Annotated in this window: 122 protein-coding genes (2 of these 122 cut by a window edge); 29 read left to right on the top strand and 93 right to left on the bottom strand. The window is 65.8% G+C overall.

Features of this window, described 5'->3' with window-relative positions:
• From C4B30_RS08835 to gloB, 8 genes are all read right to left on the bottom strand, one after another.
• On the bottom strand, positions 1 to 22 hold the 5' end (the start) of the coding sequence (locus C4B30_RS08835; protein ID WP_027784080.1) for a DUF4149 domain-containing protein. 437 nt of this gene lie to the left of the window's left edge; only the first 22 of its 459 coding nucleotides appear in the window; the start codon lies at positions 20 to 22; its stop codon lies beyond the left edge, outside the window.
• A gap of 14 nt (positions 23 to 36) precedes the next feature.
• The gene (gene greA, locus C4B30_RS08830; protein WP_027784079.1) at positions 37 to 513 is read right to left on the bottom strand and encodes a transcription elongation factor GreA; all 477 of its coding nucleotides are present in this window, start codon (positions 511 to 513) and stop codon (positions 37 to 39) included.
• Between the two features lie 118 nt (positions 514 to 631).
• Positions 632 to 3,886 carry a carbamoyl-phosphate synthase large subunit gene (gene carB, locus C4B30_RS08825; protein ID WP_027784078.1) on the bottom strand — a complete coding sequence of 1,085 codons (3,255 nt, stop codon included), beginning with the start codon at positions 3,884 to 3,886 and terminating at the stop codon, positions 632 to 634.
• Positions 3,887 to 3,935: 49 nt separating this feature from the next.
• Positions 3,936 to 4,607, bottom strand: coding sequence for a leucine efflux protein LeuE (leuE, locus tag C4B30_RS08820; RefSeq protein WP_027784077.1), 672 nt, complete (start codon positions 4,605 to 4,607; stop codon positions 3,936 to 3,938).
• Between the two features lie 37 nt (positions 4,608 to 4,644).
• Entirely contained in the window at positions 4,645 to 5,790 is a 1,146-nt protein-coding gene (carA, locus tag C4B30_RS08815) for a glutamine-hydrolyzing carbamoyl-phosphate synthase small subunit (RefSeq protein ID WP_105132378.1), read from the bottom strand.
• 365 nt (positions 5,791 to 6,155) lie between these two features.
• Positions 6,156 to 7,373: an MFS transporter gene (locus C4B30_RS08805; RefSeq protein WP_080681326.1), complete on the bottom strand. Its 1,218-nt coding sequence runs from the start codon at positions 7,371 to 7,373 to the stop codon at positions 6,156 to 6,158.
• Positions 7,374 to 7,528: 155 nt separating this feature from the next.
• Complete coding sequence (locus tag C4B30_RS08800; protein ID WP_027784075.1) at positions 7,529 to 9,103, bottom strand: transglycosylase SLT domain-containing protein; 1,575 nt, start codon at positions 9,101 to 9,103, stop codon at positions 7,529 to 7,531.
• 152 nt (positions 9,104 to 9,255) lie between these two features.
• Entirely contained in the window at positions 9,256 to 10,062 is an 807-nt protein-coding gene (gloB, locus tag C4B30_RS08790) for a hydroxyacylglutathione hydrolase (RefSeq protein WP_027784074.1), read from the bottom strand.
• Positions 10,063 to 10,080: 18 nt separating this feature from the next.
• On the opposite strand from gloB, the gene C4B30_RS08785 reads away from it, so the two are divergent.
• From C4B30_RS08785 to dnaQ, 3 genes are read left to right on the top strand one after another with little or no spacing between them, the layout of a single operon-like run.
• Positions 10,081 to 10,893 carry a class I SAM-dependent methyltransferase gene (locus C4B30_RS08785; protein ID WP_027784073.1) on the top strand — a complete coding sequence of 271 codons (813 nt, stop codon included), beginning with the start codon at positions 10,081 to 10,083 and terminating at the stop codon, positions 10,891 to 10,893.
• A complete protein-coding gene (gene rnhA, locus C4B30_RS08780; protein WP_027784072.1) occupies positions 10,890 to 11,333 on the top strand; it encodes a ribonuclease HI in 444 nt (147 codons plus the stop codon). The genes C4B30_RS08785 and rnhA overlap by 4 nt, the downstream gene beginning before the upstream one ends.
• 40 nt (positions 11,334 to 11,373) lie before the next feature.
• A complete protein-coding gene (gene dnaQ / locus C4B30_RS08775; RefSeq protein WP_027784071.1) occupies positions 11,374 to 12,108 on the top strand; it encodes a DNA polymerase III subunit epsilon in 735 nt (244 codons plus the stop codon).
• Positions 12,109 to 12,142: 34 nt separating this feature from the next.
• Here dnaQ and C4B30_RS08770 read toward each other — a convergent pair whose 3' ends face one another.
• On the bottom strand, positions 12,143 to 12,475 hold the full coding sequence (locus tag C4B30_RS08770) for a YnfA family protein (RefSeq protein ID WP_027784070.1): 333 nt from the start codon (positions 12,473 to 12,475) through the stop codon (positions 12,143 to 12,145).
• Positions 12,476 to 13,011: 536 nt separating this feature from the next.
• Here C4B30_RS08770 and proP point away from each other — a divergent pair.
• Positions 13,012 to 14,502: a glycine betaine/L-proline transporter ProP gene (gene proP, locus C4B30_RS08760; protein ID WP_027784069.1), complete on the top strand. Its 1,491-nt coding sequence runs from the start codon at positions 13,012 to 13,014 to the stop codon at positions 14,500 to 14,502.
• Between the two features lie 110 nt (positions 14,503 to 14,612).
• Here proP and C4B30_RS08755 read toward each other — a convergent pair whose 3' ends face one another.
• Positions 14,613 to 14,810, bottom strand: coding sequence for a hypothetical protein (locus C4B30_RS08755; RefSeq protein WP_034185467.1), 198 nt, complete (start codon positions 14,808 to 14,810; stop codon positions 14,613 to 14,615).
• Between the two features lie 220 nt (positions 14,811 to 15,030).
• The gene (locus tag C4B30_RS08750) at positions 15,031 to 15,660 is read right to left on the bottom strand and encodes a glutathione S-transferase family protein (RefSeq protein WP_027784067.1); all 630 of its coding nucleotides are present in this window, start codon (positions 15,658 to 15,660) and stop codon (positions 15,031 to 15,033) included.
• A gap of 172 nt (positions 15,661 to 15,832) precedes the next feature.
• On the opposite strand from C4B30_RS08750, the gene C4B30_RS08745 reads away from it, so the two are divergent.
• Complete coding sequence (locus C4B30_RS08745) at positions 15,833 to 17,050, top strand: polyhydroxyalkanoate depolymerase (RefSeq protein ID WP_027784066.1); 1,218 nt, start codon at positions 15,833 to 15,835, stop codon at positions 17,048 to 17,050.
• A gap of 7 nt (positions 17,051 to 17,057) precedes the next feature.
• Here C4B30_RS08745 and C4B30_RS08740 read toward each other — a convergent pair whose 3' ends face one another.
• From C4B30_RS08740 to madL, 11 genes are all read right to left on the bottom strand, one after another.
• Positions 17,058 to 17,705 carry a phosphoribosyltransferase gene (locus C4B30_RS08740; RefSeq protein ID WP_027784065.1) on the bottom strand — a complete coding sequence of 216 codons (648 nt, stop codon included), beginning with the start codon at positions 17,703 to 17,705 and terminating at the stop codon, positions 17,058 to 17,060.
• A gap of 122 nt (positions 17,706 to 17,827) precedes the next feature.
• Positions 17,828 to 18,349 (bottom strand): phospholipase D-like domain-containing protein, encoded by a 522-nt coding sequence (locus C4B30_RS08735; protein ID WP_027784064.1) that lies wholly within the window; start codon positions 18,347 to 18,349, stop codon positions 17,828 to 17,830.
• Between the two features lie 118 nt (positions 18,350 to 18,467).
• Entirely contained in the window at positions 18,468 to 19,400 is a 933-nt protein-coding gene (locus C4B30_RS08730; RefSeq protein WP_027784063.1) for an acyltransferase domain-containing protein, read from the bottom strand.
• Complete coding sequence (gene mdcB / locus C4B30_RS08725) at positions 19,397 to 20,263, bottom strand: triphosphoribosyl-dephospho-CoA synthase MdcB (protein WP_027784062.1); 867 nt, start codon at positions 20,261 to 20,263, stop codon at positions 19,397 to 19,399. The genes C4B30_RS08730 and mdcB overlap by 4 nt, the downstream gene beginning before the upstream one ends.
• Positions 20,260 to 20,928: a malonate decarboxylase holo-[acyl-carrier-protein] synthase gene (gene mdcG, locus C4B30_RS08720; protein ID WP_027784061.1), complete on the bottom strand. Its 669-nt coding sequence runs from the start codon at positions 20,926 to 20,928 to the stop codon at positions 20,260 to 20,262. The genes mdcB and mdcG overlap by 4 nt, the downstream gene beginning before the upstream one ends.
• Positions 20,915 to 21,622 carry a biotin-independent malonate decarboxylase subunit gamma gene (gene mdcE, locus C4B30_RS08715; RefSeq protein WP_027784060.1) on the bottom strand — a complete coding sequence of 236 codons (708 nt, stop codon included), beginning with the start codon at positions 21,620 to 21,622 and terminating at the stop codon, positions 20,915 to 20,917. The genes mdcG and mdcE overlap by 14 nt, the downstream gene beginning before the upstream one ends.
• Entirely contained in the window at positions 21,609 to 22,544 is a 936-nt protein-coding gene (locus C4B30_RS08710; RefSeq protein ID WP_027784059.1) for a biotin-independent malonate decarboxylase subunit beta, read from the bottom strand. The genes mdcE and C4B30_RS08710 overlap by 14 nt, the downstream gene beginning before the upstream one ends.
• A complete protein-coding gene (mdcC, locus tag C4B30_RS08705) occupies positions 22,541 to 22,855 on the bottom strand; it encodes a malonate decarboxylase acyl carrier protein (RefSeq protein WP_027784058.1) in 315 nt (104 codons plus the stop codon). Before mdcC ends, C4B30_RS08710 begins: the two co-directional genes overlap by 4 nt.
• 10 nt (positions 22,856 to 22,865) lie before the next feature.
• Positions 22,866 to 24,512 carry a malonate decarboxylase subunit alpha gene (gene mdcA / locus C4B30_RS08700; protein ID WP_027784057.1) on the bottom strand — a complete coding sequence of 549 codons (1,647 nt, stop codon included), beginning with the start codon at positions 24,510 to 24,512 and terminating at the stop codon, positions 22,866 to 22,868.
• Between the two features lie 420 nt (positions 24,513 to 24,932).
• Entirely contained in the window at positions 24,933 to 25,700 is a 768-nt protein-coding gene (madM, locus tag C4B30_RS08690) for a malonate transporter subunit MadM (RefSeq protein WP_105132376.1), read from the bottom strand.
• A gap of 11 nt (positions 25,701 to 25,711) precedes the next feature.
• Positions 25,712 to 26,107, bottom strand: coding sequence for a malonate transporter subunit MadL (gene madL, locus C4B30_RS08685; RefSeq protein WP_006485307.1), 396 nt, complete (start codon positions 26,105 to 26,107; stop codon positions 25,712 to 25,714).
• A 329-nt stretch (positions 26,108 to 26,436) separates the two neighbouring features.
• On the opposite strand from madL, the gene C4B30_RS08680 reads away from it, so the two are divergent.
• Both C4B30_RS08680 and C4B30_RS08675 read left to right on the top strand, forming a co-directional pair.
• Entirely contained in the window at positions 26,437 to 27,285 is an 849-nt protein-coding gene (locus tag C4B30_RS08680; protein ID WP_027784055.1) for a LysR substrate-binding domain-containing protein, read from the top strand.
• A gap of 161 nt (positions 27,286 to 27,446) precedes the next feature.
• Entirely contained in the window at positions 27,447 to 27,728 is a 282-nt protein-coding gene (locus C4B30_RS08675) for a DUF4148 domain-containing protein (RefSeq protein ID WP_027784054.1), read from the top strand.
• A gap of 33 nt (positions 27,729 to 27,761) precedes the next feature.
• On the opposite strand, the gene C4B30_RS08670 is transcribed toward C4B30_RS08675, so the two are convergent.
• Positions 27,762 to 28,679: a 3-hydroxyacyl-CoA dehydrogenase NAD-binding domain-containing protein gene (locus C4B30_RS08670; protein ID WP_027784053.1), complete on the bottom strand. Its 918-nt coding sequence runs from the start codon at positions 28,677 to 28,679 to the stop codon at positions 27,762 to 27,764.
• 246 nt (positions 28,680 to 28,925) lie between these two features.
• Here C4B30_RS08670 and C4B30_RS08665 point away from each other — a divergent pair, with 246 nt between their 5' ends.
• Both C4B30_RS08665 and C4B30_RS08660 read left to right on the top strand, forming a co-directional pair.
• Positions 28,926 to 29,363 (top strand): Hsp20/alpha crystallin family protein, encoded by a 438-nt coding sequence (locus C4B30_RS08665; RefSeq protein ID WP_027784052.1) that lies wholly within the window; start codon positions 28,926 to 28,928, stop codon positions 29,361 to 29,363.
• A 16-nt stretch (positions 29,364 to 29,379) separates the two neighbouring features.
• Positions 29,380 to 29,790 (top strand): Hsp20/alpha crystallin family protein, encoded by a 411-nt coding sequence (locus C4B30_RS08660; RefSeq protein WP_027784051.1) that lies wholly within the window; start codon positions 29,380 to 29,382, stop codon positions 29,788 to 29,790.
• Positions 29,791 to 29,902: 112 nt separating this feature from the next.
• Here the strand turns inward: C4B30_RS08660 and C4B30_RS08655 are convergent, their stop codons facing one another.
• Together C4B30_RS08655 and C4B30_RS08650 are read right to left on the bottom strand one after the other, a co-directional pair.
• A complete protein-coding gene (locus C4B30_RS08655) occupies positions 29,903 to 30,205 on the bottom strand; it encodes a TFIIB-type zinc ribbon-containing protein (RefSeq protein WP_027784050.1) in 303 nt (100 codons plus the stop codon).
• A gap of 90 nt (positions 30,206 to 30,295) precedes the next feature.
• The gene (locus C4B30_RS08650; RefSeq protein ID WP_027784049.1) at positions 30,296 to 31,051 is read right to left on the bottom strand and encodes a TerC family protein; all 756 of its coding nucleotides are present in this window, start codon (positions 31,049 to 31,051) and stop codon (positions 30,296 to 30,298) included.
• Between the two features lie 110 nt (positions 31,052 to 31,161).
• Between C4B30_RS08650 and C4B30_RS08645 the strand changes: the two genes are divergently transcribed.
• Both C4B30_RS08645 and C4B30_RS08640 read left to right on the top strand, forming a co-directional pair.
• Positions 31,162 to 32,055 (top strand): LysR family transcriptional regulator, encoded by an 894-nt coding sequence (locus C4B30_RS08645; RefSeq protein ID WP_027784048.1) that lies wholly within the window; start codon positions 31,162 to 31,164, stop codon positions 32,053 to 32,055.
• A 114-nt stretch (positions 32,056 to 32,169) separates the two neighbouring features.
• A complete protein-coding gene (locus tag C4B30_RS08640; RefSeq protein WP_105132375.1) occupies positions 32,170 to 33,333 on the top strand; it encodes a DUF2242 domain-containing protein in 1,164 nt (387 codons plus the stop codon).
• A 265-nt stretch (positions 33,334 to 33,598) separates the two neighbouring features.
• Here the strand turns inward: C4B30_RS08640 and C4B30_RS08635 are convergent, their stop codons facing one another.
• Positions 33,599 to 34,519, bottom strand: coding sequence for a pyridoxal-phosphate dependent enzyme (locus tag C4B30_RS08635; RefSeq protein WP_027784046.1), 921 nt, complete (start codon positions 34,517 to 34,519; stop codon positions 33,599 to 33,601).
• A 161-nt stretch (positions 34,520 to 34,680) separates the two neighbouring features.
• On the opposite strand from C4B30_RS08635, the gene C4B30_RS08630 reads away from it, so the two are divergent.
• The 6 genes from C4B30_RS08630 to C4B30_RS08605 all read left to right on the top strand — a co-directional run bounded on the left by C4B30_RS08630 (position 34,681) and on the right by C4B30_RS08605 (position 42,674).
• Positions 34,681 to 35,592, top strand: coding sequence for a LysR family transcriptional regulator (locus tag C4B30_RS08630; RefSeq protein ID WP_105132374.1), 912 nt, complete (start codon positions 34,681 to 34,683; stop codon positions 35,590 to 35,592).
• A gap of 747 nt (positions 35,593 to 36,339) precedes the next feature.
• Entirely contained in the window at positions 36,340 to 37,539 is a 1,200-nt protein-coding gene (locus C4B30_RS08625) for an MFS transporter (protein WP_105132373.1), read from the top strand.
• Between the two features lie 533 nt (positions 37,540 to 38,072).
• Complete coding sequence (locus tag C4B30_RS08620) at positions 38,073 to 38,585, top strand: Csu type fimbrial protein (protein ID WP_234015421.1); 513 nt, start codon at positions 38,073 to 38,075, stop codon at positions 38,583 to 38,585.
• A gap of 15 nt (positions 38,586 to 38,600) precedes the next feature.
• Positions 38,601 to 39,320 (top strand): fimbrial biogenesis chaperone, encoded by a 720-nt coding sequence (locus C4B30_RS08615; RefSeq protein WP_027784043.1) that lies wholly within the window; start codon positions 38,601 to 38,603, stop codon positions 39,318 to 39,320.
• A 97-nt stretch (positions 39,321 to 39,417) separates the two neighbouring features.
• Positions 39,418 to 41,715: a fimbria/pilus outer membrane usher protein gene (locus C4B30_RS08610; protein WP_234015420.1), complete on the top strand. Its 2,298-nt coding sequence runs from the start codon at positions 39,418 to 39,420 to the stop codon at positions 41,713 to 41,715.
• Positions 41,712 to 42,674, top strand: coding sequence for a Csu type fimbrial protein (locus C4B30_RS08605; RefSeq protein WP_105132370.1), 963 nt, complete (start codon positions 41,712 to 41,714; stop codon positions 42,672 to 42,674). The genes C4B30_RS08610 and C4B30_RS08605 overlap by 4 nt, the downstream gene beginning before the upstream one ends.
• A 32-nt stretch (positions 42,675 to 42,706) precedes the next feature.
• Here the strand turns inward: C4B30_RS08605 and C4B30_RS08600 are convergent, their stop codons facing one another.
• From C4B30_RS08600 to C4B30_RS08585, 4 genes are all read right to left on the bottom strand, one after another.
• The gene (locus C4B30_RS08600; RefSeq protein WP_155257346.1) at positions 42,707 to 42,994 is read right to left on the bottom strand and encodes a hypothetical protein; all 288 of its coding nucleotides are present in this window, start codon (positions 42,992 to 42,994) and stop codon (positions 42,707 to 42,709) included.
• Positions 42,995 to 43,098: 104 nt separating this feature from the next.
• Complete coding sequence (locus tag C4B30_RS08595; protein WP_027784039.1) at positions 43,099 to 44,121, bottom strand: histone deacetylase family protein; 1,023 nt, start codon at positions 44,119 to 44,121, stop codon at positions 43,099 to 43,101.
• A 24-nt stretch (positions 44,122 to 44,145) separates the two neighbouring features.
• Entirely contained in the window at positions 44,146 to 45,417 is a 1,272-nt protein-coding gene (locus tag C4B30_RS08590) for a Zn-dependent hydrolase (protein ID WP_027784038.1), read from the bottom strand.
• Positions 45,418 to 45,448: 31 nt separating this feature from the next.
• Entirely contained in the window at positions 45,449 to 46,759 is a 1,311-nt protein-coding gene (locus C4B30_RS08585; RefSeq protein WP_027784037.1) for an MFS transporter, read from the bottom strand.
• A 189-nt stretch (positions 46,760 to 46,948) separates the two neighbouring features.
• Between C4B30_RS08585 and C4B30_RS08575 the strand changes: the two genes are divergently transcribed.
• The gene (locus C4B30_RS08575) at positions 46,949 to 47,905 is read left to right on the top strand and encodes a LysR family transcriptional regulator (RefSeq protein WP_006481805.1); all 957 of its coding nucleotides are present in this window, start codon (positions 46,949 to 46,951) and stop codon (positions 47,903 to 47,905) included.
• Between the two features lie 58 nt (positions 47,906 to 47,963).
• Here the strand turns inward: C4B30_RS08575 and C4B30_RS08570 are convergent, their stop codons facing one another.
• The 9 genes from C4B30_RS08570 to C4B30_RS08525 all read right to left on the bottom strand — a co-directional run bounded on the left by C4B30_RS08570 (position 47,964) and on the right by C4B30_RS08525 (position 58,554).
• Positions 47,964 to 49,022 carry a porin gene (locus C4B30_RS08570; RefSeq protein ID WP_230469126.1) on the bottom strand — a complete coding sequence of 353 codons (1,059 nt, stop codon included), beginning with the start codon at positions 49,020 to 49,022 and terminating at the stop codon, positions 47,964 to 47,966.
• A 172-nt stretch (positions 49,023 to 49,194) separates the two neighbouring features.
• Complete coding sequence (locus C4B30_RS08565; RefSeq protein ID WP_027784035.1) at positions 49,195 to 50,625, bottom strand: purine-cytosine permease family protein; 1,431 nt, start codon at positions 50,623 to 50,625, stop codon at positions 49,195 to 49,197.
• A gap of 303 nt (positions 50,626 to 50,928) precedes the next feature.
• Entirely contained in the window at positions 50,929 to 51,330 is a 402-nt protein-coding gene (locus C4B30_RS35615; RefSeq protein WP_199779065.1) for a hypothetical protein, read from the bottom strand.
• Between the two features lie 23 nt (positions 51,331 to 51,353).
• On the bottom strand, positions 51,354 to 51,983 hold the full coding sequence (locus tag C4B30_RS08550) for an NAD(P)H-binding protein (protein WP_105132369.1): 630 nt from the start codon (positions 51,981 to 51,983) through the stop codon (positions 51,354 to 51,356).
• A gap of 547 nt (positions 51,984 to 52,530) precedes the next feature.
• The gene (gene lpdA / locus C4B30_RS08545; RefSeq protein WP_027784033.1) at positions 52,531 to 53,922 is read right to left on the bottom strand and encodes a dihydrolipoyl dehydrogenase; all 1,392 of its coding nucleotides are present in this window, start codon (positions 53,920 to 53,922) and stop codon (positions 52,531 to 52,533) included.
• Positions 53,923 to 53,926: 4 nt separating this feature from the next.
• Positions 53,927 to 55,246, bottom strand: coding sequence for a dihydrolipoamide acetyltransferase family protein (locus tag C4B30_RS08540; RefSeq protein ID WP_027784032.1), 1,320 nt, complete (start codon positions 55,244 to 55,246; stop codon positions 53,927 to 53,929).
• A 1-nt stretch (position 55,247) separates the two neighbouring features.
• The gene (locus C4B30_RS08535; RefSeq protein ID WP_027784031.1) at positions 55,248 to 56,288 is read right to left on the bottom strand and encodes an alpha-ketoacid dehydrogenase subunit beta; all 1,041 of its coding nucleotides are present in this window, start codon (positions 56,286 to 56,288) and stop codon (positions 55,248 to 55,250) included.
• Between the two features lie 2 nt (positions 56,289 to 56,290).
• Entirely contained in the window at positions 56,291 to 57,523 is a 1,233-nt protein-coding gene (locus C4B30_RS08530; RefSeq protein WP_027784030.1) for a 3-methyl-2-oxobutanoate dehydrogenase (2-methylpropanoyl-transferring) subunit alpha, read from the bottom strand.
• Between the two features lie 404 nt (positions 57,524 to 57,927).
• Positions 57,928 to 58,554 carry a flavin reductase family protein gene (locus C4B30_RS08525; RefSeq protein WP_027784029.1) on the bottom strand — a complete coding sequence of 209 codons (627 nt, stop codon included), beginning with the start codon at positions 58,552 to 58,554 and terminating at the stop codon, positions 57,928 to 57,930.
• Between the two features lie 595 nt (positions 58,555 to 59,149).
• On the opposite strand from C4B30_RS08525, the gene C4B30_RS08520 reads away from it, so the two are divergent.
• Positions 59,150 to 59,962 (top strand): hypothetical protein, encoded by an 813-nt coding sequence (locus C4B30_RS08520; protein ID WP_105132368.1) that lies wholly within the window; start codon positions 59,150 to 59,152, stop codon positions 59,960 to 59,962.
• Here C4B30_RS08520 and C4B30_RS08515 read toward each other — a convergent pair.
• The 28 genes from C4B30_RS08515 to C4B30_RS08385 are packed head-to-tail and all read right to left on the bottom strand — an operon-like array spanning position 59,898 to position 81,847.
• Entirely contained in the window at positions 59,898 to 60,419 is a 522-nt protein-coding gene (locus C4B30_RS08515; RefSeq protein ID WP_105132367.1) for a hypothetical protein, read from the bottom strand. The genes C4B30_RS08520 and C4B30_RS08515 overlap by 65 nt on opposite strands.
• Before the next feature lie 13 nt (positions 60,420 to 60,432).
• Positions 60,433 to 61,776 (bottom strand): phosphoribosylglycinamide synthetase C domain-containing protein, encoded by a 1,344-nt coding sequence (locus tag C4B30_RS08510; protein WP_105132366.1) that lies wholly within the window; start codon positions 61,774 to 61,776, stop codon positions 60,433 to 60,435.
• Entirely contained in the window at positions 61,773 to 63,356 is a 1,584-nt protein-coding gene (locus tag C4B30_RS08505; RefSeq protein ID WP_158683440.1) for a hypothetical protein, read from the bottom strand. The genes C4B30_RS08510 and C4B30_RS08505 overlap by 4 nt, the downstream gene beginning before the upstream one ends.
• Entirely contained in the window at positions 63,341 to 64,813 is a 1,473-nt protein-coding gene (locus C4B30_RS08500; RefSeq protein ID WP_158683438.1) for a hypothetical protein, read from the bottom strand. The genes C4B30_RS08505 and C4B30_RS08500 overlap by 16 nt, the downstream gene beginning before the upstream one ends.
• A gap of 3 nt (positions 64,814 to 64,816) precedes the next feature.
• On the bottom strand, positions 64,817 to 65,818 hold the full coding sequence (locus C4B30_RS08495; protein ID WP_158683436.1) for a hypothetical protein: 1,002 nt from the start codon (positions 65,816 to 65,818) through the stop codon (positions 64,817 to 64,819).
• A 53-nt stretch (positions 65,819 to 65,871) separates the two neighbouring features.
• A complete protein-coding gene (locus C4B30_RS08490; RefSeq protein ID WP_105132362.1) occupies positions 65,872 to 66,168 on the bottom strand; it encodes a hypothetical protein in 297 nt (98 codons plus the stop codon).
• A complete protein-coding gene (locus C4B30_RS08485; RefSeq protein ID WP_105132361.1) occupies positions 66,165 to 66,731 on the bottom strand; it encodes an aspartyl/asparaginyl beta-hydroxylase domain-containing protein in 567 nt (188 codons plus the stop codon). The genes C4B30_RS08490 and C4B30_RS08485 overlap by 4 nt, the downstream gene beginning before the upstream one ends.
• Positions 66,731 to 67,312: a hypothetical protein gene (locus C4B30_RS35610; protein WP_199779064.1), complete on the bottom strand. Its 582-nt coding sequence runs from the start codon at positions 67,310 to 67,312 to the stop codon at positions 66,731 to 66,733. The genes C4B30_RS08485 and C4B30_RS35610 overlap by 1 nt, the downstream gene beginning before the upstream one ends.
• Positions 67,312 to 67,800, bottom strand: a complete 489-nt coding sequence (locus tag C4B30_RS08475) for a glycoside hydrolase family 108 protein (RefSeq protein WP_105132360.1) — start codon at positions 67,798 to 67,800, stop codon at positions 67,312 to 67,314. The genes C4B30_RS35610 and C4B30_RS08475 overlap by 1 nt, the downstream gene beginning before the upstream one ends.
• The gene (locus C4B30_RS08470) at positions 67,797 to 68,015 is read right to left on the bottom strand and encodes a hypothetical protein (protein WP_155747200.1); all 219 of its coding nucleotides are present in this window, start codon (positions 68,013 to 68,015) and stop codon (positions 67,797 to 67,799) included. Before C4B30_RS08470 ends, C4B30_RS08475 begins: the two co-directional genes overlap by 4 nt.
• A gap of 9 nt (positions 68,016 to 68,024) precedes the next feature.
• The gene (locus tag C4B30_RS08465; RefSeq protein ID WP_059549433.1) at positions 68,025 to 68,213 is read right to left on the bottom strand and encodes a hypothetical protein; all 189 of its coding nucleotides are present in this window, start codon (positions 68,211 to 68,213) and stop codon (positions 68,025 to 68,027) included.
• Between the two features lie 48 nt (positions 68,214 to 68,261).
• Complete coding sequence (locus C4B30_RS35245; RefSeq protein ID WP_158683434.1) at positions 68,262 to 68,726, bottom strand: hypothetical protein; 465 nt, start codon at positions 68,724 to 68,726, stop codon at positions 68,262 to 68,264.
• Positions 68,723 to 69,376 carry a tail fiber domain-containing protein gene (locus C4B30_RS08455; RefSeq protein WP_105132358.1) on the bottom strand — a complete coding sequence of 218 codons (654 nt, stop codon included), beginning with the start codon at positions 69,374 to 69,376 and terminating at the stop codon, positions 68,723 to 68,725. The genes C4B30_RS35245 and C4B30_RS08455 overlap by 4 nt, the downstream gene beginning before the upstream one ends.
• Before the next feature lie 3 nt (positions 69,377 to 69,379).
• The gene (locus C4B30_RS08450; protein ID WP_105132357.1) at positions 69,380 to 70,999 is read right to left on the bottom strand and encodes a hypothetical protein; all 1,620 of its coding nucleotides are present in this window, start codon (positions 70,997 to 70,999) and stop codon (positions 69,380 to 69,382) included.
• 4 nt (positions 71,000 to 71,003) lie between these two features.
• Positions 71,004 to 71,708 carry a hypothetical protein gene (locus tag C4B30_RS08445; RefSeq protein ID WP_105132356.1) on the bottom strand — a complete coding sequence of 235 codons (705 nt, stop codon included), beginning with the start codon at positions 71,706 to 71,708 and terminating at the stop codon, positions 71,004 to 71,006.
• Between the two features lies 1 nt (position 71,709).
• Positions 71,710 to 72,135 (bottom strand): hypothetical protein, encoded by a 426-nt coding sequence (locus C4B30_RS08440; RefSeq protein WP_158683432.1) that lies wholly within the window; start codon positions 72,133 to 72,135, stop codon positions 71,710 to 71,712.
• 24 nt (positions 72,136 to 72,159) lie between these two features.
• Positions 72,160 to 72,675 carry a hypothetical protein gene (locus C4B30_RS08435; RefSeq protein WP_105132354.1) on the bottom strand — a complete coding sequence of 172 codons (516 nt, stop codon included), beginning with the start codon at positions 72,673 to 72,675 and terminating at the stop codon, positions 72,160 to 72,162.
• A gap of 10 nt (positions 72,676 to 72,685) precedes the next feature.
• Complete coding sequence (locus C4B30_RS08430) at positions 72,686 to 74,101, bottom strand: N4-gp56 family major capsid protein (RefSeq protein WP_105132353.1); 1,416 nt, start codon at positions 74,099 to 74,101, stop codon at positions 72,686 to 72,688.
• A 16-nt stretch (positions 74,102 to 74,117) separates the two neighbouring features.
• Positions 74,118 to 74,879 (bottom strand): hypothetical protein, encoded by a 762-nt coding sequence (locus tag C4B30_RS35240; RefSeq protein ID WP_158683430.1) that lies wholly within the window; start codon positions 74,877 to 74,879, stop codon positions 74,118 to 74,120.
• Positions 74,880 to 74,887: 8 nt separating this feature from the next.
• Complete coding sequence (locus C4B30_RS08415) at positions 74,888 to 75,406, bottom strand: hypothetical protein (protein ID WP_158683428.1); 519 nt, start codon at positions 75,404 to 75,406, stop codon at positions 74,888 to 74,890.
• 51 nt (positions 75,407 to 75,457) lie between these two features.
• Positions 75,458 to 75,697 carry a hypothetical protein gene (locus C4B30_RS08410; protein ID WP_105132349.1) on the bottom strand — a complete coding sequence of 80 codons (240 nt, stop codon included), beginning with the start codon at positions 75,695 to 75,697 and terminating at the stop codon, positions 75,458 to 75,460.
• Positions 75,694 to 76,716 (bottom strand): hypothetical protein, encoded by a 1,023-nt coding sequence (locus tag C4B30_RS08405; protein WP_105132348.1) that lies wholly within the window; start codon positions 76,714 to 76,716, stop codon positions 75,694 to 75,696. Before C4B30_RS08405 ends, C4B30_RS08410 begins: the two co-directional genes overlap by 4 nt.
• Positions 76,713 to 76,970 (bottom strand): hypothetical protein, encoded by a 258-nt coding sequence (locus tag C4B30_RS08400; RefSeq protein ID WP_105132347.1) that lies wholly within the window; start codon positions 76,968 to 76,970, stop codon positions 76,713 to 76,715. The genes C4B30_RS08405 and C4B30_RS08400 overlap by 4 nt, the downstream gene beginning before the upstream one ends.
• Complete coding sequence (locus C4B30_RS08395) at positions 76,963 to 77,307, bottom strand: M48 family metalloprotease (RefSeq protein ID WP_105132346.1); 345 nt, start codon at positions 77,305 to 77,307, stop codon at positions 76,963 to 76,965. The genes C4B30_RS08400 and C4B30_RS08395 overlap by 8 nt, the downstream gene beginning before the upstream one ends.
• Positions 77,304 to 79,493 (bottom strand): hypothetical protein, encoded by a 2,190-nt coding sequence (locus C4B30_RS08390; protein WP_105132345.1) that lies wholly within the window; start codon positions 79,491 to 79,493, stop codon positions 77,304 to 77,306. Before C4B30_RS08390 ends, C4B30_RS08395 begins: the two co-directional genes overlap by 4 nt.
• A 7-nt stretch (positions 79,494 to 79,500) precedes the next feature.
• Positions 79,501 to 79,677: a hypothetical protein gene (locus C4B30_RS35235; RefSeq protein ID WP_158683426.1), complete on the bottom strand. Its 177-nt coding sequence runs from the start codon at positions 79,675 to 79,677 to the stop codon at positions 79,501 to 79,503.
• 2 nt (positions 79,678 to 79,679) lie between these two features.
• A complete protein-coding gene (locus tag C4B30_RS35230) occupies positions 79,680 to 79,841 on the bottom strand; it encodes a hypothetical protein (protein ID WP_158683424.1) in 162 nt (53 codons plus the stop codon).
• A 2-nt stretch (positions 79,842 to 79,843) separates the two neighbouring features.
• Entirely contained in the window at positions 79,844 to 81,847 is a 2,004-nt protein-coding gene (locus C4B30_RS08385) for a hypothetical protein (RefSeq protein WP_158683422.1), read from the bottom strand.
• Positions 81,848 to 82,564: 717 nt separating this feature from the next.
• Between C4B30_RS08385 and C4B30_RS08380 the strand changes: the two genes are divergently transcribed.
• Complete coding sequence (locus C4B30_RS08380; protein ID WP_158683420.1) at positions 82,565 to 82,966, top strand: hypothetical protein; 402 nt, start codon at positions 82,565 to 82,567, stop codon at positions 82,964 to 82,966.
• Positions 82,967 to 82,968: 2 nt separating this feature from the next.
• Here C4B30_RS08380 and C4B30_RS08375 read toward each other — a convergent pair whose 3' ends face one another.
• From C4B30_RS08375 to C4B30_RS08345, 7 genes are all read right to left on the bottom strand, one after another.
• A complete protein-coding gene (locus C4B30_RS08375; protein WP_105132342.1) occupies positions 82,969 to 83,268 on the bottom strand; it encodes a hypothetical protein in 300 nt (99 codons plus the stop codon).
• Positions 83,269 to 83,590: 322 nt separating this feature from the next.
• Positions 83,591 to 83,944 (bottom strand): hypothetical protein, encoded by a 354-nt coding sequence (locus tag C4B30_RS08370; RefSeq protein WP_105132341.1) that lies wholly within the window; start codon positions 83,942 to 83,944, stop codon positions 83,591 to 83,593.
• Positions 83,941 to 84,294: a hypothetical protein gene (locus C4B30_RS08365; protein ID WP_158683418.1), complete on the bottom strand. Its 354-nt coding sequence runs from the start codon at positions 84,292 to 84,294 to the stop codon at positions 83,941 to 83,943. Before C4B30_RS08365 ends, C4B30_RS08370 begins: the two co-directional genes overlap by 4 nt.
• 5 nt (positions 84,295 to 84,299) lie before the next feature.
• Positions 84,300 to 84,620, bottom strand: a complete 321-nt coding sequence (locus C4B30_RS08360) for a hypothetical protein (RefSeq protein WP_158683416.1) — start codon at positions 84,618 to 84,620, stop codon at positions 84,300 to 84,302.
• A gap of 27 nt (positions 84,621 to 84,647) precedes the next feature.
• Complete coding sequence (locus tag C4B30_RS08355) at positions 84,648 to 86,435, bottom strand: toprim domain-containing protein (protein WP_105132338.1); 1,788 nt, start codon at positions 86,433 to 86,435, stop codon at positions 84,648 to 84,650.
• Entirely contained in the window at positions 86,432 to 87,292 is an 861-nt protein-coding gene (locus C4B30_RS08350) for a hypothetical protein (RefSeq protein ID WP_105132337.1), read from the bottom strand. The genes C4B30_RS08355 and C4B30_RS08350 overlap by 4 nt, the downstream gene beginning before the upstream one ends.
• Before the next feature lie 577 nt (positions 87,293 to 87,869).
• Positions 87,870 to 88,064, bottom strand: coding sequence for a hypothetical protein (locus tag C4B30_RS08345; protein ID WP_105132336.1), 195 nt, complete (start codon positions 88,062 to 88,064; stop codon positions 87,870 to 87,872).
• A 92-nt stretch (positions 88,065 to 88,156) separates the two neighbouring features.
• Here C4B30_RS08345 and C4B30_RS08340 point away from each other — a divergent pair, with 92 nt between their 5' ends.
• The gene (locus tag C4B30_RS08340) at positions 88,157 to 88,693 is read left to right on the top strand and encodes a hypothetical protein (RefSeq protein WP_105132335.1); all 537 of its coding nucleotides are present in this window, start codon (positions 88,157 to 88,159) and stop codon (positions 88,691 to 88,693) included.
• Between the two features lie 2 nt (positions 88,694 to 88,695).
• Here the strand turns inward: C4B30_RS08340 and C4B30_RS35830 are convergent, their stop codons facing one another.
• From C4B30_RS35830 to C4B30_RS08310, 6 genes are all read right to left on the bottom strand, one after another.
• Positions 88,696 to 88,962 carry a helix-turn-helix transcriptional regulator gene (locus C4B30_RS35830; RefSeq protein ID WP_234015419.1) on the bottom strand — a complete coding sequence of 89 codons (267 nt, stop codon included), beginning with the start codon at positions 88,960 to 88,962 and terminating at the stop codon, positions 88,696 to 88,698.
• Positions 88,963 to 89,071: 109 nt separating this feature from the next.
• Complete coding sequence (locus C4B30_RS35225; RefSeq protein WP_158683414.1) at positions 89,072 to 90,232, bottom strand: hypothetical protein; 1,161 nt, start codon at positions 90,230 to 90,232, stop codon at positions 89,072 to 89,074.
• Positions 90,229 to 90,510: a hypothetical protein gene (locus C4B30_RS08325; RefSeq protein WP_158683412.1), complete on the bottom strand. Its 282-nt coding sequence runs from the start codon at positions 90,508 to 90,510 to the stop codon at positions 90,229 to 90,231. The genes C4B30_RS35225 and C4B30_RS08325 overlap by 4 nt, the downstream gene beginning before the upstream one ends.
• Before the next feature lie 197 nt (positions 90,511 to 90,707).
• On the bottom strand, positions 90,708 to 91,073 hold the full coding sequence (locus C4B30_RS08320; protein WP_234015418.1) for a hypothetical protein: 366 nt from the start codon (positions 91,071 to 91,073) through the stop codon (positions 90,708 to 90,710).
• Positions 91,066 to 91,353 carry a hypothetical protein gene (locus C4B30_RS08315; RefSeq protein WP_105132331.1) on the bottom strand — a complete coding sequence of 96 codons (288 nt, stop codon included), beginning with the start codon at positions 91,351 to 91,353 and terminating at the stop codon, positions 91,066 to 91,068. The genes C4B30_RS08320 and C4B30_RS08315 overlap by 8 nt, the downstream gene beginning before the upstream one ends.
• The gene (locus C4B30_RS08310) at positions 91,346 to 91,717 is read right to left on the bottom strand and encodes a hypothetical protein (RefSeq protein WP_158683410.1); all 372 of its coding nucleotides are present in this window, start codon (positions 91,715 to 91,717) and stop codon (positions 91,346 to 91,348) included. Before C4B30_RS08310 ends, C4B30_RS08315 begins: the two co-directional genes overlap by 8 nt.
• A 628-nt stretch (positions 91,718 to 92,345) precedes the next feature.
• Between C4B30_RS08310 and C4B30_RS08305 the strand changes: the two genes are divergently transcribed.
• Positions 92,346 to 92,918 (top strand): hypothetical protein, encoded by a 573-nt coding sequence (locus C4B30_RS08305; protein ID WP_105132329.1) that lies wholly within the window; start codon positions 92,346 to 92,348, stop codon positions 92,916 to 92,918.
• Positions 92,919 to 92,947: 29 nt separating this feature from the next.
• On the opposite strand, the gene C4B30_RS08300 is transcribed toward C4B30_RS08305, so the two are convergent.
• From C4B30_RS08300 to C4B30_RS08265, 9 genes are all read right to left on the bottom strand, one after another.
• Positions 92,948 to 93,184, bottom strand: a complete 237-nt coding sequence (locus C4B30_RS08300; protein ID WP_105132328.1) for an excisionase — start codon at positions 93,182 to 93,184, stop codon at positions 92,948 to 92,950.
• 22 nt (positions 93,185 to 93,206) lie between these two features.
• Complete coding sequence (locus C4B30_RS08295; RefSeq protein ID WP_105132327.1) at positions 93,207 to 93,416, bottom strand: DUF4224 domain-containing protein; 210 nt, start codon at positions 93,414 to 93,416, stop codon at positions 93,207 to 93,209.
• Positions 93,417 to 93,419: 3 nt separating this feature from the next.
• Positions 93,420 to 93,710, bottom strand: coding sequence for a hypothetical protein (locus C4B30_RS08290; RefSeq protein WP_105132326.1), 291 nt, complete (start codon positions 93,708 to 93,710; stop codon positions 93,420 to 93,422).
• Between the two features lie 21 nt (positions 93,711 to 93,731).
• Positions 93,732 to 93,989 carry a hypothetical protein gene (locus C4B30_RS08285; RefSeq protein ID WP_105132325.1) on the bottom strand — a complete coding sequence of 86 codons (258 nt, stop codon included), beginning with the start codon at positions 93,987 to 93,989 and terminating at the stop codon, positions 93,732 to 93,734.
• Between the two features lie 139 nt (positions 93,990 to 94,128).
• Entirely contained in the window at positions 94,129 to 94,770 is a 642-nt protein-coding gene (locus C4B30_RS35220) for a hypothetical protein (RefSeq protein WP_158683408.1), read from the bottom strand.
• A 151-nt stretch (positions 94,771 to 94,921) separates the two neighbouring features.
• Positions 94,922 to 95,434, bottom strand: a complete 513-nt coding sequence (locus C4B30_RS08280) for a hypothetical protein (RefSeq protein WP_105132324.1) — start codon at positions 95,432 to 95,434, stop codon at positions 94,922 to 94,924.
• A gap of 156 nt (positions 95,435 to 95,590) precedes the next feature.
• Positions 95,591 to 96,022, bottom strand: coding sequence for a helix-turn-helix domain-containing protein (locus tag C4B30_RS08275; RefSeq protein ID WP_105132323.1), 432 nt, complete (start codon positions 96,020 to 96,022; stop codon positions 95,591 to 95,593).
• On the bottom strand, positions 96,010 to 96,291 hold the full coding sequence (locus tag C4B30_RS08270; RefSeq protein WP_105132322.1) for a type II toxin-antitoxin system HigB family toxin: 282 nt from the start codon (positions 96,289 to 96,291) through the stop codon (positions 96,010 to 96,012). The genes C4B30_RS08275 and C4B30_RS08270 overlap by 13 nt, the downstream gene beginning before the upstream one ends.
• A gap of 57 nt (positions 96,292 to 96,348) precedes the next feature.
• A complete protein-coding gene (locus tag C4B30_RS08265) occupies positions 96,349 to 97,536 on the bottom strand; it encodes a tyrosine-type recombinase/integrase (protein ID WP_105132321.1) in 1,188 nt (395 codons plus the stop codon).
• An 804-nt stretch (positions 97,537 to 98,340) separates the two neighbouring features.
• On the opposite strand from C4B30_RS08265, the gene C4B30_RS08260 reads away from it, so the two are divergent.
• The 7 genes from C4B30_RS08260 to C4B30_RS08230 all read left to right on the top strand — a co-directional run bounded on the left by C4B30_RS08260 (position 98,341) and on the right by C4B30_RS08230 (position 105,555).
• On the top strand, positions 98,341 to 99,366 hold the full coding sequence (locus C4B30_RS08260) for a LacI family DNA-binding transcriptional regulator (RefSeq protein ID WP_027784028.1): 1,026 nt from the start codon (positions 98,341 to 98,343) through the stop codon (positions 99,364 to 99,366).
• 71 nt (positions 99,367 to 99,437) lie between these two features.
• Positions 99,438 to 100,466: an ABC transporter substrate-binding protein gene (locus tag C4B30_RS08255; protein WP_027784027.1), complete on the top strand. Its 1,029-nt coding sequence runs from the start codon at positions 99,438 to 99,440 to the stop codon at positions 100,464 to 100,466.
• A gap of 17 nt (positions 100,467 to 100,483) precedes the next feature.
• Complete coding sequence (locus tag C4B30_RS08250; protein WP_027784026.1) at positions 100,484 to 101,308, top strand: ABC transporter permease; 825 nt, start codon at positions 100,484 to 100,486, stop codon at positions 101,306 to 101,308.
• 10 nt (positions 101,309 to 101,318) lie between these two features.
• A complete protein-coding gene (locus C4B30_RS08245; RefSeq protein ID WP_027784025.1) occupies positions 101,319 to 102,215 on the top strand; it encodes an ABC transporter permease in 897 nt (298 codons plus the stop codon).
• 13 nt (positions 102,216 to 102,228) lie between these two features.
• Positions 102,229 to 103,260, top strand: a complete 1,032-nt coding sequence (locus C4B30_RS08240; RefSeq protein WP_027784024.1) for an ABC transporter ATP-binding protein — start codon at positions 102,229 to 102,231, stop codon at positions 103,258 to 103,260.
• 84 nt (positions 103,261 to 103,344) lie between these two features.
• Positions 103,345 to 104,169, top strand: coding sequence for a phosphodiesterase (locus C4B30_RS08235; protein ID WP_027784023.1), 825 nt, complete (start codon positions 103,345 to 103,347; stop codon positions 104,167 to 104,169).
• A 186-nt stretch (positions 104,170 to 104,355) separates the two neighbouring features.
• The gene (locus C4B30_RS08230) at positions 104,356 to 105,555 is read left to right on the top strand and encodes an MFS transporter (RefSeq protein WP_027784022.1); all 1,200 of its coding nucleotides are present in this window, start codon (positions 104,356 to 104,358) and stop codon (positions 105,553 to 105,555) included.
• Positions 105,556 to 105,576: 21 nt separating this feature from the next.
• Here C4B30_RS08230 and C4B30_RS08225 read toward each other — a convergent pair whose 3' ends face one another.
• The 4 genes from C4B30_RS08225 to C4B30_RS08210 all read right to left on the bottom strand — a co-directional run.
• Entirely contained in the window at positions 105,577 to 106,755 is a 1,179-nt protein-coding gene (locus tag C4B30_RS08225; protein WP_027784021.1) for an EamA family transporter, read from the bottom strand.
• A gap of 311 nt (positions 106,756 to 107,066) precedes the next feature.
• Entirely contained in the window at positions 107,067 to 108,890 is a 1,824-nt protein-coding gene (locus C4B30_RS08220) for an RICIN domain-containing protein (protein ID WP_234015417.1), read from the bottom strand.
• Between the two features lie 350 nt (positions 108,891 to 109,240).
• Positions 109,241 to 110,029, bottom strand: a complete 789-nt coding sequence (locus C4B30_RS08215) for a molybdopterin-dependent oxidoreductase (protein WP_027784019.1) — start codon at positions 110,027 to 110,029, stop codon at positions 109,241 to 109,243.
• Positions 110,030 to 110,058: 29 nt separating this feature from the next.
• A protein-coding gene (locus C4B30_RS08210; protein ID WP_027784018.1) for a cytochrome b/b6 domain-containing protein crosses the window boundary here: on the bottom strand, positions 110,059 to 110,594 show its 3' portion. Its footprint extends 97 nt past the window's final position; the window shows 536 of its 633 coding nt (coding positions 98-633); the start codon falls outside the window, past its right edge — the gene reads right to left on this strand; its stop codon occupies positions 110,059 to 110,061.

Raw genomic sequence — 110,594 nt, 5'->3', positions numbered from 1 at the left:
GACGGAACACGCGATGCGGCATCACGTCGCCCCGCTTCAGACGTAGCTGACCGAGATGATTTCGTACTCGCGCACGCCGCTCGGCGCCTGCACGGCCGCGACGTCGCCTTCGGACTTGCCGATCAGCGCACGCGCGATCGGCGAGCTGACCGAGATCAGGCCGTGATCGATATCGGCTTCGTCGTCGCCGACGATTTGATACTTGACGGTATCGCCCGACTCGAGATCCTCGAGTTCGACCGTCGCGGCGAACACCACGCGGCCGTCGGCGTCGAGCACCGTGGGATCGATGATTTGCGCGGCGGACAGCTTGGATTCGAGCTCCGCGATACGACCCTCGATGAAGCCCTGTTTTTCCTTTGCGGCATCGTATTCGGCGTTTTCGGACAGGTCGCCCTGTGCGCGGGCCTCCGCGATCGCGTTGATCACGGCCGGCCGCTCGACGGACTTGAGGCGCTGCAATTCATCGCGCAGTTGCTCTGCGCCACGCTTTGTCAACGGAATGGTGCTCATAAACGGCTCAATCGCTAAAAACGGCTATAAAAAAAATCACCGCGATTAAGCGCGCTTCCGATGCACTGGAAACACCGCCTAATCGCGGCACGTGTTGCTTCGACAGGTAACTGAACGCTTAGTTTAGGCGAGCGTGAAGACCTTGTAAATCATAGACTTCCAGATCCTTCAGGTAGCGCAAGCCCTCGACGGCCGCGCGCGCGCCCGACATCGTCGTGTAGTACGTGACCTTGTGCGCCTGCGCGCTCATGCGGATCGAACGCGAATCGGCGATCGCCTGGCGCGTCTCGTCGACCGTCGTGAACACGAGTGCGATCTCGCCGTTCTTGATCATGTCGACGATGTGCGGACGGCCGTCCTTCACCTTGTTCACGACCTTCACCGGCACGCCGGCCGCTTCGATCGCGGCAGCCGTGCCCTTGGTGGCGACGATCGGGTAGCCGAGGTCGTGCAGCATGCGCGCGACTTCGACGGCCTTCGGCTTATCCGCGTCCATCACGGTCAGCAGCACCGTGCCCGACTCCGGCAGGCGCGAACCGGCCGCGAGCTGCGACTTGAACAGCGCTTCGCCGAACGTCTGGCCGACGCCCATCACTTCGCCGGTCGAACGCATTTCAGGCCCGAGGACCGGATCGACGGTCGGGAACTTGACGAACGGGAACACCGCTTCCTTCACGCTGAAGTACGGCGGCTCGACTTCCTTCGTCACGCCCTGCTGCGCGAGCTTCTGGCCGACCATCGCGCGCGCCGCGATCTTCGCGAGCGGCAGGCTGGTCGCCTTCGACACGTACGGCACCGTGCGCGACGCGCGCGGGTTCACTTCCAGCACGTAGATGACGTCCTGCTTCGAACCATCCGCCTGCGGTACCTGCTGGATCGCGAACTGCACGTTCATCAGGCCGACCACGTTCAGCGCCTTCGCCATCGCGCCCGTCTGGCGCTTCAGCTCGGCCACGGTTTCCTTCGACAGCGAATACGGCGGCAGCGAGCACGCCGAGTCGCCGGAGTGAACGCCCGCCTGCTCGATGTGCTCCATCACGCCGCCGATGAACACGGCTTCGCCGTCGCAGATGCAGTCGACGTCGCACTCGATCGCGTCGTTCAGGAAGCGGTCGAGCAGCACCGGCGAATCGTTCGACACCTTCACGGCCTCGCGCATGTAGCGCTCGAGGTCGCGCGGCTCGTGGACGATTTCCATCGCGCGGCCGCCGAGCACGTACGACGGACGCACGACCAGCGGATAGCCGATTTCGTCGGCCAGCGCGAGCGCTTCGTCCTCGGCGCGGGCGGTGCGGTTCGGCGGCTGGCGCAGGCCCAGGTCCTGCAGCAGCTTCTGGAAGCGTTCGCGGTCTTCGGCCGCGTCGATCATGTCCGGCGACGTACCGACGATCGGCACGCCGTGCGCCTCGAGGTCGAGCGCGAGCTTCAGCGGCGTCTGGCCGCCGTACTGGACGATCACGCCGACCGGCTTTTCCTTGTCGACGATTTCGAGCACGTCCTCGAGCGTCAGCGGCTCGAAGTACAGGCGATCGGACGTGTCGTAGTCGGTCGACACCGTTTCCGGGTTGCAGTTGACCATGATCGTTTCATAGCCGTCCTCGCGCATCGCGAGCGCCGCGTGCACGCAGCAGTAGTCGAACTCGATACCCTGGCCGATCCGGTTCGGGCCGCCGCCCAGCACCATGATCTTCTTGTTCGTGGTCGGCTGCGCCTCGCACTCTTCCTCGTAGGTCGAGTACATGTAGGCCGTTTTCGTCGCGAACTCGGCCGCGCACGTGTCGACGCGCTTGTAGACCGGGCGCACGTTCAGTTCCACGCGGCGCTTGCGGACGTCTTCCGGCGTCGCGCCGAGCAGCTTCGCGAGGCGGCGGTCGGAGAAGCCGCTCTGCTTCAGGTAGCGCAGCTCGTCGAACGTCAGCGACGCGAGCGTGCGGCCGCCGAGCGCCTTTTCCTTCAGGATGATCTGCTCGATCTGCTCGAGGAACCACGGGTCGATCGCGGTTTCCGCGAAGATTTCCTCGGCCGTCATGCCGATACGGAACGCATCGCCGACGTACCAGATGCGGTCCGGGCCCGGCTCGTGGATCTCGATCGCGATCTCGTCGCGGTTGGTCGACTTCTCGTCGAGGCCGTCGACTCCGACTTCGAGGCCGCGCAGCGCCTTCTGGAACGATTCCTGGAACGTGCGGCCGATCGCCATCACTTCGCCGACCGACTTCATCTGCGTGGTCAGGCGCGAATCGGCCTCGCGGAACTTCTCGAACGCGAAACGCGGGATCTTCGTGACGACGTAGTCGATCGTCGGCTCGAACGACGCCGGCGTCTGGCCGCCGGTGATTTCGTTCTTCAACTCGTCGAGCGTGTAGCCGACCGCCAGCTTCGCTGCGACCTTCGCGATCGGGAAGCCGGTGGCCTTCGACGCGAGCGCCGACGAACGCGACACGCGCGGGTTCATCTCGATGACGACCATGCGGCCGTCCTTCGGGTTGATCGAGAACTGCACGTTCGAGCCGCCCGTGTCGACGCCGATCTCGCGCAGCACCGCGAGCGATGCGTTACGCAGGATCTGATACTCCTTGTCGGTGAGCGTCTGCGCGGGCGCGACCGTGATCGAGTCGCCGGTGTGCACGCCCATCGGGTCGAGGTTTTCGATCGAGCAGACGATGATGCAGTTGTCGGCGCGGTCGCGCACGACTTCCATCTCGTATTCCTTCCAGCCGAGCAGCGACTCTTCGATCAGCAGCTCGCGCGTGGGCGACAGGTCGAGACCGCGCTTGCAGATTTCCTCGAACTCTTCGCGGTTGTACGCGATGCCGCCGCCCGAGCCGCCGAGCGTGAACGACGGGCGGATCACGATCGGGTAGCCGCTGCCGCCCGTCTCCGCCATGATTTCGGCGTGCACCTTGGTCGCTTCTTCCATCGAATGCGCGATGCCCGACTTCGCGGAGCCGAGACCGATCTTGGTCATCGCTTCCTTGAACTTCTGGCGGTCTTCGGCCTTGTCGATCGCTTCCGGCGACGCGCCGATCAGCTCGACGCCGAACTTCTCGAGCACGCCGTGGTGGTGCAGGTCGAGCGCGCAGTTCAACGCGGTCTGGCCGCCCATCGTCGGCAGGATCGCGTCCGGGCGCTCCTTCTCGATGATGCGCGCGACGACTTCCCACGTGATCGGCTCGATGTAGGTCACGTCGGCCGTGTTCGGGTCGGTCATGATCGTCGCCGGGTTGCTGTTGACGAGAACGACCTTGTAGCCCTCCTCACGCAACGCCTTGCAAGCCTGCGCGCCCGAATAGTCGAACTCGCACGCCTGGCCGATGATGATCGGGCCGGCGCCGATGATGAGGATGCTCTTGATGTCTGTGCGTTTTGGCATGGCTTGTGAATTCAATAAGTAATCGTTGTCGTGGGTCGGCCGGCGGCGCTCAGCTCATGGTCGCGAGCGCAAGCTTCACCGAGAAACCGATGAACAGGCCGCCCACGCTGCTCGCCGCGCCTGCCGCGAGCTTGCGGCGGCGGCGGAAATGCTCGGCGAGCCGCGCCCCCGCGAAGATCAGCGTGCTCAGGTACAGGAAGCTCGCGCATTGCGCGATCGCCCCGAGCACGACGAACGACAGCGCGGGATGCGGGAATGCCGGGTCGACGAACTGGATGAAGAACGAGATGAAGAACAGGATCGCCTTCGGATTCAGCAGGCTCACGATCAGCGCCTTGCGGAACGGCTTGTCGAAAGACTGCTCGCCGTCGACCGTACGCGGCGCGTCGGCCGGCGCATGGGCCGGCGTGCGCAGCTTTTGCCACGCGCTGCGCAGCATGCCGGCGCCGATGTAGAGCAGATACGCGGCGCCGCCGTACTTGACGACGGAGAACAGCAGCGGATTCGCCTTCAGCAGCGACGCGACGCCCGCGGCGGACAGCACCATCAGCACGGTATCGCCGACGAACACGCCGCAGGCCGCGCGATAGCCGGCCTTCACGCCGCGCTGCGCGGCGAGCGACAGCACGTACATCGAGTTCGGCCCCGGCAGCAGGATGATGAAGATCACGCCGAACACGTAGGTCCAGATATCCGTGATGCCGAGTGCGTGGCCGAACATGATGTGAATCTCCCGTCCTTCGGTTGCGTCGATGACGTTAAGCGTTGCGCTGCTTCGCCGCGTCCATCAGCGCGGTGAAACGGTCGAACAGGTAGCCGATGTCGTGCGGGCCGGGCGACGCTTCCGGGTGGCCCTGGAAGCAGAACGCCGGCTTGTCGGTCAGCTCGAAGCCCTGCAGCGTGCCGTCGAACAGCGATACGTGCGTCACGCGCGCGTTGGCCGGCAGCGAATCGGCATCGACCGCGAAGCCGTGGTTCTGCGACGTGATCACGACTCGGCCGTCGCCGAGATCCTTCACCGGATGGTTCGCGCCGTGGTGGCCCGTTTTCATCTTGAGCGTCTTCGCGCCGACCGCGAGGCCCATGATCTGGTGGCCGAGGCAGATGCCGAAGGTCGGCACGCCGCGCTCGATGAATTCCTTCGTGGCCGCGATCGCGTAATCGCACGGCTCCGGATCGCCGGGGCCGTTCGACAGGAAGACGCCGTCCGGATTCAGCGCGAGCGCATCGGCCGCGCTGGCCTGGGCGGGCAGCACCGTCACGTGGCAGCCGCGCTGCGCGAGCATGCGCAGGATGTTGTACTTGACGCCGAAGTCGTACGCGACGACGCGATACTTCGGCGATTCCTGCATGCCGTAGCCGCCTTCGAGACGCCATTCCGTCTGCTTCCATTCGAACGGCTTCGTGGTCGACACGACCTTCGCGAGATCCATGCCGGCGAGGCCCTCGAACGAGCGCGCGAGCTCGATCGCCTTCGCTTCGTCATCGGAGTCCGTCAGGATGCAGCCGCTCTGCGCGCCCTTGTCGCGCAGGATGCGGGTCAGCTTGCGGGTGTCGATGCCGGCGATCGCGACGACGCCTTCGTCGCGCAGGTAGTCGCCGAGCGTGCGGTCCATGCGGAAGTTCGATGCGAGCGTCGGCAGATCGCGGATGATCAGGCCGGCGGCATGGACTTTCGTGGCTTCGACGTCTTCGGCATTGACGCCGACGTTGCCGATATGCGGATAGGTGAGCGTGACGATCTGGCGCGAGTAGCTCGGATCAGTCAGGATTTCCTGATAGCCGGTGATCGCGGTATTGAACACGACTTCGCCGATCGTATGGCCTTCGGCCCCGATCGAATAACCACGAAAGACCGTGCCGTCGGCGAGTGCAAGCAAGGCGGGAGAAAAAGACGGCAACACGGGAGGCTCCTTGGGGAACACCCTGCTGCCGACCTGTTTACCCTGCCGCGCGAGCGCCGCGCTGCGTGGGCGCGCGTGGTCGCTAGCTGGACGCGGCCTGCGTTGTCGAGACGCGAGCCCGGCGCGTGGCGCACGAGGCTTCGCGGCATCGCCCGGCAGGCGGCGTGCGGCGGATGAACGGGATGAATGAGGTAGGCGCTAGGGTGCGAGGTTGATCAGCACAAACTTTCAAATTATAGCCTGAAAATGGGCCTATCTTCAATTGCCATGGCCGTCCGACCGTGCGCGCGCCGCGCCCGGCAGCGTAACGCGACGTGCTGCGGCCCCGTTTTCGCGGCCGCCCTACCCGCCAGCGTACCGCCGGATCAGTGCGCTTGGCCAGTGCCGCGCGCGGGCCACGCGTACCAGACCGCGCTCGCGAGCTGCAGCGCGAGCAGCACGCCCCAGGCGGTGAAGTGCGCGGCCGCCGGATAACGGCCGTCGACCGCCGGCCAGTGCGACAGCACGGCACCGACGCCGATCTGGAACGCGAAGATCAGCAGGAAGATCACGAGCGTGAGCGTCGTGTTCGCGCGGCCGATCAGGTGAGCGGGAAAATGGCCGGCCATCACCGCGTAGGTCAGGATGCCCACGCCGCCGAACATCCCGTAGGCAGCCCACAGCACGGCGGGCGGCAACGCCACGCGCGCGACGATCGCGAGCTGCGTCGCGACGAACAGCGCCATGCCGATACCGCACGTTGCGTAGACCGACAGGCCGCGCCGCTCGAGCACGCGCGCCGCCGCGCCGAAGCCGACGCAGCCGGCCATCATCGCGAAGCCGAGCACCGACACGAGACGCGCGGCATGCGGCGCGTCGAACCCGCCGACGTCGCGCAGATACGGGCCGACCCACAGCGACTGCATCGCATAGAACACGCCCTGCGTGACGACGGAAAACGACGAGATCTTCCAGAACGCGCGGCTGCTCAGGATGTGCCATGTACCCTTGAACTGGCTGACGAGCCCGCCCTGATGGCGTGCCTGCTGCGCGTCGGGCGCTCCGAAGCCGATCGATGCCGCCACGACCACCGTCAGCGCCGCAAGGCCGACACAGATCATGCGCCAGCTCGTCCAGCCGAGCAGCCAGGTCAGCGGCGAGCCGACCATCACGCCGCCGAGGCCGCCCACGGCCATCACGAGACCGTTGACGAGCGGCAGCCGGCCGACCGGGAAATGCTGCGCGAGCGCCTTGAACGCCGCGCCGAGACACACCGATACGCCGACGCCGATCAGCAGCCGGCCGACCATCATCGTGCCGATGCCGTGCGCCGCGCCGAACACGGCCGCGCCGGCCGCCGCGAACAGCAGCATGCCGGCCGTCACGCGGCGCGGGCCGAAGTGGTCGAGCATGACGCCGGCCGGAATCTGCGCCCCCGCGAAGCCGAGGAAATAGAGGCTGGTGAGCAGGCCGAGATCGGCGGCCGACAGCCCGAGCTCGTGCGTGACGAACGGCGCGAAGCCCAGATTGACGCCGCGAAACACGTACGACACGAAATACCCGACCGAAAACAGCGCGAGCACCCTCACCTGCACCGACGACATCGCTTCCCCTTGTCATGAAGACGCGCGACGCAGCGCCGCCGCGTCGCGCACAAACGAAAACGCCGTCACCTCGGTGACGGCGTTTCGCCGAATTCGTCGGATGATAGCGCAACCGTGCGGGCCTCACCGGCCGCCACGCCGCGCGGCAGCCGCGCTTACTTCTTCTTGCCCTTGTGCGCGGCGGTCTTGGCCGGCGCGGCTTTCGCGGGCGCGGCCTTCGCCGACTTCGCCGACGATTTGGCGGCGCCGCGCTTGCCGCCGTGCGACTTGCCGCCCACCGCCAGGCTCGCGCGCTCGATGTGCGCACCGCCCGCCGACGTCGCGATCCGCTCCGGACCGGGTTCCGCCGGCACCGCACGGCCGACCGGCACGTGCAGCACGAGCGCCTGGCCCGGCATCGCGAGATCGCGGTGCGTACGGTTCCACGCCTTCAACTGGCCGACCGACACGCCGTAGCGGCCGGCGATCGCCGCCATCGACTGCTTGCGGCGCACGCGGATCAGCATCTTGCGGGTATCGGGGACGTCCGGCTCCATCGCGAGCGCGCCGTTTTCGGCGACGTCGGCGCTGATGTCCTCGTCGTCGTCATCGCCGCGCGGCACGACGATCGTCGAGCCCGGCTTCAGGCGCATGCCGGCCGGAATCTTGTTGACCGACATCAGCGTATCGGCGTCGACGCCGATCTTCTCGGCGATCGCGGCCGGGCGCGCACGCTCGCTGACCGTGTAGGTGGTCCACGACGACAACTGGCCGTTGTAGGCTTTCAGGTTCTTCTCGAACGCGGACGCGTTGTCGAACGGCAGCAGGATCTGCGGCTCGGTCGCGCCGAGAATCACCGGTTTCGAGAACGACGGGTTCAGCGAGCGGAACTCGTCGAGCGGCAGGTTCGCGAGCTTCGCGGCCACCGCCACGTCGATGTCGCGCGACGTCGTGACCGTCACGAAATACGGGTGGTTCGGGATATCGGGCAGCGACAGGCCGTACTGCTGCGGGCTCGCGATGATGTTCTTCACCGCCTGCAGCTTCGGCACGTAGTTGCGCGTCTCGTTCGGCATGCGCAGGCTCTGGTAGTCGGTCGGCAGGCCGGCCGCCTGATTGCGCGCGATCGCACGCTGCACGTTGCCTTCGCCCCAGTTGTACGCGGCCAGCGCCAGATACCAGTCGCCGAACATGTCGTGCAGGCGGGACAGGTAGTCGAGCGCGGCGCTCGTCGACGCGAGCACGTCACGGCGCTCGTCCTGCCACATGTTGCGCTTCAGGTTGTACGTGCGGCCGGTGCCGGGCATGAACTGCCACATGCCGGCCGCTTTCGCGACCGACAGCGCCTGCGGGTTGTACGCGGACTCGATGAACGGCAGCAGCGCGAGCTCGGTCGGCATGTGACGCGCCTCGAGCTCCTCGACGATGTGATACAGGTACTTCTGCGAGCGCTCGGTCATGCGCTGCACGTAATCGGGCCGCTGCGTATACCAGGTCGTCTGCATGTCGACGAGATCGCTCTGCAGGTCGGGCATCTGGAAGCCGCGACGGATGCGCGCCCAGAGATCGGAGTCCGCACTGGTCAGGTCGCCGACGGATTGCTTGTCGACGTCGACAGTTTCTTTGGCGGTGGCTGATTTACGGAGGTAGTTGGACGTCGCCTGCGAATCGGCGGCGTTGTTGGCGACAGGGGGCTGGCTCGCACAAGCGGCGAGTAGCAGCACCACCATCGCACTCAATATAAGTCGCATGAAAATCTCGGCTTCCGACGGCTGGAAATTGCAGGCGATACTACGGAAGTGCGTGCTTCACGTCAATAAAAACACCGAAAACTCAGCGAAATCCTACATTTGGAGCAATTTTTACAGACACCGCTTGAGCTTTTGGAGTCCTCCGGAAAACGTCATCGAAACCGGTTTTTCCATTCGCGCATCAGCGTGAACGCCGCCAGACGATCCGTCACCGTTTCGTGCAGCTCGGCCTCGAGCGTCGCATGGATCGCCGCGCTGTCGGCCCGCATGAACGGGTTAACGGCACGCTCGTGGGCGATCGTAGTGGGCAGCGTCGGCACGCCGCGCGCACGCAGTGCCTGCGCGTCGTCGCGCCACGCGGCGAGCGCCGCATTGCCGGGCTCGCACGCGAGCGCGAAGCGGATGTTCGACAGCGTGTATTCGTGTGCACAATGCACGCGCGTGTCGCCCGGCAGTGCCGCGAGCGCGTCGAGCGACGCGAGCATCTGCGCGGGCGTGCCTTCGAACAGGCGGCCGCAACCGCACGAGAACAGCGTGTCGCCGCAGAATACGTGCGGCACCGCATTGCCCTGCCCGGCCTGCTGAAAATATGCAATGTGGCCACGCGTATGACCCGGCACGTCGAGCACGTCGAATGCGACGGCCGGCGCGTCGAGCACCACGCGATCGCCGCCCGAAAGCGGCTGCGTGACCACGTCGATCGATTCGGCCGCGGGGCCGTAAACGGTGAGCGGAGCATCGGCCGGTTGGCTATTTCGCAGCCCCTCGACACCGCCGACGTGGTCGGCGTGGTGGTGCGTGAGTAAAATAGCGGTCAACCGCCAGCCTCGTTCGGCAAGAACCCGGCGTACGGGCGCGGCTTCACCCGGATCGACGGCGATCGCATCGCGGCCGTCCGAGACGAGCCAGATATAGTTGTCTTCGAATGCCGGAACCGGCACGTATTCCAGCTCGTTCATGGGCGCGCAATCATCGTTATGTCTGACCGTCAAATTATAGACTGGCCTGCCTGGACCGACTCGCCGCCCGGCCGCTACGTGCTGGGCTGGGAACAGGCGCAGCTCGACCGGATCGTGTCCGACGTCTTCGGCTTCCACGCGCTGCAGCTCGGCCTGCCGCAGCTCGATGCGCTGCGCGAGAACCGCATGCCGTATCGCGGCCTGGTGCTCGACCCGGCGAGCGGCGCGAGCGCGCCGTATCAGTATCCGTGGGCGCGCAAAGCGCACACGGGGGCCCACGCGCCTGCCGATCGCAGCACGACCTGGTGCGACCTGCTCGACCTGCCGTTCGAGTCGCAGAGCGTCGACCTGATCGTGATGCCGCACACGCTCGAATTCACGTCCGACCCGCACCGCCTGCTGCGCGAGGCCGAGCGCGTGCTGATGCCGGAAGGCCAGCTCGTGATCACCGGCTTCAATTCGCTCAGCCTGTGGGGCATGCGGCAGTCGTTCGGGCGCATGGCGAACCGCCCGTTCGTGCCGGCCACGCGCGACCAGATCGCGTTCATCCGGCTCAAGGACTGGATCAAGCTGCTCGGCTTCGACCTCGAACGCGGCCGCTTCGGCTGCTACCGGCCGCCGCTCGCCACCGACCAGTGGCTGGCCCGCTACGGCTTCATGGAGGCCGCCGGCGACCGCTGGTGGCCGATCTTCGGCGCCGTCTACATGGTGACGGCCGTCAAGCGCGTGCGCGGCATGCGCCTCGTCGGCCAGATCAAGATGAAGAAGCCCGTGCTCGCACCGGGCCTGACGCCGGCGGCCTCCCCGACCACCCACCAAGAACGTTCATGACAACCGACACCATCGACATCTATACCGACGGCGCCTGCAAGGGCAACCCCGGCCCCGGCGGCTGGGGCGCACTGCTGCGCTACGGCGATCAGGAAAAGGAACTGTTCGGCGGCGAGCCGAACACGACCAACAACCGCATGGAGCTGATGGGCGTGATCGCCGCGCTCGAAGCGCTCAAGCGGCCGTGCCGGGTGATCGTGCATACCGACTCGCAATACGTGCAGAAAGGCATCAGCGAGTGGATCCACGGGTGGAAGAAGAAGGGCTGGGTCACCGCGGCGAAGACGCCCGTGAAGAACGCCGACCTGTGGAAGCGGCTCGACGCGCTCGTCGTGCAGCACGAGATCGAGTGGCGTTGGGTCAAGGGCCACGCGGGCCATCCCGAGAACGAGCGGGCCGACGCGCTCGCGAACCGCGGCGTCGAATCGCTGGCCGCCTGAACGCCGGCCGCCCTCTCCCGTTTTCCTTGCTTTTCCCGACATGCGCCAGATCATTCTCGATACCGAAACCACCGGCCTGAACGCCCGCACGGGCGACCGCCTCATCGAAATCGGCTGCGTCGAGCTGCTGAACCGGCGGCTCACCGGCAATAACCTGCATTTCTACGTGAACCCCGAGCGCGACAGCGATCCGGGCGCACTGGCGGTGCACGGCCTCACGACCGAATTCCTCAGCGACAAGCCGAAATTCGCGGAAGTCGCCGATCAGATCCGCGACTTCGTGAAGGGCGCCGAGCTGATCATCCACAACGCGCCCTTCGACCTTGGCTTCCTCGACGCCGAATTCGCGCGGCTCGGCCTGCCGCCGTTCAGCGAGCATTGCGGCGGCGTGATCGACACGCTGGTGCAGGCCAAGCAGATGTTCCCCGGCAAGCGCAATTCGCTCGACGCGCTGTGCGACCGTTTCGGCATCAGCAACGCGCACCGCACGCTGCACGGCGCACTGCTCGACTCGGAGCTGCTCGCGGAGGTGTATCTCGCGATGACGCGCGGTCAGGACAGCCTCGTGATCGACATGCTCGACGACGCGGGCGCCGACGGCGGCACCGCGAACGGCAAGCGCGTGTCGCTCGCCGCGCTCGATCTGGCCGTGGTGGCCGCGAGCGACGACGAGCTTGCCGCGCACCAGGCTCAGCTCGACGAGCTCGACAAGTCGGTCAAGGGCGCCTGCGTGTGGCGCCGGTCCGCCGATACGGACACCGCCGAAGCAGCCTGACGCATGCGGCCCGCGGCCCGCGCCGCGGCCGCGCTCACGCGCGCGGCTGCAGCGCGATGACGGCCATCCCGCCGAGCGCGAGCACCGCGCCGGCCACGTCCCAGCGGGTCAGCGCGACGCCGTCGACCACCCGCAGCCAGATCAGCGCCACCGCGATGTACACGCCGCCGTACGCGGCGTAAGTGCGCCCCGCCGCGCTCGGGTGGAGCGTCAGCAGCCACGCGAACAGCGCGAGCGACACCGCGGCCGGCACCAGCAGCCAGGCCGGGCGCCCGGCCTTCAGCACGAGCCACGGCAGATAGCAGCCGACGATTTCGGCCAGCGCGGTAGCGGCGAACAGCGCCGCGATCCTCATCAATTCGGTCATCCGGTTCCTCGCGAATTCAGCCCCGTCGCGGCGGGCGGAACGGCCGCGCCGCGCGCCGCCGATCATACCCGAGCGGGCCGGGCCGGATGCCCCGCCAGACGGGCGAGTCCGGGCAATTTGCACGATCATCCGTCATCGTGCTATCATGTCGCCTGTTTCAACATTCAATCTCTGTCTTTTCGATTTTGAGGGAAGTCCGTCCGCACGATGCTGGCCGGCGCCTCGATCGAAATGCATCCACAGGAAAGCCCGCCCGACAGGCCCGCTTTTCTCGTTTCGTTGCCCCTCCGGGGCGTTGCCGGAACGCCGGACCCTCGTCCGCACCGGCATCTGCCGCCTGCATCACGCGGCCCATTCTTCATGAGCGCACTGTCGCGACGGCCCATCGGGCCCGCGTCGAAGCAGCCCCTCGGCCCTTTGCTGCCCCTTGCGCAGTAAGTGCTTGATGGTCTGCCCCGACGCGCCGCACGCGACCCCGCGCTCGCCGGCAAACCGTGTCGGACGGCCTGCCCGTTCCGGCGCTGTCAAAGGAGTGCATGACCTTGACCGCAACACACGTCAGCCCGACCGCTGTCTCTTCCTCCGCTTCGTCGTCCGCCGAAGCCCCGCTCGCCGTGGACGACATCACCGTCGTCGACCAGAGTCTGCTCAAGCGCGCCGTCAGCGCGATGGCCATCGGCAATGCGATGGAATGGTTCGACTTCGGCGTCTACAGCTATATCGCCGTCACGCTCGGCAAGGTGTTCTTCCCGTCCAGCAGCCCGTCCGCGCAGTTGCTCGCCACCTTCGGCACGTTCGCGGCCGCATTCCTCGTGCGCCCGCTCGGCGGCATGGTGTTCGGCCCGCTCGGCGATCGCATCGGCCGCCAGCGCGTGCTCGCCGCCACGATGATCATGATGGCCGCCGGCACCTTCGCGATCGGCCTGATCCCGAGCTATGCGTCGATCGGCATCATGGCGCCCGTGCTGCTGCTCGTCGCCCGCCTCGTGCAGGGCTTCTCGACCGGCGGCGAATACGGCGGCGCGGCCACCTTCATCGCCGAGTTCTCGACCGACAAGCGCCGCGGCTTCATGGGCAGCTTCCTCGAATTCGGCACGCTGATCGGCTATGTGCTGGGCGCGGGCGTCGTCGCGCTGCTCACCGCGTCGCTGTCGCAGGAAGCGCTGCTGTCGTGGGGCTGGCGCGTGCCGTTCCTGATCGCCGGCCCGCTCGGCCTGATCGGTCTCTACATCCGGATGAAGCTCGAGGAAACGCCCGCGTTCAAGCGCCAGGCCGAAGAGCGCGAAGCGCAGGACAAGGCCGTGCCGAAGGCGCGCTTCCGTGAAACGCTGTTGCGCAACTGGCGTGCGCTGCTGCTGTGCGTCGGCCTCGTGCTGATCTTCAACGTGACCGACTACATGGTGCTGTCGTACCTGCCGAGCTTCATGTCGTCGACGCTGCATTTCGACGAATCGCACAGCCTCGTGCTCGTGCTGATCGTGATGGTGCTGATGATGCCGATGACGCTGTACGCCGGCCGCCTGTCGGACAAGGTCGGCCGCAAGCCGGTGATGCTCGCCGGCTGCGTCGGCCTGCTGGTGCTGTCGGTTCCGTCGCTGATGCTGATCCATGCGGGCACCACGGCGTCGGTGTTCGGCGGCCTGCTGATCCTCGGCGTGCTGCTGTCGTGCTTCACCGGCGTGATGCCGTCGGCGCTGCCCGCGCTGTTCCCGACCGAGATCCGTTACGGCGCCCTCGCGATCGGCTTCAACGTGTCGGTGTCGCTGTTCGGCGGCACGACGCCGCTCGTCACCGCGTGGCTCGTCGAGGTCACGCACAACCTGATGATGCCGGCGTACTACATGATGGGCGCCGCGTTGATCGGCGTCGTGTCGGTCGTCGCGCTCGCCGAAACCGCGCGCCAGCCGCTGAAGGGCTCGCCGCCGGCCGTCGCGACGCGCCGCGAAGCGCACCAGCTCGTGCGCCAATTGCGCGAAGACGACGACGAGTCGGAAATCTACGGCGTCGCGACTCCCGCACGCGCGTGAGCGTCGCCCAATGAAAAAGCCCCGGCCGAAGCCGGGGCCCGATCGAATCCGATCCGCCCGACCGGCTTGCGCCGGCCGGGCTTTTTTTCATCCGCGTGCCGCGAACGTGCTCATGCGTGCGCTTCGCAGTGACGGCAGAAGATCAGTGCGCGCGACCGCGACACGGCCGCCTGCGCACCGCGCGCCGCGACGATCAGCCCGACCTGGCCGAGATTGAAATCGCGCTCGACCATCAACTGCGTCAGCGCGGCAAGCGGCAACAACACGGACGGGTGGTACAGGCTCGATTCGATCAGGGCTTTCATCATCGGCTCCATCTGGCAATGCGTGATTCGATGGAGTGGATTCTAGGGATCGGTCGCCTCCGGATAAACAGCGCGAATGCGAAGTCACTTGTCAGCCGTCGAGAACAATCGGCAGCGGCTTGCCGGACAAGGGCGAGCGGCGTCCGACATCGATGTGCGACGGCCCGGCGGGCCGCCGCGAAGCCCAGGGCCCGTTCACGCTGATAACGGACGTGCGCTGGCCCTAGCCAAGCGGCGTTTCGGCGAAGGCCGGCAGCGCTTCCGCCCGCGCGGAATGCGCGGCGAGCGCCGGATAACGGGCCGGATCGATCCGGGCGAGCGCCGGGTAATCGGCGGCCATGAACTGCGTGAAGCGCCACGCCACCGCGACCGTCACGTCGGACTGCAGCAGCCGCGCGCCGCCGAACCAGCCGTTCGCGGCCGCGACCAGCGGCTCCAGTGCGCCGTATGCGGCTTCGAGCTGGCTCAGCACGCGGTCGACCCACGGTTCGTGCTGCTTGTCCGACGGCCGCAGCGCATGCTCGTAGACGACCTGCACGGTTTTCTCGGCAGCGGCCAGCGCGAATCCGATCGGCACCAGCGCGCGCAGCCGGGCATCGACGGCGGCGGGCAACAGGCGCCGCTCCGGCGCGGCCAGGTGGTCGAGATAGTCGACGATCAGCGACGAATCGATCAGGGTCGCGCCGCCGTCGGTCACGAGTGTCGGCGCCTTGACGACCGGGTTGACCGCCCTGAACCGCTCGACCTGACGAAACACCGAGATCGACTCGTGTTCGAACGGCAGGTCGAGCAGCTTCGCCGAAATGGCGACGCGGCGCACGAACGGGGAATCCAGCATGCCGATCAGTTTCATCGCAAACGCTCCGCTTCGAGGGAATGGGACCGACGACTGTAGCAGCGTCGCGCGGCAGCGCCTAGCGTGCCCGTGCGCCTGACGCGCATCGGCCAGCCGCGCATCGGGCTCGCACTGCCCGTCCACTGTGACCATAATGCAGATTCACGCTCGTTCCGCCCCAGGGTCCGCCATGTGGTATGCCGTCGTCGAGCAGCAGCGGGAATGGATGCGCGCATGGCGCGCGGCGACGCGATACGCGTTCGATGCGTGGCCCGCGGCGTCGCTGCCGCATGCCGCATCGTCGTGCTACGACGACCTGTTCGAACCGCTGCTCGGGCCGCAGACCGCGCCGCCGGGCTTCGACCTCGCGTGGCCGGGCGTCAGCGAGCAGGTCGTCACGCACACGCCGTTTTGCGACTTGCGGCGCTTCGCGCATGCCGACGCGCGCCGCACGGTGCTGCTGTGCGCGCCGCTCGTCGGGCATGCGGCCGTGATGATGCGGGAAACCGTCGAAACGCTGCTCGCCGATGGCGACGTCTGTGTGACCGACTGGTGCAATGCGCGCGACGTGCCGCTCGCGGCCGGCCGTTTCGGGCTCGACGAATACGTCGCGATGCTCGACGGCTTCGTCGACACCCTCCAGCGCGACGATCGGCCGCTGCACGTCGTCGCCGTGTGCCAGGCCACCGTACCGGCGCTCGGCGCACTCGCGCTGCGTGCCGCGCGCGGCCTCGCGCCGCCCGCGAGTATCACGCTGATCGGCGGCCCGCTCGACGCGCGGCTGAATCCGAGCGCACTCGGCACCGCGGCAGCCGCCCATTCGCTCGACTGGTGCCGGCGCCACCTGATCGACATCGTGCCGCCCGGCTTCGCGGGGCATGGCCGCCACGTGTTCCCGACCTATCTGCAACAGGGCGAGATCGCGCTCCTGTATCCGCAGCGCTTCCTGACGCTGGTCGAAACCTATGCGCTGGCCGCATCGCGCTTCGACATGACCGGGCTCGCCGACGCCCGGCGGGCACTGCGCGAATACACGGCGCTGCTCGACATGCCGGCCGACTATTTTCTCGACACGGTCGACGTCGTGTTCCAGCGCATGCTGCTCGCGACCGGCGCGTGGCACGTGCACGGCCGGCGCGTCGAACCCGCCGCGCTGCGCGACGTCGCGCTGCTGACCGTCGAAGGCGCCCGCGACACGGTCACGGGCGCCGGGCAGACCCATGCGGCGCTCGGCCTGTGCAGCGGGCTCGCGGCCGACGAGCGCCATCGCGTCGACATCGACGATTGCGATCACTACGGGTTGTTTACGGGGCCACGCTGGCACGGCAACGTCCATCCGGCGCTGCAGCGCGTGTTCGCGCTGGCGGAAGCCCGCCGACCGCGCTCGCGCCGGATCCGTCGGACGTGACGCCGCGTCACGAGCACGCCGCATCGAGCAGCGCACGCACTTCAGCATCGCTCGTCTGCTCGAAGCGCGCGTAGAACTGGCTGATCCCGAAGAACCGGGACGGCTGCGACACCGTGACGAACGCGTCCGCCAGGCCGTCGAACGCGTGCGCGGCGCCCGCCGGCGCGACCGGCACCGCCGCGACGATGCGCGCCGGGTGGCGCTCGCGCAGCGCCTGCAGCGCGACGCGCATCGACGCGCCGGTCGCGACACCGTCGTCGACGACGATCGCGATGCGTCCGTCCACCGCGCGCGGCGGCACCGCGCCGCGGTACAGCGCTTCGCGGCGTTGCAGTTCGGCCGTCTCGCGCGCGATCACGTCGGCGAGCTGCGCATCGGATACGTCCATCGCGCGGATCACCGAACGTTGCAGATGAATCACGCCGCCCGTCGCGATCGCGCCCATCGCGAGTTCGGGGTCGAACGGCACACCGAGCTTGCGCACGACCAGCACGTCGAGCGGCGCGCGCAGCGCGCACGCGACCGGATACGCGACGGGCACGCCGCCGCGCGGCAACGCGAGCACGACTACATCGCTTCGCCCCGCGTATTCGCGCAACGCGTCGGCCAGTTGGCGGCCGGCATCGGCGCGATCGGCAAAACTGCTTTCGGTCACGATCGGCTCCCTGCCGTTGCGCCGGGTGCGCAACCCGCGCCGGCGCCTGTCAACGAGGATGGTTCATCGTTCGCGCCGATGCAAGCAGGGTCACACCGGCGCGCACCGCGCCGTAGGAAGGGTCAGAGGCCGCCGGCCTGCCGGTACAGCCGCCAGAACGACTGCGCGTAGGACTGCGCGAGTTCGGGCGCGCGCCGGAACACGTTCATCGTGTCGGCCTGCTCGGCCGCGCCGTCGGACAGGGTCGTCAACGCGACGCTGTCGTCGACGATCGCGAAGCGCGACGCGGGGCCGCCGTGCCGGGAATCGATCGCGACGTCGATCCCCGCGGATTTCAGATAGCCGGCGCCGCTGTACCTGCCCGCACGCGGCGGGCGCACCAGCACGACGCGCACTTCGATCCCGCGCGCGCGGGCCGAGCGCAGCGCGCTCGCGACAGCCGGCGGCACCTGCGTATAGCCGGCCAGCAGCACGCGGCGCTGCGCCTGTTCGATCAGATCGACGGTCGCGTCGGCCGCTGCGTTGTCATACGAAAAGTACGTGCCGACCGAGGCGGCGTCGGACGGAATCTGGCTGGCGTGGACGCTCGTCGCGCAGCAGAACGCGGCGAGCAGGAAGGCGGCTGGTCTCATGGCGGGCGCCATTGTAGCGACGCCAATTCGCGTGGCAAGGGGCGGCTGCGACGCTGCTGCGCCGGCGCAACACCCGGTGCGAAACCGGTGCCCGGCGACCGTGTTTTCAGCCGAGTTTCAGCCCCGCCGATCAGCCGGCCGCGACGCGCGCGAGCCAGCTCGTCACGCCTTCGACGGAACGGAAATCCGCAAGGCTGCGCGCCGGCAGCGCGGGATACGCGCCAGCGGCCATCTCGGCCAGCGCGCGTCCGGGGCCGAGCTCGAGAAACGCGGTTGCGCCGGCCTCCACGCACGCGGCGAGACAGGCCGCCCACTCGACCGGCTCGGCGATCTGCCGCGCGAGCTTGTCGAGGCCCGTGTCGACATCGAGCACCGACGCGCCGTCGATCCCCGAAAACAGCCGCGTGCCGGGCAACGGCCGGCGCACGGGCGTCGCGGCCAACGTCGCGCGGAACGCCGGCACGGCCGCCGCGAGCCGGCGCGTGTGCGATGCGATCCGCACGCAGACGGGCGCGACACGCAGCGCGCCGGCGCGCGTCGCCTCATCCGCCACGGCATCGACATCGGCGTGCCGCCCCGCGACCACGAACGCATCGCCGGGGTTCGCGATCGCGATGGCCGCGTCGCGACCGTCGCACAGCTGCGCGAGCTGCGGGCGCGTCAGGCCGCGCACGAACACCATCCGCTCGTCGCCGCCGCTCGCGGCGTCCATCTCGCGTGCCCGCGCGGCGGCCAGATCGAGCGCATCGTGCGGGTCGATCATCCCCGCGACGCTCCACGAGCCGACCTCGCCGACGCTGTAGCCCGCGACGCAGCGCCGGCGCGGCCACACCGCATCGAGCAGCGCCGCCGCCGCGAGCGCCTGGACCGTGCAGAGGATCTGCGCGGCACGGTTTTCCTGCAGCGCGTCGGGCCCAGCCTGCCGGACCCACGCGCGCGGATCGTCGCCGAGCAGCCGGCCCGCATGCACGAACAGTGCGTCGGCCTGCGGCGCCGCCCCGGTCAGTTCGAACATGTCGGCGCGTTGCGCGCCCTGCCCCGAGCACAGGATGGCCAGCGTCATCGCGCGTCCCCTTCGGCTTCGAGCGCATCGACGAATACGCTCATCGCGAGCAGGTCGGCCGCGCCGCCCGGGCTCAGCCGGCGCGCGACGAACGCACGATGCGCGGCCGCCGCGCGCAGCCGCCAGTCGCGCGCCCGAACGCCGCCGCGCGCGACGAACGCGCGGGCCGTCGCGCGGGCGAAATCGAGGCCGTCCTGCCCGCCCCGATGCAGCAGATTCGTGTCGTCGAGCGCGGCGATCAGCGCGAAGCACGCGGCGACCCGCGCGGCTTCCGGATCGTCCGGCCGGTCGCGGCGGGCGCGGCGCAGCGCGGGCAGCCCGACCGCGTACACGGACGGGAAGCCGTCGGCCGCCTCGCGACGCGCCCCGCCGACACCGTAGCGGCGGCTGGCGCGCTCGCCGTGGCTGTCCGGCAAACGCGGGCCGCCGAGGATCTCGACGCCCCAGCGACCGGACACGAACGCACCGAGCGTGGTCCCGTCCGGCATCGCGCCCGGCAGCGCGCGCCGCCCGGCGGCCGCGCACAGCAGCCCGAGCCCGAAGATCGCGCCGCGATGCGTATTGACGCCGCCGGTCGCGGCGAGCATCGCGTGTTCGGCACGCAGGCCGATCTTGCGCAGCACGGCCATGTCGGCGTCGCGCGCGCCCGCGTCGGCGAGTTCCGCGAAGTACGGCCGCAGCACGGCGGCGCTGCGCGCGAACGTCGCGGCGTCCATGTCCGCGTGACTGCCGGTGTCGACGTGACTGACGAGGCCCGGCTTCGGATAGGTGTCGATCTCGAGCACGAGACTGCGCTCGGCCAGCGCGGCGATGCATTCGGCATCGGACGGCGCGGCGACGCGGCAGGCAGCCCGGGCGTTCATCGCGCGCCTCCGGTGAATGCGTCGGCGCGCATCAATTCGACGGTCATCGCGGTCTTCACCGCGACGTCGGGCGAGCGCGCGTGCAGTTCGCGCCAATTGACGCCCGCGCCGTCCTCGCGCAGCAGTTCGCCGTCGATGCGCATCGGCGCGCGCGCGTCGATCGCCGCGAGACCGTCGAGCAACGGCGCGAGCGATGCGGGATCGGGCAGCGGGAATACGATGTCGAGATCGGACGATGCGCTCAGGTAAGCCTCGCCGGTCAGCGCCTGCCACGCGAGGCTGCCGAACACGCGGCCCTGCACGCCGCAACGCGCGCCGAGCGCATCGAGCTCGTGCAGCGGCGCCTGCCATGCCGCCGGTGCGGCGGCGAGCACATCGGTCAATGTCGGCAGCGGACCGACCGTCGCGAGCGCGTCGGCGGCCGCGTTCAGCGCGATGCGCCGCTTGCCCGCCGACGGCGGCAGCGGCAGGCCGAGCGGCACGCGGCCGGCATCGGCTTCATCCGGCGACGCGCGACGCACGATCAGCGGCCAGCCGCGTCCGGCCCATGCGCGTACGAGCGGGTCGGCCGCGAGCGCGGGGTCGCGGGCGAATGCCGCGCCCCACCCGGCCGCCGTCAGCGTGACGAGCGTGTGGCGGCGCAGCGGCAGCTCAGCGTGCGGCACGCGCGAGCGCCTCGACGCGACCGGCGACGTCGGTCGCGACCGGCCGGCCGCGCGCCGCGCGCCCGTCGATGCGGTCGGCCGGCTTGCCGAGCCATTCGCCGACCTGTGCGTCGAGCGCGCGGGACGGATCGAGCACGGCGTCGACGGCGCCCATCTTCACGAGGTTGTCGAGCCCCGGCGCGAACACCGGTGTCGAACGCGCCATCTCCTTCAGCACGTCGATCGGGAGCTTGGTCACCCGCGACATCGACGGCAGGTCCATCACCTCCGGCTCGGCGCCCGGCACCGCGAGCAGCGTGCGCGTCGCGAGCGCGGTCGCGATGAATGCGCCAGCAGCCGTGTGGCCGTACAGCACGCCGATCGTCCGGTGCCCGGCGAGATCCGCGTGCATCAGGCACTTCGCGAGATGCGACAGCCCTTCGTTCAGGCCGAGCAATTCGTCGCGCTTGCTCATCCGCTGGCTGTCGCTGTCGACCAGCACGAGGATCGGCGTGTCGCCGCCGCGCGCGACCGTGTCGAGCACGCGCGACGCGAGCGTCAGCGCCTCGTCGATGCCGAACGGCAAGCGATCGGCAACGCCGATCACGTCGACGCGCGCGCCGGCCAGTTCCGCGTGGCCCGTCAGCAGCCCGCCATCACGCGCAATCGAATGGCCCGCGGGAAACAGCGAGTTCAGTACTTCATCGAGCGTCATGCTGGGACTCCTGCAGTTGATCGGCGAGCGTCGCGAATGCATCGTCGGACATGCCCGGAATCGCTTCCGGCGTGTCGGCCCCGAGCGTGCGCCACATGTCGAGCGCGTCCTTGCAGGCGCCGAACCGTTCGACCCGCGCTTCGAGGCGCGCCTGTTCGGCGCGCAGCATCGCCGCATCGAATGCCGGCGCGCGGCCGATCAGCTCGAGCGCGGCCGCGCGGAACGCGTCCGGCGTATCGGCCACGTAACGATCGGCGCCGCCGATCAGGCGTCGGTGCTTGCCGCCCATCGTGCGCCAGATCAGCGCGCGATCCTTCGAGTCGAATTCCTCGACGCCGCGATTGGTCTCGATCACTTCGGGGCCCGACACGCTGATGCGCCCCTGCTCCGACACCGCGAGCGCCGAACAGCACGCGGCGAGCAGGCCGCCGCCGCCGTAGCAGCCCGCGCGCCCGCCGATCAGCCCGATCACCGGCACGCCGGCCGCACGCGCTTCGACGAGTGCACGCATGATCTCGGCGATCGCGAGCTCGCCCGCGTTCGCTTCCTGCAGCCGCACGCCGCCCGTATCGAACAGGATCAGCACCGGCTTGCCGACTTCGCGCGCGGCGCGCAGCAACCCGGTGAGCTTCGCGCCGTGCACTTCGCCGAACGCACCGCCCATGAAGCGGCCCTCCTGCGCGGCGACCAGCACCGGCCGGCCGTCGAGCCGGCCGTGGCCGACCACCATCCCGTCGTCGAACTGCCGCGGCAGATCGAACAGCGGCAGGTGCGGGCTCGTCACGCGCTCGGCCGGCCCCAGGAATTCGCTGAAACTGCCCGCGTCGAGCAGCCCGTCGATGCGCTGCCGCGCCGATGCTTCATACCAGCTCGCCGCGTTCGCGACGAACGCCGGCGCGTCGTGGATCGCGTCGCTCATCATGCGTCTCCCTCGATCGCGCGCACGGCCTGGGCGAGCCGCAGCGACACCATGTCGGGGCGCGCGCCGCCGTCGTTGATCGACAGCCTCAGGCCGCCCGGCGTGCGCCGTTCGACGAAATCCGACACGACCGCCTGCCAGACCGCGCCGAAACCGACGGCCGCGGTGCGGACGTCGATCTCGCATTCGTTGCCCGGCAGCACGCGCTCGACCAGCACCTCGAGATTGCCGGACGCGACCACGCCGACGAGTGCCGCGGCCAGCTCGCCCTTCGCGCGTTCGCGCGCGGTGAAGCGATAGTTCAACTGTTCCATGCCGTCTTCCTCACCAGTTGCGGAACCGGGCCGGCGGCGCATAGAGCCCGCCCGACCAGTGCACGAGATCCTTGATCGAACGCGCGGCGAGCCAGCGGCGGTCGGCGTCGAGCGGATCGATGCCGAGATCCTCCGGCCGGCGGATCACGCCGCGCTCGCGCAGCCGCTCGACCATCTTCCGGTCCCGGCCGCGACCGACGTCCGTATAGCCGGCGACGCCGCGGATCGCGTGCTCGCGTTCGTCCTTGTCGCGGCACATCAGCAGGTTCGCGATTCCTTCCTCGGTGACGATGTGCGTGACGTCGTCGCCGTAGACCATGATCGGCGCGAGGTCGAGTTGCAGCTTGTCGGCGAGCTTCAGCGCGTCGAGCTTCTCGACGAACATCGGCACGTTCTTGTCGCCGAACGTCTCGCCGATCTGGACGACCAGCTTGCGGCCGCGCCGCAGCGCCGCCGGCGTGTCGGGGTCGGCTTGCGCGCCGGCCTTCAGCCACGGCTCGCTCGGATGGCGGCGGCCGCGCGCGTCGCTGCCCATGTTCGGCGCGCCGCCGAAGCCGGCGATCCGCTCGGCCGTGACCGTCGACGAATGGCCCGCCAGATCGATCTGCAACGTCGAGCCGATGAACATGTCGCACGCATAGAGGCCGGCCGTCTGACAGAACGCGCGGTTCGAGCGCAGCGAGCCGTCGGGGCCCGTGAACCACACGTCGGAGCGCGCGCGGATGTAGTCGTCCATCCCGACTTCGGAGCCGAAGCAATGGATCTGCTCGACCCAGCCCGATTCGATCGCGGGAATCAGCGTCGGGTGCGGATTGAGCGCCCAGTGCGTGCAGACCTTGCCCTTCAGCCCGAGCTTCTCGCCGTAGGTCGGCAGCAGCAGCTCGATCGCGGCCGTGTTGAAGCCGATCCCGTGGTTCAGGCGCTTGATCCCGTACGGCTCGTAGATGCCCTTGATCGCGAGCATCGCGGTCAGGATTTGCGTTTCGGTGATCGCGGCCGGATCGCGCGTGAACAGCGGCTCGACGTAGAACGGCCGGCCGGCCTCGACGACGAAATGCACGCGGTCGCCCGGGATGTCGACGCGCGGCACCTTGTCGACGATGCGGTCGACCTGAGCGATCACGACGCCGTCCTTGAACGCGGTGGCCTCGACGACGGTCGGCGTGTCCTCGGTGTTCGGACCCGTGTACAGGTTGCCGTCGCGATCGGCGCTCACGGCCGCGATCAGCGCGACCTGCGGCGTGAGGTCGATGAAGTAGCGGGCGAACAGTTCGAGATAGGTATGCACCGCGCCGAGCGCGATCTTGCCGCCGAACAGCAGCTTCGCGATCCGCTGCGACTGCGGGCCCGAATACGCGAAATCGAGACGCTTCGCGATCCCGCGCTCGAACACGTCGAGATGCTCGGGCAGCACGACACCCGACTGCACCATGTGCAGGTCGTGGATCCTCGCGCTGTCGACGTCGGCGAGCGCCGTCGCGAGCAGGTCGGCCTGCTTCTGGTTGTCGCCTTCGAGGCAGACGCGGTCGCCGGGCCGCAGCACGGCTTCGAGCAACGCGACGGTGTCGCGCGCATCGATCCGCTTGCCCTGCGCGTAAGCCGCGCCGGCCGCGAGGCGTGCATCGCGCGCCTGCCGCGCGTGATTCCATCCCGTCATGAATAGTTCTCCGCTTCGATGGTTCAGCGGCATTCTAAGCCTGGCGCCGCCGCCGATTGATGATGTTGCAGAATGCGACTCAGAGGACGCCGCGATGGATGCGGCCCGCGCGCGGGCCCCATCCATCGTCCTAGGGCCTGTTCACGCTAATAACGGGCTTGCGCTGGCCCCCAGAAGGGCCGAGCGCAAGGATTGCGACGAAGCGAATACTCGACGTATTCGCGAGGAGCATGACGCGGCGATCGGCCCTTCTGGGGGCCAGCCCCACGAACGAATTTTTTCCAAACAGGGGAACGTGCCTTTCCGCCCGCATGGCGGCGTCGTTCGTCGTTGCAATAGCGACGGCTATTGCGCCTCCTCTCTTGTTGCCCTGCGGGCGGAAAGGCACGTTCGCAAGCCCGTTATCAGCGTGAACAGGCCCTAGGCACCGACCAGCGCGCGCGTCGTGAAGAACAGCAGCGAGGGACCGAGCAGGCAGCCGACGCCGGTATGGAACGTCGCGACCAGCGCGCCGTACGGGACGAGCCGGCGGTCGGTCGCGGCGAGCCCCGCGCTCACGCCGCTGACGGTGCCGGCCAGCCCGCCGAAGATCATCGCGGAGCGCGGCGTCTTCAGGCCCATGAAGTTGGCCGCGACCGGCGTGCCGACCATCACGATGATCGCCTTGACGAGCCCCGTCGCGACGCTGAGCGCGATCACGTCGGAGCTCGCGCCGATCGCCGCACCCGTGACGGGCCCGACGATGTAGGTGACGGCGCCCGCGCCGATGGTCGTCATGCTGACCGCGTCGGTATAGCCGAACGCGCGCGCGATGCACGCACCGACGATGAACGGCAGCACGGTGCCGAGCAGCAGCGACACGACGCCGACGAGCCCGGCCTTGCGCGCCTCGGTGGGCTGCACTTCGAACGCGGTCGCGACGATCGCGAAATCGCGCAGCATCGCGCCGCCCATCAGGCCGATGCCGGCGAACAGCTTGACGTCGGCCAACCCCTTCTCGCCACCGGTGAATGCGCCGCCGACGTACGCGAGCACGAGACCGATGACGATCGCGATCGCCGAGCCGTGCACGCGGCCGAACGTGAGCTTGCGCGACGCGATCGACGACAGCCACATGATCAGGCCGACCAGCGCGAACGACGCGACGAGCCCGTTGTGGGCGACGGTTTTTTCGAGCATTTGCAGCATGGCGGCCTCCGTTATTGTTCTTCGAATTGCGGCACGCCCGCGAAGGCCGTGTCGTCGCGCCCCGTGCGAGCGAGTACCGCGATGCAGCATGCGCAGATCGCGACCGCGCCGACGGCGGCCAGCAGCGCGACCGGGCCGCCCTTCAGCGCGGCGACGACGTTCTGGTTCGCGGCCATCGCGACGACGACCGGGATGTACATCGCGCCCCAGAAACCGACGCCGGCCTCGGTCTCCTTCGGCAGCCAGCCGCGCCGGTGCAGCCACAGGCGCAGGCAGATCAGCAGCAGCATCGCGATGCCGACGCCGCCGACGTTGGTCTTCACGCCGATCGCACTGCCGAGCAGGTCGCCGAGAAACAGTCCGGCCAGGTGGCAGAACGCCAGCAGCGCGGTTCCGTAGATGATCATGAGTCGTCTCCAGTCTCTTCGTGACGGGCGCCTGACGCGTGCGGGAGCCAGGCCCGCACGCCGAACCCGGGCGGACTGCGTGTCTCCTGCGGCGGTGCGCCGCGGCCCGGCGGCTCGTCGTGCGAGCGCGTTCTCGGGGTCGATGGGATGATGCGGTTTCGGGCCGGACGCCGGATGGCTTAGACTGACCGATGCAACCGGCGGCGCGACACGGGCTACGCGTCCGGTGCCCCTCGTTCGCGGAGGCCGCACTGGCGCGTGATCCGATACTAGCGCCGCAAAATCCGGCCATTTATGAAGTTGTCGAAATCGATTCAGTGGATTTAGCAATGCGTCCGTTACCGCCCGAGTTGCTGCGCAGCTTCGTCGCCGTCGCCCAGTCCGGCAGCTTCACCGCCGCGTCCGAGCGCGTGAACCTGTCGCAGTCGACCGTCAGCCAGCATATCCGCCGCCTGGAGGAGCTGCTCGACCGGCCGCTGTTCGAGCGCGACACGCGCAACGTGCGCCTGTCGCAGCACGGCGACGCGCTGTTCCGCTACGCGGTGCGCATCCTCGAACTGATGGACGAGGCCGTCACGTCGGTATGCGGGCCGCCGCTGTCGGGCAAGGTGCGGCTCGCGATGTCGGAGGATTTCGCGTCGGCGCACCTGACGGCCGCGCTCGCGAGCTTCGTGCAGCGCAACCCGGACGTCGAACTCGCGATCTCGACCGGGCTGTCGGGCGATCTGTTCGATGCGCTGGACGAAGGCCGGCACGATCTCGTGTTCGCGAAACGCATTGCCGGCAGCCGGCGCGGCCGCGTGATCCGCAGCGAACCGCTGTACTGGTGCACCGGCCCCGATTCCCGGATCACCGGCCACGAAGCCGTGCTGCCCCTCGCGATGCATCCGGAACCGAGCGTGTCGCGCCGCCGCGTGCTCGAATCGCTGGAGGCCGTCGGACGCCCTTACCGGATCGCCGTCGTGAGCAGCAGCATCGCCGTGTTGCGTGCGGCCGCGAGCGCGGGGCTCGGCGTCAGCGCATTTGCCGGCTACGTGATCCCGGCCGGGCTCGCGCGGCTCGAGGCGGGGCTGCCGGAACTCGGCGAACTCGAATACGTGATCGATCGGCCGGCGGCCGCGTCGCGCTCGACGCTCGCGCTGGAAGCCACGCTGATCGCGGCGGCAGCCGAGTTGTAACGGCGTCGCGCGCAGTGCGCGCGGTCGCGCCCGTACCTGACGGCTTTGCCCGGCACGCGTCATCGTCCGCGCAGCACCCGCTCGCGACAATGGGACCCATCGGAACGCGCCGCGCATCGCCGCGCGCCTCCGGTACCCCGTCCCCTTGATCGGAGCCCGCCATGAAGAACGTCCTGCGATTCGCCGTCGCGACCGCTGCAGCCGTGCTGCTGTCCCCCGCCTTTGCCCAGACCGACGCGTCGGCCCCCGCACAGGGCCTGACACGCGCGGAAGTCGTCGACCAGCTCAGGCAGGCCTATCTCGACGGCGAACTGCCGACGAACGACGGCAACTACCCGCCGAACGCCGCGACCCGCGCGCGCAACCGCGAACTCGTGCAGGCCGTGAACCCCGCGTGGCTGGCCCATGTGCCGCCCGCCGGCCAGGCGACGTCGCAGCAGTGAGCGGCGCCGCCGCCGCGCGCGATCGGATCGGGATCAGGGCAGGAAACTGCGGCGCCGCGCGTCGATCAGTTCGACGAGCAACCGGTCGCGCTCCGCCGCAAGTTCCTGCATCGAGCGCTCGCCCTGGATCGCGCGCAACTCGTCGTTCAGCTTGCGATCGACTTCCGGATCGAACGACGGCGTGCCGAGGTCGTCCCACCAGCTCGTGATCGGCCCCGACAGGTGTTCGAGAAAGTGCGCGATCCCGCCCGCGCCGCCGCCGAGGTGATAGGTCAGGCACTGCCCCATCAGCCCCCAGCGCAAGCCGGGGCCCCACGCGACGGCCTTGTCCGCATCGGCGACGCTCACGACGCCTTCGCCGACGAGGTGATACACCTCGCGAAACAGCGCGGCCGCGAGCCGATTCGCGACGTGGCCGGTCATCTCCTTGTTCAGGACGATCGTCTGCTTGCCGAGCCCGTCGTAGAAATGCTTCACGCGCGCGATCACGTCCTGGTCGGTCGCGTCGCCGCCGACCAGTTCGACGAGCGGGATCAGGTGCGGCGGATTGAACGGATGCGCGATCAGGCAGCGCTCCGGATGCTTCGCGCACGCGGTCTGGATATCGGACATCTTCAGGCCCGACGAACTCGACGCGATCGGCACGTGCGCGGGCAACACGTCGTCCATCTGGCGATAGAGCGCGCGCTTCAGGTCGAGTCGCTCGGGGCCGTTCTCCTGCACGAAGTCGACGCCGTCCAGCGCGCGCACGAGATCGGCGTCGAACGACAGCCGCGCGGCAAGTTCGGCGGCCCGTTCGCCGAGAAACGCGGCGAGCGCGTCGCGCAGCCGCGCATCGGCCTGCGGGGCCGGGTCGGTGGCGACGACGTCGAAGCCCTGCGTCAGGTAGAAAGCGGCCCAGCTCGCGCCGATCACGCCGGCGCCGACGATCGCGATACGTCGAATGTCCATGGTTGTCCCGTGTGGTTGGTCTGCGGATATGCCGCGGCGATTGTCGCATCGAATCCCGCGCGCATGCGTCGATGCAGATTGCGCGATCCCTCTTGAAATGCGTGGCGGCGACCACTAATTAAGCGTCGTCGGGCAGTGACTCACGCAACACACCGCCCCCGTATCGACCCAGTGGAGCCACCCGTCGCGCCCGCCGCAGGCGTCGCGCCGTCACGTCTCCCGCGTTCCCTGTTCAGGAGGACCAACATGAGCGGTATCCATCACGGCTATGACCTGTTCGACGAATTCGCCCGCGTGCAACGGCAGGTGGCGAGCCTGCTCGGCGAACGCCCATCCGGCATCCGGGCGGGGCGCCCCGGCGCCTTTCCCGCACTCAACGTCGGCGCCACCGACGATGCGATCGAGATCGTCGCATTCGCGCCCGGCATGGCCGCGACCGACTTCGACGTATCGATCGACAAGGATCTGCTGACGATCAGCGGCGAGCGCAAACCGGCGCCGCGCGAAGGCGACGACGTGCGCACGTATGCGCAGGAGCGCTTTCACGGCGCGTTCCGCCGCGTGGTCGAATTGCCGCGCGATGCGGACCCCGATCAGGTCAGCGCCCGTTACGAAAACGGCTGCCTGCTGATTCGCGTCGGGCGGCGCGAAGCATCGAAGCCGCGTGCGATCACCATTCAGTAACCTTCAGGATACCGACATGAACACGAATCCGACCCTGGCCGAACGCCATCCGAGCACCGTTCACGCTGCCGCCGCCGAAGCCGCCCGCCGGCCGGCGATCACCCCGTCCGTCGACATCGTCGAGGACCGGAGCGGCGTCACGCTGCGCGCCGACCTGCCCGGCGTGCCGCGCGAGAACCTCGACGTGAAGGTGCACGACAATACGCTGACGATCGAAGCCGCGACGCACATCGACACGCCGGACGACCTGCGCATCCGGCACGCTGAAGTGCGCGCGACGCGCTATGCGCGATCCTTCGTGCTGAGCGCCGACCTCGACACGTCGCGGATCGACGCGAACCTGCGCGACGGCGTGCTGACGCTGACGATTCCGCGCCGCGAGGAAATGCGTCCGCGCCGCATCGACGTGACGGCCGGCAATGCGTAAATGTCGATGCGCGTCCTGACGCGACGCGCATGAAAAAGCCCCGCACCGGCGCGCTGCCGGGCGGGGCTTTCTTGCATCGGGCCGCGCGCATTCAGGCGCGCAGACTGCAGGTTCAATCGAAATCGAACAGGTCGAACACCGACTTCTTGCGACGCTGGCCGTCGTGCCGGTAACGCTCGTCGTGCGAGCGGCCGTCGCGCCCCCAACCGTCGTCGCGGCCGCGCGGCGCGGGCGCATCGCGTTGCGCCGGTGCGGGGTCGCGGCGAGCCGGCGCGTCGCCGGTTTCGCGGGCGATCAGTTTGTCGAGTTCGCCGCGATCGAGCCACACGCCGCGGCAGGTCGGACAGTAGTCGATCTCGATCGACTGGCGCTCGGCCATCAGCAGGTCGGGCGTCTTGCAGACAGGACATTTCATCGCATTGCTCCTTTCCGTTCGAATTTCATTCGGATTCCACATGAGGCGCGCGAGCCGGCCGCCGCTGCGGCCGGCGTCACGCGTGCCGCATCAGTCGCGTGCCACGTGCGCCGCTCGCTTCGCCTTCGCGCGCCGCGCCAGCATGTTCATGCCCTCGACGAACGCCGAGAACGCCATCGCCGCATAGATGTAACCCTTCGGCACGTGCGAACCGAACCCTTCGGCGATCAGCGTCATGCCGATCACGACCAGGAACGACAGCGCGAGCATCACGATCGTCGGGTTGCGGTCGATGAAGCGTGCGAGCGGCTGCGCGGCGAACAGCATCACGGTCACGGCGACGATCACGGCGACGAACATGATCGGGATGTGTTCGGTCATGCCGATCGCGGTCACGATGCTGTCGATCGAGAACACGATGTCGAGCATCACGATCTGGCCGATCGCGGCCCACACCGTCAGGCCGGCCGCGCCGGCGGCCCCGCCCGCGCCGTCGCCGTCGTGCGCCACGTGGTGATGGATCTCGGTGGTCGCCTTCCACACGAGGAACAGGCCGCCCGCCAGCAGGATCATGTCGCGCCACGAGAATGCATGGTCGAACAGCGTGAACACGGGTTCGGTCAGGCTCGCGATCCACGCGACGCTTCCGAGCAACGCGAGGCGCATCACCAGCGCGAGCGCGATGCCGAGGCGCTGGGTACGCGCGCGCTGCGCTTCGGGCAGCTTGTTGCTGAGGATCGAGATGAAGATCAGGTTGTCGATGCCGAGCACGACTTCCATCACGACGAGCGTCAGAAGCGCGGCCCAGACGGCAGGGTCGGCGGCAAGCGTCAGCAGGTAGTCCATGGGATGGGCCGATACGAAAGTGGAAAGCCAGATGATATGCCGCCCCATACTTCGAAAAAATCAGAGAGAATCTGACTTTAGGTTCGGTTTTTACGATATATCCCACTCCGATGCTGAATTTTCGACATCTGTACTATTTCTGGGTCGTCGTGAAGGAAGGCGGTTTCGCGCGGGCGGCCGGCCGGCTCGACATGGCCGTGCAGACGATCAGCGCCCAGGTGCGCGAGCTCGAGAAATCGCTCGGGCACCAGTTGCTGCGACCGGCCGGACGCGGCGTGACGATGACCGACGCCGGGCAGGCCGCCTTCGCACGCGCGGAAGTCATCTTCGAGATGGGCCGGCTGATCCCCGACGACGTGCGCGCGGCGGCCAGCCGGCCGACCGTGCGGCTCGCGGTCGGCCTCGCGGACGGCATCTCCAAACTCGCCGCGCACGCGATCCTGGCCCCGGTGCTCGACACGCCCACGCTGCGGCTGCTGTGCCACGAGGGCGAGCACGACGCGCTGCTCGCGGAACTCGCGCTGCATCATCTGGATCTCGTGCTGGCCGGCCAAGGCGCGCCGTCCGGGTCGAACCTGCGCGTGACGAGCGAGCGCCTCGTCGCGTCGCCGGTCGACTGGTACGGGCCCGCGGCGCTCGTCACGCCGGCCGCGCGGCAGCGCTTTCCGCAGTGCCTGGCCGACCTGCCGGTGCTGCTGCCGACCGCGCATTCGGCCTTGCGCGCGCGCCTCGACGTGTGGCTGGAAAGCGAACGGATCGTGCCGCGCGTGGCCGGCGAGTTCGAGGACAGCGCGCTGATGGCCGTGTTCGCGGCGCGCGGCCTCGGCGTGTTTCCGCTGAGCGAACTCGGCGCGAACGATGCGTCGCTGCTGCGCGGGCTCAGGCGGCTCGGGCGCGCGGGCGACGTGACCGAGGAGATCCACGCGATCCGCTCGCGGCGCGGCGAACATCATCCGCTGACGTCGCGATTGCTGGCCGCGGCGCGCGGCGCGCCGGCCGTCTGAAGCGAGCGCGACATCAAACGAAACTATAATGACGCCCCGGCCATACGAGATGCGCGCGCGCCGATCCTGGCACCGCCCTTGCGCCGCCTCTCGCCGAGCCTTCTGAAAGACGCCATGCACAACCGATTTCGCCTGTTTTCCGTTTCGTGCGCGCTCGCGGCCGCGGCCGTGCTGACGGCATGCTCGTCGCCGCCCAAGCCGATCTACCAGCAGGAACAGTTCGACGCGACCAGCAGCCCGTATGCGCATACGTTCCACTCGAAAGCCGACGCAGCCTGCGAGGCCGCGCGGCGCGCCTTGCTGAGCCAGGGCTACGTGGTGTCGTCGTCGCGCAACGACGCGGTCGACGGCAGCAAGAATTTCCAGCCGAGCAACGACATGCACGTCGTGATCGAGTTTCACGTCGTGTGCGCGGATGCGAATGCGGACGGCTCGTCGAGCATCGCGTACGTGAACGCGGTGCAGGATCGCTATACGCTGAAGAAATCGAATACGTCGGCCAGCGTCGGCCTCAGCGTGTTCGGCTCGCTGTCGCTGCCGATCGGGTCGAGCGACGATGCGCTCGTCAAGACCGCGAGCGAGACGATTCCCGCCGGCGTGTTCTATGAGCGCTTCTTCAATCTCGTCGACCATTTCCTGAAGATCGACCCGGCGCGCCGCGACCGCGCGACCGTGAAGGCCGCCGAGAAGGAGCACGTCGCGCCGCTGCCCGAGCCCGCGCCGACGCCGCAGGGCGAACCACTGAAGATGACGACGCCGGTCGTGCCGACGCCGCCCGCGGCGCCGGTGCCGCTTTCGGCGCCGGGTGTCGCGCCGGGGTCGGGCGCGAATGCCGTGCCTGCTGCGGCGGCGTCGGCCGTCGCGGCACCGGCCGCGATGCGCGCTGCCGCGCCGGCGGGGGCGTCCGGGTCGGGGTCGGCTTCGGGTGCGGCGCCCGCGGCTGCGTCCGCACCTACGCCGGCTTCGGCGGCCGGTCCGGCACCCGCGTCGGCGCCCGCTCCCGCGTCGGCGCCCGTGCCGGCACCTTCGTCGACCTCCGGTTCGACGGCAGCGCCGGTCTCCGCGCCCGCGTCTGCTTCGGGTCCGGCAGCAGCGCCGACCACCGCCGCTCCGTCATCGACCGTCCCCGCGCCTTCGTCAGCGGCATCGGCACCCGCGTCGGCATCGGCGCCGTCAAGCGCATCGCCTGCGCCGGCGGCTGCCGCCGCCCCGGTCGCATCGTCCGCGTCGTCCGCGTCGTCCGCGTCGTCCACCGCGAGCGCACCAGCCGCGCACTGATTGCGCAACCGTATGCGTCGCGCGCGGCCGAATGCGCCGCAACGCGACGGTACGCCCCCCTTCCGCGTCATTCCCGGAAGCCGTTCACGCCCATGCGGCTGTACGCCGGCCGCGCGTCGCCGCGCGAGATTGACCGAAAGGCTGACGGAAAGGCAACGTCGACGCGTCGCGATTGGCCACACGCGACCCAAGCCCGCAGTCACCACACGCGACAATCGCGGGCGCCCTGCCATCTCGCGACTGCGCTGCCTGCCGGCGCCCTCGCCTACCGCAACGTCGCGTGCAGCGTCTGCAGATGCTCGACGGTGGTGGTCACGCCACCGCAGACGATCACCGCGATGTCCGCTGCCGACGCGAGCACCGGCACCGGCCGCTCCAGCGCGGCCAGCGCAGCGCCGCACGCAGGCTCGACGACGATCCTGTGTTCGTCGAGAAACCGCAGCGACGCAGCCACCGCGTCGGCATCGGACACGACGACCGGATGAATCGCGTGGCGTGTCGCCCATTCGACTGCCGCGTCGCACGGCCGCTTCGCGCCGAGCGTCGTCGCGATGCTCGCGATTGCCGCCAGTTCGACCGGACGCCCCTGCGCGAGCGAGCGCGCATAGCAGTCGGCGCCCTCCGTCTCGGCCGCGACGACCGGCACGTCGTGCCAGCCGTTGCGCGCGAGCCCTTCGAGCACGCCGCACAGCAGACCGCCGCCGCCGACCGCAAGCACGATCGCATCGGGCTTCGGGCCCACCGTCGCCATCTCGTCGATCATCGTCGCGTGGCCCTGCCACAGCGCGTGGTCGTCGAACGGATGCACGAACGCGTCGTGCTCGCCGAGCGCCGACTGCGCGAACGCATTCGCCTCCGCCCAGCTCGCGCCGTGCACCACGAGTTCCGCACCTTCGACGCGAATCAGCTCGCGCGCCCGGGCCGAGGTGCTTTCCGGCACGACGACGCGCACCGGCACGCCAAGCTCGCGGCCGCAGTACGCGACCGCGATGCCCGCGTTGCCGCCCGACGACGACACGAACCGCCGGGCCCCCGCCGCATGGCGTGCTTCGCAGACGGCGCCGATGCCGCGCAGCTTGAACGAGCCGGACGGCTGCAGCGCTTCGAGCTTCAGCCGGATGGTCCTGCCGAGCCGACGGGACGCGATCGGCGAGTGGATATAAGGGGTCGGGATATGCAGCGGCATGGGACGGAACGCAAGGAGGACGGAGGAAACGCACGCGACTCGCGACGACGCGCATGCGGCAATGACGGTCATCGTACGGCAGGCCCGTCATGCTTTCCAATACCATCGAATGGCGTTTGCTATGCTTCGCAGGCATACCCATCTACCGGACCGGACACCGCATGCGCCAGATCGAACTGCGTCACCTGCGCTACTTCGTCGCCGTCGCACAGGCCGGCAGCGTGATGGCCGGCGCCCGCGCGGCCGGCATCGTGCAGCCCGCGCTGTCGCGGCAGATCCGCGAGCTCGAGGACGCGATCGGCACGCCACTGCTGATCCGTCGCGCGACGGGCGTCACGCTCACGGCGGCCGGCACGAGCTTCCTGCACGATGCGACCGGCCTGCTCGCCATGCTGCAGGACAGCCGCGAGCGCGCGTTGCGCAGCGCGGCCGGCCAGCTCGGCGAACTGCGGCTCGGCGCGCTGCCGAACTGCCTGCCGTTGCCGGTCGTCGCGAACGTCCTCAAGGCGTTTCGCGATGCGTGCCCGGACGTAAAACTGTCGATCGCGCCGATGTTGTCGGCCGAACAGGCGAGCGCGCTGATGCGCGGCCAGCTCGACGCCGGGATCATGGCGTGGCGTCGCGAGGAAGCGCCGCACCTGACGGGCGTACGGCTGTTGAGCGACCGTTTCGTGCTGGCGATGCCCGCGCCGCCGGGCGGCCGCTTCGTCGCGCCGCGCACGCTGGCCGAAGTCGGGAACGAGCCGTTCGTCTGGTTCGATGCGCAGCGCTCGGCCGCGCACCACCGGTTCCTGATGACGCAGTGCCAGCAGGCCGGCTTCACGCCGCGCATCGCGCAGGTCGGCAGCGACATCCCGACGCTGATCGGTCTCGTCGCGGCCGGGATGGGCTGCGCGTTCGTGCCGGAAAGCGCGTCGCCGACCTGCCCGCGCACGGTCCGGCTCGTCGCGCTCGACGAACTCGCGAGCCGCTTCGACATCGAGTTCGTGTTCGACGGCGAGGCGGCGGCACCGTCGCCCGTCGTCGCGCGGTTTCTCGCGGCGGTCCGCGATGCGGCGGGCGAATCGGGCTGAACGGATGCGGACGCATCGGCGCGGTCGGACGATGCGACTTGCAGCGCCGGCTGTCGGACGGGATTCCCGTTTCCGTCATCCCGGCGTTTCCGCGGTTGTTGCGCACTAAACGACACCGTCGTGCCACCGAAAAATCTTTCAGAACGCCGACGGACGGCACCACGACATCGCAATTTTCAAATTGACACCAAAAACGGCCGTTTAACGCCGATTCGAATCGTCATGGCCCGAAATATACTGCGCCCGCATCCAACCCCTCGTGCCAAAGAGAGGATGCGTTTCCGCCCCGGCCACGGTCCCCCTGTGGTCGGGGCTTTTTTGCTGTCGGGCCTTGCAGAGAAAGGCTTTCCAGCCATTGCGCGACGCCGGCCGCAGGCGCTCGCCCATCGCCGGCCGATGCGCCCTGACAGGCCACTCGCGTGTCGTCTCACGGCCGCCGGACGAATTTGCGAGCGTCGCGCAGGACGACCACGCATCGGCCGCGAAGCGTCAGTGAGCCGCGACTATCTGCCCGAAAGCCGCGATTTCACTCATGACGGAAAGCTTTCGAACCCTCCCCGTCGTTCGCCTGTCCCGCCGAAGCACTGCTCATGGGTCGCGCCACACGTCGCCCGCGCGCTGCATTGTTGACATGAAATCAAGATAATTTCGTCCGGATGCGGCTTTTTCCGCAAAAGTAATGCAGGCACACTTCGCGCTGTCCTCAACGGCTTCGTGCCGTTGTCCCCGATTACAGGAGCTCACCGCGTGACCCCCCCGACTTCCTCCCCGTCCCGCGGCGGCGCCGCGCTGCCGCTGCTCGCGCTCGCCGCCGGCGCATTCGGCATCGGCACGACCGAGTTCTCGCCGATGGGTCTGCTGCCCGTGATCGCCGACGGCGTGCACGTGTCGATCCCGCAAGCCGGCATGCTGATCAGCGCGTATGCGATTGGCGTGATGGTCGGCGCGCCGCTGATGACACTGCTGCTCGCGCGCTGGTCGCGCCGCTCCGCGCTGATCGCGCTGATGTCGATCTTCACGATCGGCAATCTGCTCTCGGCCGTGGCACCGGACTACACGACGCTGCTGCTCGCGCGTCTCGTGACGAGTCTGAACCACGGCGCGTTCTTCGGGCTCGGCTCGGTGGTCGCGGCAAGCCTCGTGCCGCGCGAAAAGCAGGCCAGCGCGGTCGCGACGATGTTCATGGGCCTGACGATCGCGAACGTCGGCGGCGTGCCGGCCGCGACCTGGCTCGGCCACATCATCGGCTGGCGCATGTCGTTCGCGGCGACCGCGGGCCTCGGCCTGATCGCGATCGCCGGCCTGTTCGCCGCGCTGCCGAAGGGGGAAGCCGGCACGATGCCCGACCTGCGTGCCGAACTCTCCGTGCTGACGCGGCCCGTCGTGCTCGGCGCGCTCGGGACGACGGTGCTCGGCGCCGGCGCGATGTTCACGCTCTATACGTACGTCGCACCGACGCTCGAACACCTGACGGGCGCAACGCCCGGCTTCGTGACCGCGATGCTCGTGCTGATCGGCGTCGGCTTCTCGATCGGCAACATCGCGGGCGGCCGGCTGGCCGACCGCTCGCTCGACGGCACGCTGATCGGCTTCCTGTTGCTGCTGATCGCGACGATGGCCGCGTTCCCGCTGCTCGCCGCCACGCATGCGGGGGCCGGCGTCACGCTGCTGGTCTGGGGGATCGCGACGTTCGCGGTCGTGCCGCCGCTGCAGATGCGGGTGATGCGCGCGGCCCATGAGGCGCCGGGCCTCGCGTCGGCCGTCAACATCGGCGCGTTCAACCTCGGCAACGCGGTGGGCGCCGCCGCCGGCGGCGCGGCGATCTCGGCCGGGTTCGGCTACGCGGCGGTGCCGATCGTCGGCGCGCTGATCGCCGCTGCCGGACTCGCGCTCGTCATGCTGCAGGTCACGCAGCGCCGCCGCACGCCGGCCGCCGCGAATTCGTGAGCGCGGACGAGCCCGGACTGCCCGGGCTCGTTGCGCATGCATTTTTACGGCCGCGCAATGCGGCCGCTTTCTTTTTCGACCGACTATCAGAATCCCCTTTCCCAGTCAGGGAAAATCCGGAATATCCCGCTCTCCGTACGCCATTCAAATCGAATCGATTCTATCCATCCAAATGATTCACTCCATCGTTTGTAATTTAACTACGCGCATTCATTCTCCATTCTGTCTGCATTCGTCGCTGTATTCCGTGCGGATCGGAAAATCATGCCACCAGAGCCGATTAGCGTAGCTATTTCTGCATTCCCCGGAAAATATTTCATTCGGAAATTGATAATAAAATTAAACCCCGCAATATTTTCCGGCCTTATTCACCAAACCACCCGACCCATCTGTAACAAAATGAAACAGTTCCAGCTTCAAGATTGAAAGACTCAGCAATTCGGATCAGCATTTACCAGCCGTGGCATATGTATGGAGCACGGCATTAAATCCAATGAAAAACCGATCGTTGAGGAATCAGTGTGAAAGTCGCCATCGCATCCACGACATTAGCGCTCGCGCTGTCAATCGGCCTGGCAACGCCTGCTGCCGACGCCGCCACCTATTCGAACGGTACCGCGACCGCCACCTTCAACGTCACGCTGACACTCCAGCCGAACTGCACGATCGCCGCGAACCCGCTGGCCTTCGGCACCAACGGCGTGCTGGCCACCGCGATCAACCAGCAGACGACCGTCAGCGTCACCTGCACCAATACGACGCCGTACAACGTCGGCCTCGATGCCGGTTCGGTCACGGGGTCGAGCGTCGCGAGCCGCCTGATGGCCGGCACGTCGACCGGCAACACGACGACGACCGTCGGCTTCCAGCTGTACCAGGATGCCGGGCGCACGACGATCTGGGGCAATACGCAAGGCACGAACACGGTGGCCGGCACCGGCACCGGCGCCGCGCAGGCACTGACCGTCTACGGCCAGGTGCCCGCGCAGGCGACGCCGAAGCCGGACACCTATCAGACGACCGTCACCGCCACCGTCTACTTCTGACCGGCACCGCCACGCATGACCGCATTACGTCGAACGCTCGCCGCGCTGCTGTGCGCGGCCGGCGCCGCGCACGCCGCGTCGCTGCAGATTTCCCCCGTCACGATCGAATTCGGCACCGACGACACGGCCACCGGCATCACGCTGCGCAATCCGGGCGAACGCCCCGTGTACGGCCAGGTCCGCGTGTTCCGCTGGGACCAGGCCGACGGGCAAGACACGCTGACGCCCACGCAGGATCTCGTTGCGAGCCCGCCGCTAATCCAGGTCGGCACGCAGTCGGAGCAGCTGATTCGCGTCGTGCGCGCATCGCGCACGCCATCCGGCATCGAGCAGAGCTACCGGCTGCTGATCGACGAACTGCCGCAGCCCGGCGAAGCGCCGACCAACGGCGTGTCGATCCGGCTGCGCTATTCGATTCCGGTGTTCGTCGAACCGCCGACCCAGGGCGCACCGCACCTCGACTGGGCGCTCATGCGCGGCGACGGCGGCTGGGTGCTGCGCGTGCGCAACGGCGGCGCGCGCCGCGCGCAACTGGCGTCGGTCGAGCTCGTGACCGGCGACGGCCGCGCGTACCCGCTCACGCACGGGCTACTCGGCTATGCACTCGCGGGGCGCACCGGCCAGTGGAGTGTGCCGCTGCCGGCCGGCGTCACGCTCGGCGGCAAGGTCACGGTGCGGGCAGCCGTCAATTCGCAGCCGGCCAGCGCGGTCGTCGCGGTGGAGCCGCCGGGCTAGGTCGCCGGTGCACCGTCGCCCGGCCCCTTCTCCTTCGCCACGCGCCGGCACGTTCCCGCCCGACGGACGCAGAACGTCGCGACGCGCACGGCGCCTCGTGCTCGCGGCCGTCGTGGCCGGCGGCCTGCTCGTGCGCGGCGGCGCACGCGCGGACGAACCGGCGGCGCTCGTGATGACCGACCGCACGCACGACGTGATCCTCGAAGTCAGCGTCAACGGCGAAAGCACGACGCTGCTCGTGCCTTTCCGCGAACGCGGCGGCCACCTGTCGGCGAGCGGCGCCGATCTGCGCACGGTCGGCGTCGCGACCGACCGGCTCGGCATCGCCGACGCGGCGACGGTCGAGCTCGACACGATCGCCCGCCTGCGTTACCGCTACGACGCGGCCCGCCAGAGCGTCGACCTGGAGATGACCGACGCGCTGCGCCGCCCGCATACGATCGACAGCCGCGCGTTGCCGGCGACGGAAGCGGCCACCGCGTCGCGCGGGATCGCGATCAACTACGAGGCCTACGCGCAGACGATCGGCGACCGGCAGTTCTCGCTCTACACCGACGTGCGCTACTTCGATCCGAACGGCGTGTTCAACACCACCGGCACCGCGTATTTCTACAACGGCCAGCGGCGCTACACGCGCTTCGATACGTCGTGGAGCCGGTCGGACCCGGCGCGGCCGAGCACGACGCAGATCGGCGACGCGATCTCGGGATCGCTCGCATGGACGCGCTCGGTACGCCTCGGCGGCTTCCAGTGGCGCAGCAACTTCGCACTGCGGCCCGACCTCGTGACGTTCCCGATCCCGTCGCTCGCGGGCTCCGCGGCGGTGCCGTCGGCGGTCGACCTGTACATCAACAACGTACGCCAGTACACCGGCAACGTGCCGAGCGGGCCGTTCATCATCCACGACGTGCCGGGCATCACGGGCGCCGGCCAGGCGACGGTCATCACGCGCGACGCGCTCGGGCGCACCGTCGCGACCTCCGTGCCGCTCTACGTCGACACCCGCATGCTGTCGGCCGGGCTGTCGAGCTACTCGTTCGAGGCCGGCTTCCTGCGCCGCAACTACGCGCTGCAGTCGTTCGACTACGACGCGCGACCGGCCGTCAGCGGCTCGATGCGGCGCGGCGTCAGCGATACGCTGACCGTCGAAGGGCATGCCGAAGCGACCGCCGGCGTACTCAACGCCGGCGTCGGCGCGCTGATGCGGCTCGGCTGCGCGGGCGTCGTGAGCGGCGCGGTCGCGGGCAGCGTCGGCCGCTATCCGGGCACGCAGGTGAGCGTCGGCTACCAGTTGATCGAACCGCGCTTCTCGATCAACGCGCAGACGATCCGCGCGTTCGGCCGCTACGGCGACCTCGCGTCGCGCGACGGTGCGCCGGTGCCGGCGGCGACCGACCAGGCGACGCTCGCGTTGCCGTTCATGCACCGCCAGACGGTGTCGCTCAGCTATATCGGCTTCCGGCTGCCGCAGGGCCCGAGCGCGCGGATCGGCACCGTGTCGTACACGCTGAGCTTCGGCGATCTCGCGTCGCTGAGCGTGAGCGCCTACCGCGATTTCGCGCAGCAGGGCGCGAACGGCGCGTTCGTGTCGCTGAACATCGGGCTCGGCCGCAACACGTCGATCAACACGACCGTCGGCCGCCAGCGCGGCCAGTCGAACTACACGGTCGACGCGAGCCGCCCGCCCGACTACGACGGCGGTTGGGGCTGGGGCGTGCAGACGGGCGGCACGGGCGCGGTGCCCTACCGGCAGGCGCAGTTGCGCTACCTCGGCCACGCGGGCGAAGTCATCGCCGGCGCGCAGAGCATCGATCGACAGACCGGCGCATCGCTCGACGTCAGCGGCGCACTCGTGTTCATGGACCGCAGCCTGCAGTTGTCGCGCCGCATCGACGACGGCTTCGCACTGGTGTCGACCGATGGCGTCGCCGGCATCCCGGTACTGCACGAGAACCGCGTGATCGGCACGACCGACCGCGCGGGACACCTGCTCGTGCCCGACCTGAACGCGTACCAGAACAACCAGGTCGCGATCGACTCGATGAAGCTGCCCGCCGACGCGCGGATCGCCCGCACGTCGATGACGGTCGTGCCGCGGGCGCAATCGGGCGTCGTCGCGCATTTCGGCGTGTCGCGCTATCGCGCGGCGTCGGTGATCCTGCACGATGCCGCCGGCAAGCCGCTGCCGGCCGGCGCGCGCGTGCATCACGCCGAAAGCGGCGCGGACACGATCGTCGGCTACGACGGGCTCACGTTCGTCGACGGGCTGAAGGACGACAACCATCTCGCGATCGATTACGGCACGCAGCATTGCGTCGCGGAATTTGCGTTCACCGCGCCCGCCAACGGCACGCTGCCGACCGTCGGCCCGCTCGCCTGCAAGGCGGCGCCATGAGGATCGTGCTGCTGCTCGTCGTCGCGTGCGTCGCATGGTGCGGCATGCCGCGTCACGCTCAGGCCGAAACGTGCACGGCCACCGCGTCGACCGTCAACTTCGGCTCGGTCAGCCCGATCTCGCGCGCATCGGTCGCCGCGACCGGCACCGTCAGCATCACGTGCACGTGGTCGGCCATCACGCTGACGCCGAACGTGCTCGTGTGCCTGAGTCTCGGCGGCACGAGTCCGCGCAGCCTCGTCAACGGCACCAACGCAATGCAGTACGACCTCTACCTCGATGCCGCGCACTCCGTCGCGTGGGGTTCGATCTATTCCGGCACGACGCCCGCCTCCGTCACGCTCGTCAAACCCGCCCTCGGCACCAGCGCGAGCGCCACGGTCACGATCTACGGACAGATCACCGCGAACCAGCCGACCGTTCCGACGACCGGCAACAGCACGACCGCCTACTCGCAGACGTTCGGCGGCAACACGACATCGATCAACGTGGGGTTCTACCTGCTCGGCGCGCCGACCTGCGCGTCGTTGACCACGTCGAACGGAACCTTCCCGTTCAGCGCGACGGCGAACGTGATCAACAACTGCAACATCAGCGCGACCAACGTCAACTTCGGCACCGCGAGCGTGCTGTCGGGCGCGCTCGCCGCAACCGGCTCGATCACCGCGCAATGCACCAACGGCGATGCGTGGAAGATCGCGCTGAACGGCGGCGGCAGCGGCAACGTGACGGCGCGCCAGATGCAGCGCAGCGGCGGCGGCGGGACGATCAACTACGGGCTGTACACGGACGCGGCGCGCTCGATCGCGTGGGGCGACGGCACGGGCGGCAGCGCGACGGTCACGGGCGTCGGCACCGGCACGTCGCAGGTCGTGACGGTGTACGGCGCGGTGCCGGCGCAAACCACGCCCGCGCCGGGCAACTACAGCGACACGATCACCGCGACGATCAGTTTCTAGCGGAAACGACGGGACGACGGAGCGCGCGCCGCTCAGAACGTGACGGTCCACGCGGGCGCCGGACTCGCGCCGACGCTGCGCGGCATCGATCGCCGGTCGGGCAGCGGCGCACGGCTCAGCACGAACGGCGTGCCGAGCGCGCAATTGACGCTCGGCATGTCGGCATCGACGGCCTGTCGAACGGCGGGGCCGATCGTGCAGGTTTCCGGAATGGTGAGACTGACGCGCAGCGGAATCGACGGTTCCGCGCCGCCCGCGAGCGGCCCTGCGCCGAGCATCGCGAGCGCGATCGTCGTGCGGGTGATTTGGCCGGGTGTCATCGTGCGGCCCTCCTTCGTGCATCCATCCAGCATATGCGCGAATTATCGGCGTGCACGCGGAAAACTTGAACCGCGCGCACCCCGATCCGGCCCCGCCGCGTCAGTCAGCGCCCCGCGGCAAACCCGCCGAAAAACGCGCGCGCGTTCGCATCGAGACTCTCGAGGTGATAGCCGCCCTCCTGCACGATCACCGTCGGCAATCCGAGCGCGCCGATCGCGCCGCCCAGCCGGCCGAACCCGTCGGTCGTGACCGCGACCTGCGATTGCGGATCGTCCTTGTAGATGTCGAAGCCGAGCGCGAGCACGAGCGCATCGGGCTGGAACCGCGCGAGCGCGCGCAGCGCGTCGTCGAGCCGCTCGAAGAACGCCGACTCCGGCGCGCCGTGCGGCATCGGCAGGTTGAGGTTGAAGCCGTCGCCGGCGCCCGCCCCCGTCTCTTCCTCGTAACCTGCAACGACCGGGTAGAAGTTGGTCGGGTCGCCGTGAATCGACACGTACAGCACATCGTCGCGGCCGTAGAAAATCTCCTGCACGCCCTGACCATGATGCATGTCGGTATCGAGGATCGCGACGCGGCGATGGCGACCCAGCAGCGCCTGCGCGGCAATCGCCGCGTTGTTCAGGTAGCAGAAGCCGCCGGCCGCATCGCGACGCGCGTGATGGCCGGGCGGCCGGCACAGCGCGTAGGCTTCGCGTGCGCCGTCGTTGACGTCGGCCGCCGCGGCCAGCGCGCCCTGCGCGGACCAGTACGCCGCGCGCCACGTGTTCGCCCCCACCGGGCAACTGCCGTCGGCGAGATAGCGCGCGGCTTTCGCGAGCACGCCGCGCAGCGGGTTCGGATCGCGCACGAACACGTTCGACATCACTTCGTCGCCCCAGTCGTCGGGCATCCGCTTCCAGTCGCGGTGCGCCTCCTCGAGAAAGCGCAGGTAGTTCATGTCGTGCACGGCCGCGATCGGCGCGGTGCCGCGGTCGGCCGGCTCGCGCACGTCGAAGTCGAGCGACCGGACGGCCCGGACGAGCCGCGCCGCGCGTTCGGGCACTTCCTGCGGCTCGCGCATCTGGCCGCGCGACAGATAGCTGCGCGGATGGTGCAGCAGTTGTTCGGGATGGAAATAGGTTTTCATGGTGGTCCTCGTCGATTCGCCGTATCAGGCGCCGTGCGTCGCAGCCGGCGCTTCGACGCGCGTCGCGATGCCCGCGCGCGCCAGCACCGCATGGAGCAGCACGTTCGTGCCGCGCGTCACGTCGTCGGGCAATGCATCCTCGGCTTCGTTGTGCGACAGGCCGTCGACGCACGGAATGAACACCATCGCGGTCGGGAAGCGGCGTGCGAGCAGGATCGCGTCGTGGCCGGCGCCGCTCACGATCCGCTCGTGCGTGTAGCCGAATGCGGCAGCCGCCTGCGCGACCAGCCCGACGCAATCGCGGTCGAACGGCGTCGCCGGGCTGCGCCAGCAGGTATCGATCGCCACCTGCACGCCGCGCGCGGCGGCAACGCGGGCGCATGCGTCGCGCAGGTCGCGCTCCATCGCATCGACTTCGGCATCGTCGTGATGACGCAGGTCGACCGTAAACGTCAGGTCGCCGGCAATCGTGTTGCGCGATGCGTTGCGAATCCCGACCTGCCCGATCGTCGCGAGCCCGCGTGGCGCGTAGCCGGCGACGATCCGTTCGAGTTCGAGCGCGATCTGCGCGCTCGCGAAATACGCGTCCTTGCGATACGGCATCGGCGTCGTGCCCGCGTGCGCGGCCACGCCTGTGACCGTCACGTCGAGCCAGCGGATCGCCTGCCCGCCCGTGACGATGCCGATCGTCGTGCCGTTCGCCTCGAGCACCGGCCCCTGTTCGATGTGCGCCTCGAAATACGCGTCGACCGCGCCGCCCGTTGCGCGCGTGCCGCGATAGCCGCATGCGTCGAGCGCCGCGCCGAGCGTGACGCCGTCGGCGTCCTGCTTCGCGAGCGCGTCGTCGAGCGGCAACGCGCCCGTGAATACGGCCGAACCGAGCATCGCCGGCGCGAAGCGCGCGCCTTCCTCGTTGGTCCACGACACGATCTCGAGCGGCTTGTCGGTCGCGATGCCCGCGTCGTTCAGCGTGCGCACGAGTTCGAGCGCGGCGAGCACGCCGTAGACGCCGTCGAAGCGGCCGCCTTCGGGCTGCGTGTCGAGATGGCTGCCGATCAGCACCGGCGCGGCGCGCGCATCGGCGCCGTCGCGCCGGGCGAACAGGTTGCCGACTGCGTCGACGCTCACCGTCAGCCCCGCGTCGCGGCACCATTGCGCGAACAGGTCGCGCCCGCGCCGGTCGTCATCGGTAAGCGCGAGGCGCCGCACGCCGCCGCGCGGGGTTGCGCCGACGCGCGCCATGTCGGCCAGGCTCTGCCACAGTCGGGCGCCGTCGATTTCCAGCAGGTCGTTCATATGCATTCCAGATCGATTCGTTCGTTGAGGTTCAATGCGAGCCGAGCGCTTCGGCGGCGGCCGGCTGCGCGGCGCGGCGCGCATCGAGCGCGACGATGCAGAGCAGCGAAATACCGGCGAGACACGTATAGAACACCGCGAGCGGCCACCACTGCCCCGTGAAGCGATGCGCGAGCCACGTGCCGACGAGCGGCGTCAGGCCGCCCGCGAGGGCGCCGCAAATCTGGTAAGCGAGCGAGATCGCCGAATAACGCACGTGTGCGGGAAACACGTCGCTGACGAAGCCCGCGATCACCGAATAGAAGCCGGCCATGCAGACGACGGCGAGCGCGATGCCGGCGATCAGCGACGCGGACGTGCCGCCCTGCACGAGCATGAACATCGGATACGGCGACATCATTGCGAGCAGCGCCGCGAGTTTCAGGAAGCGCGCCCCGCCGATGCGCTCGGCGATCCAGGCGGCGAGCGGCTGCGCGAAGAACTGGATGATCGCCACCGCGAACAGGCTGTCGAGGATCAGCGAGCGCGATACGCCGACGTACTGCGTCGTGTACGCGATCATGAACGTGTTCGTGAAATAGACGCCCGCGATGCCGATCGTGTTCGCGCCGATGCAGAGCAGCACGAGCCCCGACGCGGAACGGAACACTTCCGCGACCGGCAGCTTCACCGTGCGGTTGGCTTCCTTGACCCGCGCGAATTCCGGCGACTCGTTCACGCCGAGCCGGATCAGGATGCCGACCACGAGCAACACCGAACTCGCGAGAAACGGCAGGCGCCAGCCCCAGGCGAGGAAGTCGGCCTTGTCCATCGACGTGACCGCGCGGAACGCGATCAGCGACAGGATCAGCCCGGCCGGGCTGCCGAGTTGCGCGAACGACGCGAAGAACGTGCGGCGCCCCTGCGGCGCATGCTCGCCCGCCATCAGCACCGCGCCGCCCCATTCGCCGCCGACCGCGATCCCCTGCACGACGCGCAGCGCAACGAGCAGCACCGGCGCGAGGATGCCGACCTTCGAATAATCGGGCAGCAGCCCGACGCAGACGGTCGCGACGCCCATCATCATCAGCGTCGTCATCAGCGCCTTCTTGCGGCCGATGCGGTCGCCGAGATGGCCGAAGATCACGCCGCCGAGCGGGCGCGCGAAGAAGCCGACCGCGAACGTCGCGAACGACGCCATCGTGCTGACGAACGGGTCGTGCGACGGGAAATAGAGTTCGCCGAATACGAGCGCGGCAGCGGTCGCGTAGATGTAGAAGTCGTACCACTCGATCATCGTGCCGATGAACGCGGCTGTCGCGGCACGTGCCGGCTGGCGGGCGGAAGGAAGGGACTGGGTCATGCGGGCTCCTGACGCGCGCCGCGGCAGGGCGACGCGCAATATCGTGGACGGCCGTCTGTCGCGGCCTCGCGCCGCACGCTGCGGCGCCCCTCCTTTATCGGCGACCGCAAATCATTAGTCAAATTTCAAGTTATTATTCGCCGTATAAATTCAACTAATGTCTAGTCTGACGCCTCGCCCGGAGACCCGATGCGCCCCGACCTCGCCCCCTTCCTGAACGACCGCCTCGACTGGAACCTGCTGCGCACCTATCTGGTGATCATGCAGGAGCGCAGCGTGAGCCGCGCGGCTGCCCGCCTGCACGTCACACAGCCGGCCGTCAGCCAGGCGCTGCGGCGGCTCGAGGAGACGCTCGAGCGCCGGCTGATCGAGCGGCGCGGCGCGCACTTCGCGCCGACGCCGGCCGGCGAAGCCGTGTACCGGATCGCGAGCGACATCTACGGCGGCATTTCGCGCCTCGAGACCGAAATCGACGACAGCACGGCCGATCTGACCGGCTCGATCCGGTTGCTGACGGTGAGCCGTATCGAATCGCCCGTCTACGACGAGTTCCTCGCGGATTTCCATCGTGCGTATCCGCGTATCGATCTGCAGATCGAAGTGATGCGCTCGTCGGACATTCTCTCTTCACTGCTGCAGAAGACGGCCACCGCCGGGCTCGGCCTGTGCCGCACGCCGCACGACAAGCTGGAGATGCGCTGCTTCCTCCGCCAGCGTTATGCGATCTACTGCGGCCGCCATCACCGGCTGTTCGGGCAGACGCAATTGCGGATGGACGACCTGCTCGCGGAGAATTTCGTGTCGTTTACGAGCGACCAGATCGGCGACAGCCTGTCGCCGCTCACCGTGTTCCGCGACCAGAAGGGTTTCACGGGGCGCATCGTCGCGTCGTCGCCGAGCCTCGAGGAAGTGCGGCGGCTGATCTTCGCGGGCTACGGGATCGGCTGCCTGCCGGAGCACATCGTGCGCGACGACATCGCGCAACAACGGCTGTGGCGCTTACCGCCCGACGACGGGCTCGTCGATGTCGACGTGTTCCTGCTGTGGCATCGCGATCGCAAGATGAATGCGGCCGAGCACGCGTTTCTCGACGCGATGGAGCGTTGCATGCAGCGCTACTCGCTCGCGGAACGGCTCGGGAAATGACGGCGCGTGTGCGGCGGGCGCATGCACCGGGCACACGCGGCCCGACGCATCGCGTGCGTCAGAAGCGATGCACGATGCCGAGTTGCACGCCGCGCGCATTGGCGCCCGGGTACGCGAGCGGCAGGCCGGGGTTCGCCGCACCGGCGAGCGTGTAGCCGGCCTGGTTGCGATTGCGCAGGTACGACAGCGCGCCGTAGAAGCTCGTGCGCTTCGACAGGTCGTATTCGTACATCAGCCCGAGCTGGTCCGCATTGTTGCCTTGCGACGACTGGTCGTGCAGGTACGCGTAACCGAGCGCGACGGTGTTCGCAGGATTGAACTGGTATTTGACCGACAAGCCGTACACGCGCGAATCGATCCCGAGGTCGGCCCACTTCACCGCGGAAAAACCGCCATACACGGTGGCCTTGCCGATCGCGTACGACGCGCCGGCCATGATCGTGCGATCGGTCGTGGTCGCCGCGGCGTTCTTCAACCACTGGCCCGCGACGAATGCGCCGAACGGGCCATGCTCGTAGGTCAGGTCGAACTGCTGGCTGGAGCCGGCCGAGCGTACGCCGCCCGCATCGCCGAAGCCGAAGTACAGTCCGCCCTGGAAACCGGCGATCTCGGGGGTCTGGTATGACAGCGTGTTGCTCGTGCGGAATGCGAATACGGTCAGGTTGTCCATGCCGGACGCCTGCGTGACGCCGCCGAACGCGTCCTGTCCGCCCTGGTCGTTGAACAGCGGCGAATTCTGCCGGCCCGCGCGGACCTTGCCCCACTGCCCCGCCACGCCGACCCACGCCTGCCGGTTGAACAACGTGCCGGCACTCGCGAGCGAGCCGTCGTTCGGGTTGAAGCCGTTTTCCAGCGCGAACTCGATCTTCTGCCCGCCGCCGATATCCTCGCCGCCCTTCAGCCCGAACCGGCTGCCCCACTGGCCGCCCGAATTGATCGCCGCCGTATAGCCGTTGCCTGTATTCACGTACTGCGCGAATTCGTCGATCACGCCGTACAGCGTGACGCCGTCCTGCGCGAGCGCGGTGCCCGACGCGGCGAGGCATGCGGCCGCCACCGTCATGCGAAGACCGGCATGCAGCGGCCGCGCCCGGGAATCGCCATCGCGGGTTTTCATTTCGTTAGTCATACTATTCAATGGTTAGAGAATGAAGCGATACCGGGCGCAGCAGTCGCTACCGCACCGGTATCGCATGAAAGGGAATGTGGGGGAGCCCGGCGCAGGCGGCGCCCGGCTCGACGCGACGCTCAGGCCGGCGACCTGCCGGCCCGATGCGCGAGACGTGTCGTCAGTGGTGCACTTCGCCGCGTTCGAGCGGCAGGATCAGGCGCTCGGGAATGCTGCGTCGCGACGCGCGGGCGCCGATGTAATACAGCACGGCCGGCACGACGAGGCCGAGAATCCACGAGATGTCGGTGCCGCCGAGCGCATCGACGAGCGGCCCCGTGTAGATGTGCGTCGACATGAACGGCAGTTGCACCAGGATGCCGACCACGTAGATCGTGATGGCCATCACGTTCCAGCGGCCGTAGCGGCCATCCGGATCGGACAGCGCCGGCACGTCGTAGCGCGAGCGCGTGAAGCAGTAGTAGTCGACCAGGTTGATCGCGCTCCACGGCGTGAAGAACGCGAGCAGGAACAGGATGAACGCGGTGAATTCCTTCAGGAACGAATGACGGCCCGCGAGCGCGATCAGCGTCGACACACAGATCATCCCGAAGATGTATACGAGGCGGCTCTTCGACGATACCGCGCCCTTGCCGCGAAAACCGCTGACGATCGTCGCCATCGACATGAAGCTGCCGTACGCGTTGAGCGCCGTCACCGTCACCTTGCCGAACGCGATGCTGAAATACAGCAACGCGGCCACGGCGCCCGTCGAGCCCAGGCCGACGATGTACGACACTTCATGGTGCGCGAACTGGCTGCCGGCGAGCGCGGCCGCGAACACGCCGAACACCATCGCCGCCTGGGCGCCGAGCACCGAACCGAGGCCGACCGCGAGAAACGTCGCGACCGACGACGTCGAGCGCGGCAAGTAGCGCGAATAGTCGGCCACGTACGGGCCGAACGCGATTTGCCACGATGCGGACAGCGACATCGACAGCAGGAAGCTCGCGAGCGAGAAATGCTTGTTCGCGAGCAGTGCACCGATGTCGTGGTTCGCGAACAATTGCGTGAACATATAGACGAACGCGACGATGCCGACCACGCTCGCGATCCGGCCGACGAAGTGGATCGCGCGATAGCCGAACACGGTCAGCACGACGATCACGGCCGCGAACAGCAGGATGCCGGCCGCGTCGTCGACGTGCAGCAGTTGCGCGACGGCCTGCCCGGCCAGCACCGAGCCGCTTGCGGAAAAGCCGATGTACATCAGGCACACGAGCACGATCGGAATCATCGCGCCGTACACGCCGAACTGCACGCGGCTCGAGATCATCTGCGGCAGCCCGAGCTGCGGCCCCTGCGCGCCATGCAGCGCCATCACAGCGCCGCCGACGAGCTGGCCGAGCAGCAGCGCGACCAGCGACCAGAACACGTCGCCGCCGAGCACGACCGCGAGCGCGCCCGTGACGATGGCCGTGATCTGCATGTTGGCCGACAACCACAACGTGAACTGGCTCAGCAGGCCGCCGTGGCGCTCGGCGTCGGGAATGAAGTCGATCGAGCGAACCTCGATCAGTCCGCCGGCTTTTCCACTGGAATTCGTTGACACGGGTCAATCTCCAAAATACTCAGGACCACACATGGTTTGAACGGGACAGGAAGCTGCGAGCCGCCCTTTCGGCTCTAAGGATGCGGGGCGCCGTGGATCGCCGGCATGCGCCACGCACGCACGGTCTGCACGCTGGCGCGCAACAGGCACCACGTGTGCCGACGTTGCCAGCGGATGATCTTGTATATACAACTTGCGAGATATCGGTGATTACCCGGTATCGATCGACTCTCGAAATCGCCCGCACAATCGGGATGTGTTCGATCGGTTTCACTGCAAGCAAACTGTTGGGATGGTGAAAGATCAGCGTAGGCGGGCGATGCCGGATCGCGGGCAGTCATCGTCGCTTTCTTCGCGCCGCCGGATGCCGGCGAGACAACACGGTCGGCAACCGGCGGCGACGATGCAAACGATGTCTTCATCGCAAGTCGGCGCGGGTGGAAGTCCTGCCATTGCTCTGCATGACGAAGCAGCCTTGCGAATCTGACGCGCACCGGCATCCGGCCCACGCACGCCGCCATGCACGCTGCACGCCCCTTCGTCCTCGGGCAGGATCGCGAGCACGACGCTTTCGCCCGCATCGGCGTCGCCGAAGCAGTAACCGACCATGCGTTCGCTCGCGCGACAGATCACCGAACAGTTCGACGGGCTTGACGGCTTCGCAAGCCAATAGCCGGCGCATGCCGCGTGGCGGCGCAGCGCCATCCAAGCCACCCGGTGCCCCCGGTTCAAACGAGCCGCTCCGATGCGACGACCTGCACACCCGGCCGCGCGTCGATCGCGGCGTCGAGCAATGCGCGCGCAATCCGCGGCGCGGGATTCACGCGCCACTTCGCCGGCAGCACCGGCCCGGCGGCGCTCAGCGCGAACACGAACAGCCGTTCGCCGAACCTGAACTCGTCACGACTGCCGCCGATCAGGCCCGGTCGCACGTACGTGAGCGAATCGAACCCGACGCCGGCGAGCGCCTGTTCGACCTCGCCCTTCACGCGGTTGTAGAAGATGCGCGACGCGGCATCCGCGCCGAGTGCGGAATTCAGCACGTAGGTGGGCGTGCCGTGCCGGTGCGCGAGCCGCGCGACCGCGAGCGGATAATCACGATCGACGCGCCGGAACGCCGCCTGTGAACCAGCGGCCCGCATCGTGGTGCCGAGCGTGCAGATCACCGCATCCGCGCGCCACCAGTCGGCCGCGTCGGGCAAATGGTCGAAATCGACTTCCAGCGCGCGCATCTTCGGGTGCGGCGACAACGGCCGGCGCGCAAGGACGATCACCTGATCGACCCGCGCATCGGCCAGCGCGACTTCGAGAACATGGCGCCCGACGAGTCCGGTCGCGCCGACGAGCAGCAGTTTCATGTCCGGTTCTTCCGTGTGGAGCCTGCGTTGGCGGGCCCGAGGCGGCCCGGTTTCCGGCTATCGACATGATCGTCGGTCGACGCGGCGGCGGCAACCCTTCGCACATCTCGCAAAATTACGGCCTCGTCGGGCGCCGTGCCGGGCGTTCGATGCCCGGCACGGCTACGCCATTGCATCGTGCCCGCTCGACGAACGTCCGCGCCGTTCTTCGTCGTAGAGGGAACGGGATCGGGTTGCCGGTGCACCGGCACGCAACGGTAAATTGAGCAACGCTTCGGAAGACGGTGTGCGATGACGATGCCACGCGCACGATCGCAGGCCGCATGTGATTTCGGTGTGACCTCGACGGAACCGGGGAGCAAGCGGCGTCGGCTTGCCGAATCGGATCGGACGAAACGCAATGCAATCGGGACAACTGGATAAGCACGCGGAATGTCGGCATCACGTCATTACGGATACCGAATGAAACCCCGTGAATGACGCCGGATGCCGCAAGCGCCACCGATGCATGCGTCACGCACCGGCGGCACCCTGTCAGGCTTGCACGTCAGATATGCAGCGCGTGTCCGAGCGCACGCAGCGCGGCCTCCTGAAGCGCTTCGCCGAGCGTCGGGTGCGCGTGGATCGTGCCGCCGATGTCTTCCAGCCGCGCCCCCATCTCCAGCGACTGCGAGAACGCCGCGGCCAGCTCCGATACGCCGCGCCCGACCGCCTGCCAGCCGACGATCAGGTGATTGTCGCGCCGCGCGACGACGCGCACGAACCCGTCGGTTGCCTGCAACGTCATCGCACGCCCGTTCGCGGCGAACGGGAACGATGCGCTCAGACAATCGACGCCGGCCGCGTGTGCATCGTCCGGCGACCAGCCGGCCGTCACGATCTCGGGATCGGTGAAGCACACGGCAGGAATCGACGCGGGCGTGAACCGGCGACGCCGGCCGGCGATCAGCTCGGCCACCATCTCGCCTTGCGCCATCGCGCGATGCGCGAGCATCGGTTCGCCGGCGACGTCGCCGATCGCCCACACGTTGCGCATCGAGGTCCGGCATTCGTCGTCGATCCGCAGCGCGCGGCCGTTGCGATCCAGCAGCAACGACTCGAGCCCGAAACCGTCGACGCGCGGCCGGCGGCCGACGGCAACCAGCACGCGATCGGCCGGCAGCGTCTGCTCGGCGCCGTCGGCCGCCTGCACGCGCACCGCGCCGTGCTCGTCCAGTCCGAGCACCTTGTGGCCGAGCCACAGCCGCACGCCGAGGCGCGCGAGCGAATCGGCAACCGGCCGCACGAGTTCGGCATCGTACGCAGGCAGCACGCGCTCGGCCGCTTCGACGACGCTGACGTCGACACCGAGCTTGCGATAGACGATCCCGAGTTCGAGCCCGATGTAGCCGGCCCCGACGACGACCAGCCGCTTCGGCAGCGTTGCGGGCGACAGCGCGTCGGTGGACGACACGACATGCCCGCCGAACGGCATCGACGGCAGTTCGACCGGTTCGGAACCGGTCGCGAGCAACAGGTGTTCGCAACCGATCCGCACCGCATGGCCACCGCTGACGACTTCGACGGTCTTGCCGTCGATCACGCGCGCTTCGCCGTGCAGCACGCGCACGCCGTTCTTCTTGAGCAGCGCGCCGACGCCGCGCGTCAGCCGGTCGACGATGCCGTCCTTCCACGCGACGCTTTTCGCGATGTCGATCTCCGGCGTGCGCACGCGGATCCCGAGCGCGCCTTCACCGGCATGACCGCAGGCCTGTTCGAACGCGTCGGCCACGTGGATCAACGCCTTCGACGGAATGCAGCCGATGTTCAGGCACGTCCCGCCGAGCCGGTCGCGTTCGACCAGCACGGTCGGAATGCCGAGCTGGCCGGCGCGGATCGCGGCGACGTAGCCGCCCGGGCCGCCGCCGATGACGAGCAGTGTGGTGTGTTCGTTCTTCATCGGCTCACTCCACGAACAGCAGTGCCGGGCGTTCGAGCACCGCGCGCACGGCCTGGATGAATTCGGCCGCGTCCGCGCCGTCGACGACGCGATGGTCGAACGACGACGACAGGTTCATCATCTTGCGCGCGACGACCGCGCCGTCGCGAATCATCGGCCGCTCGACGATCCGGTTCACGCCGACGATGCCGACTTCCGGATGATTGATCACCGGCGTCGAGACGATGCCGCCGAGCGCGCCGAGGCTCGAGATCGTGATCGTCGATCCGCTCAACTCGTCGCGCTGCGCACGATTCGCACGCACCGCGTCGGCGAGCCGTGCGATTTCCGTCGAGATCGACCACACGTCGCGCGCTTCCGCATGGCGCAGCACGGGCACCGTGAGGCCGTTGTCCGTCTGCGTCGCGACGCCCATGTGCACCGCGCCGTAGCGCGTGACGACGCCCGCTTCGTCGTCGAAACGCGCGTTGATCTGCGGGAAGTCGCGCAGCGCGATCACCATCGCGCGGATCAGCAGCGGCAGCGGCGTGAGCTTGCCGCGCGTGTCGCCGTGGCGGCGGTTCAGTTCCGTGCGCAACGATTCGAGCTCGGTGACGTCGATCTCCTCGACGTAGCTGAAATGCGGGATGCGGCGCTTCGCTTCCTGCATCTTGCGCGCGATCGCGCGCCGCAAACCGATCACCGGCACGTCGGTTTCGTCGTGGCGTTCGTCGTAGCCGCGCGGTTGCGACCCGTGCGCGGTGCCGCCGCCGGTGCGCGCATACGCATCGAGATCCGCATGCAGGATCCGCCCGGCTTCACCGGTGCCGCGCACGTAGCGCAGCTCGATGCCCATGTCCCACGCGCGCTGACGCACGGCCGGCGACGCGAGCGGCCGCTCGCCTGGTGCGAGCGCCGCGCGCGGTGGCGTGGCCGGTTCGTCGCGGCGCGGTTTCGCCGGTGCGCGAGGCGCCGCGGGCTGCGCAGGCAACTCGGCCGGTTCGGCCGGCGCGTCGGCCGCCGGCTTCGACGGCGCCGTCGCGACCGGTGCGGTTGCTACCTTCGTTTCTCGCACCGGTGCCGCGGCCTTCAGGTTGCCGTCGCCTTCGACTTCCAGCCGAATCAGCTCGCTGCCGACCGCCATCATCTCGCCGATCCGGCCGCCCAGTTCCATCACCTTGCCCGTCACCGGCGACGGGATCTCGACCGCCGCCTTGTCGGTCATCACGTCGGCGAGCGGCTGGTCTTCCTTGATCGTCTGCCCGACTTCCACATGCCAGGCCACCAGCTCGACCTCGGCGATCCCTTCGCCGATATCCGGCATCTTGATGACATGAATCCCCATCTCACGCCTCCAGCACGCGTCGCAACGCTTCACCGACCCGGGTCGGGCCCGGAAAGTACGCCCATTCCTGCGCATGCGGATACGGCGTGTCCCAGCCCGTCGTCCGCTCGACCGGCGCCTCGAGGTGGTAGAAGCAGTGTTCCTGGACCAGCGACACGAGCTCCGCGCCATAGCCGCAGGTGCGCGTCGCCTCGTGCACGACGACGCAGCGCCCGGTCTTGCGCACCGACGCGACGATTGTGTCGAGATCGAGCGGCCACAGCGTGCGCAGGTCGAGCACTTCCGCGTCGATGCCCGTCTCCTCGGCGGCGGCCAGCGACACGTGCACCGTCGTGCCGTACGTCAGCACCGTCACGTCGTTGCCGGGCCGCACGACGGCGGCCGTATCGAGCGGCACCGTGTAGTAGCCTTCGGGCACCGCGCTCGCGGGATGCTTGAGCCACGACGTGACGGGCCGTTCGTGATGACCGTCGAACGGCCCGTTGTACAACCGTTTCGGTTCGAGGAAGATCACCGGATCGTCGTTCTCGATCGACGCGATCAACAATCCTTTCGCGTCGTACGGATTCGATGGCATCACCGTGCGCAGCCCGCACACCTGCGTGAACATCGCCTCCGGGCTCTGACTGTGCGTCTGCCCGCCGTAGATCCCGCCGCCGCACGGCATCCGGATCGTCATCGGCGCGGTGAACTGGCCGGCCGAGCGGTAGCGCAGCCGCGCGCCTTCCGACACGATCTGGTCGGACGCCGGATAGAAATAGTCGGCGAACTGGATCTCGCAGACGGGGCGCAATCCGTACGCGCCCATCCCGACCGCCACGCCGACGATCCCGCCTTCCGAGATCGGCGCATCGAACACGCGCGACTTGCCATATTTGTTCTGCAGTCCTTCGGTACAGCGGAACACGCCGCCGAAATAGCCGACGTCCTGTCCGAACACGACGACATCGCCGTCGCGCCCGAGCATCACGTCCATCGCGGAGCGCAGCGCCTGGATCATCGTCATCGGCTGCGTCGCCGTTCGTGTCTCGTGTTGCACCATGATCACGCTCCCAGTTCCTGGCGCTGACGGCGCAGGTGCGCGGGCAGCTCCTTGTACACGTCGTCGAACATCGAGGCCGGCGACGGAATCCGGTCGTCGGCCAGCGTTCCGTACTTCTCCGCTTCCTTCTGCGCGGCGACCACCTCGGCCTCGAGCTCGGCCGTCAACGCGTCTTGCGCGCTGTCCGACCAGATGCCCTTCACGATGAGGTGGCGCTTGAAACGCTCGATCGGATCGCCGAGCGGGAAATGGGACCAGTCGTCGCTCGGCCGGTACTTGGTCGGATCGTCCGACGTCGAATGCGCGCCCGCGCGGTAGGTCACCCACTCGATCAGCGTCGGGCCGAGATTGCGGCGCGCGCGTTCGGCCGCCCAGCTCGATGCCGCGTAGATCGCGAGGAAGTCGTTGCCGTCGACGCGCAGCGACGCGATCCCGCAGCCGACGCCGCGACCGGCGAAGGTCGTGCCCTCGCCGCCCGCGATCGCCTGGAACGTCGAGATCGCCCACTGGTTGTTGACGACGTTCAGCACGACCGGCGCGCGGTACACGTGCGCGAACGTGAGCGCGGTGTGGAAATCGGCTTCGGCCGTCGCGCCGTCGCCGATCCACGCGGACGCGATCTTCGTGTCGCCCTTGATCGCCGACGCCATCGCCCAGCCGACCGCCTGGATGAACTGCGTCGCGAGGTTGCCGGAAATGGAGAAGAAGCCCGCCTCGCGATCCGAGTACATCACCGGGAGCTGGCGGCCCTTGAGCGGATCGCCTTCGTTCGACATCAGCTGGCAGATCATCCGCTCGAGCGACACGTCGCGTGCGATCAGGATGCTCTGTTGCCGGTAGGTCGGAAAGCACATGTCGCCGTCGCGCAGCGCCATCGCGTGCGCGGTGCCGATCGCCTCTTCGCCGAGGCTCAACATGTAGAAGGAGATTTTCTTCTGGCGCTGCGCGATCATCATGCGTGCGTCGAAAATGCGGGTCTTGAGCATCGCGCGCAGCCCGGCGATCAGCCGCGCATCGTCGAGATCGGGCGCCCACGGGCCGACGGCCCTGCCGCTGTCGTCGAGCACGCGCACGAGGCTGCGGGCGAGATCGGCGGTGTCCGCCGCGGCAACGTCGATCGGCGGGCGGCGGACCGCGCCGGCCGGCGATAGATGCAGATAGGAAAAGTCCGTCTTGCAGCCCGGGCGCCCGGTGGGCTCCGGCACATGCAGACGCAATGGCTCTGACAGGCTCATCGTGTCGTCTCCACGCTCGATTGTGTCTCACGCTGTTTGGGAACGCGCGGGCCGGTTGCCGGCGTGCGCGCGAGCTGACGCGCGGATAAGCACGTCAACCTTGGAAATCTATGCCTTGCAGCGGCGCGCGTCGATGCCCAAGCCGCTCGTTCGTGGTGAGCAGATTTGCCATGGCGAATCGCGGCGGCGCGCGAGGTACGGCCGGCGGAGCCGGCGCGGCCCGGGTTTGCTGCGGTGCAGGGTCGCCAGTCAGCGGCGATCGAGCGTCGGGAAGGATGGATCGGCGCGTCCCGATCATGTGAGGGTACGAAGCAAAAGACCCCGTGAAATCCTGGATTTCCACGGGGTCTTTCGGGTTCGGGCGCGCGTGCGCCCGATTGCGACTTACTGCAACGCGCGATCGATCACGCGTCTGGACGGAACAGGTCGAAGCGGCTGTCGGGCTTCACGTGCACGTAGGCCGACGGGCCGCCCGCGCGAAGAATGATGCCCGCGCCGAACGTGTCGAAAATGCCGTCCTTCAGCAGGTCATGGCGGATATGGACGGCAACGACCTCGCCCAGCACCAGCGTGGCCGGCGTCTCGGTGCCGCGATGATCGCGCAGCCGGATCACGTCGGTCACCCTGCATTCGAAGTTCACGCCGCTTTCCGCGACGCGCGGCACATCGACGAGGCGCGACGGCGCCGCGGTCAAGCCGCCGAGTTCGAATTCGTTCACGTCGTACGGCACGGCGGCGCAGGTCTGGTTCATCCGCTCGGCGAGATCGCGCGTCGCGAGGTTCCACACGAACTCGCCGGTCTCCTGCACGTTGCGCACGCTGTCCTTCGCGGTGGTGCTCGAAAAGCCGATGATCGGCGGGCGATAGTTGAACGCGTTGAAGAAGCTGTACGGTGCGAGGTTGAGCGTGCCGTCGCTGCCGCGGGATGAAATCCAGCCGATCGGGCGCGGGCCCACGATCGCGTTCAGCGGATCGTGCGGCAGGCCGTGGCCTTGCGACGGTTCGTAATAATGATGGGTCGAGTCGGTCATGACGGGGGGCTTGCGAGAGGCGAACTGCGTTGGAATTCGTCGGTAAGACGCATGCCAAGTATCACATGGCGTCGTTTTCGTCGCAGTGACGCGCATCGCGAACCGCGCTGGCGTGCCGCTGCATGTGCGTGCGCCAAACAAAAAACCCGCGAGCGCTGCAGTTCTCGCGGGTTTTTTACACCTTCGTCGAATCGCGTCAACGCAATCGATGGTGCCGGGGACCGGACTCACACTAATCCGCTTCACCCAATACCTATAGTCATTTCGCGAATTCGTCTTTGCGAAATGCCCCCACATGTGCCCCCTTGCGTCCAACCTGTCGATTTTATGTCTCTTCGGCACAACAAATCGGCGGATTCCATCATCGCGCAAGGAGATCGTCATGGAAAAGAACTTCAGTGGGGCATTTCGTGTTTCGTTGGCCGTTGCTGTACTGCTCGCGTGTACCGCGTGCGGCGGCGGTGACGACCCCGGGTCTCTGGTAACGCGCAACGCAACGGCCGGCGGCCAAGTCGGCCCGGTGCTCCGGGCATGCGAGGCACCAGAGGCGCCCTGTCCGGCGTCGCAGGCAGCCGGACGCAAGTAGCAGACCGGAATGCAGCTCTATTCCACATCCGACACGGCTGCCTCGATCCGGAAGGCCTTCGCCGGATACACCCATGTGCTCGTGAACCGCGGGTACACGACGATCAAGCCAGTGTTCTTCAAGAGTGCGTCGATCGCCGATCTCCCCGTCTATATGTGGGCATGGTGGGATCGTGCGAGCGATGGACAGCTGGCGAGGTGGCGAGACAACGGTGGTGTATTGCTGGATCGCTACACGTATTCCGACCGGGCTGGTCCTGCCGACGTCCTCGTCTTCGTGGAATGCCCGATGACGATGGACCGGCTGACCCGCTCTCACGCCAATACCGCCGAATACACCGTGATTCCGGTCCCGCATACGTGGCGCGTACACGAGGAATGCATCGACCTGCGTACACCGCGCGGAGAGGACCTGCGCGCGATTTGGAGGGCATGCCACGGGCGACGATTGACGGACGAGCAACTTGAGTCCGAGACCGGCATTCCTCGCCAGTGCGTGACATATATGCGCAAGAGCCTGCGGCCCGTTGAGGAATGGGAAATTCGTCCACGGTTGGCGCCTGACGCGTCCGGATTGGTACCCGCTTGGGATTGGATCGGGTCCGGACGCACGGAGCCGAAGAAGGTGGCACGCGAAGAAGGTCACAAGGCCGCCATCAAGGAGATGGCGCGCCTCGGGCACATTTCCTTGACGAAGTGGCAGGTGTACCGAAGCGATGAACCCGATTGGGACTTGCTCGAACGAAAGCGCCTGCAGGCTATTGCTGATCTTGCTGAAGTTCGATCACTCGTTGAGTCGCTTCCCGACCATCTTCAAGCTTGACGACGGTCTGACGGATCTCTTTGATCCTGGGGGCGTTGGCGTGATACAGCTGGTTGAGCTCGGACAGAGCATGCTCGATCTCTCGATCGCCGACGGCGCGCTGTTCACCGCCTCGCAGGGCAATCGCAGCTTGCAGCTTGACCTTCGCCATCGCTGCACTGTCCTTGTGATTCATCGTCGCCAGACCGTGAAGTTCCTCAAGGCCGACCACTTTGTATGCGCGGGTGAGATCCGCCACTCGAGCATCAAACTGCTCGCTGCTCATGCGCGAGTAAGACGGATCGACCTTGACCTTCTCGATCGCCGCGGCGAATCCCTGAAGTTCAGCGGACGAGCGGATGTATCCGTCCAACTCGTGGGCGGTGCAGTCGAGCGTCGACGCAGCCAGGAAGATGTCTCCCTTGGCTTCGGTCAGGGCGGTCCTGATCGATTCTTCGGAGATCAAGCCGGCGCGCATGGATCGTCTCATTTCAGTAACTCAGCCCTTTCGCGTAGCCCATCTGCTGCAAGTCGGGCAGTTGCTTCTTCAGCCGCCCAACACCGATGTCCGTGCGGTAGAACGGGCTGTTCGGGATCTTCACCTTCTTGATCGCGCTGTAGGCCGACCGGCGTGCGCCAGTGATCGTCTCTCCGGTGCCCGTCGCGATCAGCACGTAATCGCCGGCCGTCACCGGGCCCGGCAGGTCAACCACCTTGCCGTTCACCTCCCGTGGCGCCGTGCCCATCATCACCTCGGAGAAGTGCAGGTGCTCCATGTCCTCGGCGCCGTAGATCGGGATGCCGCACAACTCCTTGTTCGTGATCTTCGAGTACGGGAAGTCGGGCAGCGCCATCAGGACCGAGATACATACCTCGTCCATGCGGATCTTCAACGTGTCGCGTCCCCGGATCTTGTCCGCCATCCACTGCGCCGGGTCACCCTCGATCAGCGCGGTCAGGTTGTGACGGATCGGCCAGCCGTCGCGCATCGTCCATTCGAGCGGATACGGGCCCTTCCCGTCAGTCGGGATCATGCAGTTCACGTCGACGTAACCGACATACCCGATCCGCTTCAGGTGATCGGTGGCGGGCTTCAGCACCTCGTCGGCTAGCTTCGATTGCCGGACGACGCGCACCGTGGTACCCATCTCGCCGGTATTCACGCCGAGGTCGCCGTTCATCAGCTTCTTGTTTTCCCAGTTCTCGACCCAGCCTCGCGACCAGCCGTCCGGGCCGAAGAAGCCGCCCACGGCCATCTCGATGCCGCTGATCTTCTCCTGCAAGATGAAGCCGTCCTTGCGCGCCGCCGACCTGTACTTGTCGATCTTGTTCCAGCGCCCGAGCATGTAGACCATGTCGGCCGCACTGTCGGCGACGTAGGACATCGCGCGCTCACCATCGCCCGACGGCTTCGACACGAACGCCTTGCCCTGCTTCTTCACGTAGGCGATCGCGGACTCGTAGTCGTGGAAAGTCTTGCCGGGGATGATGCGCATCCCGCACTCTTCCATGACCTTCTGCCCCACCTCGCGATCAAGCTCCCATTCGACGGCCGCCAAGTTGCAGCCGTAGATCGGGTACCCAATCCGGCGGTACGGCTCGAGCATGTCGAGGTAGCTGACGTTGTCGGGCGTGTAGATCAGGTCCGCCCAGCCGAGCCACTTCCGCCGCAGCTCGTCGTAGTCGCGGATCTTCGGCACGATGCCTTCGCCCGCATGACGATTGGTGCCGTCCGGGCGTGGCTTGTCGTACCAGAGGACCTGGTGCCCCCACTCCTGGCAGCGCATCAGCCAATCGAGGCAGTTCGAACCGACGTCGATCGCGAGGATTCTCATGGGGCAGGAGGCCGTTGGATTAGCAGGTCCGTCACTTCCGGGCCGAATCGGTTGTATGCTGCGGCGGCGGGCGCGGTCAGCGCCGCGGTGCCACCGGCAGCGAGCGAACCCACGGGGTGCGTCATCAGGTTTTGCAACAGTGAGCGCTCGGCTGTCCCACTCGACGGGCGCTCTTTCAGAAAGCGCTGTCCGATGTCCGCCAACAATCCCATCTGACCGGCAGTACCGCGCGCCATGGCGGATTTCCCCGCCGCATTTTTCGTCACTACACCAAGCAGCGCGGCCGGAGAAATATCCCCAGTCGACGACTTGGCAACGAGTGGTTCCAAGGTGCTGCCAATTGCATATTGGCGACGCGCTTCGTTGTACGCGTCCAGATCGGACTGGCTCATGTACTTAGCGCGTTCCTCAAGGAGATCGTCCTGAAGCCCGCGTAGAGCACTCCGCAAATCTCCGTTGGCTGTCTCGCGGATTTGCTTCGAGAGCGCGGTATTGATGCGCCGAAATACCGGACCAGGCATTTCCCGTGGTGTGGCGGTGCGCCCTCCACCGACAAGAGTGACAGGCTTTCCAGCGGCTTCATCGATCATTTGCGCGTATCGATTGACGACACCCCGCACTTCCGGCAACTGGTTCGCGCCGTTCTCCCGCAGCTTCGTGATGAACGACTGATCGATCGGCAACGGGTACTTCTCGGCGATGACGCCGATCGCGTTACCCGATCTATCCATAGCTTCAGAGAATGTCTTTCGGGTCAGCTTCTCGCCCTCGCCACCAATGGCGTTGACAAGGTGTGAATTGAAGACCTGTTGGTTGTGGTCGCGCACAGTCTTGCCGACGAACGGATTGTCTTGGGCCAGCTCACCAGCGCCGCGCGCATATTTGTTCCCGTACACCATATCTGGGGTAAGACGGAATCCCATTTGATGCGCTTCGCGCGCAAGCTGCAGCGTCTGCGGATCGACTTCCGGCAGCGCACTAGCAGCAGCGCGCGCGGCACCGCGGCCGACGGCACTCGAGCCAGCACGTGCGGCGCCGGCTGCGCCTTCACCCGTCGCGAGCACGCCGCGTGGCACTTCCGGGATCCGCGCGATCATCGCCGATTCGACCGGCAATCCCTGCAGCGCGTGCATCAGCCCCGAATTGCCAATTGCATCGATGTCATTTCGTCCGGCCTCGGTGCGCGGCTGGTACGTCAGTTTGCCGGCCAGGGCGGCACCCGCTCGGTCGCCTTCTTCGATGCCTTGTTGCGTGCCGTACTTGCCGCTCGTGAGCGTCTTGCCGATGCCATATGCGGCGCCCACGGGCGCGGCCAACGCACCGGTCACCGTTGACAGACCGGCCTCACCGAGCCCGACCGCGCTCTTGCCCAATCCGAGCAGGCGCTCTGCGATGGTATCGGCGTGCTTCGACGCCGGAGCCGGCGTCGGTCCATCAGGCGGCAAGCGATCGAGAGGCGCGACAGGAGCTCGCGGTGCCGCCGGCGCAGCGCCGCCGTACTTATCCCACGGTCCCGTAGCGGACGCGGCAGTGTCCTGCGCGTATTTCTCCCACGGGCCGGCCATTACATCTTCTCCCAATTGCTTTGCTTCGAAGGGTCCCCGCCTTTGAACCGATATCCGCCCTCGATCGTGCCGACCGCCGGCGCACCTTCACCGCGGCCGGAAATGCGAGCCTTCTGTTGTGCCTGCACTTCGGTCGGCGCCTGGCGCGCCGCCGACATTTCCTTTTCCATCATCGACAGCACCGCATTCAGCTGCTCCGGCGTGCTGGCGGTGGACAACAGCTCGCGTGCGTGCTCCTTGTCCGACACCGTCGGCACGCCGGTCGGGCTGATCGCGCGAGCATAGGCGTTCACCGACGTATTCAGCGCCGTGCCAAGCGCAACGACGCGCGGATCGCCGGTACCCGTTTGCGCTGCCTGCATCGCACGGTTCACGCCGGGGAACTCGGTACGCGGCAGCGCGGCGGATGCTTCGCGCACGAGCGGGAAAGTCTTCTGCGCTTCCGCAACGGCCATACCGATGTTCGCCGCGCGCGTAGCACCTGTGCGGGCCGCCGCTTTCTCGCCCTGGAATCCAGCATTCGCTGCGGCGATGTCCGCGCCGGTACCGCCCGCTTCGCGCTCCTGCCGCATCACCTCGCGGCGCAGCGCGATGATGTTCTTCGCGCCCTGCGCCCCACGACCGAGGTTCTGATAGACCGACGTATCGCCGGCGCGCGCCTGCTCCGCCAGAAACTTCAGGTCTTCCGGCGAGAACTTCGCATCGTCGCCCATTCCCATGGCGATCGTCTGTCGGCGAAGCGCAATCGATTCAGCGCGCAACGCGTTCGACTCGGCACGGGCCTGCCGGCGATCTTCGCGGTTCAAGGCGTTGTCCTCCGCGCGCTGATGCAACGAGTCGTAGCGCTCCTGCAGCTGCGCGATCTGCAGCTGGCGCGTGAACTGTTGCTGAATCTGCGCTGACTGCGCCTTCGCCTGCGAGTCGAGGATCGGCGTCAACTGCTGCAGGCCGGCCATCAGGTCCGCGCCGGACAGCCCCTGGTCCTTCAACACCTTGATGGCGTTGTCGAGCGTCAGCGGGCCGCCCGTCTGCTGCGGAGCACTGGGCGCGGCCGGGGGCGCCGGGATCTGCGCCGGCGAAGCCTGTGCGGGGCTGCCTGTCGTCGGCAGCGGCTGGAACGGCGGCAGCGGCGGTTTCCCCGGCGCGCCAGTGCCTCCGCCCATGCCCGGGGGCATCCCTGGTGGAAGCGGAGGCATCTGTCCTGCGGTCGACGGCTGCGCCGGCACGGAGGGCTGGCCCGGATTCGGCGGTTGGGGCGGCGGGGCCATCTGCGGCATGGACTGCTGTTGCCCAGCGAGTAGCTGCGGCAGCGCATTGCCTGCGGCGGTCAATGCGGCCTGCTGGCGTTGTCGCTCCTGCTGCTTCTGCTGAAAATCGGCGAGCTGCAGCTGCGCATACTGACGCCGCATGGCCTCTTCTTGCGCCTGCTGTTGGTACTGGAGGAAGTACGGAAGCCCTGCGAGTCCGGCCATGGCTTACCCCATCGTAAAACCGTACGAGTTGCCGCCACCCGAGTAATACGGGCTCGACGTGAACGCGCCGCTGAAATCCCCGCCGCTGAACGACCCGCTCGCAGGACTGAAGAAGTTCGAGAACGCGTTCTGCACCTGCGGATTGTTCCCGAGCCCCGAAATGCCCTGCGACACCAGACTGCCGAGCGCGCCCGCGCCCTGTGCTTGGCTCTGATACGGAACAGACTGGGCGCCCTGCCCGTAGTTCATGTACGGGATGATCGAGCCCATCACTCCTTCAGCCGGGCCGTACACGTTCGAATTAAGGAACGATCCGTAGGTGCCGGCCAGATTGCCCGGTACTGCTTCGAGCGACTGCGCGGTGCTGTACGGGATCGAGCCGCCAAGCAGGGTGTATTGCGGCGCCTGCGTTAGTGCGTTGGCGCCCGCCTCACCGTAACGACCCGCCGTGTTGGCCGCGCCGGAATACGCCTGCAGTCCCTGCGCCGCTCGCTGCAGCTGGTTGTTCTGCCAGTCGATGTTGAAGTTCGACAGCGCCTGATTCTGCACACCCGCGCCTGCCGCCGACGAGCCGAGCCCGTACATCGAGTTCGTCGCGCCCGTCTGCTGCGTGAGTTGGTTCAGAGTCCGGTCGTACAGTGCGTTCTGCGGGTCCAGACCCATCTGGTAGACGTTCTGCCCTGCGTTCAGCAGGTTGTTCTGTGTCGCCAGATCGAAGTTGCCTAGGTTCGTGAGCACGTTCCCAGCGTTTGTGTAGCCCTGGCCTGCCGCCGTGGCGGCATTCATGTAGCCCGGTGCATACGATTCATTTGCGCGAAGACCGCCCAGAAGCGAAGCCAGACCGTAAGGCTGAAGGTTGTTTCCGCTGTACGTGCCGTTGATGCTCGACAGCAGGTTCTGCCACGTCGTATCAGCCGTGTTGAGCCCGGTCGGGATGTAATAGGACGGTCCGCCGCTACCACCTCCGCTACCACCGGACGTGCCGGGAGACAGGGCGCTGCTCACGAGTCCACCCGCGACGCTTCCTACTACCCCGGCGGCTACTCCCCACGGCATGATCAGCTCCCTTGAATCAGCACTTCATCGATATTTTCTGGATCGGCGACATCGGTCGCGTGGATGCAGAACCACGTGATATCGGTGAGCGCCTGAATCCGATGCGCCTTTCCGGCCTTGATCTCTACGACACACGGCCCGTGGTAAACGCTCAACTCGCCGTCGAATTCGACCAGCGCCGATCCCGATCCGAGCAATCCAAAGTGGTCGTACACATGCTTGTGCGTCGACACTTCGTGGTCCTTTGCAAGGGTCATTTCGCGAACGTACACGCCCGCTGAAAAATGATGCTTGATCATCGTTCACACCGAATACAGGTGATGAGCGTGATCCGGTCCTCAGGACCTTCGTTGGCCACCTCATGCTCTTTCGTGTTGTCGAAGTACCAGACTTCGCCCGGAGCCATGACGACCCGTTCGTCCTCGACGCGGTTCCAGCACATCGGATTCGACTGCAGCACGACATAGAGCTTCGTGTTGAAGTGCTCGGCATGCCAGCCTTCATCAGCATGCGGCTCAATCCGGCCACCAGCCGGGATCTTCGTAATCAGTACCCCGCCGAGTCGAACGCCTTCTACGCGTGCCATCAGACCGAACACGATCGGTCTCGCCTGCGGCAGCATGTACCACTCCGGGTAGAAGATTGCGTCATGCGCGTCGTTGAACCCGGTGTAGTCACCCGCCGCCTTGTATGGTTTCTCGTCGTTGTAGCGCAGCCAGATATCTGACATGTCCGAGTGCGGCGTGCCCGGTGCGGTCTTGCGCACCTTATGGCGATTCCACAGGCCCGGCTGGCGCGCGATGGCGAGCAGCAGTGGTGCTGTATCAATGCCGGCGGCGATTCGGACGAGGTTGTTCATCATTACCCCCGGTTGTCCGTCGGGATCATTGGGTTGGCCTGCATCTTCCCGCGGAAGTAGCTAGCGATACCCAGGACAGGCGCCATCGTGGCCATTACCGCAGCCTCGGCACCAAGCATGCCTGGAAGTTGCGCCAGGATCGCCGGGTTCGCCTGAAAGAACATAACGCCCATGTACGCCCCGGCAACTGTCACGCCGGAGATCAACCCGAGCAACCCGAAACAGAAACCGACGAACGGACGCCAGCTGTACGTAGGCCAGTGATCGGCCTTCGCTTCGGCCTGGATCGACTGGTTAATCGACTGCGTGTTCGCCACGTCTGCGGCCAGCTCGGCCTTCGACAGGTCCGCGTCGATCTGCGCCAGTTGCGCCTGGTTGTCCAGCACAGCCTTCTGGAACGACATCGATAGGTTCGGGTCGGCCTGGATAGCCGCCAGAGCGGCGTCGGGCGCGGACTGGCCCGTGACGGTCTGAGCGATGCCAACGACCTTCGTGGCGACATCCTCGGCTTTCGAGCCGCCCAGCCACCCGGCGATCATCGGCGCAAACTGCGCGAGCGCCATCGCGATAGGGATCAGCGGCATTACTCCGCTCCTTTCCATAGGTTCTTGGCGATGCGGCGCGCCCAACCTCGACCGAAGTCCAGCCAGCGCTGCAAGGACGTGTAGTACTGCAGACGCAGCGAGTTCCAGCGAAGCAGAAAGCGCCATGGAGGCGTCGCCTGGATCGCGGCAATCGTCTTCGGACCCATCAGTCCGTCGACCGGGATACCGGCAGAACCCTGCATCCAGATCACGTAATGGCCGCCGTCGCCGTTGTAATGGGCATCGAAAATCTGAAACGCGATGCGCGGATCGAAGGAATCCAGGTGCAACGGATCCCAATACAGCTTCTTCGCGATCGTCTTCGCCGTCTCTCGTGGGAGCTGGTTCATCGGACCGAGATAGCCGGACGCGCGCGCGACCCGCGCGGTGATCCCCCACATCGTCTCGCCGCCTGGGTCGGCGGGATTGTTCGAATACCCGCCCTCGTTTCCCATCAGGGCTTCGAAAGCGTCGTCGAAGCTGCTCACAGCTTGCCCACCGCGTGCAGAATCTGTTCGACCTTCTGCTCGGCAGTGGCCTCGGCGTCGTTGACGATCGAGGTCACGCGCGACTCCAGGTCGGTGAGCTCCTTCGCCGCGTTGCCGAGGCCCACGATTTCCTCGACCTTGTCGACGAAGGCGCGACCGTCGTTGGCCAGCGCCTGGAAGCGCGCCTCGATGGCGGATTTGATCGATTCGAGCATGTCCATCTCCTAGAAGAACTTCTTCAGGCCACCGCCCGCCCCATAGGCGGCAACGGCGACCAGGGCGTACATGAAAACGCGCCACGCGAGACCGAGGATCCCGCGGCCGACGTTGAGTTGAAACCGCTGGGTGATGCCGCTTTCGATCTGCTCGGCAATCGCTTTGACGTCGTCTTCGGTGAGTGTCCGGTTTCCCATGTTTTCCCCGACAGTTGGTGCAGATGGTAGTTTTGTTTCCCGTCTCCGCTAATTCGACGGGGTGATGGTGAAATTGTCTGTAAAGCCGGCGCGCAAGATGTTCCCCGGGTTGCTGTTCACCTGCCATGAGGTCGAATTGACCTTCGGGAGCACCACCGATCCGCCAGTTGTGTTGTTCTTCAGAAGGATGTTGCCGCTCCAGTTGGGGGCGCTGCTGAACGCAATCGATACGGTCAGCCCCGGTAGGCCGCCTGTCGTCGCGCCGAGCTGCGATATCTGTCCGCGAAACCAGGGCGACGAAAACGGTGCGATGATGCCCCCGCCGCCGGCTGTAGCGGTCGCGTTTCCGGTGGCCGTGCCCGTTTGCCCGAGCAGGTTTGAGAAGCTGACGGGCGCTCCCGACTTACCAGCGAGCGCGAGCACCCACGGATGCTCAAGGTGCAGCGGGAGTGACAGCGTCAGCTCGCTGGCGATCTGCGACATCGACATCGGAAAGGATGCGGGCAGTGTCATTTGACCGGCTCCAGAAGCGCGCGTAGGCGCATCACTTCCTTCGCGAGCTCGACGCACGCGGTAAGCGCGGTCTGGCCATAGGCGACTGATAGCATCCCCTCCCCATCGGCCCGAACCGCCTCCGGTAGGAGCGTCTGCAGCGATTGCGCGCCCACGCCGACCTGACGAGCATCCGTGTCAGTTCGGGTGTATGTTCCACTGCGCAATGCAGCAAGCCTCTCGACAAAATCTTCGCCGAGCGGCTTCCAGTCCTTCTTGAGCCTCTCGTCCGATTCCGCAAGTAAATCGCCGGCCACCGTCACGTTTCCGGAATCGTCCATGGAAAGCAACGTCACCGTGTACGTGGTATTGATAATCTGGAACTGACCGGATTGCACTCGAATCGTCTTGTTTGGAGTCAGTGCACCATTACCCTGAAGGGTAATCCCGGCGCCATTACTATCGCCGGCGGCGGCGAGAGTAAGGAGTTGAGGAGGGTTACCGACCGCGGTGATGGTGACCGAGTTCACGGATAACGACTGCACGTCTGCCGGCATCGCATTCGCGTTGACCTGGTTCGCTATGTAATTGAGATCGGACATGACCTGCGACGCGTCGGCGGTCGTGCCGTTCTGCAGCGTGACAGGCAAATTGCCGATGATGTTGGCCATGGTTCACCCCTGATTGGTGTAGCCGGCGTCCTGATACCGGGCGAAAAAAGTGCCGATCTTAACGGCGTTCACTGGCGTCACCTGGACGTCGATCGACATCTTCTGGAACACGAGTGCTCGAGGCCACGGAACGGTATAGACATGCGGAAAGCTGGCATTCGCCGACCAGTTACCGGCACCCCAGTTGAAGCCGCCCCACTGATTGCCGGACGAAGGCGTCGTCACGAACGTGGTGCCGAGCGTCGTCAACTGATCGTTCAGTGCGGTCAGGTTGAACTGCCCCTGCAAGCCGGTCGACGCCAACTCGATCGTCGACTCGACGACCTGCACCTGCTGCATATGCCCGGTCTTCGGGAAATTCGACGACTGCAGGTGGCAGACGATCGACGTACCAGCGTCCTGATACGAGGAATTCGACGTGGGGATCGTCGTGCTCACGAAGAGAGCCGCACCCTGCGCCGCGCTGGACAGAACGAACGACTCGCCGAACTGCGCCGCGCAGTCGTAGGCGAACGTGTGCGGTCCGTTCCAGCGCTTGCGCCGGATGTCGTACCAGTAGTCGTTGGTCTGCTGCTGCCCCTGGATCAGGGTCGGCACGCAGGTGCGATAGGTATTGCCCGCGAACGCCGCGGCGATGCGCGACGGCTGCGTGGTGTTCTGGAATGGCACCTGCAGGTCCGCCGGGAAATCCGTGCCGGGCCGACTCGACAGCGGCACCAGTGTCCCAAGGAAGTTCAGGATGTACGGCGCGTCGATGCCGGCGAAGAAGATGCCGAACGGGCCCTGCACGACGCTGCGCGGCGAAACGCATCCCGTCGTCAGCGAAATGTAGTTCAGCGCAAGATTGTTCGTTGCTGGATCGCCGGTGACCTGCCAGACCTGACCAGCCTTGAATACCACCAGCGCGCCAATCACGCCCGCCGACGTCGTCTGGATCGGCAGGCCCGACTGTGCGGTGATCGGAGTCGTGTCGCCGATCGTCACGGCCTGTGACGCGTTTGTGCGCGTGAGCGGAACCAGCGGGTCGCTGAAGTTCAGCACGTTGCCGACCGAGAAGTAGGCGCGGTTGTTGAAGTTCGCGACCGACGTCGGCACGGCGGTGAGCGGGTTCGTTGCGAGGTTCGACGACGACCAGGCCGGCGCGGCGGGATTCGAGACGTCGATCACGCCGAAGAAGTTCGTGCTCAGACCGCTGAACCCCGGGTGCGTGATCAGGATCTTGGTTCCCACGACTGCCATCGTCGGAGATGTCCATGCCCCGCTCGTAGCCGGCGACGACGGCACGTTCGCTGACGTCACCCCGCTGATTGTGATGAACGAGCTCGTCAGCAGGTTGAACGCGAACGGCTCGTCGAATCCCGCGTTGCGGGCCGTCGACACCATCCCGTACGCGACGGTGCCGATCACCGTGTGCACGGGGACGTACGTCGGCGAAGTGAAGCCGCTGAACGTCGTGGCCGCGGCGCCAACGCCAGGTCGCGCGACGATGAGTTCCGGATTGCCCTGATCGAACACGAGGTTGGTCAGGAGCTGGCACGCGCCGGCGAAGGCGTCCGTGGCGTCGAACGCATCGCAGAGGCCCTTCGGCGTGAAGCGGACCGGCTTCGCGTTGCGGATAGCCATGGCCCTAGTCCGTGATCTTCGTCGGCTTCAGCGTGCGATTCGTATGGAAGCGCCGCGGGTCGAGTCGCACCGACTTGACGACCTGCTGCTCGTCGCCCTCCATGATTAGGTGCGTGCGCAGCATCGCCTCGCACTGCGCGCGAAACGAGTCTTGACGGGCGTCGTCCGTCTCGCTCATCAGCTCCGCGGCCGTGGCCTTGATCAGGTAGTTCTGGTCCGGAAACCACGGGATAACGGCCGACGATTCGGGCGTCGTGATGTCCGGTTGCTTCACCATATACCGATGCGTCAGAACAATCTGCCCGGACGACTGCGGATAAATGAAAAGCTGTCCCGCCGATTGGTTCGCCTGCGCCGTCGTTTCGTCGTACAGCAGCGTCATGTACTCGTACGGGTAGTTCGCGATCGAGGGGTCCTTGAACTCCTGGTCCCACTCTTCCGGCGAAATCGGGTGCAAAAAATACGGCAGGTTGTTCTGCTGGAAGAACAGGTCGTACGGCCGCAGGTAGTTCAGCGGCAACGTGAACGGCCCGTAGTTGTTCGCCTGCACGGTGATGAATTCGGTGACCCGGTTGATCTTCAGTTCACGATGCAGCCAGAGGTCCTCCAGGACCATGTTCAGATAGACGCCGCCTTGCGACAGCCAGCCGGGGGCTTTCGCAATCGCGCATGCGCGCGCGACGATCTGTTGGGCCTGGAGGTAGGCCATTTCACGCCCCCGCGCGCGCGTCGGCGATCTTCTTGCGTGCCTTCTCGAGCTCGGCCTCGATGCCCTTCAGTTGAAGCGGGGCGTTCTTCAGATTCGCCTGCTCCTGGCTCGACAGCGCTTTCGAGCCCGCCCTGCCGGCCTGCTTGTCCTTGTTGCGCTGAAGGAGGTCTGCATAGGCGCGCTCGATATCTTCGCGTGCCTTCTCGATCTGTTCGATTCGAGCTTGGAGCACCGGGATTTCGAGCATGCGCTGCTGTCGTTCGAGCGCCTCGCGCACGGTATCCATTCGGGCGTCGAGCGAGGCTTTGTCCTCGCCCTCGACCAGATAACCGCTGGCCGAGATCTGCGCCTGATTCGGCGCCGGGAGAGTGATCGTGAAGTTGCCGATCACCGTTGCAGCCGTAACTTCCTGAGAGGCTTGCGACATAGTCTTCCTTTCGTGGGTGGGGAATTACGATCGTGCCCAGGCCGGCACGGGGCCGCCTCCGAGCACCTTGTTCTGTGCCTGCCGGTATGGGTTGAACGCGTGACCGTTGATGTCGTTCTCGTGCACCCAGGTGCGCGCGACCATTTCCTTGATCGAGCGCAGGGTGTCCGTGTCGAACTTGTACGTGTGGCCGTGCAAGTACGGCGTGCCGTTGATCTTCAGGTGCTCGCCGCCGCACGGCGCGAGATCGATGCGGTACCACCAGAGATCCGTCTCGCCGTCTTCAGCCTTGCCGGCGAAACGCTCGACGACGCCCGACGTCATCAGCGCCGACTGCGCCTGCGCGGACAGGCGAGCCGATTCCTCCTCGGCGATGTCCTTCGCGGCGCCCAACTTGGCATTTTCAGCTTCGAGCGCTTTGATGCGCTCGAGAAGGTCTTCGCGGCTTTCTTCGACCGGTGCAGCACCGCCGAGCAATTCGTCGGCATCAGCCGACCCCGGAGCCGGTTTGCCCGGCTCCTGCGAGTTACGTGCGGCCATCAGTTACTCCTTACGGGGTGGTCACGGTACCGCCCTGGTAGCCCGGCGCGAATGTGGAGCCACATTCGACGCGGGCCAGGAAGGCCGTGTTGAGCAGGATCGAGCCGTAGAACACCTTCCACGACACGACCCGGGTTTGGTTCAGCGGATCCGACTTGTCGGCGCCCGTCAGGTAGTGGAACTCGGGGTTCTCGAGCAGCACCTGGCCGTAGCTGTGGTTGCCGATGAACAGCACCGGGAACACCGACACGCCGTTTGCGGGCGCGGCCGGCGGCGTCTGCGTGACGCCGATCCCCGTCAGCGTGACCGTCTGGTTCGGTTGCAGCTGCGTCGCCTGGCCGGCGAGCACGCCGGTCACCGGAACGCCATTGCCGATCGCCGTGGCGAGGTTGGCCGGGTTCGAGGTCGTCCCGATGTACACGTTGAACACGTAGTTCGGGAACGACGGCAGGGTCACCGAGATCGAGCCCGTCGGGCCCGTGACGCTGATCGACGACGACACCTGGTAGATCGTCTGCTCGACCGACGTCAGAGCCGGCGCGGCCGTCACCTGAATGTAGTACGTGCCCGTCGCGAGCTGACCGCCCGACGTCGACGCGGAGCCGTTGATAGCAGCAGCGCCCGTCCAGTACGGCATCATGTTCGTTTCGCAGTAGCGGATCCCGCCGAAGTCGCCGAGCTCGTTGTTGTAGAGTCGGTTGACGTCGCTGTAAGCCCAGGCTTGCTGCACCGACGAGTTCTCGCGCATGTCCTGCGCCGAGAACGGGCTGATCAGCGCCACGTAGTGCTGCTTGACGCGCGGTGTCTGCGACGGATCGCGGTACGCGCCCGCCTCGATCATCATGTCTTCGCGCTCGTCGCCGTTGAAGCGCGGCACGCCGTACGCCGCCATCGAAGCGAACAGGCGGTTCGATTCGTGCGGCGACATCACGTTCGACGCCGTCAGTGCAGCGCGGTTTGCGGCGCCGCCGGCGTAGTTCACCTGCGGCGAAGACAGCAACGTGTTCAGCGTGTTGCGCTCGAGCGTTTCCGGCATCTGCAGCGATACCAGCTCGCAGGCTTGCTGGAACAGCGGGTGCTTGATCGTGAGGTTCGCCACATCGGTGATGATGACGCGGTCACCCCACTGCTGCGCGGTGGCGCTGACCTGTTGCAGCGTCATCGCCTCGCCCGGGGGCGCGACGCCCTCCTGCAGTGGTGCGTACGGCAGCGGCAGGCGCTGATAACGTGACGCGGTGTACGTCGTGCCACGGTTCGTGTCGAGCTTGAGCGGCTTGCCGAACTGGTACGCAACCAGCTGGCGCCGCGCGAGCGGCTCGACCTCTTCCTGGATGTACGCTTCGACGTCGGACGTGAAGCTCGACGACTGGTTCGTCACCCCGGGGAACATGAAGCCCGTCAGGAGGGCCAGAATTTTCGTCAGCATGGTGTCCTCGTGCTGGTCAGATGTTCACGTCGGCCAGCCGCGCGGCGCGCTTCTGGTGTTCGGTTTGCCCGCGCGCCGGCGGCACCGTCGAGCGCACGCCCGGCGTCTTGCCGCGAGGAACGTCCGCAGCGGGCGCCTTGGATTTCGCCTTTGGCTTCAGCTTGCCGTCCGCGATGTCCTTGCCGAGCATGTAGTAGTAGACCGCCTCGCGGGAGGCATTCCGGCCCGCGCGGCGTTCGTCCTGCACGGCCTGCTCGACGCGATCGCGATAGCGCGCGCGGTGCGGGTCGCTGGCGATCTTCGACTCGAATAGCGTCTGGTCGCGGAGATCCTGCGCCTGAAACAGCGCCGCTTGTGCTGCCTGTTGGCTCTGGCGCAACGTCCGGTTCGACTGGATCTGCCAGCGTTCCATCGGATCGAGATTCGGATCGCGGAGGCGCTCTTCTTCACGCTGGAATTCGGTATCGGTGACGGGCGCGGTTGGTGCGGTCGTGCGCGACGCATCGACCATACGACCACGGCGCTCTACTTCCGCTTCGAGCGCGGCAAGCCGTTCGGCATCGGCGGTCCCGCGACGGGCAGGCGCTGTCGGCTCGACGAAATCGAAGTCGACATCGAGCTCCGCAGCATCAGCATCGGGATCGCCAGCGCCAGAATCAGCGCCGCCAGCAGCATCAGCGCCAGCGTCGCCACCCCCAGCATCGCCACCAAGATCCGCCGCATCGTCGTCGACGCCGGGAAACAGAAAACCGAGAAGTCGCTGCAGGAGCTTGCTCATGGTCGCCCTTACGATTGCGTGCCCGTACCGACCGCCTGGAGCGTTGCGGTCGTCGCGCTGGTGATGGTGACGATGAAATCGCGCCAGGTGTTCTGCGCGATCGACATAGTTCCGCCGAGCGTCCAGCCGGTGTTCGTGGTCACCGTCCAGGCGAAGGCGCCGCTCGAGCTGTTGATGACGCGCAGCTGGAAACTAAGGCCGACGGGTGCGTTCTGCACGACGGTCGGAAGCTGTGCGAGCAAAGCGGCAACAGTGGGCAACTGCGCGTTCGCGCCAGCGCCGAGCGTGCCGGTGAGGTTCAGGAAGTTCTGCGCGGCTCCGGCGATCTGCGCGGCGCCCAGCGTGAAGCCGGATGTGTTCGCTGCGACGTTGTAGCCGGTTTCCTGGAACGGGTTCATGCCGAGAACCGCATTGGCCAGACCGATCTGATCGGGCATCGCACCATTGTCCGGAATGTTCGGCGGGTTGCCGGCGCCGACTGCCGGGAAGACGAGGCCGATGAGATGGGCCAGAATGGTTTTGCGCACGATGATCTCCTGATCAGGGTTCCGCACTTTTTATTCCAGTTTCCCTTCCCGTCAAACTCCCCGAAGCAAGTAGAACGTGAAGTCGACCGGTGACCAGTCTCGATCCATTGATTGCTGCAATTGGCCTGCGACCGACACGACTTTTTCGAAGCCACTCTCGAATCCGCCAGGGATGATCGCGACCACTAGATCACCGATCTGCAGGCCGGCAATGTTCAGGCCGCCGGGTTCCGACAGACCTTGGCACGTCGCTTTGATGACCGTCGCGCCGGCCGAATTGAACGTACTCATCGAACTCTCCGATAGCGAATCGCGCCGCTTGCCTGCATGGTGCTCGTCGCAAACGTCGCGTTGCAGACGAGGTAGACCGTCGTTCCGGTCGATACATTGACGCGCGTCACCGGAGCGGCAACGCTAACGGCAATTCCTCCCGCGACGCTGACACCGATAAGCTGCCCCGCGTTACTGACACCCGTGGCCAACGTGCCGAACGTAGCGGACGTTGTGTTGACGCCAGCCGTGACCGAACTCGTTGTTGTGGTTCCGGCTGGATTAGTCGTAACGATCCCGGTTACGTCCCAGTCTCCGGCTGCCAAGGAGACGGAATCGCAATTGGTCGTTGTGCCGCTGGTGAGTGCCGTGTTCTGGGTCGAGTGAACGTTGTATTCACCAACACTGCCCGCATTCGCGTTGTCTGCGAGCGTCGTGCCGATGATGCCGCCAGTCGTTTGCGGCGTAATCGCACTTGTAAATGTCAGGCCTGCAACGCTCGTGCCGAATGCCGGATCGGCACCCGTCGAGCCGACGAGAACCTGGCCCGTAGTCCCGACCGCGAGCTGGTTGATCGCGGCCGTTCCTTCGCCAACCAGAATCCCGTGTGTGGTGAGCGTCTGCCGCCCCGTGCCGCCCTGGGCAACTGAAAGTGCAGTGGTGAGACCTGACAGGCTTGTGATATTGGCGTTCGCCCCCGAAGTCGCGATCGACGAATTGCACTGGAATCCCGACCCGTTCGTCCACTGAAGCGCCTGCGCAGCGCCGTTGCACCCAGCGACTGTAATCGCGGTCGGCGTTGCGCTCGAGGAAGTCGCATTGCCGATGATGGTATTCGCAGCCTGTGCGGCGAGGTTCGGTAGGCCGACCTTCCCCGTAGCCGTGAAAGTTCCCGTCGCTGTAAACGCGCCACTGACGGTGGCGTTATTGAGAGACGCAGTGCCTTGGCTCGTGACGTTGTTGTATGTCGGCGACGGATAATTCTGCGCGAGCGCGGCCGAGCAAACCAGCGCGAGCAGACCAGCGAAAATCTTCTTCATGGTTGTACCTGTGCGAGAGTGCCGCCATCGTTCCAAAGTGCCCCAACCGGGAGGCCCGTCATATTGGTCGGCAGACTGTTGAACCAGGCGAGCATCGCGGCGGCGAACTGCGGACTGGCGCCGTTGCCGAGCACGTTCAGCGCAGTCGTCATCTGACTTGCGAGCTGATTTATCGCGGTCTGGATCTCGTTCGGCGGGACGTCCTTGCCTTCCGCCTTGACCTGATAAGGCGAGATGAAAAATGCGTCAGCCATGGAGCGCCTCCAGCCTTTCCTGTGAGCTCGGATGCAGCGCGCTGCCCGGATGCGGGTGCCGTCGCAGGAACATACGCATGCCTGCGGCCAGCCCCTGCTCCTTCACGTACTGATCCGCCGCCAGCTCTTGCTCGCGCACGCGCGCGAAGACCCATTCCGGGCGAAAGATCAGCTGCAGCGTCAGCAGCCACCACAGGCGTCGCCACGGATCGCGCCGGATCAGATGCGCGCGCTCATGTGCGATCACGGCGTCCTTCTCGATCGCGGACAGCGACCGGAAGAAGATGCCGGTCTGGATGGTTCCCCACGGCGTGCACCGGGCCACGAAGCGTTTCATCGCGGCCCCGCCATCGGCGATGCAATTTGATCGGGATGAATCATGCCGGCCGGCCCTTGCGGCCGCGGCTGGCCGGGCTGCGCGCCGGGGCGCGGCGTGCCCGCGACACCTGGCCCTGTGCCACCGGGCACGCCCGGCTGTCCTTGCGGAGGCTTCGGTGCCTGTTGCGCCTGGAGCTTGGCCTGCATGGCTTGCTGGTGTTGCTGCACGTGCGCGCGGAACAGGCCAGACGGATCACCAGTGAGCTGCGCGGCCTGCAGGTGTGCGGCGATGTGCGCACGGTCGTCATCGGCCTGGTGGATCTCGGCCGGCAGACCGTTGTGCATCATCAGGTTCTCGTCCTGCGGATCGAGGTGGAACAGATTCCGCTCGTCGATCAGGATGCGCGGCGCGACCTCGGGCCCGAAGATCTGCTCGGTGCCGTACTCAAGGATCGGCCCGATGTTCAGGCGCCGGCCGTCGAGCTGTTGCGGCGGGATACCGCGCAAGACGTTCATCCACGAAATCATCTGCTGCATGCGCTGCAGGTTCTGTTGGTATGACGTGCCGCACCAGCGGAAGAAGTAGCGCTCGCCGAACGCCTGCGGCGGGATGGTCTGCAGGTTGGCGCGCGCGCCGATCTCGCCGAGCACTTCGACGGTCAGCTCCTCAGTACGGAACTGCCGGTCGAGCTCGAATATCCATTCAACCAGCGGATTGAGGATGACTTCCTCGTACCGCTTCGCGTTGTCGATGATGTTGGATTCTTGCGCCTGCGCCTGCGCGGCCATCTGCGCCTGATTCTTCCGGCCGGCGGGCATCTTCCCGAGCATGGCGTCGTTGACGTCCATCGACTCGTTGATTTCCTGCTTGATGCCCTGGCAGAGCATCATTGCGTCCTTATAGAGGGCCGGGAAGTTTGCGAATTTCGTCTTGTTCGGGTCCGTCAGCCACACCGCGGCGAGGCCCACCACCATCGACTGGTAGTTCGGGCTCGACAGCGGGTCGACCATGGTGATCGGCAGCAGGCTGTATTGCGCCGAATCCTGCCCCATGTTCCAGTAGTCGTTCAGGTTCCACTGCAGGAACTTGACCGGCTCGATCTTCGAAATCCCGAAGAACGAGCCCGTGATGCGCTCGATCGGAGCCGAGATAATCGGCCGTTTGCCCGACCAGAATGGGTTGCGAATGATCCCCAGGATCACATCCTGCCCGGCGAAGTACACGAAGCACGGTTCTTTTCCGTTGCCGAGATCCAGGTTCGTGTGGACCTCGTAGATCAGCGCGTACTTGAACGTGCCTTCCGTGCGGATGCCGGCGTCGCCGGTGCGCTTCTTCGGCGGAACATATTTCTCGCGGCCGCCGTCCGGCTTTGCGAGGTTGTCGATCAGTTCCTTCGCCTCGACGCCGACGAAGACGCCCTCGTCGACGAACCGTTCCACCGCATCGATCGTCAGGCGCAGCCGGATCGCGGTCGCAGTGGCCTTCTCGATGTCGTTGCAGGTCGGTGGATAGACGGCCAGGTCCTCCGTGGCGAACTGAACGATGTCCGGACCTTCGGTCGTGACGTCTTTCGATTCCTTTTCCCAGTCCCAGTCGTCGTCGTCCGCGGCCAGGTCTTCGACCTCCCCGCCCAGTTCATGGTCTTCGAGAATCGGCGGCTTCTTGATCAGTTCGGTGATCCGACGCTGCGTGCGCGACCAGTCGACGTAGAGGTTCCATTGCCCCGTCACGTCGCCCGCGATCAGGTCCGCGCGGACGACATCCTTGATTGCGGCCGAGCGAATGTAATGCTCGAGCAGGCTGATCTGCGCGAACGGGATATTGCCGTCCGGTCCGGTCGCGCCGACATGCTTGTGGTTCACGGGGAAAAGTTGCGCCAGCGTGCGCTTCACGCGCGCGTTGACGGCGTTGCGCACGGCCGGGATGTAGCACTGGGAGTTGCCGGAGTACTGCTGATTCTCGTCCGGTTGGGCGTTGTAGATGGACCAGTACTCCTCGCAGCGGTCCATCTGCTCCTGCTTGTTCTGGTAGCACTTCGCGATCTTCGGATACAGCGTCGCCGCTTCAGTGTAGGCGTCGGAATCGGGCTGATCGGCCCAGTTCTCGATCTCTTCGCCGATCTTCTCAGCGTCGAGCGCCCGCGCGTCCAGAGTTTCGACCGCGGGCTTGTCGTCCTGCTTTTTCGGCTTCTTCGGGCGGGCCATGGAGGGATCAGCCGATCACCTTGCCGCGGAGCTTGCGCTCGAGCGACGTGCCGGTGCCGCGATCACGCGGCGTGCGCTTCGGTCGATCGTCGACGCTCGGCTTCTTCGACGTCTTCTCGGCAAAGAAGTCACCGACCGGACGCGACTCGGAGCGCGTACCCTGGAATTCGCGGCGCTTCTTCACGATCAGAGACCCGGCTTATGCAGCTTTTCGCGCATCGGGCCACCCGACATGCGCTCGCCGACCTTCTCGGCCTTGCCGTACGCGCCGCCCTGCTGCTTGCCCTTGTAGAAGTCCGACGGGCGCTGCGACGGCGCCTTGGGCGTGATTTTGCGATCGACTGCCATGTTCATCTCCGCGGCAAAGTGGTCAGATAGCTCACACCTTGCGGGTTCACGCCCATGTTCACGCCTTCCGGCAGGACGTCCGCTTGCTGCGAGCAGATCACGTACACGGCCGCTTCAAGTCCCTCGATGAGGGTACGGTGCGGACCAGTCTCGGGGAGCGTATTCCGGTTTCCCGCGCGGTCGACGGGATAGTTGTAGCCCCCGGCCATCGCGTTGAGGGTGTGCTTCGCTCCTTCGTGGTCCACTTGGAACAGACGTCGAGCCTTGGCCTCGGTACGGATGAGTGGCGAAAGCGCACCCCGCGCGACGTTCACGTATGCCCCGCGCATCGGGTACATGTTCGCCGCGCGAAGTGCGGCCACGATCGGCATGCGGTCGGCCTGATCGAGCACGTCGGCCGGCAGCCATGTCGTCACGCGTGCGCGTGGAAATGCGGCGCGCACGAGCTGCGTGATGTCGACTACTGCTTCCTTGGGAGGTACTGGCGAGATCCAGTCAGCCACGACGACGATTCGCTGACCCTCGATGCAGACCAGGGCCGCGGTTGTCTCCGTGCCGTTCGAATTGAACGCCAGGGCAAGGGGATGCTGCTGGCTCGGCTGATACTCGGACACGATGTTCCACTGCCCGAAGTCCTCGTACACCGGGGAACCCGAGAACACGCGTTGGAAGTACGCGAGCGCGTTGAGGATGTCGCGCTTGCCACTGGGGAAGTTCAGGATCTCCGCGACAAGCTTCGGGTGCTGGCCTTGCCCGCCGACCAGCACGATGTCGCCGGCCTCGAAGAACGGCTGCATGCCCATGATGAACTGCACCTTGTCGCGATCCTGCGGCGCGGTGAGCGGACGCAGCGCCAGCGTCACGCCACGCCGGAGCATCTCCGCCCGCATCGGCTGCAGCAGCCACTCGTCGAGCGAGTTCTTCTCGATCGCGACGGCCGCATCGCCATAGCGAGCGGAGGTCTTGAAGGCGTCTTCGATGACCTCGTCCGGCTTCCAGAATTCACCGGACGATGCGTGAACGTAGATTTTCGTGCCGAGCCGGCTGACCACGACGCGACCAGTCCGGTCGCTCTTCTTCACGTCCGTCGTCCGTGCGGGATCGGTGATCACGACCTTCGGCAGCCATGGCGCCGGGTCCACTGGGCACTCCCGAATCTGCTCACTCTCGAATGGCTTATCCTGACTGCCGATCGCCATGAGCATGTATTCCTGCATGAAGCCTCGGAGTTGCCCCGCCCGCTCCATCTCGTCGCGCTTCCGGCGGACCCAGTCCATCGGATAGCGCTCCGGCCACATCGCCACCGTCTCAGGATCGTCGATATCGCCGTTGCAGATCGGATACCGTCGGCTCGTCCAGTCCGGGTTCTCGCGAAGCCGGGTGATCATGCAGTCCTCGGCCAGCGGCGTGCCGGTGACCCGGATCTTGCCCTTGACCTTGTCCATCGCCGGGATCAGTTCGAGGTAGAGCTTCCTCATCGACGCGTCGACCGCCGCCTTGTCCTTGACCCGCTCCTTGTTCTCGATGTCGTCGAGGTACGCCCGATCCGGCCGGATGTCGCGCCACTTGAAGCCGCGGAACTCCTCTTCCCAGCCGTGAGCCTCGAGTAGGACGCCGTTCGAAAGCTCCATCTGGTGCTCGTTCCAGACCCGTCCCGACTCCTTCAATCGGCCGAAGAGTCCCTGCAGCTTTGTGTTCCGGGTCGCCTCGAACTTGATCGCCTCGAGACGCTGGCATGCCTTCGTGTACGTCTCGCCGATGATCAGGCAGTACCCGAAGTTGCCGAAGCACGCCTCGATCAGCAGGTGCTCCTCCGACAGCGTCGATTTCGCGCCCTCCCGGAACGCCTCGATCAGCACCCATTCGTCCGCGCATCGCCAGAGGTCCATGACCTCGACGTGGAACGCCGGAGACGCCTGCGGATGCCGATGCGGAAACAGCATCGCGGAACCGAGCGCCCGATCGTCCGAGATCGCCTTTAGCAACGCTCCATTGGTCAGGGCCATGATTTACCTCCTCGCGGAGGATCATCAATGTTTTTCCCGCGTGCGGATTGGAGAGAGGGTCTGCGAAATTTCGTCACCCCCGTCCGGAGGGCCCTGGGTGGTCCCAGAGTTAGGATTTTGTAATATTTAGATGAGAATCGATCTCATTAGGCGGCGATAATACCCCGTTTCGACTGATAGCGTCCATTATGTCAAATTTAGATGCATCGCAACAATTCAACAAAATCAATGAGTTATGCCGTTTCGTTGGTCGACATCTGCTCCGATCAGGCCGAGTGCACTGCAGCATGAAAGGAATTTAATGTGACAGAAAGGCAATTGAATGAATGACAGTGAGGCAGGAAACGGGTGTTTTTGAGGCACGCAGAACACCCTCTTCCGCCCCCTCTCTCTGCATTTGTCTCTTTTCCCCTCTCTGCACTCTCTGCACGCTGAGCCTTTCCTCGCGCGTACGTGCGCGCACGCGAGGGAATCGACCTGCGAAAGCTACGAGGACTCTCGATCGCAGCGGATGTGATTAAATGCCTGCGCGCCATGAGCGACGGATCAATCGCTGCGCATACGAACAACGATCGCGAGTAGTCGATCGCCAAACAGACCATGGGCCACGGGGCGTAGATGAAAAGGTATAGCGAGCTGCTGCAGGAGAAGGCTGAACGTGAGAAAGCGGAGTTCCAGAGGCAGCGACACTCGGAATCCGCACGAAACAGGAGAGCGATGATCAACCGCGTCGCGTTCGATGACTTGATGCGCGAATTGCGGCCCGAATTCCGTGGCTTCGTGGAGCAAATCGTCGAGTGCAAGTTCGAGGCCGTCTACTCCGAGAAGGCGGAAGAACCGTACATGGCGCAAGCCGAAGTGATTTTCCGGCTTCATCGCGACAAGCTTGGTGTTCCACTCGACCGTGACAAAGACTGCCGCTTTTGGATCGAGCTTGATGCGGAGAACGGGGTTGTTCTCTGGGACTATCACGGCGACCTTCCCGAGTATCACGCGAACCGGATCAAAACCGGCAAGCTTGGCGATATCGGCGCGGATAGCGTTGCGGCGCTACCGCTTCGGCTAGAGGACTGCCTCAGAGCCTGCCTCCACGGTCGCCGGCTTACGGACCGCCGCTAAGGCTAATGGACAGGCGCGTACGCGATGCTGTCAATGCGCGCCTCGTACATCCATTCGTCCCGGTCGGCGAATCCGTTGATTTCCGCGCAGTAATCCGCCATCTGCTCGAGCGTCGGTGGGCTTGACGTCGAGATCGTGGCAAGCAGTGTGCCGTCAGACGTGAAGATGGCGTACGCGATCATGTTCAGCTCCGGACCGATGCAACGGGCGCAACCTCCCACCCGCTTTTTTAGAAGCGTTGCTAGGCCGAGGCGGGTATATCCGGCTTGGTCGACCTGCTGCGCCTTGGTGCGTTCAGCCATTCCGGTCGGTCCTGGCGGTGCTTGTCCGCCATTCAGCCACGTTTATCGAGCTGGCTCGGCACCAGTTGTTCGGGCCTGGGCTAATGGGCCCCCGTCGGACGTTTCTTCTATCCCGCGCTGCCTATTTGCGGCATCCGCTTCGTTGGCGATCTGGCAGACGCGACACACCCATCTCCTGCCCTTCGCTTCACGCAGCATGGCGACGATATTCAGCCGCCAAAGGCGCTTGCATTGTGGGCAGATCGAGGATTCGAGGCGCATGCCAGAAAAAGACGCCCGGACGTGCCGGGCAAATCACCGTAGTGAAGGAGACGCGACCACGTTAAAGCTGTTTCCCTCGCTGGACGATTCCGCACATGATCCGGTGCAGTTCGGCCGGCGTGACCTCGTCGCGATCCTCGGAAATCATGGGAAGCGGTTTTTTCGTCCGAGCGTAGAGCAGAATTACTCCGCGCCTGATACCTCTCGCCCCGCTCGATTTGGCGTAGGAGATGGAATTGGCGATGTACGTATAGCCCTCGTCAGTCAGGGCCGTGAGGTATTTCGAGATCGTCCCCCGGGGCACGCCGATCTGCAAACCGAGACTCGCTTGGGTAAGCATGCCCTGCTGCTCGAGCAGCTCGCAGATGCGGTGGCCGACGAGGCCCGGATTGGACAGGTTGCGCAGCGAGATCATGCTTCTACTCCGACCCAGGACAGCATCACCTGATCGAGTTCCGTCGGTGCCAGAATCCGGAACGGCATCGAAACACGCTCTGCGTCGCGCCGCCTGCTCTCGGCGATACGCGCGGACTTCGGCGCGAGCGGCACGATGGCCGGGATCGGCTTCTTGGTACGCGTATAGCGCTTGGGGTTGCCCGACGCGGAAACGAATCGAGCTTCCGCCAATGCATCGAGCTGACGAGCCGTCGCTCGCGGATGGACGCCCCGCATCTCGGCAATCTCGTTGATCGTCATAGCGCCATAGCTGGCCAGGAGCAGGCAAATCTGCCGCTGCGCCGATCCGTTTCGCTCGATCTGTTTCACCCTGATTACCTCGGCTTATAAATCGAGTAGGGATAGATTTCGTTTCCGCTGAGGAAGAGCTGCTGGCCATCTTCGGTTTCCACGCGGAAAAAACCGCGACGCTCCGGCGCCGGCCCGACGATCCGTCCTCTAAGGTCCTGTTTCCCATCCGGGGATCGAACGCGGCAATTGAACTTTTCAGCGTCTCTATTTCCAACGACCGACAAGACGCCTTGGATCATCTTGACCACGTCGTCACGCCGCGGGTTAGGCGCAAAGAGACCGCTCTTCGTACCAATGTCCATCGCCTCAGAGATCATTGAATTCGTCACTTCGATCTTCGCCATCATTTGTCTCCTATCTCAGGGTGTTGCCTAGCAGGTGTAATCCTCGGAAACGCGGCTAAACGGCAGATACACGTATGGACGCCGGCTCTCGCTCGACCCGAACTGCATGCATTCCCGGTTGAAGAACAGCGCGAGCGACCGGCGCTGCGTTTCGCCGTTCCGCGCCTTCAGCAGCGTCAGGAACGCGTCCGGCACGTCGACGCTCTCGTCGTCCTCATCCTTCTGAGCGGACCAGACTGAGAACACGTTGTCCGCGGCGTCCGTGATCTTTCCGCTGCCGCCGACGTCCATCTTCCCGGGGCTGCGCTTTTCGTCCTGCCCCTTGCGCGGGTGAGCGACGAGGTGCACGTGGACGTTGTACTGGCGCGCGAAGTTGGCGAGCAGGCGCATCGCCTCTTTCTGCGCCGTCATCGCGCCGTGGCCGTCTTCCGGGACGTCGGTCATCATCAGGCTGTCGATTACGAAATGGCGGACCCCGTAGCGCTTGAAGCCGTACGTGAACACCGTCACTAGGCGCTCGATCGCCGCAACTCCGACGAGATCGAACACCCACATCCGATCGCGCAGCCAGGCGCCCATGTGGTCGAGATACTCCGGCGCCGGCCGATCAAGGCCGCCCAGTTGTTTCGCGAGTCGCTTGCCCTGCATCTCCGGCCGCATCTCGCCCGAAAAGACGCACGCGCGCTCGCCCTGACACAGGAGACCGATGAGCACCTGGCCGAGCAGCAGCGACTTGCCGTGTCCGTTGATGCCCGTCCAGACCGTCACCTCGCCCGGGCGGAACTCGAACCACAATTCGTTGCGGCCGCAGAACGACAGGTACGGGAAATTCGAGTCCTCGTGCGCCGGGTAGAACATCGATTTGACGTTCGACCAGAAGCGTTCGATCGACTTGAGCTCATCCGGATCGAAGCCCGACGCTTGATCGCAGCAGCGGCGAAAATCCTCCGCCGTGGCGCCAGACAGCAGGTACTCGTTGGCATCCTTCGATTCGCCGAAGAACACGACGCGGCAACGCTCGATGCCGAGGCGGTTTGCGACCTCCTGAGCGCCCTTCCGGCCGGCCTCGTCGTTGTCGTAGCAGAGCAGGATCTCGCTGAAGCGCTCGAGCCGTTCCCAATCACTGTCGATCCACTGGTGGTTGCCGGCGCCGGCGTTCACGGACAGTGCCGGAATGCCGACCTGGTGCAACGTCATGGCGTCGATCTCGCCCTCGGCGATCGCAACGACTCGCTGGGCCGGGTCGATCAGGTTCCAGCCGAACAGGCACGGTTCAGCGCCGGCCTCCTGCCGCATGTCCTTCTTGTCCGCGATGTTCCGGTACTTGGCGTTGATCAACTCGCCGCCGCGGAGGTACGGGAAGACGATGTACGTCTTCGGCCCGTTGGTCTGCTCGGCGACCTTGAATGCCTGGACGGTCTCGGCAGTGATGCCGCGGCCGCCGAACCATTCGTCCAGCAAACTCGTCGGGCGCGTCGCCTTCGGCCGCGCCGGACGCTGATACGTCGGCGCCGGCCGTTTCGGCATGTCGTCGCGGACGCCGAGGAACTGCTTCGCCTCGCGCATCGCATCGGCCACCGACAGTGACCGGCACGCGCACCAGAGGTCGAGCAGATCACCCGCCTCGCCGCTGGCGAAATCCTTCCACACGCCGCGCTTGGCGCCGCTGAGGCACACCGACAGGCTCTGCCCCTTCTCGCCCGCCGTGCTGCCGGATTTCCACTCCTTGCCCGACTTGCGACCGTTCGGCAGCAAGTGCTCGACGATCGCCGGAGCGTTCTGCGCCATCAGCTCGGCCAGTTCTCGCGCGTTCATGCCGGCGCTCCTTGGCGTACACCGTTGGCCCAGAGATGAGCGGTTCGCTCACTGCAGCCGGCGTTCGTGGCCTGCCACTGGTACGCGAACCCGGCAGCTTTCCACCACGGGATGGCATCGCCGCCGGCGAAAAGATCGCTGCCAGCCGGCTGCGTTTTAGCGAATTCCTCGAAGTGCCGATCACGACCGAAGAACGTCGATGCCTGCTTGACGTACGGCGTCCCGATGTTCCCTGCAGCCTTCATCGCCGCAGCGTAGGCGACCACCGCTGCGACCAAAACGTGCGGATCGATGCCTTCACGGATCCGAGCGTTCCAAGCCCGCTGAGCTGCCTGCTTCGAATTCGAGCCTTCACGTTTCGGATACTGCCGCCACGCCTCATCGAACTTTTCATCGAAGTCATCGCGCTTGGCTGACGTGTCAGCCGTACTCTTTGATGTAGTCTCTGTAGTAGTCTTTGTCTTATTAACGACTTGCGCTTTCGCTGCCCCGCGGACTGCGGAATCAGCCTCCCCCGAAATGCGCTTTCCGCAGTTCGCGGATTCCAACATCTCGTTCAAACGATCGAGGTCAATGCGGTAGTAGACGCGATGCTCGAGTCGCTTGTTCGTCTCGACCAGAACACCACGATCGACGAGTTGCTTCCGGGCAGTCACCTGCTCTCGATAGGTCATGCCGGTCTCTGCCTCGATTTCCTCGACGGTCTTGTAGACGCCAAGTTCGGACGCGGCCTTGTCCTGCCAGTAGAAAATCTGACTGAAGAACAGGACGGCGTTGACGCTGCCGAGGTGCTTCACGAGACCAGGATAGTAGGCAACGGGATGCCCGAGGTCGAGCAGGTAATCGGTGGCGGCCATCAGTGCCTCGACAGACGAAAGAAGTCATAGACGCGCTGCGTGTTCTGCAGCGACAAGAGGCCGGCGCCGTACGCCCGCAGCAAGACGCGCTTGAGGATCGTTCTCATCGGCTCAGCCCTCGCGCACGCTCCATCCGAGCAATCTGGTCAGAACTCCGTGCGGCGATCTCGGCTTGCATCTCGAGCCAACGCTGTCGACGCGTGACCGAATCACAAGGCGCTTCGATCAAGCGCCCGAGCTCGGCGATGCGACGTTCTCGCGCCTCGTCATCAACAACTGACCGATCAATTTCAACGCGTCTCATACCTGCCATCCTTTCCCACCACTTCCTAAGCAGTGCGAATTAGACAAAACAAAAACCCCGCTGGGGGAAAGCTGCCGGCGGCCAAGCCGGTTCGGTTTGCCGGAGGGTTCGGCTTACCTCAACTCTCCCCAAGCGGGGCTTCCCTCTTTGTCTATCGATTGGCAGTCGACAGACATAAGCTAACTCAGTTTCCCGTCGGTTTCTGGCGTCCACCAGCCATATCGACTGCGAAGACCGCCGGATGGGCTTCAAAGCCCATCACAAAGGCCGCCACTACCAGAAAAGAAGTCGCCTAAGGCCTTGTCGCAGACAGCGATATTGCGCGAACTGTGTCGCCCCGAGCACCGCACGGCGAGCGAACCTGGCGAAGTTCACCACCACCTGCTCGATCACTTCATCCATTCCGTTGATCTCGAAGAACTCTGGATACGCCTTGATGATCTTGTCGGCGATGTTCGTGTGCAGCATCACGTCGATCCGCTGTTTTTCCGGGGAGAATCGCCACCGGCAGTAGAATCGTGATCGCCACAACCAAATTGACCAGTAGTCGGGGGATTGTCATGGATCTTTCGCTCGTCAGCGGCGCAGTCACTTCCATCAACGCCGCCAAGGAAATCGGGAAAGCCGCTCTCGGCCTTCGAGACTTCAACCAAATGGCGGCGAAGATCAGCGAGATGAACGCCTCGCTGCTGGACGCTCAAAACAGCCTCTTCACGCACAATTCCCAGCTTCTCGCACTCCAGCAGGATTACTTCGAGGCCACAAAGCAATTGGCCGAAGCTAAAGAAGCCCTCGCGGAGAAGGGACGCTACGCGTTGTTCGAAATCGTCCCGGGCAGCTTCTCCTACCGCGCAGATGCTCGGCCAGCTGGCACCCATGACGGAAATCCAGTCCCGGCGGAGCCGGAGCACTACGTCTGTCAGCCCTGCTTCGACGGGCCCGAGCGGCGCAAGGCCGTTCTGCGTCTCCATCCGACGACCCAATACGTCATCGGCTGGTGGCATTGCCCCGTCTGCAACACCGATATCAAGCTTCCCGGCCAGGAGCCGGCCATCAATACACGGCGGGGTGGCGGCGGAAGTTGGATGGGCGCGTGACATCACGCCGCCTCCTGCTGTTCCAGAGCCGCCGTGGCATAGCCGAGCGGATCGGCCAGCCACCGGTGCACTTCGGCGTTGCTGTAGCAGGAGTGAGTGCGGCTCATCCGGATCGGCTGCGGAGCCTTGCCGGCGAGCCCAAGCTTCCGCCAGGACTCGCGGCACATCGGAATAAAGGGCGCGATCTGAGCCCATTTGGAGAGGCCGACCCGCGGGAGGATCGGCTCGTTCGGAATGCCGGAATTGGCTGGCGGTGCTGTCTTCTTCACGTTCGCTCACGTTGGGAAGTTATCGTGAGCTAATGCTATGTTTTCTCTGCCTTTATCGAAACGGCGGTTGCATCCGGAAAAGCTAGAACCACAGACGCGACAGTTATTCTTAGTTTTTATCCAACAACCGCCGCCACTCATGTAGACGGTCCATGTACGCTGCTCCGCCTTTGGTGCCCTCTATCTGATTCCAGTACTTTCGCCCCATAGACTTGAAGTTGGAACACTGTCGCTCAATGGTCCGCTGTTCTATTTGAACGTCGAATCCTTCGATGTACATGAGGTCTGCAATCTGGGCCGGCTTGTATGATTTGAACTCACGCCAGTTAACTTCAGCCATTCTATAAACAAATACTCGGGCCCGTGCAGTACCATCGAGTCGTGATATAGGATACAAAGCATCGGGTTCAATTTCGATCATATCACTCAAGCACTGAACTAATTTCTCAACCCTCTCGACTCGCCCTTGACTTCCCTTAAATTGCGACAACAAATCTTTACCATCATACAAATTACTCATAAGCCTCATGACCACATCATCGCTTGCAAGTGATCGCAAACTTTCTATTCCCTCAATCGCCTTGATTATCCGTTCTTTATAAGTTTTCTTCATCTCGAGCATCAACTCAGCCGATTTCGAATAGTGATATTCCCTGATCGCGGAAACGAGGCCTCTTACCCAACGAAAGCTATCATTTTGCCATCCAAAGATTCTCTTCCGTTCGTATAAGTAATGCAACGACAAGCTACTGGCATGCCTGCCATTTTCCATACTCGCAGCTTTACAAAGCCGTTCAAAGGCCCACTCAATGAAACCTGCGCGTAGACTAGATACCTCGGAATCCGATATAACTCTAAAACCATTCGGGAAAAGCTTCGAGTAAACTCTATGATATTCCGATGACGCAAGCAGCCACTGCATTACCACTCCATCGAATATCTCCTTCCTCCTTCTCGCAAGCTCATCATGAACGAAAGATAGAGGAGCTTCACATGCCTCACGATTACGCAATCTAAAATGCGTGTAGTTGTTGTCCGCCCGAAGTATCCCACCGACGCGTGCCTCTTCCCATCCGCAACATGGGTTGCCATCGGTGTACTCAGTCATATCCAACGGATATGCATCGATTTTTTCGAGACAATCGACAAAATCCGATTCAGTCGGTATCGTCATTTCAAGTAACCCGTCGCTTGCGGAAAAGTAACAACCTGCTTCCCGTAAATTATGCCGTGCCGATTCGGCACGGCATGCTGCAGCGCAGAACGTCATTCGGTCAGCCAGTAGTCGGGATCCTCCAGTTCCGCGATCGGGTCCCAGCTATCGATAATTGGCTCCCCTCCCTCGAACACGCTGATGTGGAAGAATAGTGCCAGAGCATCTTCAAACCCGGTCCGCTGGACGCCGTCTAGGCTCGTGATGGCTTCACGGATCTTCGCGGCAGTCTGATTCGGCCAATGGTGCTCCGGATCTGCTTTCCATTCCCGCAACTTGGCGACGAACGTCACGGCGCCGACCCGATACCCCGGAGACAAGTAGCGCTTAGCCATGTTGCTCTCCCGGCTCGTCAAGCGCTGCAATCAACTGAGCACACGCAAGGATATGATCTGCCAGCAGGCCGAAGACGCGATAGTGGTCACGCACCGTCTCCTCGGCCGACGGTCTGCGAGTGGCCTTCGGGTTCCTACGGAAGTCCGCCAGATTGACGACTTGCGCCCCGCCGGCAGGCCTGGATGCGTTTCTGACATTAGCCATGACTGGACTCCTTGGACAGAACACGTGTCTCGACACGTCGACGAAGTTCATAGTCGACCTCGCCACCGAGGTACGCCAACTTTCCGATGATGCCGATCTGGCTGGCGATAGACCACAGCAACGTCGGGACGTCGTCATTGCCCCATAGCGCGCCGGACTTGAGGCCGTCGCGAGTCTGATCCTCGGAAATAAGGCATCCAATGCCGGACACGACTTCGCTCAGATTCCTGGCCTCCAGGACCGCTTGTTCGGTCGCGCACGAAAGAAAGTTCAGGTCGCTCTCGTCGAGACTTTTGACTTGCAAGCGGTCTGCGAGGAACTCGACGATCCCGGCCGCGTCTGCTTTTCGGTTAGCCATGACGCACCTCTTTGCCGTCGACCTCGATAGCCGCGACGGCAGAATCGAGCAACCCTTTGGCTATCCCCACCGCCGTGAGAACGGCGTACAACGCGCTCGAGTTATCAGTGCTGTTGGCCGCTGTCTCGCTCAGCACGTCGAGCGCAACCGTCAGGTGACACGACGATGCTTCCAAGGCATCTAACAGCGGTAGACCGGCCGTGATCGACAGCAGGCTGGTCATCACGCTGACGTTGGGAAGCGTCTCCGGCAGCGTCTTCAGCGCACGAATGTCAGTCATGGCGCGCCTCCGCGGAGTCGTTCACACGCTTGGCCAGTTGCAGGCCTTCCACCATTCGATCCGCAACTTCGGTCAGGTATTGGCCGATGAGTTCGGCCGCATTCAGCAGGCCCAAGTGAGCGGCTTGCCCGAGAGGTTCAGTGTTTGACATTCCCGGCTCGCAGCTGCTGTTGTGAACCAGCCGAGCGATTGTGCTGATCGCGTTGGAGGCGCGGTACACGTCGGCAATGAGGTTCGCCGGAACCCTGGCGAATTCGCTGCCATCGCCGGTGACCCAATGGTCACTCATCATCGCGCCGCAAAACGCCGGATCGGTGTAATCAGGCGTGGAAGGGGAGACAGCTCGGGACTGGACGTTTGACATGATGGCTCCTTCGTTTGAGGAACCTGCCCTGTCCGTCGCCAAACGGAGGGGTGGGCAGGCATACAGCGAGGTTGGCGAACCGGAACGAAGGAACCGGCAGACCCGAAGGTCTCCCCACTGCTGCCCGCCCATAAACGGAGGACGCAATGATACAACGGACGAAAAAATACCGCCTAGGGCGGCGGTCTCATCCGCCTTCGTTCCAGGTCGCCAAACCCGGCGCTTGTTGTCTCAAGCGCAGTACAACTGTAGTTCCACAGCTTGCGAACGTCAAGTCACATTTCGACCGTGTGATCCATTTCATCGCCCCATATCTACAACTCCTACAACCATTTTTCTTTAGGTGTACCTAACAACTCGTCCAAAATAGTAGCAGTGCTATTGCTCCATCGCGACACTTGAGACATCTATGTCTTTGGCGCCGACAGTTGAGCGCGCTTGACTGAACGAGCACAGAACACTAAACACCCCCGCCGCGCGACCACCCGCCACTCGACACGCGTCGCTTCAAATTGATTCTTCTGATGAAAAACTTGAGCCGGTCGTTCAAATCCATCACGGCCGTCTCGATCAAAAAATATCCTGTTGACCCTGCGTCACGAGAGCGCAGGTCCACATAGGAGCCTTGATGATGAAGTCGAAGAAGGAGCAGATTAGCCGTCGCTTGCAGATCGTAGAACTGATCAAGCTTCAGCCGGGCATCACGTCCGCGGAGATTGCCAAGAAGTTGAACCTCGAGAATTCCACGAAGGCGTCGACGGCAATTTGGCCATCGGTCAAAGCCGGTCGGGTCCTGGTCGAACGCATCGTCCGCGATGGCACGACGATGAACGCCCATTACCTGTCGGATGACGTGCCACCGGACGCCGTAGAACGTATTCGCCAAAAGATCGTCGATGCTAAGAACGTCATTCCGATCGCGAAATCGGACGATGCACGTTCCAGTGTGTTCGACACTAAGCGACCGAAACCGAAGCGCAAGCCGCGCGTCGCGAAACCGGCCCCAGCGGCAACCCATGCTACGACGCCGATCCCGAAGACCGGGCCCGCTGGATTCGCCTGCGCCGTGACGAACGACGGGAGCTTGGTATTGATGCGCGAAGGGACAATCCAGTTTTCCCTTTCAAGCATCGAGGCGACGACGTTGCAGAGCTACCTGGTGAAACGAGCGGCCGCCAGTCTCTTCGCGAGCATGGCTTGATAGTAATGCCGGCGACACTGCCGGCATGATCATTTGGTTCGCTTGGACTTGCTCCGCTCTTCGATTTCTTCGAGCCTCAGGCGTTCTGCCAACCTCAACGGCCGATTTCCTTCCTGGTAGATGGCTTTCTCTTCGACGTAGTACGCGTTGCCGACCTTGATCGGCGGCGGATAAATCTTCCCCTGCTTGATCCATCGCGACGCCGTACGCATCGCTGGCGGTGGGAAAAATTCTCGTTCGAGCCAAAGGCTCAATCGGATCTTCATTCGCGACCTCATGCGTAGATGACTACAGTGGCTTTGTCCAGTTAGGCTCCGTTCGTCTGCGGGCCGCCGGTTGCAGCACATTGTTGATCTGCTCCCACGTGATCATCGGCGTCCCGTCGATACGCCGCGGCGCTTTGATGCCGAGGGCGCGCTCGATCCAGCGGATCTGTGCGGCGCCCTGCTTCAGGCCGCCAGTGAGCTCAACCAGTTCTTCTTTCGTGAGGATTCCCATCGGCTACCCCAAGATTCGCGTCAATTCTTGAGTCACCCATTCCTCGAGCCGCGGCGCACCAGGCTGCGGTGTGCCTTGGATATGCAACAAGATTCTTGATGGGAGGTCATGCAACGTCGGCTGTCCTCTGTTGGCAATCCCTGTGGCACCTTGAAGAGTCGGAGTCACCGCGCCCATACGGAAGGCTTGGCCGCCTTGCTGACCAAGATGGTGAGCGACAGCGTCGATAACTGCTTTCTGGGACCTTGCGATACCCATCAAGAGGTCCGCCAACTGCTCATTGGTGAGTGCCATTCTCGTCTCCTATGCAGACCATCAAATGTTCATCGTGCCCTCGGGAAACATCGCATTCAGTCGGTCCTGGTCAACGACGTATCGATCGGCCTCACCGATCTTCAGCGCGGTCCGATATGCAAGCGTCGACCACAGGACGAGCGCGCCGTGCGCAAGATCGCGAAGCTTCCGCTCCCCTTCGGGATCCGCTGCGGCAGCAGAGCGCGCGAGCAGCGCGCTTATGACTTGCTCAGTCTTGGCTGTGAGTTCGTCGTAGCTCAGGCCTTCGTCGATGGGCATTACACGGTCTCAGGGGTTGTTGCGGGTTCCGCCAGCATATCGTCAGCTGGATAAAGCTGCAGCATCGCACGAGCCCCGCACCGGACATGGCTGCAAGCGATGCAGCAATTTTTCTCATTGTTACCGTCGTATAGTTTGGTCAGTCGTTCGTATGGCCCTGACGGCCGATCTCAGGATCATCAATCAGGAGCGCATCCAAGACTGGATCTAGCCAATCAAGCATGTAGTGCGCCAACGCCTTTACCGGCGCATTCGGATCCAATCGTTGCGGCTGAGACGACGTGAGCGGTACCGGATACCGCCCCCGCCAAACGACGACCTCTCCAAGGTCTCTGCAAATATTCTTGACGGTTCTGACGTCACCATCGGTTCGGATGACGGTACGAAATCGATCGCCAAAAAGCTCGGCGGCCTCGGCAAGCGCAAGCAAATTGTGTCCGTTTGACGTCGGAACTCCTAAGGCTCGCAGTTCAGCCCCGGTGGCCTCGCCTTTCCCATCCATCACAACTCGCACCTCGATTTTGGCTGGATGATGTTCGACAATCCAGGCCTTTAGAGCAGTCTCGAGAGCGAGTCCATAAAGAAGCTTCGCTGTTTCTAGAGCCTCGAGTGCAGAAGCAAAGGTCGGCTCGGTTTTGGATTCGGCCGCGGCTTCGACCTCGTCGATGACCGTTCTTTCGAACACGTTCCAAAGAGCAATTGCCGAGCGGCGAAGTGCATGCGAATGTTTGCGCCATGCGATCGGATCCCGTGCTTTCTCTAGAAACTCGGTTGCAATCATTCTGTGCCCCTGAAACGAACAGACATAAAAACCCGCATGCGGCGGCCGTTGGGATCGACACACTGTCGCTCACCACCGCCGCTGTGTTCAACTTGTGTACTGCGAAGGTGAAGCCGGATGCTTTGGCGCTCGTTGCATGCAACTGATGTTATTACTTGGGGAAAGTAGACATCAGCCGTCGGACCTCATGCCGAACCTTCTTTGCGGCTCCATCGATCGCCGTAACGTAGGCCGCGATCTCTCCGTCGGATGTGACAAAGTATGCACCGGGGTTCCTGACATTAGTATTGGGCAAGTGACCGTCTACTCGCACGTTTGCGGTCTTGGCCTCGATCAATGCTTCTGCAACATCGGCCGACGCGACTTCGTCGATAGATAGCTCATCAATTGCCGACATTACGATCCGCAGTCGGTCAACTAGATGCATGTCCGGACGCTTCAGTCCGTTGATAGCTGGAAGCCGCAAAATCACCGCTTGCAATGATTCCGCACGCTCATGCGTCATGGCTAAAATCTTCCCGATCGCATCGAACCGCTCCGCTCGGTCGGCTTGGCGCATCTGCACGGCCAGGCGCCCTTGGGCTCCTCCGATCCAGAAGGCAGCAATGATCGCTGCAATCGATCCGACCGCTTGCACGAGGGCGGCCACGTCTACGACATTCACTTTCGTCTCCTCTTTCCGGCGTCGGATCGTAGCACGCTCATGAACATGCCCGATCAGAAATGAAAAGCCCCACTCGGGGCGGGGCTTGATGTGCTACGCCCGAGTTCAGGCGGCTGTCGCAACATAGCTGCGGCAGACTTAGGACGACCGAATTAATCAGATCGGCAGGAATACCACTGGGTTCACATTGAACCGACGGCCCAATGCTGCGATCTGTCGCACGTTTAACTCCCGCTTCCCACTGAGGATTTCCGAAACAACTCCCTGACTCCCAATCTCCGGAAGATCAGCCTGTCGGACATCATTCTCCAGCATCAGGTATTTGAGGACATCAGCGGGAGAGGCATCTGGCAGTTGGTGATGTCCTTCATCATATTCACTGATAAAGTCGCCCAGCGTGGCGGCGAGTGGCGCGAGTCTATGCCCTTCGTCAGCTGCGCCTGCGTCAAGCAGCGCATTCAACGCTCGCACAGCGAAGTCGTACTCAATATCCGAGTTGATCGGATGAAGCGGCACCTTTTGAGAGATAGCCTCGAAGTGCGCGGCCAGCTCCTCGATGTCATTCCGCGTAAGATTCAAGGCTTCCATTTGCTGTACTCCTTGTGCGTGAATACATGACGCACATATAACGTCTGCACATTAAAGTGCACCGCGGCAATGATCCGGAACTTATTGCCGCCGATATCAAACACGTAGAACGCCCCAACCTTGTCTGTCGCATTGAAAGCTTTTTTCAGGTCCGCAAAGCTGCCGAATGTTCCTGCCTCGATCGTCTTCCTCCATATCTGGAGCGGCACGCCAGCGTCCGGATGCTTGGCGGCGAAGTCGATCAAGGCTTTGTTGGAGATGACTCGCATGAAACGACAATATCTCAGCCTGAGATTTCAACAAAGCGTTGTTACACATTAGATGATTTAGCTTCCATCCGAGCCCTTCCTTTGCTCGATGAAGTCCCCCCACCACTGCATCATCTTCCGGCGCTCGGGCAGGTACTCAGCATGGTTGTACGCCGCCCGGACGCCGTCGCGCTCGCTGTGTGCGAGCTGACGCTCGATCCAGTCACGGTTGAAATTGTGCTCGTTCAGGATAGTCGATGCGAGGCCGCGGAAGCCGTGCCCTGTCATCCGTGAGTGGTAGCCCATCCGGTACAGCGCGAAAATTATCGTGTTCTCGCTCATCGGCTTCTTGGAGCTCGAACGATTCTGGAACAGATACTGGCCGTTGCCGTTCAGCTCCCGTAGCTTCGCGATCACGTCGAGCGCCTGCTTCGACAACGGCACGATGTGTGGCGTGCGCATCTTCATCTTCTCGCCCGGGATGCGCCATTCCTTCTTCTTCTCGTCGATCTCGGTCCATTCAGCAAACCGAAGTTCGCTCGTACGGACGAACGTCAGCGCCATGAACTGCAGCGCCAAGCGAGTCTGGTAGTCACCCTCGTACGCACCGATCTTTCGCATGAGTTCAGGCAGTTCAGCCTCGCTGACGCGCTTCATGTGCACGACAGTACGGGTCTTCAGAGCGCCGCGGAGATCCGGCGCAGGGTCACGCTCGGCCCGGCCCGTGGCAATCGCGTACCGAAAGATTTGACTGGTTGCCTGGATTGCCTTGTGCGCGAGCTCGATCGCATCGCGCGCCTCGATCTTTCGAATCACTGCAAGCAACTCCGGCGCCGTGATCTCGGCGATCGGTCGCGCGCCGAGCACCGGGAACAGTTCGCGTTCCAGCAGCTTCATGATCCGTACGGCGTGCCCCTCGCTCCACGATCCCTTCCGCTGCTCATGCCACTCGCGAGCGATAGGCTCGAAGGAGTTCTCGCGATCGACACTCCGCTGCAGCTTTACACGTTTCTTTTCGTGTGACGGATCGAGGCCACCGCGCAACTGATCCTTGATGTCGTCGCGGGCCTTACGTGCAGCCAGCAGCGTCACGGCCGGATAGACCCCGAGGGCCATCCGTTTCTCCTTACCGTCGATGCGATACTTCAATCGCCAGTACTTCGACCCGTTCGGCATGATCTCCAGGTACATGCCTTGGCCGTCGGCCAGTTTGTAGGACTTTTCACGAGGCTTGGCCGCACGGACGGCGACATCGGTAAGGGGCATTTGAGCATGGGGGCATTTCGGTGCCCCTGATCAGGAAAACTGCCCCCAACGATGCCCCCGGATTCCGTGGGTGTCAATGGGAAACGATGGGCTACCCTGGTAACAAAAAGCCCCGTAAGTCCTTGACTCTCAGGGGTTTTTGGCCAACCATAGGATTGCTTGGGAGTATATGTGGTGCCGGGGACCGGGCTCGAACCGGCAAGCCAGTTAAGGCGGCGGATTTTCGTCACACTGCTTCTTTCAAAGCCGGCGTCGCGTGCGCGAACCGTTCGTGCGCTGGACTATGCCTTCACCGTCGCGCGCGGGCGTGACCGCTGCCCGTGTGCCTTAGGCGCCCCCCGTCTAGTCTCTACACCTTCCTCGCGGGTGCCGCGAGGCTTGGCTCGGCGTTGCCTCGATGTGCACACATCAGGGGTTTCGCCGAATTTGAAGGGTTCTGCACCGACCGTTTCCGGCCGGGCACTCAATCGTTTAAGTCCGCTATGTTTACCAATTTCATCACCCCGGCAAGAGGGCGGACGCGATTCTACCATTGCTTGGCGCATGCGTTCCCCTATTCCGCCGGGCCGAGCGACCGTCATCGCACCGCTTCCTGCCGCGCATTCGACACCGATACGACACGGCCGACGATTTCGTCCCGCGCCGCCCCCTCCCCCGATACAATCGACCGCGCGCCGTCCGACAGCCTCAACCGTCTGACGTTTGTGTCGTGCTTTTCGCGAAACAAGCGTCGCGTGCGTCATCGCGAAGTCACAAACGTTTTCGATAATTCCCCGGCCGAAAACGTTTACATCGCATGACTTCATGACATCGACCATCAAGGACGTCGCCGCCCTCGCGGGCTTCTCGATCGCCACCGTTTCGCGTGCGATCAACGCGCCGCATACCGTCAGCCCCGCCACGCTGCAGACGATCCGCACCGCAATCGATACGCTGCAGTTCCGCCCGAGCCCGCTCGGCCGGCAACTGCGCGGCGAGCGCACGCGGCTCGTCGGCGTCGTCGTGCCGACGCTGTCGAACCCGGTGTTCGCCGACTGCCTGCAAGGCATCGACGCGCTCGCGACCGCGGCCGGTTTCAAGCTGATCCTGATGACGACCGAATACGACGCGGCGCGCGAGCGTCATGCGATCGAAACGCTGCGCGAGCAGCGCGTCGAAGGGCTGATCCTCACCGTCGCCGATGCGGATACGCATCCGCTGCTCGACATGCTCGACCGCGACGGTCCTCATTACGTGCTGATGCACAACGACACGCAGCGCCGTCCATCGGTGTCGGTCGACAACCGCCGCGCCGCCTATGACGGCGTGCAGCTGCTGACCGCGCACGGTCATCGCCGCGTGCTGATGCTGGCCGGTTCGCTCGCGGCGTCGGATCGCGCGCGCCAGCGTCATCTCGGTTATGCACAGGCACTCGAGGAAATCGGCGTGGCGCCGCTGCCGCCCGTCGAAGTCGACTTCAACGCGCCCGAGCTGCCCGATGCGGTGCTCGCGCACCTCACCGCGCACGCCACGCGTCCGACCGCCCTCTTCTGCAGCAACGACCTGCTCGCGATGGTCGTGATGCGCGGCCTGCGCCGCGCGGGTTTCTCGATTCCCGACGACCTGTCGGTGCTCGGCTTCGACGGGATCGCGATCGGCGAGCTGCTCGCGCCGCCGCTCGCGAGCGTCGCGACACCGAACCGCGATATCGGCCGCCACGCATGGCAGCGTCTCGTCGAATCCATCGGCGGCGCGACGATCGACCGTACCTCGATGATCCTGCCGCATGCGGTGCGCGACGGCGCGACGGTTGCGGCGCCGGCCGTCGAGCTGCACTTGCGCAACGCGTGATCGCAGGCCGCCGCCACGCACACCGATACCACACCACCCCAGCGCTACACCCACTCGCCCGGAGACTCACCGTGTCCTTTCGCCTGACCTCGCTGCTGCGCGCGCTTGCCGCGCCGCTCGCCTGCGCCGCGCTCGTCGCCGCCACCCCCGCGGCCCACGCCGACGAAACGGCGATCTGCTACAACTGCCCGCCCGAATGGGCCGACTGGGCCGCGCAGATCGCGGCGATCAAGCAGAAGACCGGCATCCGCGTGCCGTTCGACAACAAGAACTCGGGCCAGTCGATCGCGCAGTTGATCGCCGAGCAGAAGAGCCCGGTCGCCGACGTCGTCTACCTCGGCGTGTCGTCGGCGTTCCAGGCGAAGGACAAGGGCGTGATCGCGCCGTACAAGCCCGCGCACTGGAACGACATCCCCGCGAACCTGAAGGACCCGCAAGGCTACTGGTTCGCGATTCACTCGGGCACGCTCGGCTTCTTCGTGAACAAGGACGCACTCGACGGCAAGCCGGTGCCGCGTTCGTGGGCCGATCTGCTGAAGCCCGAATACAAGGGCATGGTCGGCTATCTCGATCCGTCGAGCGCGTTCGTCGGCTACGCGGGCGCGGTCGCCGTCAACCAGGCGCTCGGCGGCAGCCTCGACAACTTCAAGCCGGCGCTCGACTGGTTCCATAAGCTGAAGGCGAACGCACCGATCGTACCGAAGCAGACCGCGTATGCACGCGTGCTGTCCGGCGAGATTCCGATCCTGCTCGACTACGACTTCGATGCGTATCGCGCGAAATACAAGGACAACGCGAACGTCGAGTTCGTGATTCCGAAGGAAGGCACGATCGCGGTGCCGTACGTGATGAGCCTCGTGAAGGGCGCGCCGCACGACGCGAACGGCAAGAAGGTGCTCGACTTCGTGCTGTCGGACGAAGGCCAGAAGCTGTGGGCCAACGCATACCTGCGCCCGGTGCGCGCGCAGGCGCTCGGCGCCGACGTCGCCGCGAAGTTCCTGCCGGCGAGCGAATACGCGCGGGCGAAGTCGGTCGACTTCGGCAAGATGGCAGCCGGCCAGCAGGCCTTCGGCCAGCAATACCTGCAGGTCATGCAGTAAGCCGCGGGACGCAATCGATGCTCGACCTGACTTTTCCGCTGCGCTGGCGCGTCGCGCTCGTCGCGCCGGCGCTGGCGGTATTCGCCGCGTTCTGGCTGCTGCCGATGGCGGCGCTCGTGCAGGTGTCCGCCGACGGCGCCTTCTTCCCGCACTACGCGGCGCTGCTCGGCAACGCGCGTTACATGAAAAGCCTCGGCGAGACGGTTGCGCTGTCCGCGGGCGTCACGCTCGCGACGCTCGCACTGTCGACGATCTCCGGCCTGCTGCTCGCGCGCCGCGAATTCGCCGGCAAGCGCGTGCTGCTCGCGCTGCTCACGTTTCCGCTCGCGTTCCCGGGCGTCGTCGTCGGCTTCATGGTGATCATGCTCGCGGGGCGCCAGGGGCTGATCGGCATGCTGTCGACGAAGCTCACCGGCGACAAGTGGGTCTTCGCCTATTCGGTGACGGGCCTGTTCGTCGGCTACCTGTACTTCTCGATTCCGCGCGTGATCGTCACCGTGATCGCGGCCGCGTCGAAGCTCGACGCGTCGCTCGAGGAAGCCGCGCGTTCGCTCGGCGCGTCGCCGTGGCGCATCTTCGTCGACATCGTGCTGCCCGCGCTCGCGCCGGGCCTGATCGCGGCCGGCGCGATCTGCTTCGCGACCGCGATGGGCGCGTTCGGCACCGCGTTCACGCTCGCCACCGATCTGAACGTGCTGCCGATGACGATCTATACCGAATTCACGCTGAACGCGAACATCGCGACGGCGGCCGGCCTGTCGATCGTGCTCGGCATCGTCACCTGGGCCGTGCTCGCGCTCGCGCGCCGCTTCACCGGCCACACCGCCGCTGCCGCGGCCTGAGGATTCCAGCATGCAATCGCTTTCCGGCTCTTCCGCGCCGTCGCCGACCCCGGCTCCCTTGCAAACGGCCCGCGCCGCGCGGCATGCGCCGCGCGCAGCCGGTGCGCGTGCGATCGCCGCGCTGCAATGGGGCGTCACGCTGCTGCTGTGCGCGTTCCTGATCGTGCCCGTCGTGATGTCGGTGCTCGCGGGGCTGACCGTCAACTATTTCCGCGGCCTGTCGAGCGGCCTCACGCTGCGCTGGCTCGAACAGGTGTGGCAGCAGTATCACGGCTCGGTCGCGCTGTCGCTCTACGTCGCGTTCGCGACGCTCGCGATCGTGCTCGCCGTCGGCGTGCCGGCCGGCTATGCGCTCGCGCGCAGCAAGAGCCGCATCGCGCGTGCGATCGAGGAAGCGCTCGTGCTGCCGGTCGCGCTGCCGGGGCTGGCTTCGGCGCTCGCTCTGCTGGTCGTGTACGGCGGCTTCACCGCGTTCCGGATGAGCCTGTGGTTCATCGTCGTCGGCCACGTCGTGTTCACGCTGCCGTTCATGGTGCGCGCGGTGGCGGCCGTCGCGGCCGGCGCCGACCTGCGCACGCTCGAGGAAGGCGCGGCGAGCCTCGGTGCGTCGTTCGTCACGCGTTTCGTCACAATCGTGCTACCGAACCTGCGGCCCGGGATCGTTGCCGGCGCGCTCGCGGTGCTCACGCTGTCGATCGGCGAATTCAATCTCACGTGGATGCTGCACACGCCCGACACCAAGACGCTGCCGGTCGGGCTCGCCGATACGTATGCGTCGCTGCGCCTCGAAGTCGGCAGCGCATACACGATCCTGTTCCTGCTGATGACGCTGCCGCTGCTCGTCGCGATGCAGTGGCTCGGCGTCGATCCGTCCGGTACGCGCGCGCTGAAGAAGCGCCCGCGCTGACTCTCTTGCAGACATGAAACTCGATTCCACCCCCATCACCCTGACCGGCTGCGCGAAGACGTTCCGCGGCACACGTGTGCTCGAACCGCTCGATCTGTCGATCGGCGCCGGCGAAACGCTCGTGCTGCTCGGACCGTCGGGCTGCGGCAAGACGACCACGCTGCGCCTGATCGCGGGCCTCGACACGCCGGACGCCGGCGGCAGGATCGCGTTCGGCAACGACGACGTCACCCCGCTTCCGATCGAGCGCCGGCAAGTCGGCATGGTGTTCCAGAACTACGCACTGTTTCCGAACCTGACGGTGCGCGGCAACGTCGGCTACGGGCTGAAGATCCGCAAGACCGAACCGCGCGCGTTGCGCGAACGCGTCGACGAGCTGCTCGCGATGATGCGGCTCGATGCGCATGCGGACAAACCGGTCGATCAACTGTCGGGCGGCCAGCGTCAGCGCGTCGCGCTGGCGCGCGCGCTCGCGGTGCGGCCGCGCGTGCTGCTGCTCGACGAACCGCTGACCGCGCTCGACGCGAAGCTGCGCGACGTGCTGCGCCGCGACATGAACACGCTGCTGCGCACGCTCGGCGTGACGACCGTCTACGTGACGCACGACCAGGCGGAAGCGATGGAGCTCGGCGACCGGATCGTCGTGATGGGCGCGGGCCGCATCGAGCAGATCGGCACGCCGCGCGAGATCTACTACCACCCCGCGAACCGGACGGTCGCGCAATTCATCGGCACGCTGAACCGGCTGGCCGGCCAGTGGCGCGACGGCGCGCTTGCGACGACGGGCGGAGCGATCGTCACGCCGCATGCGGCCGACGAATGGTTCTTCCGCCCCGAGGACGCGCAGCTCGCCGATCCCGCGCATGCGCCGCTGCGCGGCGCGGTCGGCGCGTGCGCATTCCTCGGCGAGCGCACGCGGCTCACGATCGAGCATGCGGCACCCGACGCGCTCGTGATCGACGTGCCGGGCCGCATCGCGCTCGCACGCGGTACGGCGGTCGGCCTCACGATCGCGCCGGAAGGCCTGATCGCGCTCGGCGCGTAAGGCGTCGATCGGGCATCATTCACGCAGCACCCCACGGCGGCGCACGCCGCCGGGACAACAACCAGACGATTCCGAGGAACGACGATGCTGCTTGCTCAAATCAGCGATCTCCACATCAAGCGCCCGGGCCAGCTCGCGTACCGGCGCGTCGACACGGCGGCCGCACTCGCCCGCTGCGTCGCGAAGCTGAACGCACTCGTGCCGCGCCCCGACGCCGTGCTCGTCACCGGCGACCTGACCGACTTCGGCCACGACGAAGAGTACGGCAACCTGCGCGGGCTGCTCGCGGCGCTCGAGATTCCGTACTACCTGATGATCGGCAATCACGACGACCGCGCCGGATTGCGCCGCGCGTTCGCCGATCGCGCCGAGCTGCAGGACGGCGAATTCGTGCAGTACGCGCTCGACGTCGGCGCGGTGCGCGTGCTCGCGCTCGATTCGCAAGTGCCGGGCGCGAGCCACGGCGACCTGTGCGACGCGCGGCTCGCGTGGCTCGCCGCGCAGCTCGACGCCGCGCGCGACCGCCCGGTGATCGTCGCGCTGCATCACCCGCCGTTCGCGTCGGGCATCGGCCACATGGACAGGCTGCGTCTCGCGCCCGCCGCCGCCGCGAACCTCGATGCGCTGCTGCGCGGTCATCCGAACGTCGAGCGCGTGCTGTGCGGCCACGTGCACCGCACGATGTTCACGCGCTTCGGCGGCACGCTCGCGTGCGCGGTGCCGTCGCCCGCGCACCAGGTCGCATTCGACCTGCGGGACGATGCGCCATCCGCATTCCGGCTCGAACCGCCGGCGTTCGCGGTCCATCGTCATGCGCCCGATACGGGGATGACGTCGCATCACGTCTATGTGGACGAAGGGGCGGGGCCGTATCCGTTCTATGAGCCGACCGGCGAGCTGGTCGGCTGACGGCGTGAAGCGCGTGCCGTGACGGGCCGCGGCCGGCCCCTTGTGCCGGGTTGCCGGGTTGCCGGGTTGCCGCCGGCAGGATTCACGTCGCTCCGGTATGATCGGCAGCCTCGACCGGCGCCCGGCCCGCCGGCGCACCCGACGCGTGCGCCGCCTGCCGCGCCGCCCCACTCCGTGCCTGCCGTCATGTCCACCACCTCCACCGACCGTCCGACCGATGCCGCCTCGCCCCACTACTCGCGCAGCCTGCTGTTGCTGCTCGCGACGATCGCGGGCGTGTCGGTCGCGAACATCTACTACAACCAGCCGCTGCTCGACAGCTTCCGCTCGGCCTTTCCGGACGGCGCATCGTGGATCGGCGCGGTACCGACCGCGACGCAGCTCGGCTATGCGGCCGGCATGTTCCTGCTCGCGCCGCTCGGCGACCGCTTCGATCGCCGCGGGCTGATCCTGCTGCAGATCGCGGGGCTGTCGATCGCGCTGATCGTGGCGGCCGCCGCGCCGTCGCTGGCCGTGCTCGCGGCCGCGAGCCTCGCGATCGGCATCCTCGCGACCATCGCGCAGCAGGCCGTGCCGTTCGCCGCCGAAATCGCGCCGCCGGCCGAACGCGGCCACGCGGTCGGCACCGTGATGAGCGGCCTGCTGCTCGGCATCCTGCTCGCGCGTACCGCCGCCGGCTTCGTCGCCGAGTATTTCGGCTGGCGCGCGGTGTTCGCCGCATCGGTCGCGGCGCTCGTCGCGCTCGCCGTCGTGATCGTGCTGCGGCTGCCGCGCAGCTCGCCGACGTCGACGCTGTCGTACGGGAAGCTGCTCGGATCGATGTGGCACCTGGCCGTCGAACTGCGCGGGCTGCGCGAGGCGTCGCTGACGGGCGCCGCGTTGTTCGCGGCGTTCAGCGCGTTCTGGCCGGTGCTCACGCTGCTGCTCGCGGGCGCGCCGTTCCATCTCGGCCCGCAGGCAGCCGGCCTGTTCGGGATCGTCGGGGCCGCAGGCGCGCTCGCCGCGCCGTATGCGGGCCGCTTCGCGGACCAACGCGGCCCGCGCGCGATCATCTCGCTCGCGATCGCGCTGCTTGCGCTGTCGTTCGTGATCTTCGCGCTGTCGGGTTCGAGCCTCGTCGGGCTCGTGATCGGCGTGATCGTGCTCGACGTGGGCGTACAGGCCGCGCAGATCTCGAACCAGTCGCGCATCTATGCGCTGAAGCCCGACGCGCGCAGCCGCGTCAACACGGTGTACATGGTGTGCTATTTCATCGGCGGCGCGCTCGGCTCGTCGGCCGGCGTCGCCGCATGGCGCGCGTTCGGCTGGACCGGCATGTGCGCGGCCGGCCTGCTGTTTACCGCGCTCGCCGGCTGGTTCCACCATCGCGGCGGCCGGCGCGGCTGAGCGCGACCGGCCACCGCGGCGTCACGCGTCGGTGCGCGAGGCGGCCGGCTCGGCGGCGGGCGGCGGCGCGAACGCCGGAGCCGGGTCGATCACCGCGCCGGGATCCATCACCGCCGCGGGCGTCGGCACCGCGAGCGGGACAGCGGAAGGCGCGAGGATCGGCGCCGCATCCGGCGTGGCGATCTGCTCCGCGACGGCGGAAGCGTCCGCCGCGACCGCCTGCCCGGCCGCGACGGCCGAAGCACTGCTGGCCGTGGCTGCCGCCGCGGGCCGGCGCGCCGGATCGAACACGAACGACAACCCGACGCTGCCGAGGATCGCGACCGTCGCGACCACGGTCGCCATCGTCACCGGTTCGCCCAGCAGCAACGCGCCGAGCGCGACCGCGACGATCGGATTCACGTACATGCAACTGCTCGCGATGATCGGGCTCGTGTGGCGGATCAGGTAGCCGTACGCAACGTACGCGGCCATCGTGCAGAACACCATCAGGTACACGAACGCGAACACGGGCCCGACGGCCAGTTGTTCGACGCGTTCGCCGAGCAGCCACGCGACGATCGTCGACATCAGGCCGCCGAGGCCGATCTGCAGCGACGTCGACAGAAACAGGTCGGACGGCAGCTTGAGCCGCGTCGCGAGATGCGCGCCGCCCGCCCAGAACAGTGCGCCGGCCAGCACGCAGATGGTGCCGAGCGCCGAGTTCGCCGCGGCCGCGCCGCCCGAATTCAGCACGACGATGCCGACCATCCCGAGCGCGACGGCCGCCCATTCGCCCTTCGTCACCGGCCGCCCGGCGACCGCCGCGATCACGGTCGCGAACAACGGCACCGTGGCCACCATCACCGCGGCCGAACCGCTGCTGACCGTGCGCATGCCGAGCGCGATCGTGCCGGACGACAACGCGACGAGCATCGTGCCGACGATCGCCGAGTTGCGGATTTCCAGCAGCGTCGGCCATTCGGGCTTGCGCCGCAGCGCGAAGATGAACAGGCCGACCCCGCCGAGCAGGTTGCGCAGCCCCGACAGCAGCAGCGGCGGGAACGACTGCAGCGCGAAATGCAGCCCGCTGTAGGTCGAGCCCCAGACGAAATAGATGAAGACGAGCGCGAGCGCCACGCGCCCGCCGCGGCTTTGCGGCAGGCGGATCCGGAACGAAAGGCGGGCGAGGAAATCGAGGAGTCGGTCGAGCGGCGTCATCGCGCGACCCGCCCGCACGTCACGCCGCGTGCTCCGCTGAAAAACGCCGGCGATGCCGGCAAACGGCCCTGACGGGACCGGGAAGGCAGAGCGAACGTGCGGAACGACATGGCAGTGCGAACGGCGACGAAAGAGAACCGGCGAGCGGCGGCAAAGGGGCAAAAAAAACGTGCGCAACCGCTTCGGCTGCACACGCTCGGCATTATGGCATCAAGGATTCGAAAGCATCGCCGGACATGTCTGAAAGCATATCGACTGATGTTTCGGCGCGACACTCGATGTGTCACCTTCAACGAGCGGCCCGGGTCGCTTCAGGGGGCCGGATCGATGCGGACCACCGCGCCGCTTTCGTCGGCCGACAGCACGGTGATGCGTCTCTCGGACAACGTATCGACGAGCGACTTGCCCGGCATCAGCGGCGCGTCCTTCATGCCGTCCTTGCTGCCCGGTGTCGCGTCGACGAGCGTGTTCTGAATGGCGCCGCCCGGATAGCGGACGATCCGCACTGTCACGCCGTTGACGAACGGCGACGTGTCGGGCCAGTCCTCGAACGTGCCCTTCGCGCCCGCCGGCCGGCGGAATTCGAGCAGCAGGACGGAACCGTCCGAGCGCGGCAGACGATAGCCCTGCTTACCCGGCAGCGCGCTCCACAGCGGCGCGAGGCGATACGTACCCGGCTTGGAGAGCAGCGGCACATCCCCTTCGTCGAGCCATCCTGCAAACAGCTGATAATCGACGGGATACATGCGCCGCCCGCCGCCGCCCACCGTGTCGGTCGGGTCGTCGGTGCCCCCCTTCGCGCAGCCGTCGCCGAGCATCACCGCACCGCCCTCCGTCGGACAGTTCTGCAGCGAATCAGGATGCCCGGCGCCGAGCCCGTGGCCGAATTCGTGCGTCCACATCCAGTATGCGTGCCCGGAGCCGTTCGACAGTATCCATTGCCCGGGCCGGGCCGCGAGCCCCGCGAATTTGCATTCGCTCGAGCGCGGATAATCGACGAACAAATAATCGTACTCGGCGGAATCGACACCTCGCGCCAGCGCGGCGGCCCTCGCCTGAGCGAGGATGGCGCCCGACTGGCAACCGGCCGGGAACGCACCGAGATCGACGTTGGCCAGCATCGTGCCGCTCAACGTCAGCTTGCCGTGCGACGCCAGTTTGACGTAGTGCGCGAGCGATGCGAAATCGTCGCCGTCACCGAAGACCGCCTTGCGCGCCGGTTCGGCGGGATTCGCTTGCTGGCCGGTGAAATGCGCGGACAGCAGCAGTACCCGGTGCTCCCCCGTCACGATGCGTATCGGCGACGGCAGTTCGCCGTCATAGGTCCAGCGCGCGACGGGCTGCTCGACGGCCGGCAACATCGCGACGGTGCCGTTCATCGCTTGCAGCGTTGCGCCGCCGCTGATATCCACCCAGTGCTTGTTCTGCATCGTGAAAGCGCCACTCTGGTCGACGTTGGCCCGCCATAGCCGCGTCGTCGGATAATCGTTACCGCCGCACGGCGACAGGTTGACGGGCCCCTGGCTCCACGGAGCCGCGCGCAGGCAGACGTCCCGGCCTTGCGCGTCGGCCAGCACGTTTTTCACCTGGAAATAGCTGCTCGTGGCGCGCACCATGCGCCAGCGCTGCTCGTCCGTGCCCTTGCAGGACTGGAAACCGACGTATGTACCGTTGCTGGTCGACATCGCCAGGCAACGATTGTCGCCCATGGCCAGATTCCTGATCGCAAAGCCCGTGTCGAGTGCGATGGGCGGCTCAGGTGCCGGCGCGGGCGGTTCAGGCGACGGCGCCGGCCCGGTCCCCTCGGGCGGAGCGGGCGACGGCGGCGGCGGTTCGATCGTCCCGGGCGGAGCGGGCGACGGCGGGGGTTCGATCGCACCGGGCGGAGGAGGCAACGGCACGCCGATCTCGGGCGCAATGGGCGGCTGCGGATACGACGGATCGAGCGGCGCGCCCGGTTCATCCGATATCGCCGCACCGTCGGCCACGACATCCGCCGGCGGCTTGACTTCCTGCTCCTGCAAAGCGACAACGGGGCTTTCGGAATCACCCCCTCCGCAAGCCGACAACGTCAGCCCTGCAAGCACGCAGAGCGCGCCCCACGACGCACCACGCCGTAACACGACAAGATTCATATCGATGCTTCATCACGAATTAAATTGAGAAGGAGATCCGCGAACGAAGCATCCAGCCGGGCCAGCGCCCGGCCTTCAATTCGTAGAACATAGGAACAGGATGGTTCTCGCTGCATCCCCGAAGCGGATCCGTCGATGCATGCCGCGACAAGCAGCGCGGCACCGGCACCTCGCGCCAACGCGCGACTACCGTTGGACAGATGTTACGGTTCGACACGATCCACTAACAATGAGACGAGTACGAAATCCATGAAGCCTGCAACGCCTGCGACTGCACCAATGCCTGCGGCAACGCACCCGCGCCGCATCATGTCGTGCCCGTCGCGCATATCACGGCGAGCCGCCGGGCGTCACGAGCCGCCGAACCAGTTGTAGCCCTGATCGACCCAGTAGCCGCCCGGGAACGTATCGGTCACGAAGATTTCCATGATGTGCTTCGGGTTCTTGTAGCCGAGCTTGGTCGGCATCCGCAGCTTCATCGGGAAACCGTATTCCGGCGGCAGCCGGCGGCCGTCGTAGTCGAACGCGAGCAGCGTCTGCGGATGCAGCGCGGTCGGCATGTCGATGCTTTCGTAGTAATCGTCCGCACATTTGAAGCCGACGTATTTCGCACCGGTATCGGCACCCGCGCGTGCGAGAAACGCGCCGAACGGCGTGCCGCCCCAGCGGCCGATCGCACTCCACCCTTCCACGCAGATATGCCGCGTAATCTGTTCCGCGTGCGGCAGCGCCCGAAGCTCGTCGAGCGTCCACACGCGCTTGCCCGTCACGCGGCCCGACAGCACGAGCCGATACGTCGATTCGTCGACGTGCGGCACGTCGTCGATCCCGTAGTACGCATTGAACGGAAACGGCCGCGTGATGTCGGCTTCGGTGTAGGTCGGCGCGAGCCGTTCACCGCTAAACAGCCAGGCCTGCACGCGATCGTTCATGCGCGACACTTTCTCGAGGAACGTGTTGACCGACGCATCGTCCTGCAGCGTGCAGCCGGTCAGCATCGTCAGGCCGCCCAGCGTCAGGATGCGCCGGTTGAAGAGCCGCCGCGACGGCATCTCGAGTTCCCGGCGCACGTCGAGTTCGAGCGATTTCCGGTCGAGCGCCCAGCGCGGCTCGCTGCGGTTTTTTTCGGATTCCGACATGATGATTTCCTTCGCCCGCGACGCGCGGGTCAGTGGCCGCGCAGCATTGCGAGCAGCGAGCGCGGCACCAGCAACGCCATCGCGACGTGGACGGCCACGAATGCGACCAGCAGCGACATCGCCCAGAAGTGCACGATGCGCGCGTTGTCGTAACCGCCGAACAACTCGCGCAGCAGCGGAAATTGCACGGACTTCCAGATCGTGAGGCCCGACAGCACCAATACGACGAGATCGGCGATCGCGGTCAGGTACGCGGCACGCTGCACCGCGTTGTAGACGCTCAGGTCGGCGTGCGACAGCCGCCCGCCCAGTGCGGCGCGCACGTCGCGCCATACGGACGCCGGCGTAACCGGCAGCATCTTGCGCGCGAAGCGCCCCGTCGCGACCGACATCGCGAGATAGAACAGCCCGTTGCCGACCAATAGCCACATCGCCGCGAAATGCCATTGCAGCGCGCCGCCGAGCCAGCCGCCAAGCGTGATGCCGTGCGCGAACGTGAACGACGGATAGATCGGCGACGCGTCGTAGATGCGCCAGCCGGACAGCGCCATGAGGACCGCCGCGA

This window comes from Burkholderia sp. BE12, from assembly GCF_002959955.1.
Classification (GTDB): domain Bacteria; phylum Pseudomonadota; class Gammaproteobacteria; order Burkholderiales; family Burkholderiaceae; genus Burkholderia.
The sequence above is the reverse complement of the archived record's forward strand: the minus strand, read 5'-3'. Positions and strand labels throughout refer to the sequence as shown.

Bases quoted from the DNA above. Each gene is read 5' to 3' on its own strand.
- greA (WP_027784079.1), bottom strand. From the start codon at position 513: ATGAGCACCATTCCGTTGACAAAGCGTGGCGCAGAGCAACTGCGCGAT.
- carB (WP_027784078.1), bottom strand. From the start codon at position 3,886: ATGCCAAAACGCACAGACATCAAGAGCATCCTCATCATCGGCGCCGGC.
- leuE (WP_027784077.1), bottom strand. From the start codon at position 4,607: ATGTTCGGCCACGCACTCGGCATCACGGATATCTGGACCTACGTGTTC.
- C4B30_RS08805 (WP_080681326.1), bottom strand. From the start codon at position 7,373: ATGTCGTCGGTGCAGGTGAGGGTGCTCGCGCTGTTTTCGGTCGGGTAT.
- C4B30_RS08800 (WP_027784075.1), bottom strand. From the start codon at position 9,103: ATGCGACTTATATTGAGTGCGATGGTGGTGCTGCTACTCGCCGCTTGT.
- gloB (WP_027784074.1), bottom strand. From the start codon at position 10,062: ATGAACGAGCTGGAATACGTGCCGGTTCCGGCATTCGAAGACAACTAT.
- C4B30_RS08785 (WP_027784073.1), top strand. From the start codon at position 10,081: ATGTCTGACCGTCAAATTATAGACTGGCCTGCCTGGACCGACTCGCCG.
- rnhA (WP_027784072.1), top strand. From the start codon at position 10,890: ATGACAACCGACACCATCGACATCTATACCGACGGCGCCTGCAAGGGC.
- dnaQ (WP_027784071.1), top strand. From the start codon at position 11,374: ATGCGCCAGATCATTCTCGATACCGAAACCACCGGCCTGAACGCCCGC.
- C4B30_RS08770 (WP_027784070.1), bottom strand. From the start codon at position 12,475: ATGACCGAATTGATGAGGATCGCGGCGCTGTTCGCCGCTACCGCGCTG.
- proP (WP_027784069.1), top strand. From the start codon at position 13,012: ATGACCTTGACCGCAACACACGTCAGCCCGACCGCTGTCTCTTCCTCC.
- C4B30_RS08755 (WP_034185467.1), bottom strand. From the start codon at position 14,810: ATGATGAAAGCCCTGATCGAATCGAGCCTGTACCACCCGTCCGTGTTG.
- C4B30_RS08750 (WP_027784067.1), bottom strand. From the start codon at position 15,660: ATGAAACTGATCGGCATGCTGGATTCCCCGTTCGTGCGCCGCGTCGCC.
- C4B30_RS08745 (WP_027784066.1), top strand. From the start codon at position 15,833: ATGTGGTATGCCGTCGTCGAGCAGCAGCGGGAATGGATGCGCGCATGG.
- C4B30_RS08735 (WP_027784064.1), bottom strand. From the start codon at position 18,349: ATGGCGCCCGCCATGAGACCAGCCGCCTTCCTGCTCGCCGCGTTCTGC.
- C4B30_RS08730 (WP_027784063.1), bottom strand. From the start codon at position 19,400: ATGACGCTGGCCATCCTGTGCTCGGGGCAGGGCGCGCAACGCGCCGAC.
- mdcB (WP_027784062.1), bottom strand. From the start codon at position 20,263: ATGAACGCCCGGGCTGCCTGCCGCGTCGCCGCGCCGTCCGATGCCGAA.
- mdcE (WP_027784060.1), bottom strand. From the start codon at position 21,622: ATGACGCTCGATGAAGTACTGAACTCGCTGTTTCCCGCGGGCCATTCG.
- C4B30_RS08710 (WP_027784059.1), bottom strand. From the start codon at position 22,544: ATGATGAGCGACGCGATCCACGACGCGCCGGCGTTCGTCGCGAACGCG.
- mdcC (WP_027784058.1), bottom strand. From the start codon at position 22,855: ATGGAACAGTTGAACTATCGCTTCACCGCGCGCGAACGCGCGAAGGGC.
- mdcA (WP_027784057.1), bottom strand. From the start codon at position 24,512: ATGACGGGATGGAATCACGCGCGGCAGGCGCGCGATGCACGCCTCGCG.
- madM (WP_105132376.1), bottom strand. From the start codon at position 25,700: ATGCTGCAAATGCTCGAAAAAACCGTCGCCCACAACGGGCTCGTCGCG.
- madL (WP_006485307.1), bottom strand. From the start codon at position 26,107: ATGATCATCTACGGAACCGCGCTGCTGGCGTTCTGCCACCTGGCCGGA.
- C4B30_RS08680 (WP_027784055.1), top strand. From the start codon at position 26,437: ATGCGTCCGTTACCGCCCGAGTTGCTGCGCAGCTTCGTCGCCGTCGCC.
- C4B30_RS08675 (WP_027784054.1), top strand. From the start codon at position 27,447: ATGAAGAACGTCCTGCGATTCGCCGTCGCGACCGCTGCAGCCGTGCTG.
- C4B30_RS08670 (WP_027784053.1), bottom strand. From the start codon at position 28,679: ATGGACATTCGACGTATCGCGATCGTCGGCGCCGGCGTGATCGGCGCG.
- C4B30_RS08665 (WP_027784052.1), top strand. From the start codon at position 28,926: ATGAGCGGTATCCATCACGGCTATGACCTGTTCGACGAATTCGCCCGC.
- C4B30_RS08660 (WP_027784051.1), top strand. From the start codon at position 29,380: ATGAACACGAATCCGACCCTGGCCGAACGCCATCCGAGCACCGTTCAC.
- C4B30_RS08655 (WP_027784050.1), bottom strand. From the start codon at position 30,205: ATGAAATGTCCTGTCTGCAAGACGCCCGACCTGCTGATGGCCGAGCGC.
- C4B30_RS08650 (WP_027784049.1), bottom strand. From the start codon at position 31,051: ATGGACTACCTGCTGACGCTTGCCGCCGACCCTGCCGTCTGGGCCGCG.
- C4B30_RS08645 (WP_027784048.1), top strand. From the start codon at position 31,162: ATGCTGAATTTTCGACATCTGTACTATTTCTGGGTCGTCGTGAAGGAA.
- C4B30_RS08640 (WP_105132375.1), top strand. From the start codon at position 32,170: ATGCACAACCGATTTCGCCTGTTTTCCGTTTCGTGCGCGCTCGCGGCC.
- C4B30_RS08635 (WP_027784046.1), bottom strand. From the start codon at position 34,519: ATGCCGCTGCATATCCCGACCCCTTATATCCACTCGCCGATCGCGTCC.
- C4B30_RS08630 (WP_105132374.1), top strand. From the start codon at position 34,681: ATGCGCCAGATCGAACTGCGTCACCTGCGCTACTTCGTCGCCGTCGCA.
- C4B30_RS08615 (WP_027784043.1), top strand. From the start codon at position 38,601: ATGACCGCATTACGTCGAACGCTCGCCGCGCTGCTGTGCGCGGCCGGC.
- C4B30_RS08605 (WP_105132370.1), top strand. From the start codon at position 41,712: ATGAGGATCGTGCTGCTGCTCGTCGTCGCGTGCGTCGCATGGTGCGGC.
- C4B30_RS08600 (WP_155257346.1), bottom strand. From the start codon at position 42,994: ATGACACCCGGCCAAATCACCCGCACGACGATCGCGCTCGCGATGCTC.
- C4B30_RS08595 (WP_027784039.1), bottom strand. From the start codon at position 44,121: ATGAAAACCTATTTCCATCCCGAACAACTGCTGCACCATCCGCGCAGC.
- C4B30_RS08590 (WP_027784038.1), bottom strand. From the start codon at position 45,417: ATGAACGACCTGCTGGAAATCGACGGCGCCCGACTGTGGCAGAGCCTG.
- C4B30_RS08585 (WP_027784037.1), bottom strand. From the start codon at position 46,759: ATGACCCAGTCCCTTCCTTCCGCCCGCCAGCCGGCACGTGCCGCGACA.
- C4B30_RS08575 (WP_006481805.1), top strand. From the start codon at position 46,949: ATGCGCCCCGACCTCGCCCCCTTCCTGAACGACCGCCTCGACTGGAAC.
- C4B30_RS08570 (WP_230469126.1), bottom strand. From the start codon at position 49,022: ATGAAAACCCGCGATGGCGATTCCCGGGCGCGGCCGCTGCATGCCGGT.
- C4B30_RS35615 (WP_199779065.1), bottom strand. From the start codon at position 51,330: ATGGCGCTGCGCCGCCACGCGGCATGCGCCGGCTATTGGCTTGCGAAG.
- C4B30_RS08550 (WP_105132369.1), bottom strand. From the start codon at position 51,983: ATGAAACTGCTGCTCGTCGGCGCGACCGGACTCGTCGGGCGCCATGTT.
- lpdA (WP_027784033.1), bottom strand. From the start codon at position 53,922: ATGAAGAACGAACACACCACACTGCTCGTCATCGGCGGCGGCCCGGGC.
- C4B30_RS08540 (WP_027784032.1), bottom strand. From the start codon at position 55,246: ATGGGGATTCATGTCATCAAGATGCCGGATATCGGCGAAGGGATCGCC.
- C4B30_RS08535 (WP_027784031.1), bottom strand. From the start codon at position 56,288: ATGGTGCAACACGAGACACGAACGGCGACGCAGCCGATGACGATGATC.
- C4B30_RS08530 (WP_027784030.1), bottom strand. From the start codon at position 57,523: ATGAGCCTGTCAGAGCCATTGCGTCTGCATGTGCCGGAGCCCACCGGG.
- C4B30_RS08525 (WP_027784029.1), bottom strand. From the start codon at position 58,554: ATGACCGACTCGACCCATCATTATTACGAACCGTCGCAAGGCCACGGC.
- C4B30_RS08520 (WP_105132368.1), top strand. From the start codon at position 59,150: ATGCAGCTCTATTCCACATCCGACACGGCTGCCTCGATCCGGAAGGCC.
- C4B30_RS08515 (WP_105132367.1), bottom strand. From the start codon at position 60,419: ATGCGCGCCGGCTTGATCTCCGAAGAATCGATCAGGACCGCCCTGACC.
- C4B30_RS08510 (WP_105132366.1), bottom strand. From the start codon at position 61,776: ATGAGAATCCTCGCGATCGACGTCGGTTCGAACTGCCTCGATTGGCTG.
- C4B30_RS08500 (WP_158683438.1), bottom strand. From the start codon at position 64,813: ATGGCCGGACTCGCAGGGCTTCCGTACTTCCTCCAGTACCAACAGCAG.
- C4B30_RS08490 (WP_105132362.1), bottom strand. From the start codon at position 66,168: ATGATCAAGCATCATTTTTCAGCGGGCGTGTACGTTCGCGAAATGACC.
- C4B30_RS08485 (WP_105132361.1), bottom strand. From the start codon at position 66,731: ATGATGAACAACCTCGTCCGAATCGCCGCCGGCATTGATACAGCACCA.
- C4B30_RS35610 (WP_199779064.1), bottom strand. From the start codon at position 67,312: ATGCCGCTGATCCCTATCGCGATGGCGCTCGCGCAGTTTGCGCCGATG.
- C4B30_RS08470 (WP_155747200.1), bottom strand. From the start codon at position 68,015: ATGCTCGAATCGATCAAATCCGCCATCGAGGCGCGCTTCCAGGCGCTG.
- C4B30_RS08465 (WP_059549433.1), bottom strand. From the start codon at position 68,213: ATGGGAAACCGGACACTCACCGAAGACGACGTCAAAGCGATTGCCGAG.
- C4B30_RS35245 (WP_158683434.1), bottom strand. From the start codon at position 68,726: ATGACACTGCCCGCATCCTTTCCGATGTCGATGTCGCAGATCGCCAGC.
- C4B30_RS08455 (WP_105132358.1), bottom strand. From the start codon at position 69,376: ATGGCCAACATCATCGGCAATTTGCCTGTCACGCTGCAGAACGGCACG.
- C4B30_RS08450 (WP_105132357.1), bottom strand. From the start codon at position 70,999: ATGGCTATCCGCAACGCGAAGCCGGTCCGCTTCACGCCGAAGGGCCTC.
- C4B30_RS08445 (WP_105132356.1), bottom strand. From the start codon at position 71,708: ATGGCCTACCTCCAGGCCCAACAGATCGTCGCGCGCGCATGCGCGATT.
- C4B30_RS08440 (WP_158683432.1), bottom strand. From the start codon at position 72,135: ATGTCGCAAGCCTCTCAGGAAGTTACGGCTGCAACGGTGATCGGCAAC.
- C4B30_RS08435 (WP_105132354.1), bottom strand. From the start codon at position 72,675: ATGGCCGCACGTAACTCGCAGGAGCCGGGCAAACCGGCTCCGGGGTCG.
- C4B30_RS08430 (WP_105132353.1), bottom strand. From the start codon at position 74,101: ATGCTGACGAAAATTCTGGCCCTCCTGACGGGCTTCATGTTCCCCGGG.
- C4B30_RS35240 (WP_158683430.1), bottom strand. From the start codon at position 74,879: ATGAGCAAGCTCCTGCAGCGACTTCTCGGTTTTCTGTTTCCCGGCGTC.
- C4B30_RS08410 (WP_105132349.1), bottom strand. From the start codon at position 75,697: ATGAGTACGTTCAATTCGGCCGGCGCGACGGTCATCAAAGCGACGTGC.
- C4B30_RS08405 (WP_105132348.1), bottom strand. From the start codon at position 76,716: ATGAAGAAGATTTTCGCTGGTCTGCTCGCGCTGGTTTGCTCGGCCGCG.
- C4B30_RS08400 (WP_105132347.1), bottom strand. From the start codon at position 76,970: ATGGCTGACGCATTTTTCATCTCGCCTTATCAGGTCAAGGCGGAAGGC.
- C4B30_RS08395 (WP_105132346.1), bottom strand. From the start codon at position 77,307: ATGAAACGCTTCGTGGCCCGGTGCACGCCGTGGGGAACCATCCAGACC.
- C4B30_RS08390 (WP_105132345.1), bottom strand. From the start codon at position 79,493: ATGGCCCGCCCGAAGAAGCCGAAAAAGCAGGACGACAAGCCCGCGGTC.
- C4B30_RS35230 (WP_158683424.1), bottom strand. From the start codon at position 79,841: ATGGCAGTCGATCGCAAAATCACGCCCAAGGCGCCGTCGCAGCGCCCG.
- C4B30_RS08385 (WP_158683422.1), bottom strand. From the start codon at position 81,847: ATGGCCCTGACCAATGGAGCGTTGCTAAAGGCGATCTCGGACGATCGG.
- C4B30_RS08380 (WP_158683420.1), top strand. From the start codon at position 82,565: ATGATCAACCGCGTCGCGTTCGATGACTTGATGCGCGAATTGCGGCCC.
- C4B30_RS08375 (WP_105132342.1), bottom strand. From the start codon at position 83,268: ATGGCTGAACGCACCAAGGCGCAGCAGGTCGACCAAGCCGGATATACC.
- C4B30_RS08370 (WP_105132341.1), bottom strand. From the start codon at position 83,944: ATGATCTCGCTGCGCAACCTGTCCAATCCGGGCCTCGTCGGCCACCGC.
- C4B30_RS08360 (WP_158683416.1), bottom strand. From the start codon at position 84,620: ATGGCGAAGATCGAAGTGACGAATTCAATGATCTCTGAGGCGATGGAC.
- C4B30_RS08355 (WP_105132338.1), bottom strand. From the start codon at position 86,435: ATGAACGCGCGAGAACTGGCCGAGCTGATGGCGCAGAACGCTCCGGCG.
- C4B30_RS08350 (WP_105132337.1), bottom strand. From the start codon at position 87,292: ATGGCCGCCACCGATTACCTGCTCGACCTCGGGCATCCCGTTGCCTAC.
- C4B30_RS08345 (WP_105132336.1), bottom strand. From the start codon at position 88,064: ATGCTGCACACGAACATCGCCGACAAGATCATCAAGGCGTATCCAGAG.
- C4B30_RS08340 (WP_105132335.1), top strand. From the start codon at position 88,157: ATGGATCTTTCGCTCGTCAGCGGCGCAGTCACTTCCATCAACGCCGCC.
- C4B30_RS35225 (WP_158683414.1), bottom strand. From the start codon at position 90,232: ATGACGTTCTGCGCTGCAGCATGCCGTGCCGAATCGGCACGGCATAAT.
- C4B30_RS08325 (WP_158683412.1), bottom strand. From the start codon at position 90,510: ATGGCTAAGCGCTACTTGTCTCCGGGGTATCGGGTCGGCGCCGTGACG.
- C4B30_RS08320 (WP_234015418.1), bottom strand. From the start codon at position 91,073: ATGGCTAACCGAAAAGCAGACGCGGCCGGGATCGTCGAGTTCCTCGCA.
- C4B30_RS08315 (WP_105132331.1), bottom strand. From the start codon at position 91,353: ATGACTGACATTCGTGCGCTGAAGACGCTGCCGGAGACGCTTCCCAAC.
- C4B30_RS08310 (WP_158683410.1), bottom strand. From the start codon at position 91,717: ATGTCAAACGTCCAGTCCCGAGCTGTCTCCCCTTCCACGCCTGATTAC.
- C4B30_RS08305 (WP_105132329.1), top strand. From the start codon at position 92,346: ATGATGAAGTCGAAGAAGGAGCAGATTAGCCGTCGCTTGCAGATCGTA.
- C4B30_RS08300 (WP_105132328.1), bottom strand. From the start codon at position 93,184: ATGAAGATCCGATTGAGCCTTTGGCTCGAACGAGAATTTTTCCCACCG.
- C4B30_RS08295 (WP_105132327.1), bottom strand. From the start codon at position 93,416: ATGGGAATCCTCACGAAAGAAGAACTGGTTGAGCTCACTGGCGGCCTG.
- C4B30_RS08290 (WP_105132326.1), bottom strand. From the start codon at position 93,710: ATGGCACTCACCAATGAGCAGTTGGCGGACCTCTTGATGGGTATCGCA.
- C4B30_RS08285 (WP_105132325.1), bottom strand. From the start codon at position 93,989: ATGCCCATCGACGAAGGCCTGAGCTACGACGAACTCACAGCCAAGACT.
- C4B30_RS35220 (WP_158683408.1), bottom strand. From the start codon at position 94,770: ATGATTGCAACCGAGTTTCTAGAGAAAGCACGGGATCCGATCGCATGG.
- C4B30_RS08275 (WP_105132323.1), bottom strand. From the start codon at position 96,022: ATGGAAGCCTTGAATCTTACGCGGAATGACATCGAGGAGCTGGCCGCG.
- C4B30_RS08270 (WP_105132322.1), bottom strand. From the start codon at position 96,291: ATGCGAGTCATCTCCAACAAAGCCTTGATCGACTTCGCCGCCAAGCAT.
- C4B30_RS08265 (WP_105132321.1), bottom strand. From the start codon at position 97,536: ATGCCCCTTACCGATGTCGCCGTCCGTGCGGCCAAGCCTCGTGAAAAG.
- C4B30_RS08260 (WP_027784028.1), top strand. From the start codon at position 98,341: ATGACATCGACCATCAAGGACGTCGCCGCCCTCGCGGGCTTCTCGATC.
- C4B30_RS08250 (WP_027784026.1), top strand. From the start codon at position 100,484: ATGCTCGACCTGACTTTTCCGCTGCGCTGGCGCGTCGCGCTCGTCGCG.
- C4B30_RS08245 (WP_027784025.1), top strand. From the start codon at position 101,319: ATGCAATCGCTTTCCGGCTCTTCCGCGCCGTCGCCGACCCCGGCTCCC.
- C4B30_RS08240 (WP_027784024.1), top strand. From the start codon at position 102,229: ATGAAACTCGATTCCACCCCCATCACCCTGACCGGCTGCGCGAAGACG.
- C4B30_RS08235 (WP_027784023.1), top strand. From the start codon at position 103,345: ATGCTGCTTGCTCAAATCAGCGATCTCCACATCAAGCGCCCGGGCCAG.
- C4B30_RS08230 (WP_027784022.1), top strand. From the start codon at position 104,356: ATGTCCACCACCTCCACCGACCGTCCGACCGATGCCGCCTCGCCCCAC.
- C4B30_RS08225 (WP_027784021.1), bottom strand. From the start codon at position 106,755: ATGACGCCGCTCGACCGACTCCTCGATTTCCTCGCCCGCCTTTCGTTC.
- C4B30_RS08220 (WP_234015417.1), bottom strand. From the start codon at position 108,890: ATGAATCTTGTCGTGTTACGGCGTGGTGCGTCGTGGGGCGCGCTCTGC.
- C4B30_RS08215 (WP_027784019.1), bottom strand. From the start codon at position 110,029: ATGTCGGAATCCGAAAAAAACCGCAGCGAGCCGCGCTGGGCGCTCGAC.